Source organism: Pantoea sp. KPR_PJ (genome assembly GCF_041386365.1).
GTDB lineage: Bacteria > Pseudomonadota > Gammaproteobacteria > Enterobacterales > Enterobacteriaceae > Pantoea.
On record NZ_JABMIK010000004.1, the window covers coordinates 229,318 to 344,660 of the forward strand.

The window sequence follows — 115,343 nt, forward strand, 5'->3', positions numbered from 1 at the left end:
CCGAACGATGATGGCTGGCGTTGACCTCAATGCCGACCACGCTTTTGCCCTCTTCAGTGCAGAGATAGCCAGCGATAGAGCCCATCGACTCCGCCAGCACCACCGACGCTCCGCCGTGCAGCAGGCCGAAGGGCTGATGGGTGCGTGCGTCGACCGGCATAGTCGCTTCCAGGTAATCCTCGCCGATAGCGGTAAAACGAATGCCAATATGCGCCACCAGCGAGTGCTCGCCGATGGCGTTTAGCGCGTCGAGATCGGTCTCGCGTTTCCAGATCGCCATCGGTCAGGCTCCCAGCGTCGCGCCGCCGTCAACCACGATATCCTGTAGCACCACATGGCTGGCGAGATCCGAGGCCAGGAAAAGGACATTGTGGGCGATCTCTTGCGGCGTGGCGATCTTCCGCAGCGGGATGCCGAGCTTATATTGATCCGGGAAGCCGTCGATCATCTCCTGCTCGGCGGTCGGCGTATGCCACAAACTGCGCTGCATCTCGGTATCGGTGGAGCCGGGCGAAACAATATTGCAGCGCACGCCAAACGGTGCCATTTCCAGGCCCACCGTCAGACACAGGCTGCGCAGTGCGGCTTTCGATGCGCCATAGGCGGACATGCCGATACGCGGCGCGTGCGCCGAGTTCGAGGCGATAGTGACGATGGCGCCCGCGCGCTGCTGGCGAAACACCGGCAGCGTCTGCTGGAACATATTGAAGGCACCGCCGACGTTGACCGCCAGGCAGGCCTGGAAATCGGCAAACGCAATCTCGTCGGTGGCCCCCGTGCGCAGAATACCCGCGGCGTTCACCAGCACGTCGAGTCTCGGCTGCGCGGCCAGCAGCGTCTGACAGACGGTTTTCACCTGTTCCGGATCGGCAACGTCCAGCGTATGGCAGGCGAAGGGATAGTCGCCATCATGAAAGCGCCGATCAAAACCCTCTACCTGTGCGCCCGCAGCGTGGAACGCCAGCGCCGTATGATAGCCAATGCCCTGGCCCGCGCCCGTCACCCAGACGATGTTGCCGCTGAAGTCGAAACACTGGCTCATCGCGCAGGCTCCCGTGACAGCAGTGCCCACCAGCCATTAATGGTCGGGTTCCTGGCCAGGCTGACAAAATCGATATCGCCATGCACCTGACGCCAGCGCGCAGCCAGTGCCATCATGCGGACGGAATCCAGGCCGTAATCAATCAGATTCTCATCGTCTTCCGGTACGTCGTCATCTTCCAGCAGCGGCAGGACGAGCGCGCGCAGCGCCTCTTTGCTAAGCGGCAGCGGCATCAGGTCGGCGGTCATGACCACCTTACCGCTGCGTCCGGCGGTATAGGTCAGCGCCATCATATGTTCGTCGCGACTAAAATCCGCCAGTGCATCAGCCACCATAAAGGGCTGGATATTGCGCATAAAGGCGTCGGTCGCGGTGGTCAGACAGCCGATATGCGCATAGACGCCCGTGATGATCAGCTGGTCGCGGCCCATCTCCTGCAGGATTGACTCCAGCGGTGAGCGAACGAAGGCGCTGTAGCGCCACTTGGTCAGCACCTGATCCCCGGCATCGGGCGCCAGCGCATCGACGATCTTTTGCTGCTCCGGATGCTTGTTCAGCCCCGGCCCCCACATATCATTGAGCAGTGCGCGATCCGCATCGCTTTGCTGATTCGGCTGTGCAGTGTAGAACACGGGGATCCCCTGCGACTTGCACCAGGCTCGCAGGCGGGCGATGTTTTCCACCACCTGATTGATCAGCGGACTCTCCTCGCCCCAGAAATTCAGGAAGTAGGCCTGCATATCATGAATGAGCAGGGCAGCACGCTGCGGCTCCAGCGTCCACTTCACCCTGTTAGTGGGAAGCTCCGCAGCCGTGGGAAGTGAATAGGTGTTCAGTTTTGGAATAGTCATAAAATCTCCGGAACAGATCAGGCTTGCGCTTGCTGATCGGCAAGCTGTTGACGCAGGCGTTTCTTGTCGACTTTACCGACGGGGGTCAGTGGCAGTTGATCTACCAGGGTAATACGGTCGGGTAGCTTATATTCAGCCACGCCCAGCTCGCGCAGATGACGACGCAGCGCCACCGGCTTAACGGCCTGGCGTGCCACAATAAAGGCGCAGCTCTTTTCGCCCATTAGCTCATCCTGCATCGACACCAGCGCTGCGTGGATAACGTCAGAATGGCGCTGAAGCAGGTTTTCGATCTCTTCGGCGGCAATCTTCTCGCCGCCGCGGTTGATCTGATCTTTTTCACGGCCCTGCACGGTGATATAGCCTTGAGGGTTAATCTCAATCAGATCGCCTGAGCAGTAAAACCCGCTGGCATCAAAGCTGGCGGCGTTGTGCGCCGGGCTCTGGTAGTAGCCACGGAAGGTGTAGGGCCCACGCGTCATCAGGCGGCCCACTTCACCGGCTGGCAGAGGGTGACCATTCTCATCGGCGACCCACACCTCATCGTCTGGTGAAAGAGGGCGGCCCTGGGTGGTCAGAATGGTTTTTTCGTCGTCGTCGAGGCGGGTGTAGTTGACCAGGCCTTCAGCCATGCCAAATACCTGCTGAAGTTTGCAGCCGATTTCACTCTGGATGCGCGCCGCCAGCGTTTCGCCCAGCTTCGCGCCGCCGACCTGCATACGCTGTAGCGAGGTCAGAGCCTGGTTGCTGCCCCACTCCTTCATTGCCTGTAGCCACAGGCTTACCGCAGGCGGCACCAGACCGGTATCGGTCACCTGATGCTTTTCGATAAGCGGAAAACAGTGGGTGGCACTGGGATCTTCCGCCAGGATCACCTGACCTCCGGCATAGAAAACACCCAGCGCGCCGGGGGAGCTCATGGCAAAGTTATGCGGTGCGGGCAGGGCGATCAGATAGCGTGTCTCGGCGGTAACCGCGCAGATCTCGTCGCTGGCGCGAATACTGTAGTAGTAGTCGTTGTGGGTACGTGGGATCAGCTTTGGCGTGCCGGTGCTGCCGCCGGAGAGCTGGAAAAAGGCCACTTCATCGGCAGCGGTTGGCGTCGGCTGAAAGTCGCCCGCCGGTTCGGCCATGAGCGCTTCCAGCGTATTCTCACACTGCCTGTCATTGCGCAGGATAACCTGATGCAAGGAGGCATAGGCTTCACAAAGCCCGTCGATAAAGGCGTTGTCGGCAAACAGGGCGTGCTGCCGGTCGGCAATCAGCAGCGCAGGTTCGATCTGCACGGCGTAGGCCTGTAGCTCGGTGCGCTGGTGGCTGAACAGCGCGTAGACCGAGACGACACCCAGTTTGAATAGTGCAAAAACGGTAACGTAGAAGTCCGCAACGTTACCCAGCTGCACCAGCGCCGTATCGCCGTTTTTCACACCGCGACGCTGTAGCGCGGCGGCAAGGTTATCGCTACGCTGCGCCAGCTGGCGATAGCTCAGCGCGACGTCACCTTCAATAACAGCAATCGCCTCGCTGTGCCTGTGACGGTCCAGGATGTCGGTCATGGGCACATCCAGCCAGTAACCTTTCTCGCGGTAGCGTGCCGCCAGATCTTCTGGCCAGCGATTGTAAGGGATCGACATGGTATTTCCTTTATTGCAGTCCAAAAGCGCGCAGCATGGTGTCGAGTTTGACACCCGTCTCGCGCCATTCTGATTCAGGTTGTGAATCGGCAACGATGCCCGCCCCTGCAAACAGGCGCACGCGTGCGCCGTGCACGGTGCCGCAGCGGATAGTGACCACCCATTCGCCGTTACCCTGCTCGTCGCACCAGCCAACGATGCCGCCGAACAGCTGGCGCTCAAACGGCTCCAGCGTCTGAATAAGCTGCTGGGCGCGCTGATGCGGGAAGCCGCTCAGTGCTGGCGTGGGGTGTAACAGGCAGGCGAGCGACAGCGCGTTTTCACGTTCGTCGAGCGCTTCGCCTTCTATTTGCGTGGCGAGGTGCCAGAGCGTGGCGGTCGTCAGCAGAGAGGGAGTAGTGGGTACCGAGAGCAGGCGACTGCGTGGCTGAAGCACATCGCGCATGGCATCGGTTACCAGCTTATGTTCATGGCGATCTTTGGCTGAGTGCATCAGGCTGTCGCCTGCGGCACGATCGCGCTGCGCGTCGGCGTCACGTCGCGCCGAGCCTGCAAGCGGGCAAGAGCTGAAATTCCGTCCCTGCTTGCGCAGCATCAGCTCAGGACTGGCACCTGTCAGCGAACCGCCCTGCGGCAGCGGCAGATGAAAGTGATAGCTGTTGGGATTTTGCGCCACAATGCGCTGCATCAGCGCGGCGACATCCACCGGCTCTTCCGTCACAATATCCATCAGGCGCGACAGGACAACCTTATCCAGATCGCCGCGCTGCATGGTGGCGACCGCCTGGGCTACCATTCCGGTAAACACCTCGTGCCCGGGAAGCGCCGCGCGACGACGTATCTGAGGCAATGGGGCCTGAGCCACAGGCAGAGCAGCCTGAAGATCGTCACGATTAAAGGTCTGATGCGACTCAGGGATAAACAGGGCTGCGGGCTGTGACACGTCAAACGGGATAGCCCCCACCAGAATAGGGTGGGCAATACCCTGTTTCTTCGCAGAGGCGAAATGATGTCGTAGCTGCTGTTGAAAATCGCCGTTCAGAACCGCGCCGTCAGCGACCGGCGTGGTTATCGTGGTATAGCATCCCTGCGTAGCGAGGCTACGCCACGGTGATGTAAAGAGAAATCCCCGACACAGGGCGGAGAAATCCGCCATCAGGGGATTTTCAAACTTCAACGTTTCCACCATAATTTTCACCTATAAATGATAAGAGAATTAATAATGATTATCATTTGTATTGTGGTCCTGTAACCTACGTTGATTACGCTGGAGTGTCAATAAATTCGCGGTATTCCCGTCTTATCCTCTCCACTATCATCAGAATTAACAGGGTGTTGTCTCGCAACGAAAGGTGGATTAGATCTTATGTTTAAGCGCAGCTTTACGGCCATTTTCGCGCTGGTTGTCATCACGTTAATCACCAGTTTTGCTGCGCAGGCCGACAGCGGCTGGCCGCGCACGCTGCAGAGCGCCAGCGGGAGTGTGACCTTAGAAAAAGCGCCGCAGCGCATTGTGTCGACCAGCGTGACGCTCACCGGATCGCTGCTGGCGATTGATGCGCCGGTGATGGCCAGCGGCGCGACCGCGCCAGGCAGCCGTCTTGCCGATGAGCAGGGGTTTTTTCGCCAGTGGGGCGACGTGGCGAAGCGGAAAAACGTTAAGCGCCTCTATATCGGTGAACCCAGTGCCGAAGCGGTTGCCGCCGAAGCGCCCGATCTGATTATCGTCAGCGCAACCGGTAATGACTCCGCAATAAAGCTGGTGGATCAGTTTTCGGCTATCGCGCCAACGCTGGTGGTGAACTATGACGATAAAAGCTGGCAGCAGCTGGTAACCCTGCTGGGGCAGGCGACTGGCCATGAGGCGGATGCCGCGGCGCGTATCAATGCCTTTAATCAACAGCAGGAGGCGCTGAAGCAGGCTATTACGCTGCCGCCGCAGCCCGTCACGGCCATGGTGTTTAACGGCGGCGGCCGGGCCGTTAACGTGTGGACCGCTGAATCGGCGCAGGGCAAGCTGCTGCAACAGCTCGGCTTTACGCTTGCGGTGCCGCCTGCGAATGTGCAGCCGTTGCACTCGATGGGCCAGCGCAAAGACATTATTCAGCTCGCCGGCGAGAACGTAGCCAGCGGCCTGAATGGCCACACGTTTCTGCTGTTTGCCGCCGAAGATCCAGCCGTACAGCAGCTGATGCAGAATCCTTTCCTGGCCGAGACTGCGGCAGTGAAACAGCACCAGGTGTATGCGCTGGGGGCAGACACCTTTCGCCTCGATTACTACAGCGCCAGCCATCTGCTGGCGCGGCTGCAGCAGCTGTTTGTTAAATCATGATGTTTCTTTCGCCAGCGCGAGTGCTGGCGGCTGATAGCGGCGCAGCTGCGCCATCAGGATCCACATCAGCATCCCCAGCAGCGCCGCGCTGAATCCAGACAGCGCGGCAGCCTGCTGCGGCAGGAGCCAGGAGCCCATGGCGCCTGTTATCGCCGCGCCCACTGCATCACCGGTTACGTTCTGCGCCGTCCACAGGCTGTTAATTCGTCCCAGCAGCGCATCAGGCGTCAGCGACTGAATCAGCTGGTACTGTACCAGGCTGTTTATCGCGCTGAAGTAGCCGAACGCGGCCAGACAGGCGAGGGCGGCGGCAAACCACGGCATCAGGCTAAACAGTCCCAGTGCCAGAAAAGCCGCAATGGCGCTGCCTAAAATCAAACGGCCAGGCTGCGGCGAGTGCGCCAGCCGACCGCTGGTCAGCGCGCCCAGCGCCGCGCCAAGCGGTACGGCGCAGTAGATCAGGCCAAGCTGATTGAGGCTGACCTCCCAGTGTGGCGCCAGTGCCGGATAGAGCACGCGCACCGCACCCGCCAGCGTGACCAGAGCGCCGACCAGCGCAGCCATGCCGACAACCGGGGCCGAAAAGAGAAACTGCACGCCGCTGGCCAGCGCTCTGAGTGGATGCTCGCGCGGCTGCGCAGGCGCAGGCATCACCGGCAGCCGCAACAGCGTCAGCACGGTTAGCAGCGTGCCGAAAGCCGCGAGGCCGTAGTTCCACGTGGCACCGCCGTGCGCCATCACCAGCCCGCCGATCACGGGCGACAAAATTGAGCCAAAGCGTACCGTGAGCATTGTAATGGCACCCGCCTGCATCAGGTTTTCGCGTCCCACCAGCGAGGGAGTTGCCGCCAGCAGCGCCGTTACGCCAATCGCGCCAAAAAAACCGTCCCACAGTCCCAGTAAAAATATCGCCGTAACGGACGGTGTGGGGAGAGCGGCATTGACGGCCAGCGCAATAAAGCCAGTGCCGCAGGTAGAGCGGGCGATCAGGATCAGGCGCTTACGCTCATAGCGATCGGCCAGCACGCCGCCGGTCAGCAGCCCGACAAACATGCCCGTACCCGCCAGCGTAACGGCCAGCCCGACCAGCGCCGGTGAGCCGGTCAGCTGCTGGATCTGTACCGGCACGGCAATTGCCAGCATGCCGAGAGCGACAATAGAGATAAATCGGGCAGTGAATACGGCACGAAAATCGGGATGGGTTTTTAACAGGCTGAGATCGATAAGGTGGGAGGGTTTGTTCATTTCTTCGCCTTCTGCTGCGGTTTTCCTCGTTAAGGTCGAGGCGAATCATGGTAACATACAAAAATACGAGTAATAACGATAACAAGTATCATTATCAAATTGACGTGCCCGCCGCGTCAGTGAACAGTGAAGGTTCGAAATGTTATGCGTCAACTCACCGCAATAGCCGCCTCAGGGATGCTGCTGTTGCTCTTGATCGCGCTCAGCCTGATGCTTGGCGCAAAATCGATTGCTATTCACGATCTCTCTCTGGCTCTGACCACCTCCTGCAGCAGCGCCGACTGCATCATCGTGCGCGAAGCACGCCTGCCGCGAACGCTGGCCGGTTTGCTGGCCGGCAGCGCGCTTGGGCTCGCGGGCGCGCTGATGCAGAGCCTGACGCGTAATCCGCTCGCCGACCCTGGCATTCTTGGCGTCAATGCTGGCGCAGGCTTTGCCGTGGTGCTGGGTATTGCGCTCTTCGGCGCGGATTCCCCGGCTGACTGGCTCGGCTTCGCCTTTGGCGGGGCGCTGCTTTCGTCGCTGCTGGTGGCGCTGACCGGCGCGCTCGGCGGCGGGCGCGTTAACCCGGTGCGTTTAACTCTCGCCGGCGTGGCGCTGGGCGCGGTGCTGGAAGGGCTGACCTCAGGCCTGTCGCTGCTCAATCCCGATATCTATGACCATTTACGCTTCTGGCACAGCGGATCGCTCGATATTCGCAGTATGGCCATCCTGCGCGCCACTTATCCGGCGGTGGTGGTCGGAGGGCTGATTGCGCTGCTGCTGGCGCGTTCGCTTAACAGCCTGAGTATGGGAGGCGATGTGGCGACGGCGCTCGGTACGCGCGTTGCGCGCACGCAGCTGCTGGGGCTGCTGGCGATTGCGCTGCTGAGCGGCGCGGCAACTGCTGCCGTCGGGCCCATTGCGTTTCTCGGGCTGATGACCCCACATCTGGCGCGCTGGCTGTGGGGCAACGATCATCGTTGGTTACTGCCCGGCACCCTGCTGATTACGCCTTGCCTGCTGCTGGCCGCCGATGTTCTGGGCCGCGTCATGGTGCCTGGCGAACTGCGCGTCGCGGTGGTGACCGCACTGATTGGTGCGCCGATGCTGATTGTCCTGGTACGCCGCCAGCTCGGGAGAGGGCCGCTATGAACCGGACGATGCTACAGGCCAGCTGGCTGCTGGCGCTTTGTGCGCTGCTGGCCTTTCTCGGCGTGACGCGGGGCGCGCTGCCAGTTACCGCTGAACAGCTCTGGCAACTGGTGAAGGGCGACGCCGCGCGCAATGTTCAGCTGATCGTACTGGAGTGGCGTCTGCCGCGTGTGACAATGGCACTGCTGATCGGCGCGGCGCTGGGCATCAGCGGTGCTATCTTTCAGTCGCTGCTGCGTAACCCGCTCGGCAGCCCTGACATTCTTGGCTTTAATACCGGTGCCTACAGCGGCGTGCTGGTGACGCTGGTGCTGTTTCACCAGAGCAGCGAAATGACCACTCTGGCCGCCCTGCTCGGCGGTGTGCTTACGGCAGCGGCGGTTTACCTCTTCGCCTGGCGTAACGGCGTCGAGACCTTCCGGCTGATTATTGTCGGCATCAGCGTGCGGGCGCTGCTGATGGCGCTTAACGGCTGGCTGATTATCAGCACCTCGCTGGAGGCGGCACTCAGCGCCGGACTGTGGAGCGCCGGCTCGCTCAACGGCATGACCTGGGCAAAAACGCCACCGGTAATTATTGTGCTGCTGCTGGCGCTGCTGCTGACTGGCTTGCTGGTGCGGCGTATGCGCCTGATGGAGATGGGCGACGATACCGCCTGCGCGCTGGGCGTGCCGGTAGAGCGCACGCGACTGTGGCTAATGCTGCTGGGCGTGGTGCTGACCGCGGCTTCGACCGCGCTGGCTGGTCCAGTCTCCTTTGTGGCGCTGCTGGCTCCGCAGATTGCGCGTCGCCTGTGTGGCGGCATTAAGGGGGCGTTACCGCTGGCGGCGCTCTGCGGCGCACTGCTGCTGCTGGCCGCAGATTATGCGGCGCAGCATCTTTTCCTGCCTTATCAGCTGCCGGTGGGCGTCATTACCGTTAGCCTCGGCGGCCTTTATCTGATTGCACTACTGGTTCGGGAGGCGCGACGCCAATGACAGAAAAGACCGCACGCCTGCAGGGCGACGCGCTGACGCTGGGATATGAAAAGAAGATTGTCGCCGAGGGATTGTCAGTGACGATCCCGGACGGCGAGCTGACGGTGATTATCGGGCCAAATGCCTGCGGTAAATCGACGCTGCTGCGCGCGCTGAGCCGGCTTGCGCCGCCGCTGCAGGGTCAGGTGCTGCTTGACGGTGAGGCGATTGCGCGCCTTTCCACAAAAGCGGTGGCGCGACGTCTTGGCCTGCTGCCGCAGAGTTCACAGGCTCCGTCAGGCATCAGCGTCAGCGAGCTGGTAGCACGCGGTCGCTATCCGCATCAGCCGCTGTTTGGCCGCTGGCGCGACGAGGATGAAGCGGCGGTGCAGCAGGCGATGCGGGCCACTGGCGTGGCGGACATTGCCGCGCAGCCGGTGGATCAGCTCTCTGGCGGTCAGCGCCAGCGCGTCTGGATCGCCATGGTGCTGGCGCAGCAGACGCCCCTGCTGCTGCTGGATGAGCCCACCACCTGGCTCGATATTACTCACCAGATTGAACTGCTGGAGCTGATGCAGGATTTGAATCAACAGCATGGCCGCACGCTGGTGGTCGTGCTGCACGATCTGAATCAGGCGTGCCGCTACGCCACACATCTGATTGCGATGCGCAGTGGCCAGATCATTGCTGAAGGCCGGCCGGCTGAGATTGTCACGCCGGCATTAATCGAAGCGGTGTATGGGTTGCGCTGTGTGATTGTGGATGATCCGGTCGCGCGGACGCCAATGATTGTGCCGCTGGGACGCGGCAGCCGTTAAGAGACGGGTCATCAGCCACGCGGACGATAAAGAAGCGGGCCAGATGGCCCGCCACTCTCCTCTTTCTTTTCGGAAATCAGACAAAGGGGGACAGCAGCTGCTGCAGCTGTGGGCCAATCTGTGCGAACAGGCGCGGCGAGATAATCTCGACGTGGGCACAATCCAGCGGACAGACCTCCAGCTCACCCACATAGGGAGCCCAGGCGCGGCGAGCATCCTGTCCCGGCTGCTGGGTGCGGGTGGCGAGAAACAGCGTAGCGCGGCCGTTAAAGCGTGCGCTGCGCGCCGTCGCCAGCAGGCGCACCGAGCTGGCGTAGTTGGCTTCGATCGCGTCAAACATCGCCTCTAACCCTTCGCCCGCCTGCTGACGCTGTGCGGCGACAAACTGCTCGCGCTCACGGTTAACCTCTGCCAGCACCGCGGGATCGAGCTGGTTTTCACCACGCTTTTCATCCCAGTTCTGCGTCTCCGGTGGCCAGGTATCCAGCAGGCCGAGAAAGGCCACCTCTTCACCCGCCGCTTCCAGCCGGGCAGCAATGTTCTGCGCCAGCGTACCGCCGAGCGAATAGCCGAGGAAATAATAAGGGCCATGCGGCTGCTGCTGGCGCAGCGTGGCAAGATGGGCGTCGCACACCGCGTCCAGATGCTCAGACCGGTTTAGCGGGCCGCTGGCGTCGGGTGACTGAATACCCACGATTGACCAGCGTGCATCCAGGTAACGCTGCAGAATGCTGAACTGCCAGGCAAAGCCTGATGCAGGATGGAAGCAGAACAGCGTCGGACCGCTGCCGCTGCGCAGCGGCAATACCGCTTCATAACCGGCAGTGTTTGCAGCCTGCGTATTGCCAAGCAGAGTAGCCAGCTTTTCAACGGTCGAGGCGACCATAATCTGGCCAACGGAAACCGGCAGCGCCAGATCGCGCCGCAGCTGCGCCGCCAGCCGCATCGCCAGCAGCGAATGACCACCCAGCGCAAAGAAGTCCTCCTGTGCGCCGACGCTGTCGCGTGCCAGCAGCAGGGCAAACGCCTCTGCCAGCTGTGTCTCCAGACCCGGGCGCGGCGCGCGGCCTCTGTTGCCCGTATCGCTTTGCGGCAGCGGCAGCGCTTTGCGATCCAGCTTGCCGTTGCTGCTAAGGGGCAGCGCGTCGAGTGTAACAATCGCCACCGGGACCATATGGGCAGGGAGCTGTTGCGCCAGTGCAGCACGTATGGCGGCTGCGTCAACCGGCTGGTTTGCCACCACGTAGCCTACCAGCTGACGCGCATCGCCCTGCTGGCCGCTGGCGTTACCCAGTACGACCGCGTGCGTAACCGCCTGCTGCACGCCCGGCAGCGCAGCCAGCGCATGATCGATCTCATTTAGCTCGATTCGCTGCCCGCGAATTTTCAGCTGATCGTCGCTGCGGCCCAGATATTCCACCGCGCCGTTAGCCAGCCAGCGCGCCACGTCGCCGGTGCGGTACATGCGCGTGCCGTCACCAAAAGGATCGGCGACAAAGCGGCTGGCGGTGAGGTCGGGCCGGTCGAGATAGCCGTGCGCCAGCTGAACGCCGGTAAGATAGAGATCGCCTGCGACACCCGGTGGAACTGGCTGCAGGCGGGCGTCGAGAATGCGCAGCCCGGTATTCCATACCGGGAAGCCAATCGGCACGCTGGCCCCGTCAACGGCTGCCAGCGCCGGACCAGAGGCCGGGTAATAGCTGACGTCTACCGCCGCTTCGGTCGGGCCGTAGAGGTTGTGCAGCGGCACCCGGGTCAGCGCCTCCCACTGGCGCGACAGATCGGCAGGCAGCGCTTCACCGCTACAGAAGACGCGGCGCAGGCTGGCGCAGCGTGCCACGGCGTCATCATCCTGTAGTGCCGCAACGAATGCGGCCAGCATAGAGGGGACGAAATGGGTGGTAGTGACGCGATAGCGTGCAAAGAGCTGTTGCAGCGCGTCGGGATCGCGATGCGCGTCAGGCGGTGCCATCACCAGCTGTGCACCCGTCAACAGCGGCCAGAAAAACTCCCAGACCGAGACGTCGAAACTGCTGGGCGTTTTCTGCAAGACCACATCATCCGTCCCCAGGGGATAGCTGTGCTGCATCCACAGCAGACGGTTAACGATCGCCTCATGGCTAACCAGCACGCCTTTTGGCCGACCGGTAGAACCGGACGTGTAGATGATATAGGCACCATCCTGCGGACGGGGTGGCTGCGACAGCGTGTCTGCGGCGGCTTCAGGCAGCAGCGCGTTATAAAACAGCGGCGTCACCGCCGACAGCGCGGCAAACCGCGCGGCCAGATCGGGGCAGGTGATCAGCGTGGTCGGTGCGGCATCCTCCAGCATCATCTGCAGACGATCGTCGGGATAGCTGGTGTCGAGCGGTAAATAGGCCGCGCCAACGCTGACGATCGCCTGAAGCGCCAGCGAAAGAAATACCGAGCGCGGCAGCGCAACGGCAACACTATCACCGCGCTGTACGCCGCTGGCGATCAGCTGCTGCGCCAGCGCCTCAACCTGCTGGCGCATCTCGCGGTAGCTGAGCTGATGGTGACTGTCTGCCAGCGCAGGGGCATCCGGCGTGCGCTGCGCCTGGGCTGCCAGCAGGCTGCTGAGGGTGGCTTCCGGCAGCGGCATGGCGGTCTGATTGATTTGCGCCAGCTGCTGGTGTTCCGCCTCGGTCAGCAGATCGAGCTCGCCGCAGGGACGCGCTGGCTGCGCCGCCAGCTGTTGCAGCAGCAGCGCAAATCGGCTGGCGTGATCGGTCAGCACGCTCGCCTGATAGCGCTCAGCGTTAGCCAGCAGCTCCAGCGTCAGGTCGCCCTGTTCGCTGAGATAGATAGCGATCTCCAGATCGCGCACCGGGCCAGACGCCAGCGGGTGGGTGATGCCTTCAATACCGTTGAAGTCGAGCTGATAGTCAAACATCTTCAGGTTGATGACCGGACCGTAGAGCGGATCGGCATCGCCCAGGCGGCCTGCATCGCGCTGCACCTGCTCGGCGTCGAAGCGCTGATGGCGGCGCATCTTTTTCACTTCGCCTGCCAGCTGGTTAGCCAGCGCGCTGAGCGGCTGGTCAGGGTCGTAATGCACGGCCATCGGCAGCACATTGATCACCGGCCCGGTAGCGCAGAGTGCCGCCGAACCGATGCGGCGCATAAAGATAAACCCGGCGGCAAAATCGTTCTGGCCGCTGAGACGCGCCAGCCAGAGCGCCACCAGCGCAAACGCGGCATCGGCGGCGCTGACGGCCATCTGATGCGTGAGCGTCTGGAAAAGCGAAGGATCCAGCGAGACAGTGTGGCGCAGCAGGGCGGTGGTAGCGCGCTGCCCGGCCAGCGGCAGCGGAGAGATCGAAGCGGGCGGCGGCAGCTGTGCGCTTTTTTCGCGCCAGAAGTCGCGATCGCGCTGCCAGGACGGCGACAGCTGATAGCGCTGGTACTCCTCAACAACTTCGCTAAAGGATACGAAAGGCGTCGGTTCCGGCACCTCGTTACGCATCCAGGCGCTGTAGAGGCTGGCAATGCGGCGCGTCAGGGCGGTAAAGCTAAAGCCGTCCACCACCAGATGGTGATAGCGCTGATACCAGAACCAGTGGCGATCGCCGAGACGCATCAGCTGGTGATGCCACAGCGGCGCGCCGCTCAGCACGCGCAGATCGCCTGACATGTCGGCGTGCATCCGCGCACGCGCGGCGGCTTCGGGATCGGCTTCTCCGCGCAGATCGACGACCTCTGGCAGGGTAAAGGCCTGGGGCGAGAGCCACTGTACTGCTTCGCCTTCCCGTTCGCCAAACGCCATATTCAGCGTATCCGCCTCCTGCATCCCGGCAACTATAGCGTTACCCAGCAGCACGCTGTCCAGTTCACCACGCAGTTCGACAAAGTGTGCCACCGCATAGGCGTTGCCATAGGGCGACAGCTGATCGGCAATCCAGATGCCAGGCTGCGCCGCCACCAGCGGCAGAATTTTTTGCGCGGTGTGAAGAGGAGGCATCAGGATCTCAGACATGGTCGCTCCGGGTAGCGGTTGAGGATACGGGGCGGATGTCGCGCCAGTTGGCATTGAGCCAGCTCAGGCATTCAGCCTGCGGCCGGGGGCCAAATACAGACTGCCAGCCAGCGGGCAGGGCGTGGAAAGCGGGCCACAGGCTGTACTGTTGCTGCGTGTTCTTCAGCACCAGACAGGCCTGTTGTGGATCGTCAAAAGGGTTCGGTTGCATATCGGTCTCCTGCCCGCAACAGCCGGGCTAGCCAGGCGATTTAAAGAAGATGCTGCCACATTGCTTTCAGTCCATTGAGCAGGCCGCCGCGCCAGCACAGCGCGTCGTGGCCGCCGTCGACCGGATGAAAAATGACCTGATGTCCGGCGGTGACCAGGTCCTGCTGAAGTTGTTGGTTTGCTTTATAGATCAGCTGTTCGCGCCGCCCGGCTTCCAGATAGAAACGCGACGACGCAGCCTGAAACGCGCCCTGCTGTAACTGCTGAATCAGTCTGCCATTGGGCTTGCCGCGTTCCGGCCACCAGAAGGAGCCGGAAAGGCTGATGGCACCGCCAAAACGGTGCGGCCAGTGAAGCACGGCATAGGCGGCGGACAATCCGCCAAAGCTCTGGCCGCAGACCAGCGTATCAGCGGCGCTGGCGCAATGCGGTGCCCACGCCTGAAGCTGAGGCAGAAGTTCTTCCTGCACCGCCAGCCAGAAATCGGCGTTGCACGGCAGTTCGCGGCTGCGGTGTTCGCGGTCGATGATGTCAATCATCACGTATACCGCAGGCGGGAGTTGGCCAGCGTCGGTAAGCTGCTGTAGTGGCCAGGCGAGCGGCATGGTATTGGCCCAGAACTGACCATCCAGCAGCAGTACCAGCGGCCTCTGCTGCGCCTCGCCGGTGGTGTGGATCCATACCGAACGGTGAGTATTGAGGCGCGCACTCTGCCAGATATGGTGATGAAGTGGCAGCAGGGGCGCGCGCCCTTCGTCAACGGCTTGCCAGACGCGCTGATCGGGTGCATTCGGCAGATGCAGCGGCGAGACGCGCAGACCACGTCCGCCCGCCCAGCCCCGCAGCGGATTTAACGGATCGGCCTGCGCTGTGGGGAATTTTTCTTTCCACCAGGCGCGCAGCGTCTGCATATCCGGCTCGCCCGTGAAGGCTGCGGCGTGGCTGTCTGGCATCAGGCAATAGCTGCCGCGCCAGCTGGCAGGAAGCTGTGTCTGCCAGAACCAGACGTCGGTATCGGCAATGCGGCTCAGCGACTGGGGCGCCGCGCGCTGGTGGTGATCGGTTACGCCGGTAATGTTGATCCAGACACGGCGGGTAGAAGAGGTGGCTTCGCTCCCCTCGGGATCGCGCCAGAAGAAGGTGACGGCACATTCGCCGTTGTCAGCGGCGTCGATTAAGGGCAGCCCCTGACGCTCAAGGGCCTGCCACCAGGAGTCACTGCCGGTTTCATGAGTTAACCACTTCATAAATAAAATATTTACTGGGCCAGATGCGCGCAAAGTTTCATAGATGTTATGAATAATACTATTGATAATTATTTGCATTTGCAATAGGGTGTTTCCCGCTCCGACAGCAGGAGCGCGCGCGTTCCGCCAGCCTGATCTGCCTGCTATATCAGGCCGATGTTCCGCGAAGGAGAGCCTGGGTTCGGCTGGAGTGCGTGCTTGCTAAGTAAGACTCTTTTACCGGCACGCCGCAGGACACCACTGGTTTCCGCTGGCAATCCAGGAACCTAAAAAAATGCCTACATTATCGCGTTTGTCATTAGCCATTCTGATTGAACTCGGCCTTGCCGCAGCCAGTGTACAGGCAGCGGACACCAGCAACGCCCCTTCTGACATCAGCGGCAATACGCTGGTGGTCAGCGCGGCGCAGCAGAACCTCCAGGCACCGGGCGTTTCTACCATTACCGCTGATGAGATTAAAAAGCGCCCGCCCGCGCGCGACGTATCGGAAATCATCCGCACCATGCCGGGCGTTAACCTGACCGGCAACTCCACCAGCGGCCAGCGCGGCAATAATCGCCAGATCGATATTCGCGGCATGGGACCGGAAAATACTCTGATTCTGGTGGATGGCATGCCGGTCTCCAGCCGCAACGCCGTGCGTCTCGGCTGGCGCGGAGAGCGTGATACGCGCGGCGACACCAACTGGGTGCCGCCCGAGATGATTGAGCGTATTGAGGTGATCCGTGGCCCGGCAGCAGTGCGCTACGGCAACGGCGCGGCGGGCGGCGTAGTGAACATCATTACCAAAAAGTACGATGACAACCTGTGGCACGGCTCCTGGAATGCCTATTACAACGTGCCTGAGCATAAGGATGAGGGGGCGACTCGCCGCACCAACTTCAGTCTGGAAGGGCCGCTGGGCGACGACGTCAGCTTCCGCCTTTACGGCAATCTGGCAAAGACGCAGGCAGACGCCTACGACATTAACGAAGGCCATGCAGCAGAGCGTACCGGCAGCTATGCAGGCAGCTATCCGTCAGGCCGTGAAGGGGTAGTGAATAAAGATATTAACGCCATGCTGCGCTGGGCGTTTGCGCCGATGCAGGCGCTGGAGTTTCAGGCGGGCTACAGCCGTCAGGGAAATCTCTATGCGGGCGATACCCAGAATACCAACACCAGCGCGCTGGTAAAAAGCCTGTACGGTGACGAGACCAACCGACTTTATCGCCAGAATTTTGCCGTTAAGTGGACCGGGGCCTGGGATAACGGGGTCAGCACCAATACCTACGCGCGCTATGAAAATACGCGCAACTCGCGCATCAATGAGGGGCTGGCGGGCGGCACCGAGGGGATCTTCTCTAACAGCGGCTTTAACACCATCCAGCTGGATGATGTGCTGCTGCACAGTGAGGTGAGCATCCCCTTTGAACTGCTGGTTAATCAGACGGCCACTCTCGGCACCGAGTGGAATCAGCAGCGCATGAAGGATCCCTCATCGACCACCCAGGCAGCGAGTAACGGCGCAGTGCCCGGCATCTCCAGCACGGGCCGCAGCCCCTACTCGCAGGCGGAGATTTTCTCACTGTTTGCTGAAGACAATATGGAGCTGACCGACAGCACTATGCTCACGCCGAGCCTGCGCTTCGATCACCACTCCATCGTCGGCGACAACTGGAGTCCGTCGCTGAACCTCTCGCAGGGACTGGGCGATGATTTTACGCTGAAGATGGGCATTGGCCGCGCCTATAAAGCACCGAGCCTCTATCAGACCAACCCCAACTATCTGCTCTACAGTAACGGACAGGGCTGTGCGGCCAGCACCGGAGCCTGTTACCTGCAGGGCAACAAAGATCTGAAAGCGGAAAACAGCATCAATAAAGAGATTGGGCTGGAGTGGAAGCATGAAGGCTATCAGGCGGGTCTGACCTGGTTCCGTAACGACTATCGCAATAAGATTGAAGCGGGTTACGGACCGTCTGGTAAAGCGGCTAACGGCATCACTGACATCTACAAATGGGAGAACGTGCCAAAAGCGGTGGTAGAAGGGCTGGAGGGAACGGTAAATATTCCGGTGACGGAGAGTATCGCGTGGAACAACAACTTTACCTATATGTTGCAGAGCAAGAATAAAGAGACCGGCGATCGCCTGTCGATTATTCCAGACTATACGCTGAACTCGACCCTGAGCTGGCAGGCGACCCAGGATCTGTCACTGCAAACCACGCTGACCTGGTATGGCAAACAGGTGCCGAAGAAGTATGACTACAAAGGCAATGCGGTTACCGGTAGCGCCACCGATGAGGTCAGCCCTTACTCGATTGTTGGCCTGAGCGGCACCTATGACGTTAACAAGTATGCCAGCGTTACGGTGGGCATTGATAACCTGTTTGACAAGCGTCACTACCGTCAGGGCAATGCGCAGACCACCGGCAATGCCACAACCGGTGCCTGGCTCTATGGTGCAGGGGCTAATACTTACAATGAGTCAGGCCGGACCTATTACGTCAGCCTGAACACGCACTTCTAATCAGTTAAGGCGCAGCGGCAAGATGCAGCGGGCAATCAGTCCGCTGCGGTCGCTGCGATTGATCAGCTTCAGCTCACCATAGTGCATTTGCAGAATGCGCAGCACGATATTCAGCCCCAGACCACTTCCGCCATAACGTTGATCGCGACGGCGAAACGCCTGGGTCAGCTCTTCCGCCGCATCGGGATCGATACCCGGTCCTTCATCAATGACGCTCAGGACGATACCGCTGTGGCTCTCTTCCAGCGTTATCGCAATCTGACTGCCCGCTGGACTGTAGCGGGACGCATTCTCCAGCAGATTACGCAGCAGCAGGCGCAGCAGCACCGGTTCACCCTGACTTGCTGAGACCTCGCTAACCGGCCAGACCAGCTGCTGCTGGCGCTGTTCCGCCAGCTCGTGCATCTCTGGCTGCAGGGGCTGAAGGATCGCCGTTAACCAGCGGACTGACTGTGCGCGGCCGCTGGCCAGTGCCTGACTGGCGCGCGCCAGCATCAGGAGTTGCTCAACGGTATGCATCAGCTGATCGATACGCGCCACCAGCATGTCGCTGTGCGGTACGCCCTGCTGCTGCAACAGCTCCAGATGCAGGCGCAGTCCGGCGAGCGGCGTGCGCAGCTCATGCGCGGCGTCGGCGGTGAAGAGCCGCTCCTGCTGAAGCGTATGGTCAAGACGTGCCAGTAGCTGGTTGATCGCCCCGGTGACGGCAGCCACCTCTTCCATATCCGAGTGAACGGCAAGCGGCGTAAGGTTATCGGCGGATCGCTGCGCCAGGCTGGTCTGTAAGACTTTGAGTGGGCGTACGATCCAGCTAATGGCCCAGAAAGAGAGCACCAGCGTCAGGCCAACCATTACGATGGAGGGCAACAGTAGTGAGGCGATCGCCTCACGAATTTCATTTTCAACGCGATCGTTGCGCGCTTTAGCGGAGAGGGTTTCGTTGACGAGAAAGCTAATTTGCTCGCGACTTTCGTGCCACAGCCAGAAAGCGCTCATCACCTGACAGGTCAGCAGGATCAGCGCCAGCATGATCAGCAAGCGCTGACGCATGCTGTTCATTCACGATTCTCCAGCCGGTAGCCGACGCCACGCACGGTTTTGATGCGATCTTTGCCCAGCTTGCGGCGCAGATTGTGGATATGCACTTCGAGCGTGTTAGAGCCGGTGTCGTCCTGCCAGCTATAGAGGTCCTGCTGCAGCGTTTCGCGGTGCACATTTTGCCCGATGCGCATCAGCAGCCGCGTCAGCAGCGCAAACTCCTTGGGTGTTATGTCAAGCGGCTGATTTTCCAGCAGAACCTGTTGTGAGGAGAGATTCAGAGTGAGATCGCCCTGTTTCAGCAGGTTATCACTGTGCCCCTGATAACGGCGGATCAGCGCGCGTACGCGCGCCTGTAGCTCCACCAGCGCCAGCGGCTTAATCAGATAGTCGTCAGCACCGGCATCGAGTCCGTCAACGCGATCGCTGAGCGCGTCACGCGCGGTAAGGATCAAAACTGGCAGGTTGACGCCGGAGCGTCGCCACTGGCGCAGCAGATCGCTGCCGTCGCGATCCGGCAGGCCAAGATCCAGCACGATAAGGCTGTACTGCGCGCTGTGCAGCAGCGCGTCTGCATCACTGGCGCTGGCGGCGCAGTCAACGGCATAACCCTGACTGCTCAGCGCCTGCATCAGGCCCGCCTGCAATAAACCATCATCCTCAACGATCAATATTTTCATGCGCTAATTGTTCTGATAGATGTCCCGATAGAGACGGCTTTCAAAGCGGACCAGCGGAATACGGCGCGTGCGTTGATCTTCTGGCGGCACCGCATAGCCTGACAAGAACTGCACAAAGGCGACGCGTGCGCCGCTGGCAGTGGTAATAAAGCCGGCCAGATTATAGACGCCCTGCAACGAGCCGGTTTTCGCTGACACTTTGCCGTCAACGCCTGCTTCGTGCAAACCCCCGCGGTATTGCAGCGTGCCGTCATATCCCGCCCGCGGCAGCATAGAGATATAGTCCAGCGTCGCGTCGTTTTTGGCAATGTACTGCAGCACCTGCATCATGGTCTCTGGCGCAATCAGATCGTGGCGCGACAAGCCTGAACCATCTACCTGAATGCTGTTGCCCATGTCGATATTCGCTTTCTCGCGCAGTATGCGACGGATAGCGTCTGAACCGGCACGGAAGGTGCCCGGCACGTTGAAATAGTGATGGCCAATGGTCCGGAAGACCGTGTCGGCGATCATGTTGTCCGACTTTTTCAGCATAGTATGCAACAGCGTGTGCAGTGGCGCAGACTGCGTTGAGGCCAGCACCGTCCCTGGCGACGTCACCTGGGTCTGACGCACCAGATGACCGCTATAGTCGATATCGGCCTGGCGCAGCTCCTGCTTGAGGATCTCGCCAGCCCAGGCTGCATCATCCTGCACGGCGAACGCCAGCGGCAAGGGCTCGGCGCGCTGGCGCATACAGCCGGTCAGCGTATAGCGGTTCAGCTCGCCCGGTACGACATCCAGCTCGCAGTACTGGCCTTCACCGCTGTTGCGGCCAATGGTGCGTACCTGACTAAACATATGGGCTGGGTAATAAGAGGCGATGCGCACGAAAGCTGTTTCCCCTGGCGCAGAGGCGCTGTAGAGCGAAACGGAAAAACAGTTTTTATCGACAATCGCTGCGCCCGGCGGTGCGCTAAAGCATTGCGTCAGATCGTTCCACGGCCAGCCCGGGGCCATGTCATGGCTGGCAAACACCGAGGTATCGATGACCAGATTGCCTTTGATATGGGTGACGCCCTGTTTCTTCAGCGCGGCAACCATATTACGCAAATCCTGGCGGCTCAGCGTCGGATCGCCCGCAAAGCGCGCCACCAGGTCGCCATCCAGCGTCCCGTTGCTGATGGCCCCTTTGGTTTCCAGCGTGGTCTGAAAGCGATAGTCGCCACCCAGCTCCAGCAGCGCCGCCAGCGCGGTAATCACCTTCATGGTGCTGGCGGGCAGGGCCATCTGTTTGCCGTGATAATCGATTATCGGTGTGCTGGCACCCACTTTCTGCACCATCAACGCCAGATTGGCACCATCTGGCAAGTACTGCATGTATTCATCAACGGGCGCTGCTTGTGCTTGCAGCATAAATGCACAGGTTAGTCCGGTAACAAGTCGTGAAAATCGCATAATCTCGCGTTAACTGGCAGGTGAGGGCGTCAATACTACGTCCCGTTACGGTGCAAAGTAAACGATGACCAACAGGGAACTCTGGGTTAAAATACGTATCAAAATGCAAAACCACATTCTGGCCTGGAAGCTTTTCCGGGTCAGGATTCTTTTATTTGCAAAACGGGGGTCAGGCCCTGCAGAACCGGTTTTTCTGTGGACGCTGGTCAGGATGACGCCGTTAAAACAGGAAAAAAGCGAGGAGCTTAAATGAATCAGATTCCGATGACGTTAAGGGGCGCTGAAAAGCTGCGCGAAGAGCTGAACGAACTGAAAACGGTAAAGCGCCCGCGCATCATCGCCTCAATCGCCGAAGCTCGTGAGCACGGCGATCTGAAAGAGAACGCAGAGTATCATGCTGCGCGCGAAGAGCAGGGCTTTTGCGAAGGGCGTATTCAGGAAATTGAAGCCAAACTTTCTAATGCGCAGGTGATTGACGTCACTACGATGCCAAATACGGGGCGCGTTATTTTTGGCGCGACCGTAACCGTGCTCAACACCGACACGGATGAAGAATCAACCTATCGCATCGTGGGCGATGACGAAGCGGATTTTAAGCAAAATCTGATTTCGGTGAACTCACCCATGGCGCGCGGCCTGGTTGGTAAAGAAGTGGATGATGTGACCGTTATCAAAACCCCGGGTGGTGATGTTGAGTACGAAATTCTTAAAGTGGAATACCTTTAAGAGAGAGCTACGCTTTGAAAGGCGTTACAGCTTAATGTAAAGAATGGAAAAAGGCCGCGATGCGGCCTTTTATCCCATGCGGGAGCATGGCAATTTCTCTGGCCGGATCCCGGCGTTCGCTTAACGCGGCAGAGAGATCTTGCTCTCTTTAGAAGGGCGATACAGCACCAGCGTTTTACCAATCACCTGAACGTTACAGGCTTTGGTTTCACGCACGATAGCCTCCACGATGAGCTGTTTGGTTTCACGATCTTCCGAGGCGATTTTTACCTTGATCAGTTCGTGATGATCCAGTGCGGATTCGATTTCGGCCAGCACGCCTTCAGTCAGGCCGTTGCCGCCCAGCATCACCACGGCTTTCAGTGGATGGGCAAGGCCTTTGAGGTGCTGTTTTTGTTTGGTACTTAGATTCATCGTATTTTTTGCTTACTCAGGGATTGAAAACGGTTCATTCTACCGCCATCTCGGGGTTATCACCAAATCAACGCAACCCATTGCGTGCAGGTTTATCGCTGCGATGACGATTTAGTTGAGAAAATTATGACGGGTAAAAAGCGTTCGGCCAGCTCCAGCCGCTGGTTACAGGAACACTTTAGCGATAAATATGTGCTTCAGGCACAGAAAAAAGGGTTGCGTTCGCGCGCCTGGTTTAAACTTGATGAAATACAACAGGGTGACAAGCTTTTCAAACCCGGTATGACCGTGGTAGATCTGGGTGCAGCACCGGGCGGCTGGTCACAGTACGTGGTGCAGCAGATTGGCTCTTCTGGACGAATTATCGCCTGCGATATTCTCCCTATGGATCCTATTGTGGGGGTCGATTTTCTTCAGGGCGATTTTCGTGAAGAATCGGTCATTAAAGCGCTGCTTGAACGTGTAGGCGACCAAAAAGTCCAGGTCGTCATGTCAGATATGGCACCCAACATGAGTGGTACACCGGCAGTGGATATTCCCCGTTCGATGTATCTGGTTGAACTGGCGCTCGAAATGTGTCGGGATATTCTGGCACCAGGCGGTAGTTTTGTAGTGAAAGTGTTTCAGGGAGATGGCTTCGATGAATACCTCCGGGAAATTCGCTCCCTGTTTACGAAAGTGAAAATTCGTAAGCCAGACGCTTCGCGCTCACGTTCGCGCGAAGTGTACATTGTGGCGACAGGGCGCAAACTATAGCCCAATTGATGAAGTTGCAGCCCACCAGCCGCGATTCCATGTATGAAGGATATATAGTACCCTACGCTGTCTGTTAACACCGTTGTAATATGAGGTTAATCCCTTGAGTGACATGGCGAAAAACCTGATTCTCTGGTTAGTCATCGCGGTCGTGCTGATGTCAGTATTCCAGAGCTTTGGGCCCAGCGAGTCAAATGGCCGTAGGGTTGATTATTCAACCTTCCTGTCGGAAGTGAACCAGGATCAGGTCCGCGAGGCACGTATTAACGGGCGTGAGATTAACGTAATCAAGAAAGACAGTAATAAATATACCACCTACATTCCTGTCAATGATCCCAAGTTACTCGATAACCTGTTGACGAAAAACGTCAAAGTGGTTGGCGAACCGCCGGAAGAGCCGAGCCTGCTGGCTTCAATCTTCATCTCCTGGTTCCCGATGCTGCTGCTGATTGGCGTATGGATCTTCTTTATGCGGCAGATGCAGGGCGGCGGCGGCAAAGGCGCAATGTCCTTTGGCAAGAGCAAAGCCCGTATGCTGACGGAAGACCAGATCAAAACCACTTTTGCCGACGTTGCAGGCTGTGACGAAGCGAAAGAGGAAGTTGGCGAGCTGGTTGAATACCTGCGTGAACCGAGCCGCTTCCAGAAGCTGGGCGGTAAGATTCCGAAAGGCGTGCTGATGGTGGGCCCGCCGGGTACCGGTAAGACCCTGCTGGCGAAAGCGATTGCAGGCGAAGCCAAAGTGCCCTTCTTTACCATTTCCGGTTCTGATTTCGTTGAAATGTTTGTGGGTGTCGGTGCATCTCGCGTGCGTGACATGTTCGAACAGGCAAAGAAAGCTGCACCCTGCATCATCTTTATCGATGAGATTGACGCCGTAGGCCGTCAGCGTGGGGCAGGTTTAGGCGGTGGTCACGATGAGCGTGAGCAGACGCTGAACCAGATGCTGGTTGAGATGGATGGCTTTGAAGGCAATGAAGGCATCATCGTTATTGCGGCAACTAACCGTCCAGACGTTCTTGACCCGGCGCTGCTGCGTCCAGGCCGTTTTGACCGTCAGGTTGTGGTAGGGCTGCCAGACGTGCGTGGCCGTGAGCAGATTCTGAAAGTGCATATGCGTCGCGTTCCGCTGGCAACGGATATCGACGCAGGCATCATCGCGCGCGGTACGCCGGGTTTCTCTGGTGCGGATCTCGCCAACCTGGTGAATGAAGCGGCGCTGTTTGCGGCACGCGGCAATAAGCGTGTGGTGTCGATGGTTGAGTTCGAGAAAGCGAAAGACAAAATCATGATGGGTGCGGAACGTCGCTCCATGGTGATGACGGAAGCGCAGAAAGAATCTACCGCCTACCACGAAGCGGGCCATGCCATTATCGGTCGTCTGGTACCGGAACACGATCCGGTGCACAAGGTCACCATCATTCCGCGCGGTCGTGCGCTGGGTGTGACTTTCTTCCTGCCAGAGGGTGATGCAATCAGCGCCAGCCGTCAGAAGCTGGAAAGCCAGATCTCTACCCTGTACGGCGGTCGTCTGGCCGAAGAGATTATCTACGGTGCAGAACATGTTTCCACCGGTGCCTCTAACGACATCAAAGTGGCCACTAACCTGGCGCGTAATATGGTGACGCAGTGGGGCTTCTCGGAGAAGCTGGGACCGTTGCTCTATGCAGAAGAAGAGGGTGAAGTGTTCCTTGGCCGCTCGGTGGCAAAAGCGAAACACATGTCCGATGAGACGGCGCGCATTATTGACCAGGAAGTTAAGCACCTGATCGACAGTAACTACCAGCGCGCTCGCCGTATTCTGGGCGAGAACATGGACATTCTTCATGCGATGAAAGATGCGCTGATGAAGTATGAAACCATTGATGCACCGCAGATTGATGACCTGATGGCACGCCGTGAAGTGCGTCCGCCAGCTGGTTGGGAAGATCCGGGCAGCAACTCCGACAGCAACGGCACGCCAAAGGCGCCGCGTCCGGTCGATGAACCGCGTACGCCGAACCCTGGCAACACCATGTCAGAGCAGTTCGACAAATAACAGGGTTTTTACCCTTATAAAAACCCCGGCTGGTCCGGGGTTTTTTACATCCGTAAATCAGGAAGTCAGAGGAGACGTTCCCCATGAAGTTGTACGCCCGTGATGCCCATCTCGATCTCTCTTTTCCCCATGTGATGGGTATTTTAAATGTCACGCCGGACTCCTTCTCTGATGGTGGAAAGCATAATTCGCTGGTAGAGGCGCTGACGCACACCAATGAGATGGTGAATGCAGGGGCAACCATCATTGACGTCGGTGGTGAGTCAACCCGGCCGGGCGCAGATGAGGTCAGCGTTGAGGAAGAGCTGGCGCGCGTGATTCCTGTGGTCGAAGCGATAGCTCAGCGTTTTGAAGTCTGGATCTCTGTCGATACCTCAAAGGCTGACGTGATCCGTGAAGCAGCGCGAGCAGGTGCTCACATCATTAACGACATTCGTTCCTTATCTGAGCCGGGCGCGCTGCAAGCCGCCGTCGAGGCAAATCTGCCTGTCTGCCTGATGCATATGCAGGGCGAGCCACGCACCATGCAGCAGGCTCCGGAATATCAAAATGTAGTGAGCGAAGTGGATGCTTACTTCGTCGAGCAGATTGCTCGCTGCGAAGCCGCCGGAATGAAAAAAGCCAATCTGCTGCTCGACCCTGGCTTCGGTTTCGGTAAGAATCTCAGCCACAATTATGAGCTGCTGGCTCATTTGAGCCATTTTCACCACTTTGAACTGCCGCTGCTGGTAGGCATGTCGCGTAAGTCAATGATTGGTCAGCTGCTGAATGTTGGCCCCTCGCAGCGCCTGACGGGCAGCCTGACCTGCGCGACAATTGCCGCTATGCAGGGTGCGCAGATCATTCGTGTGCATGATGTAAAAGAGACGGTCGAGGCGATGCGCGTTGTCGAAGCGACACAGCGAGCAAAAGGATAAATAAGGCATGAGTAATCGTAAATATTTCGGCACAGATGGTATTCGCGGCAAGGTTGGCGAAGCGCCTATCACCCCTGACTTTGTACTGAAGCTGGGCTGGGCGGCCGGTAAGGTGCTGGCGCGCCACGGCTCTAAAAAAGTGCTGATTGGCAAAGATACCCGTATCTCAGGTTATATGCTGGAATCGGCACTGGAAGCTGGTCTGGCCGCGGCGGGACTGTCTGCGGCGTTTACCGGCCCAATGCCGACGCCTGCCATCGCCTATCTGACGCGCACCTTTCGTGCGGAAGCCGGTATTGTGATCTCTGCCTCCCATAATCCGTTTGACGATAACGGCATTAAATTCTTCTCTGCGGAGGGCACCAAGCTACCGGATGAGGTTGAAGAGGCGATAGAGCTGGAGATGGAGAAGCCGCTCACCTGCGTTGAATCCGCCGAACTGGGTCGCGCCAGCCGCATTGTGGACGCCGCAGGGCGTTATATCGAATTTTGCAAAGGCACTTTCCCCAGTGAACTGAGCCTGAACGGTCTGAAGATTGTGGTCGATTGCGCCAACGGTGCTACCTATCACATTGCGCCGAATGTATTGCGTGAACTGGGCGCAACCGTCATCGCCATCGCGACGCAGCCGGATGGTATGAATATCAATAAGGAGTGTGGTGCGACCGACTTGCGTATGCTGCAGCAGCGCGTGCTGGCAGAGAAGGCCGACCTGGGACTGGCCTATGATGGCGATGGCGATCGCATCATGATGGTAGATCATCTGGGCGCGAAAGTAGATGGCGATCAAATCCTCTATATCATCGCACGTGAAGGCTTACGTCAGGGGCAGCTGCGTGGCGGGGTGGTTGGCACGCTGATGAGCAATATGGGCCTTGAGCTGGCGCTGAAGCAGCTGGGTATTCCTTTTGCTCGTGCCAAAGTTGGCGACCGCTACGTGCTGGAGAAGATGAAAGAGAAGCAGTGGCGTCTCGGTGCAGAAAACTCCGGTCACGTTATTCTGTTGGATAAAACCACCACCGGCGACGGCATTGTTGCAAGTTTGCAGGTACTTACTGCGATGGTACGTAACCATATGAGCCTGCATGATCTATGCAGCGGCATGAAAATGCTGCCGCAGGTGCTGGTCAATGTGCGCTTTAGTGGATCGGGCGATCCGCTGGAAGATGACGCGGTAAAAAGCGTCACGGCGGAAGTCGAAAAAACGCTGGCAGGGCGCGGACGCGTGCTGCTGCGTAAATCGGGCACCGAGCCGCTTATTCGTGTGATGGTCGAAGGTGAAAATGAAGCGCAGGTCACTGAACTGGCACATCGTATTGCCGAGCAGGTGAAAGCCGTTTAAGCCGCAAACGGCGGTCGGTTTTGCGCCGAACCGCCGTTAAAATCATCAGGATGGCGCTTTTTTCCGCAGTCAGCTGTATCAACGAAAATTGCGCTTGCAGAGGGGTACACCTTTGGTTAGTATTCACACCCGCTTCTGATGGGTGATGACGACACGGCCCATCTATACTGGCTGAAGCTTAACTGTGCGATTATCGCGCAAGGAACAGGTTGATTATGTACGAAGCTCTTTTAGTTATTTTCCTTATTGTGGCCATCGCCCTTGTGGGTCTGATTATGCTGCAGCAAGGTAAAGGCGCTGATATGGGAGCCTCATTCGGTGCAGGCGCATCCGCAACGCTGTTTGGTTCTACGGGTTCAGGTAATTTTATGACTCGCATGACCGGCATTCTCGCGGCACTGTTCTTCATCATCAGCCTGGTTCTGGGTAACCTGAACACCAATAAGACTTCGAAGGGAAGCGAGTGGGAAAATCTGTCTGCGCCGGCTCAGTCAACACAGAGTCAGCCTGCACAACCGGCCGCGCCGGGTAACGATATCCCGAAATAAGTTCGTCAATGCTTGCGACGCGACAGACTCAGGTCGCTGTCCATGAAGTGCCGAGGTGGTGGAATTGGTAGACACGCTACCTTGAGGTGGTAGTGCCCGATTGGGCTTACGGGTTCAAGTCCCGTCCTCGGTACCAAATCTGGTTTTACTTGCAAATATCGCAAGATCAGCGTAACATTCGTCACGTTTTCGGACGCGGGGTGGAGCAGCCTGGTAGCTCGTCGGGCTCATAACCCGAAGGTCGTCGGTTCAAATCCGGCCCCCGCAACCACTTTCCCTTAGAGTTCTTTTTCAAATATACTGTATGCATCGACGGGCGCATCGCAGTGAGTTTTGAAAAAAATTCTTCTGGACGGTGCCGAGCCGCATAGCGGCGTACAGGGTCCAGTCACAAAAAGCCCCGAATTTTCGGGGTTTTTTGTTATCAGGAAATCGCATCACTGGGCTATTAAGCCCTTTTTTTATGTCTTGGGGGTGGGCTTGTCCACATTAGAGCAAAAATTGACAGAGTTGGTATCGGCTCCGGTAGAAGCGCTCGGCTACGAACTGGTTGGTATTGAATTCGTTCGCGGTCGCACATCAACCCTGCGCATCTATATTGATAGTGAAGATGGCATCAATGTCGACGATTGCGCGGATGTCAGCCACCAGGTAAGCGCGGTGTTTGATGTGGAAGATCCCATCACTGTGCCTTACAACCTTGAAGTCTCCTCACCGGGACTGGATCGCCCTATGTTTACCGCCGAACACTATGAGCGGTTTGCAGGCGAAGAAGTCAGTCTGGTTCTGCGCATGGCGGTACAAAACCGTCGCAAATGGCAGGGCATCATCAAGTCGGTTGAAGGCGAGATGATCACGGTGACCGTTGAGGGTAAAGATGAGGTGTTCGCGCTGAGTAATATTCAGAAAGCGAACCTGGTCCCCCACTTTTAAAAGTCCGGATTGAGGCTAACCAGGATGAACAAAGAGATCTTAGCTGTTGTAGAAGCCGTTTCTAACGAAAAAGCCCTGCCGCGTGAGAAAATCTTCGAAGCGCTGGAGAGCGCGCTGGCAACTGCAACAAAGAAGAAGTATGAGCAAGAGATTGACGTTCGCGTCAGCATCGATCGCAAAAGCGGCGACTTCGATACTTTCCGTCGTTGGGAAATCGTAGAAGAAGTGACCCAGCCGACGCGTGAGATTACGCTGGAAGCAGCTCGCTTCGAGGATGAAGCGTTCAATCTGGGCGACTATGTTGAAGACCAGATCGAATCGGTCACCTTTGACCGTATCACTACCCAGACGGCGAAGCAGGTTATCGTGCAGAAAGTGCGCGAAGCTGAGCGTGCGATGGTGGTCGATCAATTCCGTCAACACGAAGGTGATATCATCACTGGCGTGGTGAAGAAGGTAAATCGCGACAACATTACGCTGGACCTCGGCAGCAATGCTGAAGCCGTGATTCTGCGTGAAGATATGCTGCCGCGTGAAAACTTCCGCCCAGGCGACCGCATTCGCGGCGTGCTTTACGCCGTACGTCCGGAAGCGCGCGGCGCGCAACTGTTTGTGACGCGTTCTAAGCCGGAGATGCTGATCGAACTGTTCCGCATCGAGGTGCCAGAAATTGGCGAAGAAGTCATCGAAATCAAAGCGGCGGCTCGCGATCCGGGTTCACGCGCTAAAATTGCGGTGAAAACCAATGACAAACGTATCGATCCGGTTGGTGCTTGTGTTGGTATGCGCGGCGCGCGCGTCCAGGCGGTCTCAAGCGAACTTGGCGGCGAGCGTATTGATATTGTGCTGTGGGACGATAACCCGGCGCAGTTTGTAATTAACGCCATGGCTCCGGCCGACGTGGCGTCAATTGTGGTTGATGAAGATAACCACACCATGGATATCGCTGTTGAAGCCGGCAATCTGGCTCAGGCGATTGGCCGTAACGGCCAAAACGTGCGTCTGGCTTCCCAGCTAAGCGGTTGGGAGCTGAACGTGATGACCGTCGATGATCTGCAGGCGAAACACCAGGCCGAAGCGCATGCTGCTATTGATATGTTTACTAAACATCTCGACATCGACGAAGAGTTCGCCACCGTACTGGTGGAAGAGGGCTTCTCTTCGCTGGAAGAGCTGGCATACGTGCCAATCAACGAGCTGCTGGACGTTGATGGTCTGGACGAAGAGACCGTAGAAGCCCTGCGTGAACGAGCCAAAAATGCGTTAACCACCCTGGCGCTGGCGAAAGAAGAGAGCCGTGGAAATCAGGAGCCTGCTGAGGATCTTCTGAATCTTGAGGGTCTCGATCGTGCGCTGGCGTATCGCCTGGCAGCGAAAGGCGTTTGCACGCTGGAAGATCTCGCTGAGCAAGGTGTCGACGACCTGACAGATATTGAAGGGCTGAACGATGAACAAGCCGGCGCGCTGATTATGGCTGCGCGAAATATCTGCTGGTTCGGCGATGACGCGTAATAACAGGAAGGAACAGCATGACAGATGTAACCGTAAAATCGCTGGCCGCAGAGATTCAGACCCCGGTCGATCGCCTGGTTCAGCAATTTGCTGACGCAGGGATCCGCAAGTCGGAGAACGACGCGGTCACGCAGCAAGAGAAAGAAACTTTACTGTCTCACCTCAATCGCGAGCATGGTCAGACCGGCTCAGGCAAGTTAACATTGCAGCGTAAGACACGCAGTACCTTGAATATCCCAGGCACCGGGGGTAAAAGTAAATCGGTGCAAATCGAAGTCCGCAAAAAGCGCACCTATGTAAAAGGTGATGCAGAAGCTGAACAGGCAGAAGCAGAAGCCCAGGCTCAGCGTGAAGCGGAAGAAAAGGCGCAACGCGAGGCAGAAGAACAAGCCCGTCGCGAAGCTGAAGAAAAAGCGCAACGTGAAGCCGAAGAGAAAGCCAAGCGCGAAGCCGCTGAAAAGGCGAAGCGTGAAGCAGCGGAAAAAGAAAAAGTGACGAATCATCAAACCGACGATATGACCAAGGCTGCGCAGTCTGATAAAGCCCGTCGCGAAGCGGAAGCGGCTGAACTGAAGCGTAAAGCGGAAGAGGAAGCGCGCCGTAAGCTGGAAGAAGACGCTCGCCGCGTCGCTGAAGAAGCGCGCCGTCTGGCCGAAGAGAAATCAGCTGAGTGGGAGAAACCTGAGGAAGAGGATAAAGGCGACTATCACGTCACTACCTCAACTCATGCCCGCCAGGCCGAAGACGAAAACGACCGCCAGGTAGAAGCGGGCCGCGCACGTGCGCGTACCACGGCGAAGGCGACACGTCCGGCGAAAAAAGGAAACAAGCACTCTGAAGCCAAGACCGATCGTGAAGAAGCTCGTGCGCAGGTTCGCGGCGGCAAAGGTGGTAAACACCGTAAACCAAGCGCTCTGCAGCAAGGCTTCAACAAACCTGCTCAGGTTGTTAACCGTGACGTCATCATCGGCGAAACCATCACCGTAGCCGAACTGGCTAACAAAATGGCGGTGAAAGGTTCGCAGGTCATCAAAGCGATGATGAAGATGGGCGCGATGGCAACCATCAACCAGGTTATCGACCAGGAAACAGCCCAGCTGGTTGCGGAAGAGATGGGTCACAAAGTGATCCTGCGCCGCGAGAACGAGCTGGAAGAAGCGGTAATGAGTGACCGTGATACCGATGCTGCGCAGGAATCGCGCGCGCCGGTCGTGACCATCATGGGTCACGTTGACCACGGTAAAACCTCACTGCTGGACTACATCCGTTCAACCAAAGTCGCCTCTGGCGAAGCGGGCGGTATTACCCAGCACATCGGTGCCTACCACGTCGAAACTGACAACGGCATGATCACCTTCCTGGATACCCCGGGCCACGCCGCGTTTACCGCAATGCGTGCACGTGGTGCACAGGCGACTGACATCGTTATTCTCGTGGTTGCGGCTGACGACGGCGTGATGCCACAGACCATCGAAGCTATCCAGCACGCGAAAGCGGCCGGTGTGCCGGTTGTGGTTGCGGTGAACAAAATCGATAAGCCAGAAGCCGATCCGGATCGCGTGAAGAACGAGCTGACCCAGTACGGCATCATTCCGGAAGAGTGGGGCGGCGAAAACATGTTCGTCAACGTCTCTGCAAAAGCCGGTACGGGTATCGATGACCTGTTGAATGTAATCCTGCTGCAGGCGGAAGTTCTGGAGCTGACCGCTATCCGCGAAGGTATGGCGAGCGGCGTGGTGATCGAATCCTTCCTGGATAAAGGTCGTGGTCCGGTTGCTACCGTGCTGGTACGCGAAGGTACGCTGAACAAGGGCGACATCGTGCTGTGCGGTTTTGAATATGGCCGTGTGCGTGCGATGCGTGACGAACTGGGTCGCGAAGTGCTGGAAGCAGGTCCGTCCATTCCAGTGGAAATCCTCGGCCTGTCTGGCGTGCCAGCAGCGGGTGATGAAGCTACTGTCGTACGTGACGAGAAGAAAGCGCGTGAAGTGGCACTCTACCGTCAGGGCAAGTTCCGCGAAGTGAAGCTGGCGCGTCAGCAGAAGGCGAAGCTGGAAAACATGTTCGCCAACATGACCGAAGGCGAAGTTTCCGAGCTGAACATCGTCCTGAAGTCCGACGTACAGGGTTCCGTAGAAGCCATCTCCGACTCGCTGCTGAAACTCTCCACCGACGAAGTGAAGGTGAAGATTATTGGTTCGGGCGTAGGGGGCATCACCGAAACCGACGCCACGCTGGCTGCCGCCTCTAATGCCATCATCCTTGGCTTTAACGTGCGTGCCGATGCCTCTGCACGTCGCGTCATTGATGCTGAAAGCGTTGACCTGCGTTACTACTCCGTCATCTATAACCTGATTGATGAAGTAAAAGCAGCGATGAGCGGTATGCTGGCTCCGGAATTCAAACAGCAGATTATCGGTCTGGCTGAAGTGCGTGACGTGTTCAAGTCACCGAAATTCGGCGCGATTGCGGGCTGTATGGTTACCGAAGGCAACATCAAGCGTCACAACCCGATCCGCGTTCTGCGCGACAACGTGGTTATCTATGAAGGCGAGCTGGAATCTCTGCGTCGCTTCAAAGATGACGTCAACGAAGTGCGTAACGGCATGGAGTGTGGTATCGGCGTGAAGAACTACAACGACGTTCGCGTTGGCGATATGATCGAAGTGTTCGAAGTCATTGAAGTTAAGCGCACCATCGACTAAGTATTAAACGATGGATTGCAATTTGGGAGGCCGCTGGCCTCCCGAATTATTTTGGAGAGATGATTATGGCGAAAGAATTTGGCCGTCCTCAGCGCGTGTCGCAGGAGCTTCAAAAAGAGATCGCAATCATTCTGCAGCGTGAGATCAAAGATCCGCGTCTTGGCATGATGGTAACGGTATCGGGTGTGGAAGTGTCGCGCGATCTCGCTTATGCCAAAGTGTTTGTCACCTTCCTCAATGACCAGGATGAGGATGCGGTGAAAAATGGCCTGAAGGCACTGAAAGAGGCCTCGGGCTACATCCGTATTTTGCTCGGCAAGGCAATGCGTCTGCGCATCGTGCCGGAGCTGACCTTCTTCTACGACAATTCACTGATAGAAGGTATGCGCATGTCGAACCTGGTTTCTAACGTGATCAGGAACGATGTCGAGCGCCGCGGGGAAAACCCGGCGGACGATGACAAGGAGGACTGATGAGTCGTCCTCGTCGTCGCGGTCGCGACGTCCATGGCGTGTTCCTGCTCGACAAGCAGCAGGGCGCGTCGTCTAACGATGTGCTGCAAAAAGTTAAACGCCTGTTTAACGCTAACAAAGCGGGCCACACGGGTGCGCTTGATCCGCTGGCAACCGGCATGCTGCCTGTTTGCCTCGGAGAGGCGACAAAATTTTCCCAGTATCTGCTCGACTCCGACAAGCGCTATCGCGTTATTGCCCGCCTTGGCGAGCGCACCGATACCTCTGACGCCGACGGCAACCTTATTGAAACCCGGCCGGTAACATTCAGCCAGCGCGAGCTGGACGCGGCGCTAGAGAGCTTCCGCGGCGAGACCATGCAGGTGCCAACAATGTTTTCGGCGCTAAAGTATCAGGGTCGCAAGCTGTATGAGTATGCGCGTGAAGGGATTACCGTGCCGCGCGAAGCGCGGCCGATCACCGTGTTCGAACTGCAGTTTATTCGCTGGGAAGGTAACGAGCTGGAGCTGGAAATTCACGTTTCCAAAGGCACCTATATTCGCACCATCATCGATGATCTGGGCGAAAAGCTTGGCTGTGGTGCGCATGTCATTATGCTGCGTCGCCTTCAGGTAGCACGCTATCCGATCGAAAGGATGATGACCCTGGAGCAGCTTCAGGCGCTGGCGGCAACGGTCAACGCGGCGGAAACGCCAGATTATGCGCCGCTTGATGCCTTGTTACTGCCTATGGACAGCCCGGCAGAAGATTTTCCGGTGGTAAATCTGCCCGCGTCCGTGGCGGTCTTTTTCAAGCAGGGTATGCCGGTTCAGGCGGCAGATGTGCCGCCGCAAGGACTGGTGCGCGTCACGGAAGGTGAGGAGCGCAAATTTATCGGCATGGCTGAAATTGCCGCTGACGGTCGCGTAGCGCCGCGTCGTCTGGTGGTAGAGTTTCCCGCCTAAATACTCCCTGCCAAAACAGTTCACGGCGCATTTGCGTTGCTATCTGGCGGAGAGTAGAATAGTGCGGCTTTAAAGCGGGTAGCTGAATTAGAGATCGGCACCCATACATTCATTTATTACTGGAGTTTATTATGTCTCTAAGCGTAGAAGCTAAAGCAGAGATCGTTGCTAAATACGGTCGTGGTGCTAACGACAGCGGTTCAACTGAAGTTCAGGTTGCTCTGCTGACTGCTCAGATTAACCACCTGCAGGGTCACTTCTCTGAGCACAAAAAAGACCACCACAGCCGTCGCGGTCTGCTGCGCATGGTATCTCAGCGTCGTAAGCTGCTGGACTACCTGAAGCGTAAAGACGTTGCTCGCTACACCAGCCTGATCGAAAGCCTGGGTCTGCGTCGCTAAGTCTGAAGAATCTGATCAAAGAAGTAGTGCAGACAACCTGCAAAAAAACGCGTCTTACGATCAGATTCGTGCGAGTTTCACGAAAAGGGGGCCTTTATGGCCCCTTTTTTCGAGCAATGCGCAGCAATCCGGACCAAACTCATGTATTGTTGCTGAGAGTGATCTTCGCTTGCAGAGGTTCGCGCGGCTAATGAGAGGCTTTACCGCAGATTCGGTTAAAGGTTGTCATTAGTCGCGAGGATGCAACTGAAGATCGGTAATCCATGGCACGCCAGAAAGGCGTTGCCCCGAAGTTAAGGAATTCATCTTGCTGAACCCGATCGTACGTCAATTCCAATATGGTCAGCATACCGTCACGCTGGAAACCGGCATGATGGCACGCCAGGCCACTGCAGCCGTTATGGTCAGCATGGACGACACTGCTGTTTTCGTTACCGTTGTTGGCCAGAAAAAAGCAAAAGCTGGTCAGGACTTCTTCCCGCTGACCGTAAACTACCAGGAGCGTACCTACGCTGCCGGTCGTATTCCGGGGAGCTTCTTCCGTCGTGAAGGTCGTCCAAGCGAAGGCGAAACTCTGATTGCGCGTCTGATTGACCGCCCGGTTCGTCCGCTGTTCCCGGAAGGCTTCGTAAACGAAGTTCAGGTTATCGCCACCGTTGTCTCTGTTAACCCACAGGTTAACCCGGACATCGTTGCTATGATTGGTGCATCCGCTGCGCTGTCGCTGTCAGGTATTCCGTTCAACGGCCCAATTGGTGCCGCACGCGTGGGTTATATCAACGATCAGTACGTGCTGAACCCGACCGCTGACGAAATCAAACAGTCTCGTCTGGATCTGGTGGTTGCCGGTACGCAGAACGCCGTGCTGATGGTTGAATCTGAAGCTGACATCCTGACTGAAGATCAGATGCTGGGCGCAGTGGTGTTCGGCCACGAACAGCAGCAGGTTGTTATCGACAATATCAACTCTCTGGTTGCAGAAGCGGGTAAACCGCGCTGGGACTGGCAGCCAGAAGCTGCTAACGACGCGCTGATTGCACGCGTGGCGGCACTGGCTGAAGCACGCATCAGCGATGCCTACCGCATCACCGACAAGCAAGAGCGTTACGCACAGGTTGGCGTCATCAAAGATGAAACCATTGCTGCGCTGCTGGCGGAAGATGAGACGCTGGATGACGCTGAAATCGGCGACATCGTTCACAGCCTGGAAAAGAAAGTGGTTCGTACCCGTATTCTTAACGGTGAACCGCGCATCGATGGTCGTGAAAAAGATATGATCCGTGGTCTGGACGTGCGCACGGGCGTACTGCCGCGTACCCACGGTTCTTCACTGTTCACCCGTGGTGAAACGCAGGCGCTGGTTGCCGCTACGCTGGGTACCGCGCGTGATGCGCAGAACCTGGATGAGTTGATGGGCGAACGTACCGACAGCTTCCTGTTCCACTATAACTTCCCTCCGTACTCTGTGGGTGAAACCGGTATGGTTGGTTCGCCGAAGCGTCGTGAAATCGGCCACGGCCGTCTGGCGAAGCGCGGCGTACTGGCAGTGATGCCGAAGCAGGAAGATTTCCCGTACACCGTTCGCGTTGTTTCTGAAATCACCGAGTCTAACGGCTCCTCTTCCATGGCCTCCGTCTGTGGTGCTTCTCTGGCGCTGATGGATGCGGGCGTGCCGATTAAGGCAGCCGTTGCGGGTATCGCAATGGGCCTGGTGAAAGAAGAAGAGAAGTTTGTTGTACTCTCTGACATCCTCGGCGACGAAGATCACCTCGGCGACATGGACTTTAAAGTGGCCGGTAGCCGTGAAGGTATCACCGCGCTGCAGATGGACATCAAGATCGAAGGCATCACCCGCGAAATCATGCAGGTTGCGCTGAATCAGGCCAAAGGTGCACGTTTGCACATTCTGGGCGTGATGGAGCAGGCAATCAGCACGCCGCGTCAGGAGATCTCTGAGTTCGCACCGCGCATTTACACCATCAAGATCAATTCAGACAAGATCAAAGATGTGATTGGTAAAGGCGGTTCTGTGATCCGTGCGCTGACCGAAGAGACCGGCACCACCATCGAAATCGAAGACGACGGCACCGTGAAAATCGCGGCAACCGACGGTCTGAAGGCAAAAGAGGCGATCCGTCGCATCGAAGAAATTACTGCTGAAATCGAAGTGGGCCGCATTTACTCTGGTAAAGTCACCCGCATCGTTGACTTCGGTGCCTTCGTCGCTATCGGCGGTGGTAAAGAAGGTCTGGTGCACATCTCTCAGATCGCAGACAAGCGCGTTGAGAAAGTGACTGATTACCTGCAGATGGGTCAGGAAGTACCGGTGAAGGTACTGGAAGTGGACCGTCAGGGCCGCGTCCGTCTGAGCATCAAAGAAGCGACAGAGTCTAAGCCTCAGGCTGAAGACGCTGCCGTGACCAGCGCGCCAGACGCAGAGTAATTCCCTGTTTGCCTCTCCCGCTCCTCAGGGAAGGGGGAGGCATTTGTGTCATCGCGAGGGCAGGAATCCTTGTGCACAGCAGCCGGATGACAGGAGCGTTATCCTAATGTTTGTATTCGGGAGTGGGAAATGAAGCCTTTTTTGCGCTGGTGTTTTGTTGCGACAGCTCTCACGCTGGCAGGATGCAGCAATTCCAATTGGCGTAAGAACGAAGTTCTTGCAGTACCTTTACAGCCCACACTGCAGCAGGAAGTGATTCTGGCACGCATGGAACAAATTCTTGCCAGTCGCGCCCTTACCGATGATGAACGCGCACAGCTGTTATATGAGCGCGGAGTGTTGTATGATAGTCTCGGTCTGAGGGCACTGGCGCGGAACGATTTCTCGCAAGCGCTGTCTATAAGACCTGATATGCCGGAAGTGTTTAACTATCTCGGCATATATTTAACGCAGGCAGGCAATTTTGATGCTGCCTATGAAGCGTTTGATTCTGTACTTGAGCTTGATCCAACTTACAATTATGCGCATTTAAACCGTGGTATCGCCCTCTATTACGGCGGTCGATACAAGTTAGCGCAAGATGATCTGCTGGCGTTTTATCAAGACGATCCCAACGATCCTTTCCGCAGCCTGTGGCTCTACCTCGACGAAAGCGAGATGGATGCTGACAAGGCAAAAGTGGCGCTGCAGCAGCGTTACGACAAAGCGGCGCGTGATCAATGGGGATGGAACATTGTCGAATTCTACCTTGGCGACATCAGTGAAAGCACGCTGATGGAACGTCTCAAGGCAGACGCAACGGATAACACCTCGCTCGCTGAACATCTCAGTGAAACCAACTTCTATTTAGGTAAGCACTACCTAAGTCTGGGGGAGAAGGACAACGCGAAAGCGCTGTTCAAACTGGCGGTGGCCAACAACGTCAATAACTTTGTTGAACACCGATACGCATTGTTGGAACTGGCGCAACTCGGCCAGACACAAGACGATTTATCAGAATCTGACCAGCAATAGCTGACGAACTTTTATTGCCTGTAACACCTGTAAAGTCATCATCTTCCAGGATGAGGGCTTTTCTGTTCGTCAAAACTTCTAATTTGAGCCGGTTCACACTTTTTGATGAAAATGACTGAAAATTTTCACGACGAGTTATGTAGACTGGCCGCCGAAATCTAAGAGGCACGTGTACTACATGACTGATATTCAAACCACTTTTGCTGATCTGGGCCTGAACGCCGACATCCTCGAATCACTGAACGGCATGGGCTATGTTAAGCCTTCTCCGATCCAGGCTGAGTGTATTCCTCACCTGCTGGCGGGCCGTGATGTACTGGGTATGGCGCAGACCGGTAGTGGTAAAACGGCGGCGTTCTCGCTGCCGCTGCTTAACAACATCGATCCTTCTCTGCGCGCACCGCAGATCCTGGTGCTGGCACCGACCCGCGAGCTGGCGGTTCAGGTTGCTGAAGCGATGACTGAATTTTCTAAACACATGCGTGGTGTTAACGTTGTTGCCTTATACGGCGGTCAACGTTATGACGTGCAGCTGCGCGCGCTGCGTCAGGGCCCGCAAATCGTGGTGGGCACTCCGGGTCGTCTGCTCGACCACCTGAAACGCGGTACGCTTGATCTCTCCAACCTGCGTGGTCTGGTGCTGGATGAAGCGGACGAAATGCTGCGTATGGGCTTCATTGAAGACGTTGAAACCATCATGGCGCAGATTCCGGAAGGCCATCAGACCGCACTGTTCTCTGCAACCATGCCGGAAGCGATTCGTCGTATTACCAAGCGTTTCATGAAAGATCCGCAGGAAGTACGCATTCAGTCCAGCATCACGACGCGCCCGGACATCAGCCAGTCTTACTGGACGGCATATGGCCGCAAAACTGACGCGCTGGTACGCTTCCTCGAAGCAGAAGACTTTGATGCAGCCATCATTTTCGTACGTACCAAAAACGCAACGCTGGAAGTGGCGGAAGCGCTGGAGCGTAACGGTTACAACAGTGCCGCACTGAACGGTGACATGAACCAGGCGCTGCGTGAGCAGACTCTGGAGCGCCTGAAAGATGGCCGTCTTGATATCCTGATCGCCACCGACGTTGCGGCGCGTGGTCTGGACGTTGAGCGCATCAGCCTGGTTGTTAACTATGACATCCCGCTGGACGCGGAGTCTTACGTTCACCGTATCGGTCGTACCGGCCGTGCAGGCCGTGCAGGCCGTGCGATTCTGTTCGTAGAGAACCGTGAACGTCGTCTGCTGCGCAACATTGAGCGCACCATGAAGCTGACCATTCCAGAAGTGGAGCTGCCGAACGCTGAACTGCTGGGCACCCGTCGTCTGGCGAAGTTCGCTTCACGCGTCCAGCAGCAGCTGGAAAGCAGCGATCTGGACCAGTATCGCGCACTGCTGGAAAAACTCTCTCCGCAGGGTGAAGAAGAGCTGGATATGGAAACGCTGGCCGCTGCGCTGCTGAAAATGGCACAGGGCGAACGTCCGCTGATCGTACAGCCGGATGCACCGCGTCCGCCACGTCGTGAATACCGCGATCGTGACGATCGTCGTGATGACCGTCGCTCACCTCGTGAAGCACGTGATGGCGGCGATCGTCCGCGTCGTGAGCGTCGTGACGTGGGTGAGATGGAGCTGTATCGCATCGAAGTAGGCCGCGATGATGGTGTTGAAGTTCGTCATATCGTTGGTGCTATCGCTAACGAAGGCGACATCAGCAGCCGTTACATCGGTAACATTAAGCTGTTCGGTACGCACTCAACCATCGAACTGCCGAAAGGTATGCCGGGCGACATCCTGCAGCACTTCACCCGCACGCGTATTCTCAACAAACCGATGAATATGCAACTGCTGGGCGATGCACAGCCCCACACCGAAGCACGCGGCGAACGTCGTGGCGGCGGTCGTGATTTCGGCGGTGAGCGTCGTGGCGGCGGCAACCGTGAAGGCGGTCGTGAAGGTGGACGTCGTTTCTCTTCCGAACGTCGTGAAGGTGGACGCGGCAGCTTCAGCCGTGAAGGCGGTCGTGGTCCGCGTCGCGAAGAGGGTGGTGCAGCTGCGCCGCGTCGTCGCGAGTTCTAATCATCAGCCATGCTGACAGATAAAAAGGGAAGCCTTCGGGCTTCCCTTTTTTTTGCTTTACGCCCCACCCGCAATCAGTATGCGCTCGCCGCTGACATAGGCAGCCTCCTCGGAAGCAAGAAACAGCGCTACCTGTGCCACATCCTCCGGTAGACCAAACCGCCCAAGCGGTGTGGCCGCCAGCAGTTGCGCCTTTAGCTGGGGATTCAGTTTTTTCGCAGCCAGCAACCCCTCTGTCATGATGATGCCGGGTGCCAGCGCATTGACGCGGATATGGCGTGGTCCCAGCTCGCGCGCCAGCCCCTGCGTCAGCGTGTCGATTGCGCCTTTTGTGGTCGCCCAGAGTACCGAACCGGGCGTGCTCTGCTGACTGTCAAGCGCACTCAGATTGATAATGCAGCCGCCCTGGTTGGGAAAGCGCAACGCCGCCTGCTGACAAACCAGCAGCGTGCCCAGTACATTGACGCTGAGCTGCTGCTGCATGTCAGACAGGCTCAGCTCACCAAAGGCGCCATGGTGAAACTGACCAGCATTATTAACGACAATATCGGGTACGCCAAAATTTGCTTCTGCACTATCGAACAGGCGCATGACATCGGCTTCACGGGAAACATCTGCCTGAATCGCCACGCCGTCGCTGCCCAGTGTGCGAATGTCGCTTACCACATCTGCCGCGCCGACCTCGTCCTGGAGATAATTCACCACCACGCGCGCTCCGGCCGCGGCATAGGTCGTTGCGATTGCCGCGCCAATCCCTTTTGAGCCGCCCGTGACCAGCGCAATTTTTCCTTCAAGTGCTTTCATATCGTCTCTCCACTTGATTATCGCGTTTGCAAAATATGCGCTTTCAGACTGGCCGGGCGGTAGCGCAATCCTGCAAGTCTCTTGCACGATACTGCAAATCTGGTCGCCGGGCGGCTACGTTATCAGGCGATTCAGGTAACATGCTGAGAACGCACAATACGCGGGTATTGAGGGGGAAAGGTATGGCGCAACCGGCGCAACTACAGCATCTGGCACAGCTTATTGCGCGTCATGCCGCGGAAGATGGCCGTCACGAAAGCGCAATTGATTTTCTTTTTTTTGGCCGCAGCTCACGCCCTTCTGAACCGACATACCATGCTCAATGGGCCAGCTTCGCGCTGGTCGCGCAGGGCGGAAAAGCGCTGCGCATTGGAGAAGAGGTCATTCATTACGGGCCCGGCGATCTGTTGCTGGTGACGATGGATATGCCGGTGCGCTCCTGCGTAACGGTTGCAACGCCGGAGGCACCGAACCTTAGCATTGGCATCGCCATCAATGAACCCAGGCTTATGCGCTACCTCGACACCTTTCCGATAACGGCCGTGCAAACGGAGGCGCGAACAACCGAGCGCGGCATCGCTGCGCATAAGGTTTCTCCGCTGCTGGTGGACGCGGTGATTCGGCTGATACGGCTGCTGGATCAGCCGCAGGATATCGCTGCGCTGGCACCGCTTATCGAGCAGGAGATCTTTTATCGCCTGCTGACCGGCCCGGAAGGGGGGCGTATTCTCAACATGGCGCTGGCGGAGCGGCCCGGCAACAAAGTGGCACGCGCGGCGCGCTGGCTACGCGAAAATTTTCACCAGCCGCTTAAAATCGATCGGCTCGCCAGCAGCGTCGGTATGAGTCCCTCTTCGCTGCATCACCACTTCAAGGCGGTGACTGCAATGACGCCGATGCAGTATCAAAAACAGCTGCGCCTTAACGAAGCGCGGCGACTGATGATGGTCGACAAGCTGGATGCGGGAACGGCGGGTTATCGCGTGGGGTATCAGAGCGCGTCGCAGTTCAGTCGGGAGTACAGCCGGTTTTACGGTCAGTCTCCGGCACGCGATATTCGTCAGCTGGCGGTGGGGCCGGAATAGCCTGCGCCCACCGCAGCAAAGATCAGAGCGAACGCGCAGCTTCCATGGCGATCGCAAATGAGCGCAGGCGTGCATCGGTATCAAAGATCTGGCCGTTAACCATAATCTCATCAGCCTGGGTTTCCCGCATCAGCCCAGCCAGACCGTGACGTACCTTATCCGTATCGCCTACCAGCGACATACTCAGCGCCTGCTGGACGCCATATTGCTCTGACGGCGACCACAGGTTATCCATGTTCTCAACGGGCGCTGGCAGCGGGCCCGGTTTGCCGCGACGCAGGTTGATAAACTGCTGCTGTTGTGAGGTAAACAGGAAGCGTGCTTCACGTTCGCTGTCGGCGGCAACCACGTTGATGCAGACCATGGCATAAGGTTTTTCCAGACGCGCTGACGGCTGAAATTTTTCACGATAAACGTGCAGCGCCTGGAACAGCAGATCGGGCGCAAAGTGGGATGCGAAGGCAAACGGCAGGCCGAGCTGCGCGGCCAGCTGCGCACTGTACAGACTGGAACCCAGCAGCCAGACCGGAATTTTCATGCCGAGGCCGGGGACAGGCTGAACCGGAGGCTGCGCATTCTCGTCAGCGTCAAACCAGTTAATCAGCTCCTGCACATCGTCCGGGAAAGTATCAGCCTGAATACTGGAAAGATGACGGCGCAGCGCCATCATCGTACGCTGGTCAGAGCCTGGCGCACGGCCAAGTCCCAGGTCAATGCGGCCAGGATAGAGCGATTCCAGCGTGCCAAACTGTTCGGCGATCACCAGCGGCGCGTGGTTCGGCAGCATAATGCCGCCCGATCCCAGGTGCAGGGTCGTGGTATTAGCGGCCAGATAGCCAATCAAGACCGAGGTCGCCGCGCTGGCGATGCCGGTCATATTGTGGTGTTCCGCCAGCCAGTACCGTTCATAGCCCAACGCTTCCGCCTGACGCGCCAGCGCCAGCGAGGTGTGGAAGGCATCACGCGCGGTGGCATCCTGGGGAATCGGTGCCAGATCCAGCACGGAAAGACGAAGGGGTTTTTTCTCAGACATGGGCACTCCAGTTGGGTATGGCGCAGGTGATGAGTAACCTGCATCCACCAGTATTGCGCAATAATGCCCATATTAAAACTGCTAACGCCAGCAGACAGCTAGTCTGTATGTGCCTTTCAGGAGGAGGCGATCAGCGTCATGCCCGCCACCTTACGCCAGTAGCCGTTACAGTCATTACCCCGGGCCATCATCAGAGGGGCCTCACCCGTTTCATTAGCGCGGAAGCGGGCAATCTCCTTTAGCGTTTCGCTATTTTGCGGTGATAACCGCAGAACATCGACCCAGCCCTGCATGCCGGCTAAATCATTGCCGAGGTTATAGCAGTAACCGCTCATGGTCTGAATCCCATTGAGCACAAACACCTGCTGGCCTTCCTGTGAATGAACGCGCCGGCCGTTAGGATAGTGAATACAGCAGGTCTGGCAGTCATCTTTGGCGCGATGTTCGGCGCGCGCGGTAAAGCAGCGGGCCGATAAGGCCAGCGGCAGATAGCCATAGCCCAGCACCTCTACCGCAAACTGGTTGCGGAAGCCGCGTGTCTCGCTCTGCTGTAGTAGCTGTAGCAGCCAGTCGCGTGACATCTCCACCGGCATGCACCAGCGCGTCATGCCCTCTTTCACCAGCAGCTGTAGCGTTTCGACGTTATAGACATTGAGCGTCGGGCCAGCAACAAATGGCAGCCGACGCTCAGCCGCCATATTCACCGTGCCAAAGTCGTTTGCCTCAATCAGAAACTCGCCGTTGTCGACGTAGCGTTTCAGCTCTTTCAGCTCTGAAGGAGACTGCAGCAGCGCCAGCGTGCTCAGAACAACCTGCTTGCCGCTGGCGGCCAGCTCACGGGCCAGCTCCATCCAGCGCTGATAAGAGGTTGCACGCCGTTTACTGCATACCGCTTCGCCGAGATAAATAATCTCTGCACTGCTGGCGGCCGCCTCCTGATAAAAGGTCGCCAGCTGCTCCGTTGGCCAGTACCAGAGTACGGGGCCGATAGCATATTGCATTCTCTTCTCCTTACTGCCATTCACGGTGATAAGCGCCCAGCGTGGTCTGCGAGCCTTCCGACAGCTCATCCAGCGCCGCCATCCACGCGTCACTTACCCTGAAGTGGTCCGGCGCACTTTTGCAGTGATCAATCGCCTGACGCCAGACGCGCGCTACCTGCGCAACATAGGCAGGGCTGCGCTGACGGCCTTCGATCTTCACGGACGCAACGCCAGCGCGCAGCAGCTCTGGCAGCAGCGTCAGGGTGTTCAGGCTGGTGGGCTCCTCCAGGACGTGATAGCGCTGACCGTCGACCTGATAACGTCCTTTACACAGAGTGGGGTAGCCCGCACTTTCGTCTGGCGCATAGCGATCGATCAGCACGTTGTTAAGACGCGATTCCATACCGCTGGACGTCTGCTGCCAGCGTACAAACTTCGCGGGCGAACAGGCACCTGCACTGTTAGGCGATTCGCCGGTCAGCCAGGAGGAGAGATAGCAGCGGCCTTCCGCCATGATGCACAGGCTGCCAAAGGCAAACACCTCAAGCGGTACCGGCGTTTCACGCGCCAGCTGCTTAACCTGATGCAGCGACAGCACGCGCGGCAAGACCACGCGGCTCAGCGAGAAGTGACGATGATAGAAACGCACCGCTTCAAGATTGGTGGCGGAGGCCTGCACGGACAGATGACGCTCAATTTCCGGATAGCGTCGCGCGGCATACTCCAGCGTAGCGATATCGGCAAGGATCAGCGCATCCGCGCCGTTCTGTGCGGCCACGTCAATAGCGCGCTGCCAGCGATCCATACCGTCTGGATGGGCAAAAGTATTGATAGCGACATGTAATTTACGGCGATGCTGGTGCAGATAGCGTGCTGCTTCGAGCAGCTTCTTGTCGGTAAAGTTCAGTCCGGCAAAGTGGCGTGCATTGGTGTCATCTTTCAGTCCGACATACACCGCATCAGCGCCATTCTCTACCGCTGAACGTACGGCGGGTAAATTACCGGCCGGACACAGCAGTTCCATGATGATCCCTCGTCGACAGGAGAAGACGTCGAGTCTAGGCAAGCGGCTGAGGGGAAATGTTGATTTGGGGCAGTGAATCGTAAGTTGATGGGGCTGACAGCGGAAATTTAAGCGGATAAGGCAGTAAAATTATTGATCCAGGCTGCGGTGCGCACTGGCGGATATGGCAATATACCTGAAATTTTTTGAAGGGAGAGATGCCCGTGTTCGAGCAGTTACGTGCTGAGTTAGTGAAAAAAGCTCCAAAAATCCTGTCGTTACCTGTTGCGCTCACTCCGTACCCGGTCAAACGGGCTTTACTGCAACAACTCCTAAACTGGCAATTTCGTCATGCTTTAGCGGAAGGTGAGTTAGACTTTCTGCAGGCGCGTCATCTGGGTATCGAGATCGCAGATGTCAATTTACGCTGGATTACCACCATTGAAGAGGGCCAGCTTGTGGTTGTGCAGGATGTGGAAGCCGATGTCTGGTTTCGCGGCAATGCCAACGATCTGCTGCTGGTCGCCGCCCGCAAAGCGGATCCCGATATGTTGTTTTTCCAGCGCCGTCTGCTGATCGAAGGTGATACAGAGCTGGGACTGGAGGTGAAAAACCTGATGGATGCTCTGGAGCTTGAGGCCATGCCCACGGCGTTGCGCACGGGACTGCAGCAGCTGGCTGCGTTTGTTGAGGCTGGAATGAAACAGGACGCGATGACCGCACAGGCGCGCGCGGAGAGTGTATGTTAATTCGCACAGAAATAGGGGTCGACGCGGCGAGCATCGACAGTTTGTTAAGACGCAGCTTCAATACTGAAGCGGAAGCCGAACTGGTTCAGCAACTGCGCGAAGACGGGCTGCTGACGCTCGGCGTCGTGGCAACAGACGACGAAGGCCAGGTGCTTGGCTATGCGGCATTTAGCCCGGTGATGGTTCAGGGTGAAGATCGTAACTGGGTCGGCCTGGCACCGCTGGCGGTGGATGAAAGCGTGCGCGGTCAGAAAATTGGCGAGCAGCTAATCTATGCCGGACTCGACACGCTGAACGAATTTGGCTACAGCGCGGTAGTGGTGCTGGGCGACCCCGCTTACTTTAACCGTTTTGGCTTCGAGCCCGCGGCACGCCACGCGCTGCACTGCCGCTGGCAGGGCACCGAAGCAGCCTTTCAGGTCTATCGTCTGGCGGATGATGCCTTTACGGGCGCGGAAGGCCAGGTCGATTTTGCCGCGCCTTTCAACCGTTTTGGCTGAGCCAGCTCTCAAGGCAGCCAGGCTGATGCGCAACCAGCCGCAGCTTTTGCTGACGGCTGAGCTGTTTCACCCGGTACTCCAGGCGAGAGGCGGCGGAACGATCGCCAGCGTCGCAGCGATAGACCAGCGCCAGTGGGCCTCTGCCGCGCAGTGCGCGCGCGCCGCGTCCGCACTGATGCTGCTCAACACGCCGCGCGACATCGGTAGAGATACCGGTATAAAGCACGCCTGCGGCGGTCTGTACGATATAGAGCTGCCACGCCTCATTCATGATATTCATTCCTGAAATTCCACTGCCGGGCAGTGTAGCGCGCCAGCCACGCGGCGGCTATCCGGCGATTTCTGCATGGAGCAACAGTACATGTCTGACCATTCTCACCTGATACGCTATCTGAAAAAGCAGCATGTGCTCTCGCTCTGCTGCGCAGCAGACGACGATCTCTGGTGCGCAAACTGCTTTTACGTGTTTGATGAAGCAAGCATGGCTTTCTGGCTGATGACGGAACCCGACACGCGCCACGGCGTGCTGTTACAGGCGAACCCGCAGGTGGCCGGGACGGTTAACGGCCAGCCGAAGACCGTGCTGTTAATCAAAGGGGTACAGTATCGCGGCAAAATCGCTCTGTTAAGCGGTGAAGCCGAAGCACAGGCAAGGACGGTCTATCAGAAACGTTTTCCGGTGGCGCGCAAAGTCTCAGCACCGCTGTGGGAGATCCGGCTGGATGAGGTCAAGATGACCGACAACGCTCTGGGATTCGGCAAGAAGATCGTCTGGCAACGCGAAGAGGGGTAAATCCCTTTCCCCTGCGGGAAAGGGAGAAGAGCGTTACAGCGCCTGTAGAATGCGCAGCGACTCTCGGTTAAAGGCGGGTAAATCTTCTGGAGTACGGCTGGTGACCAGACGGTCATCATCCACGATAACTTCTTCATCGTAAAAGTCTGCGCCCGCGTTACGCAGGTCAATCGCAATGGCCTTCACGCAGGTCATTTTGCGGCCGCGCACGCCATTGGCGCTGATCAGCAGCTGCGGACCATGACAGATGGCGAAAATCGGTTTGCCGCTGGCAACAAATTCTTTGGTAAAGGCAACAAAACGGTCGTCGCCACGCAGTGCATCGGGTGAATGGCCGCCTGGCAGCAGCAGCGCATCAAACTCTGCCGGGCTGACGTCGTCGATGGCGCGGTCAATCTTCACCTTAGCCTCACCCTGCTTGCCCGTCACGGTTTTACCTGCTTCCTGCTCAATCGTTACCACGTCAAAGCCCGCTTGCTTATAAGCGTCGGCCGGTGAGGTAAATTCTGAGTCTTCAAATTCATCGGTAATCAGCACCGCTATCTTCTTGCTCATCTATTCCTCCTCATGATGGTTTGCGCACAATGCGCTATCCTGGTGAACAGGTTAAGCCTGGTTGTTTGTGCTAAAAAAGCAAGCCGGACGGCAAAAGCTGACTATATTTCAGAGTAACAGCAACAGGTTAGCAGGAGGCAGCATGCATCGAGTACTACTGACTGGCGCAACAGGGCTGGTGGGCGCGCATCTGCTGCGTCTGCTGGTAGCCGATGCACGCGTCAGCGAAATTATCGCGCCCACGCGGCGTCCGCTGCCGTCAATGCGAAAAGTGGTTAACCCGGTAGAGGCGGATTTAACGGACGTCCTGCGGCCGCTGACGCTGGCGATAGACAGCGTATTTTGCTGCCTTGGCACCACGCGTAAACAGGCAGGCAGCAAGGCCGCGTTTTTGCACGTTGATTATACGCTGGTGGTCGACACCGGTCTGAGCGGGCTGCGGCTGGGTGCAAAGCAGATGGTGGTGGTAAGCGCACAGGGGGCAAATCGCCATTCGCCTTTTTTCTATAACCGGGTAAAAGGTGAGATGGAGAACGCGCTGCGTCATCAGGGCTGGCCGCGCCTGACGCTGGTTCGCCCCTCGCTGCTGCTGGGTGAACGCCAGCATAAACGCGCCGGGGAGAGCATGCTTGCGCCGCTGTTCAGCATGCTGCCGGGCAACTGGCGCGCCGTCTCGGCGCTGGCAGTAGCAAAATGCATGCATGAACGCGCGTTTCAGCCCGGCGGCGAAAAGGTCGAAATTATCGAATCAGGCCAGATACCGCGTTAAAGGCGCTCCTGGCGCAGGTCCCAGATGATCTGATTGCGGCTGCCACGCCATAGCAGCGTGGCATCCTTTTCCGCTTCGATAAAGCGACCGTCAATCAGCACGTCAATGTAGCTCAGCACTTCACGCTGTGCGCGGTTCAGCCTGGCGCGCTGGTAGCCGGTCCACAACCAGATATCTTTGCCGGGGCACTCCGCGCGAACGCGCTTCACCAGCCGTCGGATATGCGGCACGTTGTGCGGATGCAGAGGGTCGCCGCCGCTCAGCGATAATCCCTGCCGCCGGATGCGGCTGTCGAGCAGATCGGCGATCAGACGCTCTTCCATCTGCAGGGTAAAAGGCGTACCGGAGTCGATCCGCCAGGTGCTCTGGTTATAGCAGCCGCGACAGTGATGCTCGCATCCTGCCACGAACAGCGTGCAGCGCGTGCCGGGCCCGTTAACAATGTCGACATCGTAGTAGCGATGAATGTGCATCATCCCAGCGGCCCACTCTCCAGATGTTTAACGCGACGCTTCACTTCCTCCTGTTTGCCCGCGTTGAAGGGACGCGCATCGGGGCTGCCGAGATAGCCGCAGACACGGCGCGTGACCGAGACGCGCGCCGGATCGTGGTTGCCGCAGTTGGGACAGGTAAAGCCGCGACTGGTACAGCTAAACTCGCCGGTAAAGCCGCACTCATAGCACTCATCAATCGGCGTATTGGTGCCGTAGTAGGGCACCCGATCGTAGCTGTAGTCCCACACATCTTCGAGCGCCTTCAGATTGTGCTGTACGTTGGGATATTCGCCGTAACAGATGAATCCGCCGTTCGCCAGCGGTGGATAGGCGGCTTCGAAGTCGATCTTGTCGTACGGGTTAACCTTTTTCTCCACGTCGAGGTGGAAGCTGTTGGTGTAGTAGCCTTTATCGGTCACGCCAGGCACCACGCCGAACTGCGCGGCATCAAGGCGGCAAAAGCGATCGCAGAGGTTTTCGCTGGGCGTGCTGTAGAGACTAAAGCCATAGCCGGTTTCCGCTTTCCAGGCGTCGGTCGCAGCGCGCAGGTGCGCCACAATCTCGATACCTTTGGCACGTAGCGCCGGATCGTCATAGGGGTGGCATCCCCCTTTGCTGAGGGCGATTAGCGTCTCATGCAGACCGATATAGCCGAGTGACAGTGAGGCGCGGCCATTGCGGAAAATCGGGCCGACTTCATCATCGGCATTAAGCCGGACACCGCAGGCCCCTTCCATGTACAGAATGGGGGCTACGCGTGCTTTGGTTTTCTCCAGCCTGGCGATGCGCGTCATCAGTGCCCGCTTCGCCAGCGCCAGGCGTGCGTCAAGCAGCGCCCAGAAGCGTGCCTCATCACCTTGTGCCTCCAGCGCAATACGCGGCAGATTCAGGCTGATGACACCCAGATTATTGCGGCCGTCGTGGATTTCGACACCGTTCTCTTCGTACACGCCGAGAAAACTGCGGCAGCCCATCGGCGTTTTAAAAGAGCCGGTTACCCTGACGACCTGATCGTAGTTAAGAATGTCGGGGTACATGCGCTTGCTGGCGCACTCCAGCGCCAGCTGCTTGATATCGTAGTTGGCGTCGCCCGGACGGCGATTCAGTCCCTCGCGGATGGCGAACACCAGCTTGGGAAAGACGGCGGTTTTATGGTTTTTTCCCAGCCCGGCAATGCGGTTACGCAGAATGGACTGCTGGATAAGGCGCGCGGCCCAGCTGGTGCCGAGTCCGAAGCCGAAAGTGACAAAAGGCGTCTGGCCATTAGCGGTATGCAGGGTATTGACCTCGTACTCCAGCGACTGGAAAGCGTCATAGCACTCTTTTTCTGTGCGCGCCCGCGCATAGGCTTCCCCATCCGCAATCTGCCATTCGGCGGCAACGGCACGATGCTTCTCCATGCTGAGCAGCACAAAAGGGGCCAGTACTTCGTCGATGCGGTTGATAGTGGTGCCGCCGTAAATATGGCTGGCTACCTGGGCAATGATCTGCGCGGTCACGGCCGTCGCCGTGGCAATCGATTTTGGCGGCTCAATCTCGGCGTTGCCCATCTTGAAGCCGTTGGTCAGCATGCCTTTTAAATCGATCAGCATGCAGTTAAACATGGGAAAGAAGGGCGAGTAGTCGAGGTCATGATAGTGGATCTCGCCGCGCTCGTGTGCCTGAACGATGTCGCGTGGCAGTAGCTGCTGCTGCGCATAGTGCTTTGCCACGATGCCTGCCAGCAGATCGCGCTGTGTCGGAATGACTTTGCTGTCTTTATTCGCGTTCTCATTGAGCAGCGCGGCATTGGTCTGTTCGACCAGCCCACGAATAGCATGATGCAGCTTGCCGCGCTGTTCGCGCGCGACGTCGCGGTCGTGACGATATTCAATATAGGCGCGAGCCAGCTGCGGATAGGGGCCGCCCATCAGCGTCTCTTCTACGGCGAACTGGATATCGCGAATATCCACCTCATCGCGGTCGGCGAGTTTTTCACTGACGCGGTGTGCGACCGTGGCGCACCAGTCTCTGTCCTCAACCTGTGCCGCGCTTGCCGCCGCCACGACAGCAGCTTCAATCCTTGCCGCGTCAAAGGCAGAACGACAGCCATCGCGCTTCACTACTACTCTTGCCATGATCTCTCCGTTAGCTACATATTGTGCCCGGTGAGATTTTATCTACTACATATGGGCAAGGCGTGGATTTTAATCGTAGCGAAGTTGACCTGGAGCAAAGAAGAGAAGAGTGGGGGACGCGCGCTGCCGGGCAGCGCGCGGGAGAACTAGCGACGCAGCGCGATCGCTTCGATTTCGATTTTGACATCCTTCGGCAGACGCGCCACTTCTACGCAAGAACGCGCCGGAAAGCTGGCATTGTGCTCGGTGAAGAAAGCTTCGTAGGTGGCGTTAACGATCGCAAAGTCGTTGAGATCTTTGACGAAAACGGTGGTTTTAACAATATCGCCTACCTGCAAACCTGCCGCTTCTACAATCGCTTTAACATTTTCCAGCGACTGACGCGCCTGAGCAGACACGTCGTCTGCCACCGCACCGGTAGCCGGATCGACCGGGATCTGACCAGAGGTAATGATCATGCTGCCCAGATCGACGCCCTGCACATAGGGACCGATTGCCGCGGGTGCCTTATCCGTACTGATTTCGCGAGACATACTTGCTCCTTAAGGGTGACGCAGCGGCAGAAAACACCGCTGGCGAGAAATATCGCCCCATTATAGGGAGGGGCGGAGCGATTACCAGTGACCGAGAACAACGTGATGTGCGAAGGCTTTCTCGCAATATTTACAGGTCAGCATGACCTCTTCATCGCGCTTTTTTACCGCAAAGCTGGAGAAGACCGGTTCGCTGCGGCTAATGCAGTTGCCATTTGGGCAGGTCAGTACACGCTCAATGCGATCCGGCAGGGCGGGCGCAATTTTGGCCACCACTTCATACTCATCAATGCGGTTAACCGTGGCATGCGGCGCGTAAACCGCCAGCTGATTAATCTGATCTTCGGTGAGAAAGGTGTTCTCGATCTTGATCAGATCTTTGCGGCCCATCTCGCCGGAGGGGAGGTTGAGGCCGATAGTAATGCGCTGATCGGTTTCAGTCAGACGGAATAGCGACAGCAGCTTAAACCCAACCTGCGCCGGAATATGGTCGATAACCGTGCCGCGCTTAATGGCTTCTACCTGTAATTTGTTGTCATGCATGGCTATTGCTCCTTACAGATCCAGTTCGCTATTGAGGACCAGCGCCAGCAGAGCCTGACGCGCATAAATGCCGTTGCCCGCCTGCTGGAAATACCAGGCATAGGGGGTGCTATCCACGTCGGTGGCGATTTCATCGACGCGCGGCAGCGGATGCAGCACTTTCATATTGTCGCGAGCGTCGGCCAGATCGGCGGCGCGCAGGATAAACTGCGCTTTTACGTTGGCATACTCCGACGGGTCGAGGCGCTCTTTCTGCACGCGCGTCATATACAGAATGTCGGCGTGCGGAATAACCTCATCAATAGCGGCGTGGCGCGACCAGGCAATGCCGCGCTCGTCGAGCGTATCGGTGATATAGGCTGGCATGGCCAGCGCGTCGGGCGCGATAAAGTAAAAACGGTTACCGTTAAATTTCGCCAGCGCCTGCGTCAGGGAGTGTACGGTGCGGCCATATTTCAGATCGCCCACCATGGCAATGTTCAGGTTGTCGAGGCGGCTCTGCGTCTCGCGGATGGTAAAGAGATCGAGCAGCGTCTGCGTCGGATGCTGATTCGCGCCGTCGCCTGCATTCAGGACTGGCACGCCGCCGGAAAATTCGGTGGCGAGCCGCGCTGCGCCCTCCTGGGGATGACGCATTACAATGGCATCGACGTAGGTGCCGATCACGGAGAGGGTATCCGCCAGGGTTTCGCCCTTTTTGCCGAGCGAGGTGTTGCTGCCGTCAGCAAAGCCGACCACCGAGGCCCCCAGGCGATGGATCGCCGTTTCAAACGACAGGCGCGTGCGCGTCGAGGCCTCAAAGAAGCAACTGGCGATTACCTTATGCTTCAGCAGCTCCGGTTGCGGCCGGGCTTTGAGCTGTGCGGCGGTATGCAGCACCTGCTCCAGCTCATCGCGGCTGAGATCGTTAATAGAAATAATATGCTTGCGATATAACGGGTTAGCCATAGTTCGCCTCTCTGCGCTGCCGAATTGCGGACAAAAAAAAGCCCCTGATTAAGGGGCTTTTTTTAGGATCGGTTGGATGACGGAAAAAAACAGATGCGCCGCCTGCGGTCAGGCGTGATGTCGCGTGAATGTTTACGCTGCGCTGTAGCATGCTTCCTCCCGGCAAACTGGGGCGCATTATACGCGTCCGGCAATTTGCATCAAGGGAAAACGTTTGCGGCGCCTTACGCCTGGCTTAGCGTAGCCACCATCACGGCCTTGATGGTATGCATGCGGTTTTCCGCCTGGTCGAAAACGATGCTGTGCTCGGATTCAAACACCTCGTCACTGACTTCCATGCCGTTATGCAGGCCGTACTGCTCGGCCATTTCACGGCCCAGCGTGGTCTGATCGTCATGAAAAGCGGGCAGGCAATGCAGGAACTTTACCTGCGGATTGCCGGTCAGCTGAAGCATCGCCTGATTGACCTGGTAGCCACGCAGTAGGGCGATGCGCTCTTCCCAGACGGCTTTGGCTTCACCCATGGAAACCCAGACATCGGTGTAGATAAAGTCCGCGCCCTTAACGCCTTCGGCAATCTCTTCGGTCAGGGTAATTTTACCGCCGGTTTTTTGTGCCGCCTGGCGACACGCTTCGACCAGTTCATCCTCCGGCCAGCAGCCTTTAGGCGCCACCAGACGCAGATCCAGACCGGTGACCGCTGCGGCTTCCAGCATGCTGTTGCCCATGTTGTTGCGCGCGTCGCCAACATAGACCAGCGTCATTTCATTGAGCGTTTTGCCCGGCAGGTGTTCCTGCATGGTAAGCAGATCGGCCAGCAGCTGTGTAGGGTGAAATTCAGTGGTCAGGCCGTTCCACACCGGCACGCCAGCACATTCCGCCAGCGTCTCGACCAGCGACTGCCCGTAGCCGCGATACTGGATGCCGTCATACAGGCGGCCCAGCACGCGTGCGGTATCTTTCATCGACTCTTTATGACCAATCTGGCTACCGCTCGGGCCGAGATAGGTGACGTTAGCGCCCTGGTCGTAAGCGGCAACTTCGAAAGAGCATCGGGTACGGGTCGAGTCTTTTTCGAAGATGAGCGCGATATTTTTACCTTTCAGGTGCTGGGTTTCGCTGCCATTTTTCTTAGCGCGTTTTAATTCAGCAGCGAGGTTGAGTAAGGCAGTAATGTCGGCCGGGGTAAAATCGAGTAGCCGAAGGAAGTGGCGTTGAAAAAGCTGACTCATAACAGTCTCCAGTGCATCCATCCATGTTGAATGAAAATTCAATTTAAACGTATGATTATTCATTTTCAACCCCGACGCAAAGAAACTTTCCGTTTTGAGTAGTGGCGCGCCGGGCAGTGTGGGAAAATAGTTGTTTATTGCCGAACACTGAGGGGAATTCGCCATGGCATATGAAGCATTGCTGGAAGAGCAGCGTGAAGAGACGCGCCAGATCATTGAAGAGCTGCTGGAAGATGGCAGCGATCCCGATGCGCTCTATACCATTGAGCACCATCTCTCCTGCAACAACTTTGACTCGCTGGAAAAAGCAGCGGTTGACGCATTCAAGCTGGGCTACGAAGTCACCGAGCCGGAAGAGCTCGAACTGGAGGACGGCACCACGGTGATGTGCGTCGATATTCTCAGTGAATCTGCCCTGAAGCCTGAGCTGATTGACGCGCAGGTTGAGCAGCTGATTAACCTGGTAGGCAAATACAACGTCGACTATGACGGCTGGGGCACCTACTTTGAAGATCCAGACGCTGAAGATGAAGACGATGAAGATGACGGCGACGTTATCGACGACGACGAAGACACTGGCGTACGCCACTGATTTTGCTGGCGGAGCCGCGCGCTCCGCCCTGTTGCACTTCTGCTTTCTGAACCGATATGAACTACGCACCGCTGCTTGAACCTGTCCATCAGTTTCTTCTTTGCCGCACGCCGCAGGCCTGGATTGACGAGGCGTGTAAACCTGAAAACCTGACGCTGCTGCTGACCGACCATCTGGTCTGCGAACTGAAAGCGGCGCAGACGGCGACCTGGCTGATCCGTAAATATGTTGCCGACAAGCCGAGCGGCGAGGCGATTCTCGCCTGGCTGAAGCCTTATGAAGATTTTATCTTCCGTGAGCAGCCCGACAGCCAGTTTATTCGCGCCCACAAGAACCTGACCAAAAGCATCATCGTGCGCAACGAACTGCCCTGGGCTGACAACCTGGTCGAGAAAATGGTGCTGCTGATTAAAGAGGAGCTGCACCACTTTTATCAGGTATGGGAGATTATGCAGGCGCGCGGCATCGCCTATGAGAAAATTACGTCAAGCCGCTATGCAAAAGGGCTGCTGCGCGAAATCACCACACACGAGCCAGATACGCTGATCGATAAACTGATTTGCGGAGCCTACATTGAGGCACGTTCCTGCGAACGCTTTGCCAGCCTGGCGCCCTGTCTTGATGCAGAGCTGGCACGGTTTTATATCTCGCTGCTGCGCTCAGAAGCGCGCCACTACCAGGATTATCTGGCGCTGGCGGCTGAGATCGCACCAGGGGATATTGCGCCACGCGTCAGGGCGATTGGGGAGGCTGAGGCAAGGCTGATCAGCGAGCCGGATAGCGAATTACGTTTTCACAGCGGCGTGCCAGCCTGGTAACGGGTATGAGGTGCGCCGCTACTTTCAGGGCGCAGTAAAATAAAGAGGCGCGTGAAATAAATAAGTGAGCAAATAACAATTACCGTTAATTAAATAACAGAATAAAGCGGCTTATCCTGCGCGCCTGCTATTTATTTTGCGGTTCACCTCACGAAATTTTCTTTGCTTTCTGGTTTTTCCCCGCAGGGCGAGTATATTTTTCGCTATTAGGATTGTTATTTATAAAGCAAAACCTGATTCATCAGCGCCGCGTTGTCAGAATGCGGCCTGTGGGTCAGGTTTTTTTTGCTTCTGGCGCAGTAGAGCGTCATCTGGACAGGGGGGGACGGATATTCCTCATCCCCAGGGACGTCTCTGTTCGTACCTGTTAATAATTCAAGGAGTGAAAATGCACGCCAGGCTTATTATTTCCTTAATGATTCCGTTACTATTATCTCTGCAACCCGCTCAGGCGAAAACAGTTAATGCGTCGCGACCCTGGAAGGATAATCCTTTTCTGGACGATACGCATGTCGATCTCAGGTTACGCAATCACTGGAAATATTTAAAAGAGAACGAGGCGCAGCCGAAAGCCGTTCACAATGCGTGGGGACAGTCGGCGACGCTGAATTTTCGCTCCGGCTATTTGTGGCAGGTGTTCGGGTTTGACGCCAGCTATACCCGAGCGATCAGGTTGGGTGCCAGCGACTATTTCGCCTCACGCGGCCTGCTTTATGATGCAGGCGGAAACAGAAAGCGGGCTGACGCGCATGGCTTCAGCAAATTTGGTCAGCGTTATCTGAAGATAAAGCTGGATGAGAATGACCTGAAATTGCAGGCGAAAGCCGGATGGCAGGAGCTAAAAGATTTCGGCGTACTGACCACGACTAACAGGCTGTCTCGTAACAGTTATCTGGGTTACAGCGCGACGCTAAGTGGACAGGCGCTCAGGTTAGATGCGGCTTATATCACACGGGGGATCCGCCACGATTCGCCGAAAAGTCAGCCGCTGCAAACCAGTAATAAACAAACGATCCCGGCCGTTCTGACCGGGGGGCTCACCTGGCCAGGCTCACAGGCTCAGCTTGCCTATAGCTATGGCGAAGCCCGGCATTATCAGCGCCGCCATGTGATTGAGGGCCGCTATGCCTTTTCGCCGCACTGGCGTTTCTCCTCGCAGATTTATGGTAGCGAAGCGCTGGATAATTATAAAAGTATGCCGGCCAGTAAAAGAGAATTTGATAAACGCGCCTGGCACTATGTCGGCGAACTGCAATGGCAGCAGGAGAGCCTGACGCAAAAAGTGGCCGTCGCCTGGACGTCGGCAGCTAAACATAATGCCACAGGGTATTACGCCCGACCGATAACCAAAAATACCCGTGGTCGCTTTAATTCGCTGACGTCGGCAGGAAAAGATTATACCCGCAACAGAGAGTTGGCGCTGGTTTCGCTCACTGAATATGAAATGAGGAAGGGGGTATTCACTGGCCTGCAAATTAACTATGGGCAATTTAACTATCGTAATAACAGCGTGCGAACGGGCGAAATTGGATGGATTAATCATCTTCATGCGCCCCATCCCAGCCTGAATAATCTGTCTGTCTTTACGCTATTAAGCTATGGCTGGTCATATAAGAATAATAAAGAGACGCCGCTGCTTAACGCACAGGGGAAATATATGCGTTCGCCCTGCCTGGCGGCGGAGATAGGCATCGAATATAACTTCAACTTATTTAATTAAGGAAAGAGTCATGAATAAAATCATTAGCTTGCTGCTATTGCTGATATTAACCGGGTTCAACTGCATCCAGGGCGTTGCCGCCGATGTCACTCTCTACGTGACGCGGCACGGTAAAACGATGTTTAACAGCGTTCACCGGGCGCAGGGATGGGCGGACACCCCCCTGACCCCGGCGGGCGCTGAGGTGGCGCTGAGACTGGGAAAGGGTCTGCGAAACACTCCCTTTATCGCCGTCTGGTCCAGCGATGCGGGTAGAGCAAGAGAAACCGCACAGCTGATTATGCAGCCGTGGAAAACACCCCTGCCGCTACAAGAACTCAAGGGACTGCGGGAAGTGGGGTTTGGCTTGTATGAGGGCGATCTGGACAGGAACATGTGGAGCGATGCCGCGCGCCAGGCTGGCTTCGCATCGGAGGAGGCGTTGATGAACGCTTTTCGCGGCGGGAAGATTCACATCGATCGTATGATTAACGCCGTTCAACAGGCTGAGGCGACCGGCACCTCATCACTTAAAGGCATCAAATCCGCAGGTCAGGCTGAAAGCTATCAACAGGTGTCGTCGCGTATGGTCAACAGCCTGACCGAGATTGCGAAACAGGCGCAGCAGCAGGGCGGCGGCAATGTGCTGGTCGTCACGCACGGTATGGCGATCGCTTCACTTATCTATGCGCTCGGCGATACCTCGCTGGATCACCCGCTCGCTAATGCCAGCGTGACCCGCCTGCGCTATACCGACGCGGGTAAATTCGTTATTGAGGCGGTCGATGACCAGAGCTATATCAACGGCGGCTCATAAAACGCGCAGCATTCGTACTTCACAGTCGCCGTGACCGGTACAGCCGAGCGCATTGTCGATGCGCGCAAAACCCAGCGACTCATAGAGTTTGATCGCACGCGTTAAGCTGCCGGTAGTCTCCAGATAGCAGCGGCGAAAACCGTGCTGGCGCGCATGCGCCATGGCACGCAGGGCCAGCTCGCGCGCCACGCCAAAGCCGCGCACGTCCGGCAGGAAATACATCTTTTGCAGCTCACAGATGTCGGGTGCGCTACAGGCGAGCGGGGCGATACCGCCGCCGCCCATCACCTTTCCCTGATGCTCGACAACCCAGTAGGCGCTGTGCTCCGCGCTATAGAGTTCATACAGGCTGTCGAGCTGCGGATCGGCGACGGTATAGCCTTTATCCGCGGTCAGGCCGAACTCGGCCGAGACGGTGCGGATCACCCGCGCGATATGAGGATTGTCGGTCGCGCTGATGGGGCGAAGCGCAAGCGCAAGCCGCAAGGTGGAGGTCGTCATAATCTTTTCCGGTTAAAATAATAAAGCCGGGCAAGCCCGGCTTTGATTTTTAAGCTGTCAGACTCAGACGATTACAATGCCGCAATCACAGCCTGTTGTTCAATCAGTTTTGCTTTTGACTGTTCCAGTTCGCTCATGCGCTCGCGCTCTTTCGCTACGACGGCTTCTGGCGCACGCGCCACAAAGCCTTCATTCGCCAGCTTGACCTGAATCTTTTCAATTTCAACGTCAAGTTTGCCCAGCTCTTTTGCCAGACGCTCCAGCTCTGCGGCTTTGTCGACCAGACCAGCCATCGGGATCAGCAGCTCGGCACCTTCAACGATTTTCGTCACGGACACCGGACCTTTTTCGCCAGCAGGCAGAACGGTCAGGCTCTCCAGACGCGCCAGGCGCGACAGGAAGTTACGGTTCTGCTCCACGCGACGCAGCGCCGCCGGAGAACAGTCGCGCAGCAGCACGTCGAGCGGCTTGCTCAGGGCAATGTTCATCTCGGCACGAATATTACGCACCGCAACGATCGCCTGTTTCATCCACTCAATGTCCGCCATCGCTTCCGCATCTTCTTTCGCCGCGTCGTACTGCGGGAAAGGTTGCAGCATGATGGTGTCGTCGCTGATGTTTTTCAGCACTTTCACACGCTGCCAGATGGTCTCGGTGATAAACGGAATGATCGGGTGGGCGAGACGCAGCAGCGCTTCCAGCACCGTTACCAGCGTATTACGCGTGCCGCGCAGTTCTGCTTCACTGCCGTTGTTCATCACTGGCTTGGTCAGCTCCAGATACCAGTCGCAGAACTGGTTCCAGGTGAAGTCATAAAGGATATTTGCCGCGATGTCGAAGCGATAACTGTCCAGCGCTTCGCGGTACGCTTTCACGGTGCTGTTGAACTCGGCGAGGATCCAGCGATCCGCCAGCGACAGCGTCATCTCACCGCCGTTCTGACCGCAATCCTGATCTTCGGTGTTCATCAGCACGAAGCGGCTGGCGTTCCACAGTTTGTTACAGAAGTTGCGGTAGCCCTCAAGGCGCTTCATATCCCAGTTGATATCGCGACCGGTTGAGGCCAGCGCTGCCAGAGTAAAGCGCAGCGCATCGGTGCCTGACGGCTCGATACCGTTCGGGAACTGCTTCTCAGTGCGCTTGCGGATCTTCTCCGCCAGCTGCGGCTGCATCATATTGCCGGTGCGTTTCTCCAGCAGATCGTCCAGCGAGATGCCGTCAACCATATCCAGCGGGTCAATCACGTTACCCTTGGATTTCGACATCTTCTGGCCTTCTTCGTCGCGGATCAGACCGGTCATATAGACGGTCTTGAACGGCACCTGCGGTTTGCCATTCTCATCTTTGATGAAGTGCATGGTCAGCATGATCATGCGGGCAATCCAGAAGAAGATGATGTCGAAGCCGCTTACCAGCACGCTGGTCGGGTGGAAGGTGCGCAGCGCCTCGGTGTTTTCCGGCCAGCCCAGCGTAGAGAAAGTCCACAGGCCAGAGGAGAACCAGGTGTCGAGCACGTCGTCATCCTGACGCAGCGCAACGTCTGCGCTCAGGTTATTCTCGCTACGCACTTCCTCTTCGGTGCGGCCAACATAGACGTTGCCGTCATTGTCGTACCATGCCGGAATGCGGTGACCCCACCACAGCTGACGCGAGATACACCAGTCCTGAATATCACGCATCCAGGAGAAATACATGTTTTCATACTGCTTCGGTACGAACTGGATATCACCGTTTTCGACCGCTTCAACCGCCACTTTCGCCAGCGGTGCGGTACGCACGTACCACTGATCGGTCAGCATCGGCTCAATCACCACGCCGCCGCGATCGCCGTAAGGAACGGTCAGGTCGTGGGGTTTGATCTCATCCAGCAGACCCAGCTCGTCCACGGCGGCAACGATCGCCTTACGCGCGGCAAAGCGCTCCATTTTCTGGAACTGTGCCGGGATCTCATCGGAGCAGGCGTCGCTGACTTCGCCATTGGTGTCATACACCTGGGCACGTTCGCGGATATCGCCATCAAAGGTCAGGATGTTGATCATCGGCAGCTTGTGACGACGGCCAACTTCATAGTCGTTGAAGTCGTGCGCCGGGGTGATTTTCACGCAGCCGGTGCCTTTCTCCATATCAGCGTGTTCGTCGCCGACGATCGGGATGCGGCGATTGACCAGCGGCAGGATCACCTCTTTGCCGATCAGATCTTTGTAACGCGGATCTTCCGGGTTAACTGCCACGCCGGTATCGCCCAGCAGGGTTTCCGGACGCGTGGTCGCAACCACCAGATAATCGTGGCCTTCAGCGGTTTTTACACCGTCCGCCAGCGGATAGCGGATGTGCCACATTGAGCCTTTGCTCTCGCGGTTTTCCACTTCCAGATCGGAGATAGCGGTGCGTAGCTTCGGATCCCAGTTAACCAGGCGCTTGCCGCGGTAGATCAGGTTCTCTTTATAGAGGCGAACAAACACCTCTTTCACGGCATTAGACAGGCCTTCATCCATGGTGAAGCGCTCGCGCTCCCAGTCCACGGAGTTGCCAAGGCGGCGCATCTGGCGGGTAATGGTGCCGCCTGATTCTGCCTTCCACTGCCAGATTTTGTCGATGAAGGCGTCGCGACCGTAGTCCTGGCGCGTTTTGCCCTCTTCAGCGGCAATTTTACGCTCGACGACCATCTGGGTGGCGATACCCGCATGGTCAGTACCCGCCTGCCACAGCGTGTTTTTGCCCTGCATGCGCTGGTAGCGGATCATGGTGTCCATAATGGTCTGCTGGAAGGCGTGACCCATATGCAGGCTGCCGGTGACGTTCGGCGGCGGGATCATGATGCAGAAGCTTTCCTGGCTGGTGTCGCCGTTAGGCTTGAAATAGCCTTGCTCTTCCCAGTGCTCGTAAAGCGGCTGCTCGATGTCTTGCGGGTTATATGTTTTTTCCATTTCTGCTATGTCGTTTGCGGCTGCGGCGGCGTGGCCGTATTCAATTGGAAACCAACGCTGCGGTACGCTTTATAGCGGTCGCGCGCCAGCTGTTTCTGAGACTCTTCGTAGGGTACGAAGTCTATCACTTCATGGAAAGCAGTAGCAAAATCTGCAAACTGCGGCAGCAGGCTGATCAGCAAATCGCGCGGCGAGCTGCCGCGGCGCTGCGGCCAGGCCAGCTCGACCGGCGCGCCGTAGCGCGGACCTTCGCCTGCCAGATTATGTGGCACGAAAGCGTTAGCCGGACGCTGCCAGAGCGCCTCATCGAGACGAATGGCCTGCTGCTCGTTTTCACAGGCGATCAAAATACGTTTGCCCGCCCGCCAGCGCGTTTCCGCCAGATCGCACACCAGCGCCTCAATAGCGCTCAGCTCATCGCTGTGCACGTCCGATTCCATTACGTAGAAAGTTGCGTTTTTCATGGAAAGGCCTTGTGGGTGAGAGATGAGGATATTACCAGCTAAGGCGCGCGGTCGCACTTCCCGATGAGGTTGATATGGCGTCGGTGGTGGTATTAATCAATGCGCGCCGCCTTGCAGAGCGGCGCGCAGCGAAGCTTAGTCGTCGCCGTTAAGACCGGCACGATTCAGCAGGAACTGCGACAGCATCGGCACCGGACGGCCGGTTGCGCCTTTGGCCTTGCCCGAGCGCCAGGCGGTACCCGCAATATCCAGATGCGCCCAGTTATATTTACGCGCAAAGCGCGCCAGGAAGCAGGCGGCAGTGATAGCGCCACCGGGACGACCGCCGATGTTGGCCATGTCCGCGAAGTTGGATTCCAGCTGCTCCTGGTACTCATCCGCCATCGGCAGACGCCAGGCGCGGTCGCCAGACTGTTCAGACGCGCCGATCAGCTCGTGCGCCAGCGGATTATGATTCGACAGCAGACCGCTGACGTGATGGCCCAGCGCGATAACGCAGGCACCGGTCAGCGTCGCCACGTCGATGACCACTTCAGGATCGAAGCGCTCAACGTAGGTCAGGGCGTCACACAGCACCAGACGGCCTTCCGCATCGGTATTCAGCACTTCTACCGTCTGACCCGACATGGTTGTCAGCACATCACCCGGACGCATTGAGCGGCCGTCGGGCATATTTTCACAGCCGGCCAGTACGCCCACCACGTTAAGCGGCAGGTTTAGCTCGGCCACCATGCGCATCACGCCATAGACCGAGGCTGCACCGCACATGTCATACTTCATCTCGTCCATCGAGTCGGCAGGCTTAATAGAGATACCGCCGGAGTCGAAGGTCAGGCCTTTACCTACCAGCACAACAGGGCGCGCCTCTTTATCAGGATGGCCTTTATACTCAATGACCGACATCAGCGACTCGTTCTGCGAGCCGGCGCCCACGGCGAGGTAGGCGTTCATGCCCAGCTCTTTCATCTGCTGTTCGCCGATGACGCGCGTGGTGACGTTCTGGCTGTAGGCATCGGCCAGCTGGCGTGCCTGCGAGGCGAGGTAGGCGGGATTGCAGATATTAGGCGGCATATTGCCGAGGTCTTTCGCGGCCTTCACGCCCGCAGCAACCGCCAGACCGTGCTGGATGGCGCGCTCGCCGCTGGTCAGCTCGCGACGGGTCGGCACGTTAAACACCAGCTTGCGCAGCGGACGGCGCGGCTCCGTTTTATTGCTTTTCAGCTGATCGAAGTTATAAAGCGCTTCTTTGGAGGTTTCGACTGCCTGGCGCACTTTCCAGTAGGTATTGCGGCTTTTCACGTGCAGTTCGGTCAGGAAGCAGACAGCCTCCATCGATCCGGTGTCATTCAGCGTATTGATGGTTTTCTGAATAACCTGCTTGTACTGGCGCTCATCCAGTTCGCGCTCCTTGCCGCAGCCAATCAGCAGAATGCGCTCGGAAAGAATATTGGGCACGTGATGCAGCAGCAGCGTCTGGCCCACTTTGCCTTCCAGTTCGCCGCGGCGCAGCAGGGCGCTGATGTAGCCATCGCTAATTTTATCTAATTGTTCGGCGATCGGCGACAGACGACGCGGCTCGAAAACACCGACAACAATGCAGGCACTGCGCTGTTTTTCCGGGCTTCCGCTTTTTACACTGAACTCCATGCACTCTCCTGAATCTTAAAGACAACAGCCGCCGCTGCCGCTAGAATGGTCCGCTTGTTACCATATGGGCAAAAAGTTTGTTGGTAATCAACGTTCGCGCTACGTTTAGTGTGGCAATGCATTAATTTTCACCACCCTAACGCGTTTGTCATACCATTTTAGCTGCGACACTGGCTGTTGATGAAGAAAAATGGCTAATAAGCGTTGAAACTAGCGATTTTCCTGCAAAAAGACAAGTTATCACAGGCGTACTAAGCGTGATCATCATTAGATATCTGGTTCGGGAAACGCTCAAAAGCCAGCTGGCTATCCTTTTTATCCTGCTACTTATCTTCTTTTGTCAGAAGTTAGTGCGGATTTTAGGGGCTGCGGTGGACGGCGAAATCCCAACAAATCTTGTTCTGACTCTGTTAGGGCTCGGCGTGCCTGAAATGGCACAACTTATCCTGCCGTTAAGCCTGTTTCTGGCGATTCTGATGACGCTGGGCAAGCTTTATACCGACAGCGAAATCACCGTCATGCACGCCTGCGGATTAAGCAAAGGCGTGCTGGTAAAGGCCGCAATGATACTGATGCTCTTTACCTCGATTGTGGCGGCGGTGAATGTCATCTGGCTTGGCCCCTGGTCCTCGCGTTATCAGGACGAGGTGACGCAAAATGCCAAAGCCAACCCGGGAGCAGCGGCGCTGGCGGCGGGGCAATTCCAGAGCTCCAGCGACGGCAATTCGGTGCTGTTCATTGAAAACGTCAAGGGCAACCAGTTCGGCAACGTGTTCCTGGCGCAGCTGCGCACCAAAGGCAACGCGCGTCCGTCGGTTGTGCTGGCGGACAGCGGGCATATGGAGCAGCGTAAAGACGGTTCTCAGGTCGTCACCCTGGATAAGGGCACACGATTTGAGGGCACCGCGATGCTGCGTGATTTCCGTATCACCGATTTCACCCATTATCAGGCGCTGGTGGGCTATAAAGAGGCAACGCTCGATCCGAATGACGCCGAGCAGTCTGGTCTTACTACGCTGCTCAGCAACGATACGCCCGCGTTCCGCTCGGAACTGCACTGGCGTCTGACGCTGATCTTTTCGGTGCTGATTATGGCGCTGATGGTGGTGCCGCTTAGCGTGGTCAATCCGCGTCAGGGCCGCGTGCTGTCGATGCTGCCTGCTATGCTGCTCTATCTGATCTTCTTCCTGCTGCAAAGCTCCCTGAAGTCAAATGCGGCAAAAGGGCGACTCGATCCGGCAGTCTGGATGTGGGCGGTGAATATCGGCTATCTGCTGCTGGCCGTGGCGCTTAACCTGTGGGATACGGTGCCGATGCGCCGCGTACGCGCCCGCTTCAGCCGCGGAGGGTCCGTCTGATGTTTCGCGTTCTCGACCGTTATATCGGTAAAACGATATTCAACACCATCATGCTGACGCTGTTCATGCTGGTGTCACTCTCGGGCATCATCAAGTTTGTTGATCAGCTACGCAAAACCGGGCAGGGTGCCTATACCGCGCTCGCGGCCGGTTACTACACGCTGCTCAGCGTGCCGAAAGACATTGAGATCTTCTTCCCGATGGCGGCGCTGCTGGGTGCGCTGCTGGGCCTTGGCACGCTGGCGCAGCGCAGCGAGCTGGTGGTCATGCAGGCGGCGGGGTTTACCCGTATGCAGGTTGCCCTGTCGGTAATGAAAACCGCAATTCCACTGGTGCTGTTGACCATGGCCATTGGCGAGTTTCTGGCCCCAGCGGGTGAGCAGATGGCGCGCAACTATCGCGCGGCGCAGCTCTACGGTGGCGCGCTGGTCTCTACGCAAAATGGCCTGTGGGCAAAGGATGGCAATAACTTCATCTATATCGAACGCGTGCGCGGCGATAATCAGCTCGACGGTGTAAGCATCTACAACTTCAACGATGACCGTCGCCTGAAAAGCGTGCGCTATGCGGCCAGTGCCACCTGGGATCAAACAAGTAAGCGCTGGAAGCTGACGCAGGTTGATGAGTCCGATTTGAACGATCCGAAGCAAATCAGCGGTTCACAGAGCCTGAGCGGCGAATGGAAAACCAGCCTGACGCCAGACAAGCTCGGCGTGGTGGCGCTTGATCCGGATGCGCTGTCCATTCGCGGCCTCTATAACTACAGCAAATACCTGACGCAGAGCGGCCAGGAGTCGGGACGCTACCGGCTCAATATGTGGAGCAAGATTTTCCAGCCGCTGTCGGTGGCGGTGATGATGCTGATGGCGCTGTCGTTTATTTTTGGTCCGCTGCGCAGCGTGTCAATGGGCGTGCGCGTGGTCACCGGCATCAGTTTCGGCTTCCTGTTCTACGTACTGGACCAGATCTTTGGCCCACTCAGTCTGGTCTATGGACTGCCGCCGGTTATGGGCGCTATCCTGCCCAGCGCTGCGTTCTTCGCTATCAGCCTGTTTTTGCTCATTAAGCGGCGTTAAACGCTTCCTCCTGCACATAAAGGCCGCATTTTGCGGCCTTTTTCTCATAACAGGCTTTCCGCTACTCGCCGTTACCGGTCTCGCTAATGACGGCTGTTTTCATCTGTGTCAGGCTCTGCGCATGTTTTTTCAGCGTCAGGAAAGATGAAGAAAACAGCACGCCAACCCCGCACGATGCAACCTTTCGGCACGTTCTCAGCCATCCGGATGTGGCGCGCGACTTTATGCAGATTCATCTGCCTGCCGAACTGCTTGCCGTCTGCGATCTTGCTTTGTCCGCACACTGGCACAGCGCATACCGCAACAGGAGGACGCACTGATGACGATCGCAGAACAACTGAAGCAGGAAGGCCATAAAGAGGGCATGCTGAAAGGGCGGATCGAAGGCATGCTGGAAGGGCGGCTTGACGTCGCACGCACTCTGCTGTTGATGAAGATGCCACGCAAGACGATCCTGCAGGCCACAGGGCTGACAGAGGAAGAGCTGGCCCACATCAGCGTCAGCTAACTCTCTGCCGCCGCCGTTTGTCTACTCCGGCCTGGTAAACAGACCCGCTTCAGAGGCGGGTTCTGTCTGTAAAGCAAAACCTGTTAACGCACCAGCAGCGGCCACAGCGCCGGAAGCTGCGACAGCAGATAGAGAATTAGCCCAATCGTGCCGCCAACCAGCGTGCCATTGATGCGGATGAACTGTAAATCCTTGCCGATATTTAGCTCAATCTGCTGCGACATATCGCGCGCGTCCCAGCTCTTCACGGTATCGCTAATGTGACGCGTCAGAAAAGCCGCAAACTCGGGCGCAACGCTGCGGGCGGCATCTTCCAGATGGCGATTCATCGAGGCACGCAGCGCATCGTCGCGCGCCAGGTTTTCGCCCAGCCACAGCGCTGCCAGACGTACCTTCTCCTGCACGCGCGACTCTTCGCTGTTCAGATCCGCTTTCAGCCAGGCGCGCAGATCGTTCCACAGCTCGCCAATGTAGCGGTTGAGCGAAGCATCCTCTTTAATCCAGCGTTTGATCTCTTCGGCGCGAGCGGCCATGTCAGGATCGTGTTTCAGCTTCTCAATCAGCCGATCCACCGCACGATTGAAGCCGAGACGCAGCTCGTGGCCCTGATCGGCTGCCACATCGTCCAGCACAGAATCTACCGCATTAGCGACCAGTTCGGCACTGTGCTCACCCAGCCATTCGGTCGGCAGTACTTTCGCTTTGAGGGGGTGTTCGCGCTTCAGCCAGCGCACAATCTGCAGGGCGATAAAATCACGCGTCGCGGGTTTATGCAGCAGGCGTAATAGCTGCGCTATCGCCGCGTCCAGCAGCTCCTGATGGCGGTTATTTTTTGTCAGGCTCTCCAGCAGCACCGCGCTGGTCTGTGAAAGATCAACTTTATCGATGGCGCGATGCACCGCGCGCCGCATAAAAGACTGAATGCGCGCATCGTCAGTCAGGTCAAGAAAGCCGCGCATCACCTGTAGCAGGTGACGCCCGATGCGGTCAGCGTTGCCCGGCGCGTTAAGCCACTGCGCCAGCATCTGCGCCGGATCGTGACGGCGAATCAGCGCCAGCAGCGAGTCGGTATCAAGGAATTTTTCCTGTACGAAACGGCCAAGATTGTCGCCGATGCGGTCTTTATTGCGGGGAATAATCGCCGTATGGCGGGAGACAAACGGCACCGGCACGCGGCGAAAAAGCGCCACCACGGCGAACCAGTCGGCCAGTGCACCCACCATCGCCGCTTCAGCAATGGCTTTTACGCCGCTGACCCAGAAGCCAGGCGGCAGAAAAAGTGTGACGATAAAGGTCGCGGCGGCCAGCAGCAGCAGGCTCAGCGCCAGACGTTTGGTCCGTTTTAGTTCACGTAATTTGTCCATGCACACAGCTTAGCAGAGGCCAAACCGCTGCGGAAATAGCCTCAGCGACGACGGCCCCCCAGCAGATTGCCCAGTACGCCACGAATAATCTGGTTGGCAATCTGGCGCGTAGCGCTTTTTGCCACGCTCTGCACGATGCCGTCATGTTTACCGCCGCGCGGGCCGGTATGGCCAAACAACACCTCTTTCAGACCGCCGAGAATGCCGCTGTCCACGTCGACACTATTGCCTTTCGCCTGCGGCGCACTCGCCTGCTCGCTGGCGCTTTGCACCTTCTGATGCAGCATCTCAAAGGCGGATTCGCGGTCGATCTCCTCATCATATTTTCCCGACAGCGGCGAGTGGTTGATGAGACCGTTGCGTTCATCAGGGCTGACCGGTCCCATACGCGAGCCGGGCGCAATCACCATGGCGCGCTCGACGACAGACGGGCTGCCTTTTTCATCAAGAAAAGAGATCAGCGCTTCGCCGGTGCCCAGCGCCTGGATCGCTTCAACGGTATTGATGGCAGGGTTACTGCGCAGCGTTTCAGCCGCGCTCTTCACGGCCTTCTGGTCTTTCGGCGTAAAGGCGCGCAGCGCATGCTGGACGCGGTTGCCGAGCTGGCCCAGCACGCTATCGGGAACGTCGGCAGGATTCTGGGTAACAAACCAGACGCCAACGCCTTTAGAACGGATCAGGCGGATGACCTGCTCAACTTTCTCCAGCAGCACCGGCGGCGCGTCGTTAAACAGCAGATGCGCCTCGTCAAAGAAGAACACCATCTTTGGCTTTTCCAGATCGCCCGCTTCCGGCAGGTGTTCATAGAGCTCCGACAGCAGCCACAGCAGGCTGGTGGCATAGAGCTTCGGCTGCTGACAGAGCTTATCGGCCGCAAGGATGTTGATAACGCCTTTACCGTCGCCGTCAACGCGCATCAGATCGCGAATATCGAGCATCGGCTCGCCAAAAAAGTGTTCCGCACCCTGCTGCTCGAGCGCCAGCAGCCCACGCTGAATTGCCCCCACCGAGGCGCTGTTAATGTTGCCGTACTGCGTCTGAAAGCTTTTGGCGTTTTCGCCAATATAGTGCGTCATGGCGCGCAGATCTTTGAAATCGAGCAGCAGTAATCCCTGGTCATCGGCAATGCGAAAGATGATCTGCAACACGCCGCTCTGGATCTCATTAAGATTAAGCAGCCGCGCCAGCAGCAGCGGGCCGAGATCGGAAACGGTGGCGCGCAACGGGTGGCCCTGTTCGCCAAACACATCCCACAGCACAACGGGGCTTCGCTGCGGCTGCCAGTCACTGACGCCAATTTTTGCCAGCCGCGCCAGCAGTTTCTCACCGCCTGCGCTCTCTGCAGCCACGCCGGTCAGATCGCCTTTGACGTCCGCCATAAACACCGGCACGCCCGTCATGGAAAAGGACTCTGCCAGCTTTTGCAGCGTAACGGTTTTGCCGGTGCCGGTCGCGCCGGTAATCAAACCGTGGCGGTTGGCCATAGCAGGCAGCAAATGTAGTTTTACGTCGGGCGTCTGGGCAATAAGTAGCGGGGCAGTCATAGTGGCACTCTCTGGCAAAAGGTCATGCCTGTAGAATAGCAAGCGGTGCGGGTTAAGGAGAGAGGTTTGTGCTGATACGGCGGCGGGAGAGTCGCACCGGCAGGGGGCTGCGCGCGGCATTGCTTTCACGCGCAGCGCGAGAAGATTACTTCTCTACCTTATCCAGCAGCAGCATGCTGACGCCGATACCCTGCCTGACGTTGCTGAGGTTCTTACGCACCGCCACCTGCTGTGCACCTTGCAAAATGGTCACATACGGCGAATTCTGCTGCAGTTCGGTTTGCAGGTGGGTGTAGAGCGCACGGCGCTGCGTTGCGTCGCTTTCGCCTGCCGCCTTACGCGTCTCAGCGCTCAGCTCGGGGATCTCCCAGCCGACGCGCCACGCCAGCGTTTTAGGCCCACCAGGGACGTTAAAGGCGAAGGCGCTGGCATTGGTGTTAGGGTCAATATAGTCCGCGCCCCAGTAGATAAAGATCGACTGGAAATCACGGCCGCGCATTTTGCTCCACAGTTCCGACTCCGCCACCGGCTGAATATCAAGGCTGATGTCCGCTTTGGCAAAGCTGGCCTGTAATGCCTGTGCCACGTCGATATAGGGGGGCTGATTGATCACCGTCAGGGCGATATGCGTGCCAGGGGCAATACCGCCACGCTTCAGCACTGCTTTTGCCTTTTCTGTGTCGTAATGAAACGGTGTGGTATTGAGCGCGCCGTCAAAGCCATCCGGTAAAAAGCTCTGGTGAATGCGATACTGACCTTTCAGCAGCTGACTGGCAATCGCGTCATAGTCTACCAGCCAGCGTGCCGCCTGCCACAGCGCCGGATTGCCGAGCGCGGGCTGTTTCGCGTCTTTGGTGTTGAAGCCGAGATAATAAATCAGGGTCGACGGGAAGGTGTCGATACGCACGCCGGCATCGTTTTTCAGGGCTGCAATCTGATCGGGGCCGAGCTGGTAGGCGACATCAACGTCACCCTGCTGCACCAGCAGACGACGCGTGCCGGGATCGGACACGCCTTTCAGCAGCACGCGTTTCAGGTGCGGCGGTGGATTTGCATGCGGGTTGGCTTCCAGCAGCAGCGCCTGTAACGGCACAAACTGTTTGATGGCGAAGGCACCGCTGCCCGCTGAGTGAGTTTTGAGCCAGCCGTTGCCGGTGTCGTTACTGGCGGCGTGCTGTAATGCGGTTTTGCTGTCGACAACTGAACCAACCGGCGCGGTCAGCAGGCGCAGTGCCAGATCCTGTCCGATCTGTGCAGGCCAGCGGATCTCCAGCTGATGCTCATTGATCACCGTAAACTGGCTGTCCACATTCGCTGGCGTCCAGCCAAACTCGGCGAGGATAAAAGAGGGCGCTTTATTCAGTTTCACCGCGCGCGTCAGGGAGAAGACCACATCCTGCGCCGTCACCGGATTACCGCTGGCGAAATGCGCGTCAGGGTTGAGGTTAAAGATCAGGCTGTGCGGCGTGGTGCCCGGCTGCCAGCTATGTGCCAGCAGCGGTGAGAGTTTTTGCGGATCGTTTTCATCCGGCTCAGCCAGCGTCTGGTAAACATTACGCAGGCTGCTGTTGCTGACCGTTTCAAAACTTTCGGCCGGATCAAAACTGATGATGCCATCAAGCGGCACGGCGATTACCAGCGTTTCTTTTGGCGTGCTGGCGTGCACCGCTGGCGCCAGGGTCAGCGCGGCTGCAAGCAAGAGCAAAACATGTCGCATAGGAGATCTATCCTGAGTGGTTGATACGCCTACTCTATCCGGCGCGTCCCGGCGTCAAAATGCTGCTTTGTTATGAGCTTTGCATAAAAAAATCGTCCGGGCTTTCAGCCAGGCCTTAACGCATCAGGCGACTGTTAGCGAAATAAATTAATCTGTTTTTGTTTACGCGGGCAACAGCACTGTCCGTTTACCGCCCTTGGCCTCTCCTGTTTTTCATGTACGGCGTAATAACCGTCCATGCTGCATTAAGCATCAGGAAACTAGCCTGGTATGGAAGTATGATTTTTTTTCATTGATTATTTAATGCGACTGTCACGATACGAAAATAAAACAGGCGCTGCGCATAAAAATTGCGGGGAAATAATCCGCGATTATGTGGTTTTAAACAAAATTACAGTGGCTAACACCTGTTACCGATACGCAACCATTTAATAACACGATGATAATTTTTCACTAAAACACACCCTGACTTTAATTGTTACATCCAGACATATCTATATCCCTAATATTGCCGCGGAAATAACCGATAAGATTTGTGTTTAACAAATATATTACTTCTATAGCAAGTGAGAGTCGTGCGGCTATGCTTCTTGAAAAACCCACCACCAGACGAAAGTTTTTGCTCGGGTCTTTACTGGCATTGCCATTAAGCGATCTGGTTTTAAAAGGACTGACTGCGGCGCAGGCAGCGGAAATGGCCGCGCCTGATCTGGCCGATTATAAACCGGGCTTCTTCAGCGCGGATGAGTGGCAGTTTATTCTGGCCGCGACCGATCGCCTGATCCCGGCAGGCGGTAAAGGCAAGGCGCCCGGCGCGCTGGAGACCAACGTGCCGATCTTTATCGACCAGCAGCTGCAAACCAGCGAGTTCGGCGATGAAATCTACATGCAGGGCCCGTTCAATGTGCACGCGGACGCCACCTTCGGCTACCAGATCCCGTTCACACCGCAGCAGATGTACCACACCGCGATCAAGCTGGTGACTGACTGGGTACAGACCACCTACAGCAAGTCGTTTCATCAGCTCACGCTGGAAGAGAAAGATGACGTGTTGACCAGACTCAACAAAAACGGCATCGACTTCGCTGCGCTAGGCGAAGGCAATATGAAAGCGTCACAGTTCTTCAGCCAGCTGCTCTCAGATACTAAACACGGTTATCTCGCGGATCCGATGTATGGCGGCAATAAGGGCATGAAAGCCTGGATCGCCATCGGCTTTCCCGGCGCGCGCGCCAGCTTCACCGAATGGGTGAAGCAGCATAACGTGCCCTATCCGCTGGGACCGGTCAGCCTTTTGGGTGAACGCGCTTAACGGCGTTGAATCAGGTATTTGAGACAGGATTATCATGGCACAGATTACTAAAAAAGAAGTCGACGTCGTCGTTTGCGGCCTCGGCTGGGCCGGCTCGCTGATGAGCATTGAACTGGCACTGGCCGGCCTCGAAGTGCGCGCGTTAGAGCGCGGCGGCGAGCGCGACTACCCCGACTTCGCCTACCCGAAACCGGCTGACGAATACGCCTATAACGTGCGTAATAAAGTGTTCGCGACGCCAAAAGAAGTGGCGGTCACCGTGCGCTACGACACCACCCAGACGGCGCTGCCGACTCGCAAATGGGGCGCATTCGCACCAGGCACCGGCGTGGGTGGCGCAGGCATGCACTGGACGGCGGTGTTGATCCGTCCTACCCCGACCGACATCAAGCTGAAAAGCTATGTGGATGAGGCCTACAAGCCAGGCATCCTGCAGGAAGATATGCGCGTGATGGATTTCCCCTTCAGCTGGGATGAGATCGAGCCCTACTTCTACAAGTTTGAACTGATCTGCGGTCAGTCGGGCACCACCGGCAACCTGCGCGGTCAGATTCTGGAAGGGGGCGATCCGTTCGAAGGCCCGCGCTCTGAGCCTTACCCGCTGCCGGCGCTGGAAGACACGCTGAACAACGTGATGTTCAAAGAGGCGGCAACGAAGCTGGGCTACCATCCGTTCCCGAACCCGTCGGCGTGTGTGTCACGTGCGTGGAAAAACCCCTACGGCAACCAGATCGCGCCCTGCAACTACTGCGGCTATTGCTCAAAGTATCCGTGCCTGAACTACTCCAAAGCGTCACCGCAGACCGCCGTGATGGATGCGCTGAAGCGTCTGCCGAACTTCTCCTATGAAGTGCATGCGGAAGTGGTGAAGGTCGTGCTACACGACGACAAGAAAACCGCCAAAGGCGTGATCTACTACGACGTTGACGGTAACGAAGTCTTCCAGCCGGCGAAGATTGTGGTGCTCTCCAGCTTCCAGCTCTATAACGTGCGTCTGATGCTGCTCTCCGGCATCGGCAAGCCGTACAACCCGATCACCGAAGAAGGCGTGGTCGGGCGCAACTACGCCTTTCTGTCAAACGGCGGTGCGACCCTGTTCTTCAAGGACAAAAACTTCAACCCGTACGCCACCGCAGGCGCCACCGGCCAGATGTTCAACGACATCTCGCCAGGCAACTTCGACGGTCCGGGCCTGGGCTTCCTTGGCGGCGCGAAGATCCACAGTTCACAGGCCACCGGTACGCCGATCGCCACCGCGCTGCCAAAAGGCACGCCGAGCTGGGGAATGGGCTACAAAGAGGGGCTGGAAGAGTGGTATGGCCATTCTATGAAGATCAGCATCACCACGACCTGCCAGTCGTACCGCGATGTTTATCTCGATCTGGATCCCAACTACACCGATCACCGTGGCCAGCCGCTGCTGCGCATGACCTTTAACTGGAAACAGAACGAGCTCAGGCTGCAACAGTATCTGAAAGGCATTGTTGGCAATATCAGTAAAGAACTGAACCCGGACAGCATGAGCATGAGCTTCCTGCCGATGGACGCCAACTTCGACCTGACCAAATATGTCTCGACCCACAACGTGGGCGGCGCGGTAATGGGCGACAACCCGCAAACCTCTGCGCTGAACAAGTATCTGCAGAGCTGGGACGTGCATAACGTGTTTGTACCGGGCGGTAACGCCTTCCCGCAGAACTTCCAGGCGAACCCGACCGATACCATCGGTGCGATTACGCTGATGGCGGCGCAGGCGATCAAGGAACAGTATCTGAAAAACCCCGGCCCACTGGTACAGGCATAAGCATATGAAACTGAAATCATTGTTACTCGCCAACGCCGTGCTGCTGGGATGCATGGTGAGTCAGGCGCATGCGGAAGATGAGGCCCAGCTCATCAGGAAGGGCGAATACCTGTCGCGTCTCGGCGACTGTATGGCCTGCCACTCTGTCGCGGGCAAGCCGGACTATTCCGGCGGGCTGGCGATTGAGTCGAACCTTGGCACCATCTATTCGACCAACATCACGCCGGACAAAGCGCACGGTATCGGCAACTACAGCGAGCAGCAGTTCTCTGACGCGGTGCGCAAAGGCGTGCTGGCGAACGGATCCCGTCTCTATCCGGCGATGCCGTACCCGGACTACGCCAAAATCAGCGATGAAGATATGCACGCGCTCTATGTCTACTTCATGAAGGGCGTGCAGCCGAGCGCCGAGCAGCCGCCGGAGACCAGCCTGAGCTTTCCGTTCAGCCAGCGCTGGGGCATGCGTTTCTGGAACTGGGCCTTTACCAGCGACAAGCCGTTCCAGCCGATCGGCGGTGCCTCTGATGAGATTAACCGCGGTGCCTATATCGTTGAGAGCCTCGGCCACTGCGGCAGCTGCCATACGCCGCGCGGCTTTGGCATGAACGAGAAGGCGCTCGACAGCGGCGATGCGACGTTCCTGGCGGGCGGCAGCCTGAACAACTGGGAGGTGCCGTCGCTGCGCGGTCTGCCGCGCTGGAGCGAGCAGGAGATCGTCGACTACCTGCAGACCGGCCGCAACGACAAGGCGGCGGTAGGCGGCGAGATGAAGTCGGTGATTGAGCACAGCAGTTCGCACATGACCGACGCCGATCTGAAAGCCGTTGCTGCCTACCTGAAGTTCCTGGGCGGCAATCCGCCGCTGCAGGCCTACAACGTGCAGGCGCAGCAGCAGACCGAAGCGAAGCTGACGGCGGCGAAGAACCTGAGCGAAGGCGAGCGTCTCTACCTCGACAACTGCGGCGCCTGCCACTTTGTCACCGGTAAAGGCGCGCCGGGGATCTTCCCGGAGCTGGATCAGGCGACAATCGTTAACGCTAAAGATCCCACCGGGCTGATCCACACTATCCTGGAAGGCGCGCAGCAGCCCTCTACCGAGAAGGCACCGTCGACGCTGGCGATGCCGGGCTTCGGCCAGCGTCTGAGCGACGACGAAGTGGCGCAGCTCGCGACCTTTATCCGTCAGGGCTGGAGCAACAACGCGCCAGCGGTGAGCAGGGAGCAGGTTGCGGATGTGCGGAAGTCGCTGAAGCACGAAGAGAAGTAAAAGAAAAGGGCGCCGCGGCGCCCTTTGTTTTGTTGCTTACGGTGCAGACGCGGGTGGCAAGGCCCGATCGCAAAGACGCAAAAAGCGCCATCCCTGGCAGCTCGGCCCGCGACAATACACACCTCATCCTGAGGTGCGCCCGTAAACAGGCCAACGCTTCGCGTTGTTCAAAAACGCTCCCGGCGTTTTTGTCCTGTCGCGGGACGCTTTGCTCTTCGGTCCATGCCACCCGCGTTTTAAGTTTGTTAGCCGTCTGAAAGAGCGCTTTAGCTGATCACCGAGCAGACGTTTTGCTCTTCGATACCTGCCTTAATGGAAGTTATGCACTACCTCCAGCACGCCGTTAATCACAAACTGCACGCCCATACAGACCAGCAAAAAACCCATCAGGCGAGAAATCGCTTCAATACCGCTTTTTCCTACCAGCTTCATAATGCTGCCTGAACTGCGCAGCGCGACCCACAGGATCAGCGCAACGATCAGAAAGGTCAGCGGCGGCGCAACGGTGATAACCCACGCGGGAAAATCAACGCCGCTTTTCACCGTCGACGCGGAGCTGATAATCATCGCGATAGTACCAGGTCCGGCGGTGCTCGGCATCGCCAGCGGCACGAAAGCGATATTAACCGGCTCCTGACGCGCGTCGCTGTTGTCCAGCTCATCCAGTTTGTGCTGCGCCTCAACTGAATGGCCAGCCGGCTGCACGGGAAACAGCATGCGGAAGCCGATAAAGGCGACGATCATGCCGCCCGCGATGCGCAGGCCGGGAATGGAGATGCCAAAGGTGTTAAGCACCGCGTTACCGGCGTACCACGCCACCATCATGATGGCGAACACATAGAGTGATGCCTGGAAAGCCTGGCGGTTGCGCTCGCTGAAGTTCATGTCGCTCGCCAGCCCCAAAAAGAGTGCAACGGTGGTGAGCGGGTTGGCGAGCGGCAGCAGTATGACCAGCCCCAGTCCAGTGGCTTCTAATAACGCCTGCATAAGCGTCCTCTGTTATAGCGCGAACAGGCGCGCATGTCCGGGAAAGGTTAGTGTTTGGGGCGCTCCATCGCTTCTAACAGCTCGGGGAAGAAGTCTTCCAGCAGTTCGGGCGTCATCAGTTCCGGGTAGCGCATCAGGTGCTCGCGGATGCGTTCGTTCAGCTCCGGGATCAGGCTCTGCGCCGCGGCAATACCTGTGATCTTTTTCTGCTTCACCAGGCGCAGCACGTCATCCGGCAGGCTGTCTTCGTCATCATCTTCTTCCACTTCTTCCAGCGCATCCAGATCGTCGAACATATCGAGCAGGGCTTCGATCTGCGGCGTGCGCGAGACGTACTCTTCAGGCTTTTCCTCTTCCAGATAGCGCAGCAGCGCGCGCACCGGCGAGCCATCCGGCGTGGCGGGCGGCGTGGCGGTAAACCACTCCAGCAGCTGGTGGGTACTGACGCGATGAACGTGATAGCCGTTATCGACCAGCTCATCGGCAAGGATGTCGGCGGTGTCATGCTCGAGCAGGCAGATATGGGTGCGGTTCGGGGTGAACTGTTCCAGCCACTGATAGATCTCTTCAATAACCGCATCGTCATACTGGAAGTTTTTGCTCAGATAGCTGCCGTCCGGCTGATGAACGGTGGCGAAAATGAGATCGGGATCGAAGTAAATCGCAATGTTGATGCCTTTCATGCGCGCTGTCCTTTGTAGTACAAAACGTCACTATAGCTTCAGGACGCGCAGAAAAACATGGGGCAGCCAGCAGCCTGCGCTGCTGGCATGAAAATTAATGTAATTCAGCGCGATCCAGCCCATACGCGCTGTCGAGCGCGCCCGGCGCCATCTGCGACAGGATTTGCAGGCGGTTCCAGCTGTTGATCACCGCGATGGTAAAGGCCAGCTCGCTGATCTCCACCTCGGAGAAGTGCTCACGCAGCTCGCCGTAGAGCGCTTCGCTGACGCCCTGTTCGCCGATGCGCGTCAGAGCTTCAGTCAGCGCCAGCGCCGCTTTCTCCCGCGCGCTAAACAGCGGCGATTCGCGCCAGATGGCAACGTGATGCAGACGCAGCTCGCGCTCGCCGTGCAGCTTTGCCTCCTTTACGTGCATATCGAGGCAGAACGCACAGTGATTCAGCTGCGAGGCGCGAATATCCACCAGATGCTTCAGCGTGGCGTCCAGCGAAGTTTTGCGTAGCGCCATGGAGACGTCGCCGAGGGATTTTGCCAGCGCCGGGACGGTTTTAAAATGGTTAATGCGTGATGTCACGATCTTTTCCTCTTGCAGAACGGTAAAGGGAGAGTGGCTAAAAGCTGGATGCATCATAGCCTTTCATGTCAGAGTAAAAAGGGCCATAAAACGTGAAAACAGGCAGGACATAGCGGTGGGATACAGAGAGATTTACGCGCGCTATCGTCAGCAGATCCAGGCGGGCGTACTGAAGCCGGGCGATCGCGTGCCGGCGATCCGCGTGCTGGCCAGCGAGCTGCGCGTGGCGCGCAAAACGGTAGAGGCTGCCTATGAGATCCTGATTGGCGAAGGCTACTTCGTCAGCCAGGGCGCGAAGGGCACGCGCGTTAATCCCGCGCTGACGCCTGTTACCAAAGAGGAGCCGACCTGGCAGCCAGAGCAGCGCGATCTGCCGCTGCGTAGTGAGCAGCGGGAGAGCAAAGGCGAGATGCGGCTCGGCATTCCGTCGCTGGACGCCTTTCCGCTGAAGAAGTGGCTGCTGATATCCGGCAAAGCGGCGCGCAGCCTGCGGCCAGATGAGATGCTGATCCCGCCGGTGATGGGCTATACGCCGCTGCGCGAGGCGATTGCCAGCTACCTCAACATCTCGCGCGGGCTCGACTGCCAGCCAGAGCAGATCTTTATTACCAGCGGCTATCGCGCCAGCCTGCGGCTGATTCTGGCGGTGCTGGCGCAGGCGGGCGACAAAGTGCTGTTTGAAGATCCCGGCTACTTCTTCGGGCAGAAGCTGCTGAAACGGATCGCGCCCAGCCTGCACTATGTGCCGGTCGATCGCGACGGGATCGACGTCGATCATCTGCTGCGCTATCACGCCGACGCGCGTTTTGCGGTGGTGACGCCGACCCATCAGAGTCCGCTGGCGGTAACGCTGTCGCTGCCGCGCAAGCATCAGCTGCTGGCGTGGGCGCAAGAGAACGAGAGCTGGATAATTGAGGATGACTATGACGGGGAGTTTCACTACACGCGCAAGGTGATCCCGGCGTTAAAGAGCCTCGATACGCACGACCGGGTGATTTATACCGGTACCTTCAGTAAAACCGTTATGCCCGCGATGCGCATTGGCTATCTGGTGATGCCCAGAGCGACGCTGGCGCGCTTTCACGAGCTGGGCGAGATCCTGGAGAACGGCCTGCCGCTGCTGCCGCAGAAAATCCTCGCGCAGTTTCTCAGCGAAGGGCACTTCTATCGCCATATCAAAAAGATGCGCATCCTTTATCAGCAGCGTCGCCGCATGATGCTCGACGCACTACAGGCGTGCTTTCCGGATCTGTTTGAGTATCAGCTCACCGATGGCGGCATGCATATTGTCGCCTTTCTGCGGCGTGGCATTGAGGATGTGGCGCTGGCGGAGATATGGCAGCGGCATCAGCTGCGGGTGCTGCCGCTCTCCGGCTGGTATATGCAGACGCAGAAGCGCTACGGGCTGGTGATTGGCTATACCACTATCCGGACGTATGAGCAGGCGCTGGCGCTGCTACAGGGCGTGGAGGCGGAGACGAGAAGGGCGATGGCGTGACCAACGGTTTGGCAGGCCGTTGCGTAAGAAGAGAGGCGCGAGGGACAGCTCGCGCCCGTACAGCGGCGGATTACATGCCGATGTATTTTTTGCCCTGCTTCAACACCACGTCGCAGGCTTTGGTTTTCAGCTTCTCGCCCATTGGCGAGTTGCTCAGGCTTTGCAGGTTTAGCTGCTGGCCGTTGCCGGTGTTCAGCAGGCCGGCGATCCCCTGCTGGTAGTCGGTGTTCTGCGTCTGTGCCGTCTGGCTGCTCAGGCCGAGCTTGTCCAGCACCTGCTCTTTCACCGACTTCACGTTGTTATCCACCACGTTGTGCTGCACGCAGTACTGCATCACGCCAGCGGCATTGGTCATGCTGTTGGCGCTGACCGCCTTGTCGCCGCCGTTCAGCAGACCCGTCAGCGAGCCGAGCGACAGTCCGCCGTTCTGCGCGGTGCTGTTGGTCGTGCTGGAGTTGCTGTTGTTCTGCTGGCTGAGCTGCGACGCCGCGCTGCTCAGCTGATCCTGCCAGCTTGCCGCCGATGCGCTGCCTGCCAGCAGCAGCGCCGTGAATCCCATCCCCAAAAGAGTGCGTTGTGTGGTTTTATTCATTTTATCCTCGTCTGTGTTCAACCTGCGCGCGATCGATTGCTGCGCCAGTTTTGCTAAGAGGGATCTGCAGTGGGAAAGTTCCGAACGTGCTCTGTCACCCGGAGGGAATAGGAGGATTCTGTAGGGGGATAGCAGGCGTTTCAGCGGGCAAATGGGCGTGGGGAAGGGCGTGATTTAGCGGGCGAGCGAGCGAGGGGCGGCGAGTGATGTTTTTTTCGACGCTTAGCGCACAGACCGGGTGATTCCGGTTGCGCGGCGGGTGGGTAAGGGTATAATCCCCAACGTTTTCCGCATCCCTTCCGTGCCGGAGTGGCGAAATCGGTAGACGCAGTTGATTCAAAATCAACCGTAGAAATACGTGCCGGTTCGAGTCCGGCCTTCGGCACCATCGGAACATCAATAGACGTCAACGGACGTCTTTTTTTGTGCCTGAAATCCAGTATTTACCCATCATTCCCGCTATATTAACTCTCTCAAGGTCAACCGACTTCAACGTACATCTACCAACAGATGTTGGTACAGATGATGGTATTTCCGGTTCGATAATGCTTGTACCAACAGGGAGGGGATAAGCATGGCTCTAACAGATATCAAAGTCAGAACAGCCAAGCCAATGGATAAGCAATATAAGCTGACCGATGGCAACGGTATGCATCTTCTCGTCCGCCCAAATGGTTCAAGATACTGGCGTCTGCAGTACCGCTTTGGCGGAAAGCAAAAGATGCTGGCACTTGGGGTTTACCCTGAAATCACACTGGCGGATGCCAGAGCACGTCGTGACGAAGCGCGTAAGCTGCTAGCGAATGGCGTCGATCCGGGAGACAAAAAGAAAAATGATAAGGTTGAGCAGAGTAAAGCTCGAACCTTCAAAGAGGTAGCGATCGAGTGGCATGGCACCAATAAAAAGTGGTCTGAAGATCATGCCCATCGTGTGCTAAAAAGTCTGGAAGATAATCTCTTCGCAGCGCTTGGTGAGCGTAACATCGCTGAGTTAAAAACTCGCGATTTATTAGCACCCATTAAAGCCGTAGAGATGTCTGGACGTCTTGAGGTTGCTGCCCGTCTTCAACAGCGCACTACGGCCATCATGCGTTATGCAGTGCAAAGTGGGTTAATTGATTATAACCCGGCACAAGAGATGGCTGGGGCGGTTGCTTCCGGTAATCGACAACATCGTCCGGCGCTGGAATTAAAGCGCATTCCTGAGTTACTACAGAAAATAGACAGCTACACCGGCAGGCCGCTAACCCGCTGGGCAACAGAACTCACCCTGCTTATCTTTATTCGATCCAGTGAGCTGCGTTTTGCTCGCTGGTCAGAAATCGATTTTGAAACGTCAACGTGGACCATCCCGCCTGAGCGAGAGCCTATTCCTGATGTAAAACATTCTCAGCGAGGCTCAAAGATGCGTACACCGCATCTGGTGCCGCTTTCAAAGCAGGCGCTGGCGATCCTAAAGCAGATAAAACAGTTCTGTGGCGAACATGAGCTGATTTTTATTGGCGATCATGATCCGCGTAAGCCAATGAGTGAAAATACCGTAAACAGTGCCCTACGCGTGATGGGTTATGACACTAAAGTTGAGGTTTGCGGGCACGGCTTCCGCACAATGGCCTGTAGTTCGTTAATTGAGTCAGGGCTATGGTCGAAGGATGCGGTGGAAAGGCAGATGAGCCATATGGAACGCAATTCGGTGAGGGCGGCGTATATCCATAAAGCGGAACATCTGGATGAGCGCAAGTTGATGTTGCAGTGGTGGGCTGATTTTCTGGATGCGAACCGGGAGAAAGGGATTACGCCGTTTGACTATGCGAAGATCAACCGGGGAGCAGGTCAAAGGAGGAACATATCAAAAACAGGCAGATACACAATTTAAATTACAGTCTCTTTCATCGATTTTTGTCCATTATGATGACACTCTATATTCGTATTGAAATCACAGTAATATAGTGCATTTTTTAGTAATATTTAACCTATTGATTATTTCAAGGAATAATGACCGTTGAAATTTGCACAAGCTCTCAGCATTCTCTCAAAGTCTTCACCGTATGCGGTCAGTACCGAGAGAGAGCACTATCAAGATCACCTCGTTGGATTCAAGAGATACATATACATCACGACAGATATAGAAGCGGATTTTAAAAAAGCACTCCTATCTGCTAAGTCCAATCAAGTCATCTTCCTATGCGGAAGTAGTGGTGATGGCAAGTCTGAGATCTTGACGCAGTACAGCCAAAAGCACAAAGTGACTCATGACTTCCATTTGGATGCGACTCACAGCTTCAATCCAAGCCAGACAGCCATTCAAGCTCTTGATCAAAGATTCACCCAGTTCAAGCAAAGTCATAAACCACTTGTTGTGGGTATTAACGTTGGTATGCTCGGCAATTATGCAGAAGAAGGTTCCAAAGAGCATAGCGACATCAAAAAGGTGCTCAGAGACTTTCTCTCTCGTAAGCGATCAGCAATTCCAAAGCAGTACGTATTCTTGGATTTTGAAGACTATCCAAAATTCACCTTCAATGCTGAGGGCTGTGCATCAGACTTTGCAGAAAAATTTCTAAAAAGATTGACAGCACAAACGCTTGAGAATCCTTTCTATGCGCTTTATGACAAAGAGCTCAAATCTCTAGGTCATACTCGCCTGACGGCAAACTATGCGCTGCTGAGTCGCCCTTCAGTTCAGGAATCTCTGATCGGCTTATTACTCAAAGCCCGTCTTATCAAAGATCAGTTCCTCACGGCCCGAGCGTTACTGGATTTCATTTTCCAGTTGCTCGCGGCGGATGGCTACTTGTTCGACAACTTGTTTGCAGGCAGTGATAACGAGCTGTTATCCCGTATACAGGGTTTTGACCCAAGTAATCTGCACACGCGCACCGTCGATGAGTTTGTGCTTCAGCATGAGCTGGGCATTGAAGATGAGCGTTTCAATGCGTTTAGATCTAAAATTAACGAGCTTGGTTTTTACGAGGTAACCAAAGCAACGTCTTTTCTTCGCCTTTTCTATTTGCTTCGGGGTGACAAAGAGCTCAGCAATGAGTTTGTAACGCCTATCCAAAACGAGTTCACAAACAATCTGGTAGAAACCTATGCATCTGTCTGGATGCGACATCGTGATTTCGATGGTTCAGGAAAGATGCGCAAACTGCTTGGCAGTTTCTACAAAGAAACGCTGATCGCAGCGCTTCACCGCTATTGTAATCGTCATGCCCCAACACTCGACAAAGACGAGTATTTAGTTTCTGAGCTTAATGGCTACAAAACGGCGGTGTCTCTTGAAGTTAAGGCCGATTTTTCAGCAATACAAAACAGTACACTCGAAAAAATAGGCACCTTCAATGTGTATCTGAAAGTCGATGAACAATCGCTTAAGCCAATGCCAATTAGCGTCAAACTACTTGAGCTTTTGGTCAAGATTGGGCAGGGGTATCGCCCTAACAAGCACGACAAAAATGCTGTTTTGTTACTTGATGAAGCATTGGAACAGATGCTGACAGTAGCTAAGCAAAAAGAGACCTTTTTTATTCTCAAGGGTGATAAGCGCTACAAAATCGTGAAAGAAGAAAGTGACTATTTTGAAGTGAGTGGTATGCACTAATGACGACCGATAATTTCACATTACCGATAAAGGCCGGTTTGCCACAAACGGTAGCTGATAAGTTCCAAAATAAGAATACGTTGAGCAGTTACATTCCCATTCGTACGCAAGGCAATGATTTTGACTGGTCATCAGTCGTGGGCTTAGTCCTGCGTGGATTACTTTGTAAAAAAATAGAAAAGTACAATTACCAAGATTTTACTGCGGATTGCAAAAACAACTTACAAAAAAAATTGGGTGAAGAGGCATTTTGGAGTGTACTTGAAGATATGTATTTCACTAATGAAAATATATTCTCGGTAACCCCTGAGTTTCTGTTGTTTAAGAGCCAGAAGAGTCAAGATAACAAGTACACGCGCGACATGCGAATGGCATCCTTGTTTATTAACTTACTTCAAGGACAGCAAATTGAACGATTTGAATCTAACTTGAACTTCCTCGAAGAGGAGTTTCTTAAAACGCTTTTAGACAAAACAGAGTCAGATCGTGACAAGGACTTCCAAGTGACCGAGTCACCATATTTGCCCTATATAGCAGAGGCGTTTAAACGTGACCTCGAGTTTTTAACTGGTTATCCGAAATACCTGTTGGATGAGTTCGAGCGTTTCTTGGCATTCTATGGCTTTGCTTACACGGCTCAATTAAGCCTATCGTTGTCGGATTGGAAAACAGGTGAAGCCCCAACCGCGAAACCGCTGTATTTCATCATGGATCATGAGCGCGCCAGCAGTGAACGTATCCATATCAAAAAGCACGGTTACAAGCTTTTTAGCGAATCGTCTTTCAAGCTGTTTCCCTTCCTCTCTATGCTGGAAAATCTTCAACCAAACCCAGAAAAATTAAAAAAACCTTTGTGGCAATTGGCAAAGGATATTAAGAGTTCAGAGCGGAGTGATCTAGCTGGGTATATTGAAAATTACGCAAAAATGTTTCGCCACAACAGAAAACTTGAAACAGCAATACCTGAAAAAGCAGAAACCGCAATTGATTGGTTGGAATATGCTTTGAAGCTTGCTGAAGAACAGTTCAGAGACCCTAAAACCGACCGTCCGGGGACTATCAAAAAATATATTAAAGCGGTTGAAGAAAACATGGCTACTGGCTTCGTGCAAGCTCGTGGTCGCTCTGGTCGGGTGTTAGTACTCACTCAAGACCACATTATTTTGCTTACTAACCTGGTGGTGGGTAAGGAAGAAAAGCTTCGCTTCCATGAGCTGATAATTGGCTTACAGCAAAGGGGGATTTTTGTTGATAAGCAGACAGAACAAGAGCTTATTAAGTTCTATGAGCGAATTGGCAACGTTGAACGCATGAGTGATAGTGGAGATGCAGTGTATGTGCGCAAAACAATTTGAATCGTTTCTGGTTGAGCAGTTTTTACTGCACGCGAAAGGAAACATCCGCGCAGGCTATCGCTACCAGTTTAACTCTCCTGACCATGCTAATAGTCAGCGACTTTTCGATGCGCTCTTAGCGCGAAAAGGAGGAGAGAGCGAAGATCGCAATGGTGTAGCGCTGAGCTATTTAGACCTAGAAGACTGCAAAGTGGTGCCAGTGCTTCATAGCGAAGATGCGAGTGAAACGGGCTTTACCGAAAACTACATCTCTAATTTGCGTGACGAAATAGCAAGCCGGGAAGGTCCGTTGAAGGGCTGTGCACTGGTGGTTATTCACAATAGTCGCCTAGATACTCTCATCAACTCGGCGGAAGATCTTGGCCAGTCTGGCCAGGTGTGGAGTCCAGGGAACATCAAATGCGCTCTTAGTGGCTTTATTGAGCAATCTGACAAATCTCGAGACGTTTCGCTTTGCCTTTTGGACGACCAATTTGACGCGATTTTGGAAGATGGTGCGACCATGTTCGGTTTCGAGTCTTTATACAAGGCAGTTGAGGATGGCGAGCTGTGTTTCAGCGAGCTAGGCATGTTTGAGGATCCTTTTGTTGCTGAGTTATCGGGCAATAAAAAACAAATCAAACAGCGCCTAGAAGAAAACCGTACGCTTTACCAAGAGTTGTCGTTTGAAGTAGAGCATTTTGGTCAGCAACTCGAAGAAAGGCTGAAAGGCTTTAGTAGTAGGTTTATCAAAGAACATTTTTCTGACGATGGTTGGAAAGATGTGGAGTTTGAAACTTATCGAGAAGAGATCAAAAGGAATAAGATTCAGAACCTTAAGCATGAAGGTGAAGACGAGACCAATAATGCGCAAGTGATTGGTCGCTACCCAAAAGAAACTAAAGCAGGATTGCGTGACCGTCACTTGATTATTGCACTGGAAGAAGGGCAAAGTGAGTTTGAACTTAAACTGAGCTTTTCTGGCATCAGCGATTTAAGAAAAGAGCAGTTTAAAGTCTCGCCAGCGAATGCACTTGGCAAACAAGAAGTCATCAGCACGCGCCTAACTAGTAAAGGGGCAAACGCTACTCTAGCAGCTAGTTATGCCAATGAGCCTTTGTTTTTCACGCTAGCATTGAAGCGTGACAATACCTCTGAACACCATAACTTCCGTTGCTTGGTTGTCAGAAAAGGCGAGTTTCACCTCGAGGCATTCAAAAACATTTTCGCCGTTGAGCCTTCAAAAAAACGCCTTACCTTGAAAACGGTAGACAACAGCTTGGTTATTAACCCGGCGCTAACTGCAAACCGAAGCCTAGATGATGTCGGTGAAGTGGTTGACCGCGCAGAATTTGGTGTTGTCGATTTTGAATCTTTGGCCAACGAGTCAGAAGAAATCAGCTTTGTGGTGAAATCAGGTGATAATTCCCTGACATTTTATATTGAGGGTGAACAGGTAGAAAGCAGCCTGTCCTTTCCATTGCTGCTTAACCAATCTCGCTTCCACAAATTGTTTGACGATCACGTGTTTGGCGAGCTTTATCCGAGTAAAGACGTTGTCGCGATCGATCATAGTGAATTTCGCGTCATGGAGCCGCGCATTAGCCTACTTCGTTGGGAAGAGTGTTTCGTTCAGCAAAAGCAAGTCTACCTAGCGGAATCCAACAGCATGGCGTTGGAACAGTTAAGGTCTATTGATGACGGTCTTCACTCAGCATACCAAGCACTGTTTGACTATCTAGCGAGCCGACGAACAACTATTTCGTTGGTTTCGTGGGGGCCTATATTTACGGCACTCGTGAAAGCGACCGTGGATGCATTCCTTGATTATTTCAACGCGATCCCAACTGGTGGCATGCTTACCAAAGAGCAAAAGCTTGTGATGCAAATCGGTTTGGTTCGCGAGAATGGTGAAGAATATTACTCGCCATTCCACCCAATGGTGTTGGCTTACTACTTAAATCTTTGTAATGAAATGCAAAAAGATGACAGCTTTGCTGACTTGCCATCTGTCACGTTCAATCGCTTGGGGCCAAGTGGACTGCTTCCGTATGTCTATCATCCCAAGCATGGGTTTGCCTACAACCAGCAAGTAACAGAAAACGGGTTTTGGGTTAAAAGTGTCCCTCACCAGAAAAGTTGTCTGAAGTTCGTTCGCAAGCTGGTTAAAGAAAAGATCAACGAGTTCCAAAAAGCGTTTCTCCACTTGTTTACCGGCTCAGAGAAGAGTGTGTTGGTGAATGCCGTGAATCAAGATCGTGCAGAAGAGTTATTCCTCGGTTTGGTTGACTATGTAAAAGATAACCTCGATAAAGCGGCATCAATTCATGTCAACCTCTACGATGATGAGCTGGTTTTCAATGCATTTGACCAGTTTGCAGAAACGTTCAATTACGAAGAATTAAAGTCTTGGTTGGAATTGGACCGAGAGAAAGTGCGAGAAAATGCCGACACCATTATCGATATTCTGAGAACCCGGCTAACTTACAGCAAGTTTACCAATGCTCAAAGTGAACGCGAAGGGCAAGCCTACTCGCACCTGTCTTTTTTCAGAAACAACGACAACGTGAAGTTAACGACCTTGAGCGTTGACGACATGCCTAGTGGTATTGCGTGTGATGGTCTGCTGACGGGCGACGCTTCTAAAAGTGATGAAGGCTCATACTTCACTGCTTTTGGTTTGCAAAACGTTCAATATAGTAACCAACCACACTTGGAAATAGCGAAGTATGTTGGCTCGTTAATAGAACCAGCATTTAAGCCCAGCACACAATACACGGGGGCCAATGCTCCTGCTCTTGCGGTCAGTGAAGACTTTAAATCTCTGCTAGCGCGCTCTTATGACAGCTCGATTTGGACCACCATCATCGACCCGAAAGTGACGCTAGACTTCTTCCACACCAATCAATGTATCGTGCTTATTCATTATTCTGATCAGTACACCAGCTCAGCCAGCTACGATGCGATAACCGTGACGGCACAGCGTGGTTTGTTCGAAAGGGTGGTTGCACAAAGTGGCGGCAAGCAGATTAACGAGTTCAATGCCTTCAATGGTGATTGGCTTCTGAAGATGTTGACTTGCAACGACACCATTCGCAAAGAGCGAACTGGCATTATCGGCGCCTATAAATTTGCGACGTGTCTGGTGCACCAATCTGATATCACCTGGGTTCCGCTCTCAGTTGGTGAAATGATCCGCGTGTCGGGTAACATCGGCCTGAAAATGACCGACAGTGACTTCTCACGCAATGTGCAGAGATATAAAAAAGGCGCGATTTCAGATGATATACTGCTGGTGGGCTTTAAAGAGGGTAACCTTTATTTGCTTCCTGTCGAAGTGAAAACAGGCTCCACGCCAGACTACAAAAAAGCAGTACAGCAAGCGAATGAGCTTCGCCGCTATCTAACAGAGCTTTTGAGCGACGAGACACTGGCGTCGAAGCTATACCGAGGCTTGTTTATCCGCCAAGTGTTGATGCAAATCGACAAATACCGGCTGTACAACGTATTCAGCAATGACTATTTCGAAGCCCTGCTGGCAGAGAAAGAAGAGTGGCTACGCGGTAACTACGCGATTGCGGAGCTTGAGAACTATCCAGCAGGTCTAGTGGTTAGCCACCTTGAAAGCGGAAGCTGTTTCGAACCTGGCTATAACATGCAGGATGGCGTGTTGAAGGTTGACCTTCCTATGTCTTTGCTGCCTTCACTGGTGCAACACCCGCTTCAAGTATTAATGAACGAAAAGGACATCGCACAGATCTGCCATGTGCCGGCGGAGTATATGTTGGTGGGGCAGACAGCTTTAAAAAAAAGAGAGTCGCTCGTTCCATTAGACGTTGTGGTCGATAAGCCAGAGGATTTAAAACCGAACCTCCAAACAGAGGAGCCGTCAAAGTTAGCTGCAGAGCCAACCCCAGATTATGCGAGTGAATGCCGAGTTGAAATTGGTCAGAATACGCTTACCGGCGAAAAAGTTTTCTGGGAGTACGGGCACAAGGATTTAGCAAACCGTCACCTGATCATTTTTGGTAGCTCAGGGCAGGGTAAGACCTACTGTATACAAGGTTTGTTGATGAGCTTGGCCGATGCTCAAATTCGGTCGCTGGTGATTGATTATACAAACGGATTCTTGCCGAATCACCTTGAGCCGGAGTTTATTGAACGAACAAATCCTAAATCCAATATTCTTTGTAATGAGCCATTTGGTATGTCGCCATTTAGAGCTCAAAAGCAAGATTTTGGCGGGATTTTTCTCGAAGAGAAGCCTCATATGGTGGCTGGAAGGGTAGCCTCTGTTTTTAACAAGGTATATTCGACAATTGGCGAGCGCCAGATCGCAGTGCTCAATGAAGTGATTGAATCTGGTGTCCAACGATATGGTAGTGCTTATAGCTTACAGAATATGTTGGATGACCTAAACGAGGAAGAAACTGCAGGACCAGCACTTGCAAGCAAGCTGGCTCCTCTTGTTAAGTCTAACTTGTTTTCATCTGACAGTGATAAAAGTTGGAATGATGTGTTTGAGAGTGAACATCACCGCTCAACAATTATGCAACTTGCGTCGCTTAACCACGATATTTCAATGCTTTGTACTGAGTTTTTACTTTGGGATCTATACTCCTACGCATGTAGTTACGGTAGTAAGGAAAAACCGATTCCTATTGTATTGGATGAAGTGCAGAACCTCGATCATCGCCTGGAGAGCCCATTGGGCAAAATGTTAACGGAAGGACGCAAGTTTGGGGTATCCCTAATTCTGGCGACTCAAACGCTAAGTATGCTGCGTAAAGATGAGCAAGATCGTTTATTCCAGGCGTGTCACAAGCTGATTTTTGCACCAGCAAAAACAGAGACAAAGACGTACGCGAAAATTCTTGAACTGAGCATGCCAGGTACAAAGCAGGCTGAGTGGGAAAAGCAACTAGGAGACCTATCCAAAGGACAGTGTTTATCAGTTGGCTACCATTTGGATAACGGTCAGTTGAAGATGAGTGTTAAGAAAGTGAAGGTTTCCTCCATGTTATCCCGCCTGAACAATTCTAAGGGTTGAGCCTGGTAGGTCTATGGATCTTAGCTTTCTGAAAAATTTAGTTAATTTCGTGCTGGCGGCGAGGGGACTAAAGGGCCCCTCATAATCCTTTGATGTTGTTATATGCACTGGTAATCCCCCCTGCATTCAGGTTAGGAGAAAATTCTACTTATGCCTGCATCGATTTTTCGGGGGGATTACCATATGTCAGATCAAGTCGCGACTAATACAGATTACCGTTGTTAGTGTGCCATTTTCATGCTTTGTTAGCAAAGATGGGGTGAATATCGACTTATTATTTTCCATTATTTGTATACTCCATATACAAAATCTTTTACCGAGCGATAGTTTCTTAACCCCGCAATCCCATCCTCAACATGTGCTGCCCAGGCTTTAATCATATCCTTCTGCGTCATCTGTGGATAAAGCATCTTCAACACCAATTCTGTAGTCTGTAATGTCTCCCCCAGCCACGTAATTTTATCCAGTACCAGCGAGCCATCCAGCTTCTTGGTATCCCGCTCAGGCGAATAACGGAACTCGCTCTCTACCGAACGGAAAAATGCCAGTCGAGCAGCGACATTGGGCGTAATCCCTGTATATCCTTTCAATTTTTTAAGCTGCTCTTCAGTCTGACGACTAAGCACCATTCGATTCGGGAGCATCATATCGCCTCCTTAGTTAATTCCCAGAAATAGCCAGGTTTCAGTGCAGAAGATTTGGTATGTGCATTAAACACAATCTCATAAGCATGAGAGATATCATCACGCAATTGATCAACAAAATAACGCTCATCCACTTCCGTATCAGTAGATAGCAGCACTACCTGATGGCTGGCAAACGGGAAATAGTGGTTAATCAGTTTATCCCGATGCTGAGAATCCAGACGTCCTAATGGCGTATCGATAATCACCGGTAAATCACGGCCTGAGGTTTTTGCTAAAGCCTCAAGAATAGCAATTGCATAAATTTGCTTTTCACCGGCAGAAAGCAGCTTACGTTTTATGACGGATCCTTGTTCATCAATCAGCTCTACGTCAAACGTCTCTGGGTTAATGTGCGCACTAAGTTGTAGATCTTCTTTACGGGCCAGTTTGCGATAGGCTATTTCGAAATTCGCTGACAGTGTTTTCACTCTTGCCTGCGTTAATACATCACTGTATCGATCGAGTAAATTAATCGTTTCTTGAGCGTTTTTAAAGGCGCAACTCAAGCCATGCTGACTTCGGGCAACATCATGCATTTTTTGTACCTGACGAACGCAATCCAGTTGCTGTTGCTTAATTCGTTTAGCATCTTCCAGCAATGAAAGATATTTTTGCCGCTGTTTTTCGCGTTGCTTATCCAGTTCGCGTAGCTTCTCAAAGAGCTCCATTAACTGGTCGTCTTCCGGGGCGCGGGCAATATTTGCAGCAGCCTGCTCTAACTGCTGTTCAGTCTCTGATAACTGGGTACGGTAAAGATCGAAGCGTTGCCATGCCTTTTTGCTGTCTTGTTCAATCGACTGTTGGAGCATACCGGCTTCACGTTCAGAGATATCAAACAGCAAATCGCCTTTAGGCTTAGTTGCCATATACTCTTTTAGATTATCGGTAATCGCTTCAGCTGCTATTTTGCCAGTTCCCTCAGAACGAAATGCAATATCATTTCTGAGTTGCGTTAAAAACTGGCTCAGCTCTTTTTCAAAGCTTTTTGCCTGTTTAATCTGCGTTTCATCAGTAATTTGTTGCAGTAAACGAGACAAAATAGTGGGCGCAAGCGCATAAGGTAGCGGCCCATCACATTCCTGACGCAGTGCTTTTTCCAGACGTTCCTTATCTTTCAATAACGCATCAACTTTCTGCTTTTCCTGCGCTTTTGTCTGGGCAAAAGCCCCCCCCTGAGCATTTAGCAAACCTTCATAACGGATAATATCTTTAGAAATAAACTCAATCCGCGATTTGGCAAAATCGGCTCTTTCCAGTATCTCTTCAGTCTGGCAGGCCAATTCTTTACTTTGTTTTTCAAGCTCTGCAATCTGCTGTTGTTGAGAACCCACCAACTGGCTGGATTGCTGGCGCTTAACAAAAATCATTAAGTCATTACGCAGTTTGGATATCAGATCCAGACCTAATAAACGGCGCACTGCGGTACGCAAAATATTGCCGGATTCATCTTCCGCCAGCTCCGCAATTTTCTCGCCATCAAAAAAGAACAGATCGGCAATGCCATGCGGGATTAATTCATTAAGAAACCCCTGGCACTGATCGTAATCCAGCTCACTGAGTGGCTGTCCATCCTGTTGCAGAGATAGGCGATCTTTCTTACCTTTTTTCCAGGTTCGCGTAACGGTAAATTCCGCTTCATGGCCGCCCTTATTATAGGTAAAGGTCAATTCGACAGCGGCTTCCTCAGGTTGTTCAATATCGTACGCACCGTTGTGAATTAACGAACTAAGTTGCTCGACATATTCCTGTTGTTGAGTGGCAAGGCCAAACGCCAGCCGACCATATAGTGCTAGACGGATCGCTGATAGGATCGACGTTTTCCCTGCACCGTTTAAACCACCAAACAGTACAATAGGTCGTGGATTCAAATCGTGTGGGCGCTTTCTGGGGGCCAGATCAATGGTATGAGTACCGTTAAATACCCGAAAATTATGTAACACTAGTTGTTTAATGAGCACGTTCGTTTTCCTCCTCGACTAAAACAGAGGATTCACTGGCATCGACAATTCTTCGCTGTAGAACCTGAAGTTCAGCTTCCAGCCTGGTGACTTCTTCCTGGTGAATATCCCGGTCGTTACGTTTTTGTAGTGCTGCTTGTTGCTGCTGGATCTCTTCGAGACTACCCCAGTCCTGTTTTAGAATGGTACCGAGTTTGTCAAAAATCCCCTGACGACGGCTTAGCCCTTCCATTGACACTTCCAGTTCAATCAGCTTCATGACCATCTCGGGTGCAACGTCAAATCCCTGAGCTATCTGTATCAACAAATCTGCATCGCTGGCGTCAAAGCGCGACTGATCGTCCACTACCCAGTCTAAATCCTGCTGATACACTTCTCGGTAAATACCCGGTAGCGTGTCATACCAGTCTGGTTCATTAGGATCTTTCAACCATTCCTGACGGATAGCATGCAGCTCCGGTTGGGTAATTAACGTAATCGTATGGCCTTGAGCATTTAAATCACGCTCGATTACCAGCAGCTCTTTTAGCCACTGCTGGCGATACTTAAGCCAGTAGGGGCCAGGAACATGTTTACGCTCGGCACTAATTTCTTCGCCATCTTTGGCATACTGATAACTGACCTTGCCAGTACGACGTTTATAGTTGCGAAACGTGTCTTTATTTACTGGATCGGTGGTAAATGCCAGCAGATCACGGTATTTCAGCAGCGGAGACATCCATTCTTCGCCATTCTTGATCAGGCTCTCCATCGCTTTATCTTTGGTGACCACGGTACAGGTCCAGCAGCCAAAGCGGGAGTTACCACAAGAAGGGGTACTTTCATCGATCACCAGGGGACACTCACCCTGAGCGGAAGAGTCCATATATAGCGTCCACAGAGGACGGTTGTTTCCACCCCACGGGCTTTCCCACTCATCAATATCGTCCGGGGCATAGCGGAACGCGCCGCGCAGCAGTTTCCAGACGTCTTCGACATCCCAGGTATCAATAGGGGTATAGATAAACGCATTTGCCAGCGTGGTATGTCGGGCCAGGCGTGAGCCATCAATTTTGTGCTTTGCGATGACCTGTGCACGGGAGGCACTCTCACTACTACGTGAACCCAGGACAACAATCACTTCATCAAACTGGCTGACCTTATCTTTAATAAAGTCACTCACCGGATTGATTTTCATGCGCTCAGTGCACCAACGGAAACTCCGGGTTGGAGCCGGATAACCTTTACCCAGTAAATTGACCCAGAAGGTTTCATTCGTTTTAGGCGTTACTGCGTGTTGAGTGATTGGCAGGTCATTACGCTTTGCGCCTGCCTCAATCTGCAACATCGTTTTCTTAATTAAATCAACTACCACAGGCGTTTCGACCAGCGTATCGGACGACACCACAAAAACATCTTTGTTGCGCATTTCCGGGGGCAGGCCAAGCAGAGCCAGATACACCAGCGTAATTACGGCAGAAGAATCTTTCCCGCCGCTGTAGCCAATTACCCACGGACGATTATCCGCACAATAAATTCTTTGAACCTCAGCAACATATTCGGCCAGAGGGCGTCCAGCGAACTGCTCCTGATTAATAAAATCTTCATATTCGGCCAAATCGTAGGCCTGAACTAATGTACTCATGAGACAACCATTTGAGCTTCAAGCTCCTGTTCTTCAGGAGTGAGGGGGATTGAGAGCGCGGTTTTTAGCGCATTACAGGTGAGCTGGATCGCGGTACTGGTTTTACTCAGTTTGCCGTGCTGCATCGCACGTTTGACGAGATCCGGGTTGTTTCTGCGCCAGTTAAAAGTTTTCAGTGCAGCTATTTTCTCCGGCCATTGCTCAGGATAATCCGTTAGCAGGGTATATCCCAGTTGCCCAAGTGCCTGCAATCCAATGCCATGAGCGTGAACATAATCTTGTCGTAACTGAACCGGTGAAACCTCTTTTTTAGCCGCTAGCTGCCAATCCGGCATCACGCTAAAAATAGCTTGCCAATATTGGGTAGCAATTTGAGTGCATTCCTCAAAGTTGTTCTCTTTGGGATCTTTACCCAACAATGCGCGGGTAGCCTGCTTGATGCTGCTCAACGTAAATAACTTATTTGACCGCTGACTGATGCCAGATTTTTCCAGTTCTGTCATTCCAACAAAGGGCTCTATGGACATCGCCAGGTAACGTGCCAGATTTGAACTGGCATCGCGATGATCGTATAGAGACGCCAGCGACGGGCTGGGGCGAATAGCGTATTTATTCAGATCGGCGAACATTTGCTGACTGCGTTTTAATCCCTCATCAACAAAAAACAGTACTGGAATGTTATCCTGCCCAAGTTCTGGACGAGCATCCAAAGCATCTTCAATCGCCTTACGACGATGCTGACCATCGTTGATCAAAATCTGTGCATCCATTGGAACAGATAGTGTTCCCAGATTGTTAGACCCAGGAAACTCATCAAACTGAACGTCAACCGCGATGGAAGCTGTTAATGCAGAGAAAACATAATCTTTAGGGTTTTCAAGCAAGTACCTTACCATTTCAGGAATGCGCGATTTGTTCAAGGTACGCTGTGCACGTAGCTCTGGAGGAACGTCATTTTCATCAAAACTGAATATCTTAGGGATGATGCGCATTGGGCAAGTAGCGATATAAAAAGGGCGCCCCGCCTGAATGCCACGTATAGCCGGGAACGAGTAGCAGTAGTCCGCATCAATACTAGCCATAATGTAATCCGTGAAAATATCATTCAAAAGATACGTGATATTTTACGTAATGCCTGTGCGGATTTACAGTCTTTTGACGTAAAAAATTGCGTACTAGATTCCATTTTGAAGTCAATTCTTTCTAGCAAATGAAAAAAATTCTTCAAATTCAAAGGTTATATACAGTTTTGAACACTTGCAAAAAGCACCAATACCTAAAGTAAAGCAAAAAATGCGTAACTGGCATCTTAAAATATTAATATTTACCTATATTAATCAAATGGATGAGTGCGAATTAATCATCAACCTGTAATTTGGAAGCGATGTTCTCAGGTGAAAAAACTTTGTGTCAATGTAAAGAAGGAAATTTTGTATGGTGTTAAATTTCTCCTAATCCCATTCCCGCATACCCTTTCCCCAACTTCTTCTAAAAACCCCTTGCGATAACATATAGCGCTTCACTATTTCCCGATGCGTTTTATTAGTGCGAGGGTAAATCCGGGCATCCTCTCTGGAACACGCACAATGACCTGGACAAGCTTACCGGTGCTGGATCTGGCGCAACTCGCCGGCAGCGAAACTGAACAAACAGAGTTTTTAACCCGCCTGCGCGAAAGCGCGCGCGACGTGGGCTTTTTCTACCTTATCAATCACGGCATTAATCCGCAGCTACAGCAGAACGTACAGAGCATTACGCGCGCCTTTTTCGATCTGCCGCAGCAAGAGAAGCTGCGCGTCTCGATGATCCACTCGCCGCACTTTCGCGGCTACAACCTGGCGGGCGTGGAGTACACCCGCGAGCAGCGGGACCAGCGCGAGCAGTTTGATATTGGGGCCGATCGTGACGCGCTGCTGCTGCAGCCGGGCGATCCGGCGTGGAAACGGCTTCAGGGGCCGAACCTCTGGCCAGAGGCACTGCCGCAGCTGCGCCCGGTGATCAACGCCTGGCAGCAGGAGATGACCAACGTGGCGCTGCGCCTGCTGCGCGCCTTTGCCCGCTCGCTGTCGCTGCCGGAAGACGCCTTCGACGCGCTCTACGGCCGCTATCCCAACGAGCACGTCAAGCTGATCCGCTATCCGGGGCAGGCGGTGGATGAAAGCCAGCAGGGTGTCGGTGCGCATAAAGACTCCGGCTTTCTGACCTTTTTACTGCAGGACGCGCAGCGCGGGTTGCAGGTGGAAGTGACGCCGGGCAACTGGGTCGATGCTGCGCCGAAGCCGGACGCGTTCGTGGTGAATATCGGCGAACTGCTGGAGCTGGCGACCAACGGCTATCTGCGCGCCACCGTGCACCGCGTGCTCTCGCCGCCAGAAGGGCAGGAGCGCATCTCCATCGCCTTTTTCCTCGGCGCGCAGCTCGACAGCCAGGTGCCGATCTATCAGCTGCCCGACGCGCTGGCGGCGGAAGCGCTGGGGCCGACCAGCGATCCCGCCAATCCGCTGATCCGCGACGTGGGCTGGAATTACCTCAAAGGACGTTTACGCTCGCACCGCGATGTGGCGCAGCGCTATTACGGCGATTATCTCAAGACACTTTCATAAGGACATTGCATGAAAAAGAAGATGGTAGCGACTCTGGCGCTGGCGGCGCTCTTCTCGGGCGCCAGTTCGGCGGCGGTGCTGCGCGTGGCGGCGGATCCGGTGCCGCACAGCGAGATCCTCAACTACGTGAAGAAGATCGATCCCAGTCTTGATCTGCAGGTGATCGAACTCAACGGCAACCTTAACGCCAACGAACTGCTGGCGCGCGGTGATGTGGATGCTAACTACTTCCAGCATGTGCCCTACCTGCGCGATCAGGAGAAGGCGCTGGGCGAGACGTTCGATGTGGCGGCAACGGTACATATCGAACCGCTGGGGCTCTACTCGCGCAAGGTAAAATCCCTGAAGGCTATCCCGGACGGCGCGCAGGTAGCGGTGCCGAACAACGTCACCAACCTGAGTCGCGCGCTCTACCTGCTGCAGGCCAACGGGCTAATTACCCTGAAGGCGGGCAAGAACGACGCCATTAACAATCTTGCGACGCCAGCGGATATCAGCAGCAACCCGCATCATCTGAAAATCGTCGAAGTTGACCCGGCACAGCTGCCGCGCGCGCTGGATGACGTGCCGCTCGCGGTGATCAACGGCAACTATGCGCTGCAGGCGGGCCTGACGCCGTCGAAGGACGCGCTGGCGCTGGAGAAAGCGCAGGGCAACCCTTACGCTAACGTGCTGGTCACCACGCCAAAGCTGGCGAACGATCCGCGTATTAAAGCGCTGGCAAAAGATCTCACCTCGCCGCAGGTGGCAACGTTTATCGAGCAGCAGTATCACGGCTCGGTGATCCCGGTAAACCCGTAATGCCGCGATAAAAGCGAAGAGGGCGGTGTCATCGTCCAGCGGTTACCCTGGCTTGCGGAAAAACGTATTACCTCTGGTGACGCGGCAGCCTGACAGGTGGATCCTCTGTCCAGTCGGGTCGCTCACCAGACATTATTGCCCGCTGCTGAGAAGGCGTTACCGGCTGGAAAATATCCGGCATAACGCGTCCTGCTCCTGATTGTGTGTTGTTCACTTTGTTGCTGTTGTCGCTACAGCCGGAGAAAACACAGGCTATCAACGTCAGCCGCAAAAGCTTTTTCATCATCTCTTTTTCCGCTTATCGCTGGGGCTTACGCCCTGGATGCAGGGTTAGCCACTGAGGCGCTCTCTGGCCCCAGAGCCGGTGCCGCGGCAGGGCGATACTTATCAATCAGCGCGCGGGCAATCGCTTCAGTTTCCGCATCGGCACGACCGCTTATATCCTCAGGCCGAAAATGCATCTGGAAGGCGCTGATAATTTTTTGCGTATCCTCATCCAGCACGCCGTTCTGCGGAATTTGATCATAGCCATATCGCTTGAGAAGGGCCTGAATGACGCTGACATCAGCGGGGGCATAGCGAGAGCGATCGGCAAGGTAGCGGGTGACGGTCAGACTGTCTGGCCAGGCACCGATACCGGCTGCTGCCAGGCGTTGCCAGGGAAACAACTTGCCGGGATCCTGCTTACGTAAAGGCGCGATGTCACTGTGTCCGACCACATTATCAGGCGTGATTTGATAACGCTGAATAATATCTTTCGCCAGAGCAATCAGGGCGGAAATGTGCTTTTCCTGATAGGGATACCAGATACGCTCGCCATGCATATCCTCAGTAAATCCTTTATTGACAATTTCAATGCCTATCGATGCATCATTAAGGTTAGAGCGACCATTCCAGAAACTTACGCCGGCATGCCAGGCGCGCTTACGTTCGTCAACCAGCTGTAACACCACTGGCTTCCCCTGTATCCATGCGGGCTCAGACGGAATTAAATAGTGCGCGCTTACCTGCTCCTCTGTCAGCGTCTTTAAAGACTGACTATCATCCAGCGCGGTATAGTGCATAACCAAAAACCGGACTCTTTCATTTTGCCCGGTAGCCTGATAATCATGAAGGCTATAATAGCCATTGCGTTTTTCAATATGAGCAGAATTTTGTGCACAACCTGATAACACCAGGGTTAATATTGCTGGCAAGGTTGATTTTATTAACATACTTAACGCAGGGGAGAAGATGTTCTTTTTCATTAAATAAACATTCCTTGTAAGTAAAGAGGCTATTATACCGTCATTTCTGATGAAAAAGAGGGTGATTAACGGTGTGTGACATCTTTATATTAAGCCGGAGCGGGTAACTGATATATCAGATATTCATCAGGCTCTTCACGGTGAATCTTTTGCATTCGGCTCTGGTTTGCATCATTTTACTGCGCGTCACTTCGCTGGACAGGATGGCAAAAGCGCTTTTCTGCTCTCAACGTCATGAGTCAGCGCTCGCCTCAGCGGGGATAACGACGCACCGGTGCCCGGGCAATATGCTGTCCTGGTTTGGTTAACAGCATGATCTGTCCCCTTTTTTTAAGAGATTTTTATAACCAGTTCTGTTTGTAAAGCGCTGCACGCCAGGGTGACGGGCAACTATTAACACTGATTTTTACAGGGTGTGTTCAGGAACCGATGTTATTATTCTTAAAGGCTGCATTCCGCTTGTTGGGTTAGCGTAGCGAATAAGTTTTTATCATATGGTTTTGGCTAGCGCGGTAATAATTTCCAGAAAGCAGTAACGGGATACGGTTGCGTTTTTTATTCTTGATGCGCAGTGTCTTTATGGGTGGCGGCGCGTCTTGTCGGCTCTGTATTCCGTCCTTGGCTGTCATTTTAAACATCTGTTCTGTCCGTTACTGAAAAGAGAAATGTTTAACGGATTATCATTGTCCACTATTGCCAGGGGTGCACGGCATAACGCGACACCTCTTATTCCTGAAACCACCGGGCTGATCATAATAATCAAAATAAATGCGCGCAACACCCGCGGATAATGTCTGTCGCTGTGAAGATTTTCGTCGGCTCTTCGTGTTATTCTGCCGCTGCTAAAACAGCATTGATAACTGCCAGGGCAGCCGTAAAGCCTCACCCCTTAGCGGTAATGGTGTTTGCCAGACTCATGAAGATGCATTCAGCGTTGCCTGAATTCATTTTCAGCGTCAAGACCGCTACAGGCTGGCAGGCAGCATTTTCTTTTGTCAGATACGATTTCAAACGTTTGCCGGGTTAAGCCCAACGTCAGGATAGTATGCCATCGAATATGTCTCGATTATTATCTGTGCTGGCCATAGCATGCATGCTCACCGGCTGCGCGCGCTCTGATGCGTTGTGGTGGGTGACGCAGGATCTCTGTATGCCCCATTATCAACACTGGCGCAATCCGGCGCCCTGCCAGCAAATCTACTCGCCGCAGGGCAAGGAAGAGGGCTTCAGCGTCCTGCAAAATCCCCGCTACCCCTACCACTTTATCCTGGTGCCGAACCTGGCGATGGCCGGTATTGAGAGTCTCTCACTCTCGCGACCAGGCCGTACCGACTACTTTGGCTATGCCTGGCTGATGCGCTATCGCCTGGCGGCCGCTTATGGCGCAGCCGTGCCTGACGACAGGCTGGGTATGGCGATCAACTCCGCTTATGGGCGCAGCCAGAACCAGCTACATATCCACCTCACCTGCCTGCGCGAAGATGTATACCGCCAGCTACAGGCCGAGCGCCCCTATGTCAGCGATCAGTGGCGTCCGCTGCCCGATCGGATGCTGAATCATCGCTGGTACGCCCGCCGCGTGATGCAGCCAGCAGCAATGGGTATCTATCCTGTCGACTCGGTAGCGCGCGCGTTCCATCTGTCGCCGGCACAGCTTGCAGAGTATGGCGTGGCGCTGGTGCCGACTACCTTTGACGGAGAAAGGGGATTCATTCTGCTGACCACCCGGCGCGGCTGGGATAAAGGAAATCGGGCTTCGGTAGAGGCTTTGTTAGATAAGCGCTGCGAGGTACTGATGCAGTAAGGCGCGCGCTTTGCGGCTGGCGTTAAGACCGGATAAGGGAGTGTGGCCCGGCTTCGCCCCTGAACCTTTCCTGGTTTGCTACGGAACTGACAGGCTGTACAGGTTGTCTTTATCCTGGTCTACTGTCAGCAAAATCAATCAACGTGGAAAACACTATGCGCAGGAATCAGAACGCACTTTTTTTAGCAGGATTACTGTTTGGCTCGCTGAGCCTTGTTCCCGCCGCACAGGCTGAAGGCGACGTCGCCGATAATGCGCCCCCGCCGCCGCAGATCCAGCAGCAGGCACCTGCCGCGCAGCCGCAGGGCGATAGCACTGACAGCAGCGGCCAGCCGCCGCTCGGCCCCAATGCTGAAGAGCCGGAAACCGGCAGTGCGCCCGCGCCGGACGCAAACGCTGGCAGCCCACAGGCGCAGTCAAACTACGACCTCAACCGCATTATCATCGACTATAAAGAGTACAAAGTGGGTGACAGCGTGCCGCAGCAGTATCTCGACAAATCCTACAATATCGTCGAGTGGCAGAAGCGCAATCTGCCCGCACCGGAAACCGGCAGCCACTGGACCTATATCGGCGGCAACTATCTGCTGATCACCAACGACGTCGGCAAAATCCTCAAGGCGGAATCTGGCGATATCTACTATCGCGGCTAAGCGCTTAATCCGCGCTCATCGGTGAGAAGGCCTGGGCCATCTCACCGGCTTGTGGGTATTTGGGGCAGGATAAAGCCGGTCACGCGACCGGCTTTTTTTTATGCGAACCGTTCCGGCCGGAAGCTCGCCAGCATCGGCTGTTTCTCGCCGGTCACGATCTCCTCCGCCAGCAGCTCGCCGGCAATCAGCGCCAGCGTCGCGCCGGAGTGGGTAAAGGCGACAAAGCAGCCCGGCACGCTCTCCAGCTCGCCCAACACCGGCTCACCGTCGCCGGGGATCGGTTTTAACCCCAGCTTCCAGCTGGCGGCACGCAGCGGTTCGCCTTTCACTAACTGGCTCGCTTCGGCGGCGAGCTGCGCCACCACGCTTTCGTCGATGGCGTAGCTGCCGTCCGCCTGCTGCTGAATATCCTCTTCATACCAGTCGTGATCCAGCGCGAACGTGTTGCCTGGATTGGGGCGCACCGCCGCGCGCGGTGTGTTCAGCACCGCCTTCAGCCCGTGCGCGCCCGGCTCGGTGATCACCAGCATCGACACGGGCGAGCCGTTGGGGATGGTGACGCCGAGCGGCGCGACTACGTCAGGCGTTGCCGGGCCGCAGGCGACCAGCACCGCGTCGGCGCGCAGCTGGTCCCCGCTTGCCAGCCTGACGCCGCTGGCGCGCGGGCCGTCGCGCAGCACCTCGCATTTTCCGGCGTGCTCGACGATCTCGCCGCCCAGCGCGCGCAGCTGCTGCGCCAGATACGTCACCAGGTGCGGCAAACTCACCCAGCCTTCGCCAGGGTTAAAGATCGCCTCCTGCGCCAGCGCCGCGCCCTCGACCTGCGCGTCGGCCTGCGCCAGGCTATCGCGCGTCACCAGATGCGAATCGTAGCCGTGCGCCTTCTCATAGGCATGCCGCGTGCGCGTGCCGCTCAGGTCGTCCGCTGCCCAGAACAGGCCGCCGTCGAAGCGCAGCCAGTCGCGCGTCGGATCGTCGGCGAACAGCGTGCGGTAGCGGTCGATGCCCGCCATGCGCAGTGCGTGATAGGGCAGAGAGCGCTCGCCCGCCGAGTTAAGCCAGGAGAGCGAACGGCCGGAGGCGCCGGAGCAGAGCGCCGCCTCGGTCACCAGCGTGACCGCCGCGCCGCGTTTCGCCAGATGCAGCGCGCTGGAAACGCCCAGCGCGCCGCCGCCCAGTACCACTACGCGACGCAGATCTTCTAATGCCATGATTCAGTTCCTTGTTCAGTTCGAAAGGGGGAAGGGCCTACAGCACTTCCGACAGAAAACGTTGCAGGCGCGGCGACTGCGGCGCGTCGAACAGCGCAGCGGGCGGGCCCGCCTCGACAATCTCGCCTTCGTCCATAAACACCACCTGATCGGCGACCTTGCGCGCGAAGCCCATCTCATGCGTCACCACCACCATGGTCATGCCGCGTCGGCAGAGATCGGCCATCAGCGTCAGCACGCCTTTTACCAGCTCGGGATCGAGCGCGGAGGTCGCCTCGTCAAACAGCATCACCTCCGGATCCATTGCCAGCGCGCGGGCGATCGCCACGCGCTGCTGTTGCCCGCCAGAGAGATCGCGAGGCCGGTGGTCGGCGCGCTGGCCCAGGCCCACCTCCTCAAGCCGCTGGCGCGCTATTGCCATCGCCTGCGCCTTCGGCAGACCTTTCACTTTCCACGGCGCAAGCGCGACGTTCTCCAGCGCGCTGTGGTCGGGAAACAGGTTGAAGTGCTGGAACACCATGCCGATGCGCAGCCGCAGCGCGTCGGGCTTGTCCTTCAGCACCGAGCGTCCAGCCAGCAGCACATCGCCCGATTTAGGCTCATGCAGGCGGTTGATGCCGCGCAGCAGCGTGGATTTGCCGGAGCCGGACGGCCCGATAATGCAGGTGGTGGTGCCGGGCGCGATGCGCAGCGACACGCTGCGCAGCACGTCAATCGGCCCGTAGGAGAGCGACAGATCGCGCAGCTCCAGGCTTGACCCTTTCCAGTTGGCCGCCGCAGGCGGCTCGCTCAGCTTCATTGCAACGCTCATGACTGCCCCCGATGACCGGTTAAGGGTTGTGTGGCCAGTGCGCCCTCACGGCGCGTCAGCACTTCTTCGACCTCTTTCAGGCCGCTCTGCGGCGCGGTAAGCCGCCGACGGCCGGTGCGGTAGCGCACGTCGATAAGGTTAACCGCATGGGTCAGCGGCACAGTGATAATCAGGTAGAACAGTCCGGCCAGCATCAGCGGCGACAGGTTGCCACTCAGCACCGCCGCATCCTGTCCGACGCGGAACAGTTCGCGCTGGCCGGTCATCAGTCCGAGCAGATAGACCAGCGAAGAGTCTTTGATGATGGCGATAAACTGGTTAACGATAGCGGGCAGCACGCGGCGGATACCCTGCGGGATCACCACCAGCCGCATGGCGCGCCCGTAGCTCATGCCCAGCGCGCGGCACGCCTCCATCTGGCCGCGCTCCACGCTCTGAATACCGGCGCGGAAAATCTCGCCCATATAGGCGCTGGCGATCAGGCTGAGGGCAAAGATGCCGAGCGGGTAGGGCGTCGGCCCAAAGAGCTGGTAGCTGAAGCGCGCCAGCCCCTGCCCGATAAGCAGAATGGTCAGAATTGACGGCAGACCGCGAAACAGATCGGTATAGAGCCGGGCGGGCAGTCGCAGCCAGCGCGACGGGGAAATCCCCATCATCGCCAGCAGCAGGCCAAACAGCGTGCCGAGCAGCGTGGCGGCAACCGAAATAATCAGGGTATTGACCAGACCGGTTGCCAGCAGCTGCGGCAGGACGTCCTTCATTGAGTCGAAGTCAAAGAAGGTACGGGAAAGCATTGTCAGAAGATCCATCGCCGTACTCCGTCAGTACGCGTGACGGGCGAAGCCGTCACCGGTGAAAAGCCGAACGCGCAGCGTTCACGTATTACTGGCCGCCAGGCAGATACTGCTCTGGCATGGGCGAGCCGGGGAACCACTTCTGGTAGAGCTGTTTCCAGGTACCATCCTGCATGGCGGCCCTGATAGCGCTGTCGAGCGCGGCTTTGAACGCCGGTTTGTTTTTGGCGATAGCGACGCCCGCCGGGGCATCAAACGACGGAATGTCGGCGGCGGAGACGAGCTTAAAGCGGGCGGCGTAGCTTTTGGCCGCCTCGTAGTCGAGAAAGACCGCGTCCAGCGTGCCGTTGTTCAGCGCTGAGACGGCAGCGTTATTGTCGGGGAAGCGCACCACGTCGCTCTGGGTAAAGTGCTGCACCGCATAGCTCTCCTGAAGCGTGCCCTGGATGACGCCAAGGCGACGTTTCGCCAGCGTCTCCACACTCTTCACGCCGCTGTCGCTGCGCGTCAGCACGGTGAGATAGCCCGCCAGATAGCCGGTAGAAAAATCCACGGTTTTCTCACGCGCCGGGGTAATGCCGATGGCGGCTACGGCGGCATCAAACTGACCATTGGCAACGGCAGGCAGGATCGCGGAAAAATCCTGCCCCACGAAATCCACCTGGTTGATACCCATGCGGTGCGCCACGTTTTTAAAAAACTCGACGTCGAAGCCGGTGAACTGGCCGCTGGCGTCGGTAAAGGTATAGGGTTTGGAGTCACCTACGCTGGCGATGCGCAGGTGGCCCGGCTCCAGCAGGCCCCAGGGGTTATCACTGCTGGCGGCCAGCGTGCTGAAAGAGAAAGAGCAGAGTGCGATGGCAGCGCCGCACAGGGCGCTCAGGTGAATTGACGATTTCATAGCTCATCCGTTTTTGCAGGTTAAACATCAGAGACAGCTGAGCCGGTAATAGTGTTAGTGTGAGACCGGTCTCAACGCAGGGCGCAGCATGAGAACAGTTGTTGTGAGACCGGTCTCAAGGCGTTATAGTGAGTTTAAGCACAGCCTTTTTTCGACGTCAATCTCTCTGTCATCAACCTGTGATTCGAATTAATTATGACCAACCAGAAAATGCGATCCAAAGCCCCTACCGTGGCAGATGTTGCCAGAGCGGCCAGCGTGTCAAAAGCCCAGGCGGCAAGGGCGCTCGGCGGTTACGGTGCCGTCAGTGAAGAGGTGCAGACGCGGGTTAACCGTGCGGCGGCGGCGCTGGGTTATCGGCCCAACGAAGTGGCACGAACCATGAATACCGGCCGATCCAACACCATTGGCGTCATTGTCGGTGATATTGAGAACCCCCACTTTGGCCTGGCGCTGCGCGGCATGGCCGACGTGGCGCGCCAGGCAGGCTTCCACCTGCTGCTGGGCAACAGCGATGAGAAATTACAGGCCGAGCAGGATGCGGTGCGGGTGATGCTGGAGAAGCGCGTTGACGGCATTATCGTGGCACCCAGCCATTCGGAGTGGGATAAAAACGGGCATCTGCTACAGATTCTGGAAGAGGGGCGAGCGCTCAGACTGTTTGACCGCGCGGTTAGCGATCTCGACGTGGAAGCGATTTGCTGCGATTTTACCCGCGTGGCGCGCGAGGCGACGCAGCGGCTGCTGGCGGCAGGACACCAGCACATTGCCTATATCACCAGCATGGAGCTGGAGGGCACCTGCCGTGACGCCACTGATTTTGGCCTGACGCCGGTGGCGCAGCGCGTAGGCGGAATGATGGCGGCGTTCCGCGCCGCGGGCGCGGTTTACGACACTTCCCTGATCCAGGCGAATGCGGGCAGTGACGCGCAGATCGCCCACATCGTCGACACGCTGTGGCAGCGGGCCACGCCGCCGACCGCGCTGATCGCCTCCGACAGCCTGGTTGCGATGTCGCTGCTGCGCGCGGTGGCACAGCGCGGGCTGCGCATCCCGCAGGATCTCTCCTTTATCATGTACGACAACTTTCCCTGGAGTGAAATCGTCACGCCGCCGCTGACGGTGGTGGCCCAGCCGGTTTACGAGATGGGGTGCGAGGCGGCGCGGCGGCTGATCGCGGATATTCGTGGCGAAAGCGCCGGACCGCTGCCTGCCTTTAGCGCCGAGCTGGTGGAGCGGCACTCCATTGCCGCGCCCGCTCAGTAGCTGGTGCGCGCTGCGCCTGCGGCCTGCTGGCGAAACTGCGCCAGCCGTCGATCCAGCGCGTCGGTATAGAGCATGGTATCGACGCCGACCGCGACAAAGTTTGCGCCCCAGCCGATCGCCCGCTGCGCCATCGCGATGTCCACCGCCAGAAATCCCGCGGCTTTACCCGCCTTGCGAATGCGGCGGATGCTCTGCTCTATGATCTGCTGCACGTCGGGATGCGCGGCGTTATCGGGGTAGCCGAGCGAGGCGGAGAGATCCGCAGGGCCAATAAAGATGCCGTCGATCCCCTCTACCTCCAGTAGCGCATCAAGATTCTCTATCGCGGTTTTGCTCTCCGCCTGAATCAGCAGGCAGAGCTCATCGTTGGCACGCGCCATATAGTGCCCAACGCGTCCCCAGCGTGCCGCTCGCGCCACGCCGGCGCCGACGCCGCGGGTGCCGAGCGGCGGGTAGCGTGTGGCCGCCACCAGCGCGCGCGCCTGCACGGCGGTATCAATCATCGGCACCAGCAGCGTTCTTGCGCCAATATCCAGCACCTGCTTAATCAGCGCCTGCTGAAACTCTACCGGGCGGATCACCGGCTGGCTGCGATAGGGGGCAATCGCCTGAAGCTGGTGGTAGAGATCCTGCACCGTATTCGGCGCGTGCTCGCCATCGATCAGCAGCCAGTCGTAGTCGCTGGTGGCGGCAATCTCAGCCAGATAGGAAGAGGTACTGCTCAGCCACAGGCCAATCTGGGTTTCGCCACGCGCCAGGCCAGCTTTAAACGGGTTGTGTAACGGATCCAGCATAGTGCCTCCAGGGTTAGTGCTTTGTCTGCGACGCCAGCGCGACGCGAGAGTCGGAATGCAGACCAAAAATCATCAGCGCACCCAGGGCGGCGATGGCGGCGAGCACCAGCAGACCCGCGCTGCCGCTGTTAAACAGCGATTCGGCTTTCACGCGGATCAGCGGCGCCAGGAAGCCGCCCGCTGCGCCAAACAGGTTAACGAAGCCGATGCCCGCCGCCAGCGCGCTGCCGGAGAGCAGCTGTGTCGGCATGGTCCAGAACACCGGCTGCACGGCGATAAAGCCAACGGCCGCGACGCTCAGCGCAACGATCGCCAGTACCGGTGAGACCAGACCGGAGACGCCGATGCCCAGGGCGGCCGCCAGCAGCGTGGTCGCCGCAATCAGGCGGCGTTCGCCGGTACGGTCGGCATAGCGCGGGATAAGCCAGGTGCCGAACAGCGCGGCGATCCAGGGAATAGCGGCCACCACGGACGCGACAAAGCCGACTTTGGTGCCCAGCAGCGCGGCAACCTGCGACGGAAGAAAAAAGATCAGGCCGTAGACCGCTATCTGGATAGTCATGTAGATCAGCGCCAGATGCCAGACGCGCCCCTGACGCAGCGCGTCGCGCAGCCGTGCGGTAGATTTTTGTTGCTCCTCGCGCTCCAGCTGCTGCTGCAGCGCGGCTTTCTCGTCCCCGTTGAGGAAGCGCGCCTGTGCCGGGCTGTTATCAAGCCAGGCAAAGGTAAACAGCCCGGCGGCCACCGCCATTAGCCCTTCAATCATAAACATCCAGAACCAGCCCGGATGGCCGAGAAAGCCGTGCATCTCCAGCAGCGCGCCAGACAGCGGGGAGCCAAAGGTCAGCGCCAGTGGCGCACCCATATAGAACAGCCCCATCACGCTGGCGCGCTGCTGCTGGGGAAACCACTGTGAGGTGAGATAGATCATACCGGGGAAAAAGCCCGCCTCCGCCGCGCCAAGCAGGGTGCGCACCAGCAGAAATTTGGCTTCGGTATCGGCAAACGCCATTGCGGCGGAGAGAAAGCCCCACAGCAGGGTAGTGGAGCCGATCCAGCTGCGCGCGCCAAAGCGGCGCATCAGCAGGTTGGCGGGCACCCCGAACAGCGCATAGACCACAAAAAAGATGCCTGCCCCCAGCGCATAGGCCTCATTGCTCAGGCCAGTGTCGAGCTGGTAGGCCTCTTTTGCGAAGCCGATATTGGCGCGATCGAGAAACGCCAGCACGTAGAGCATCAGCATAAAAGGGATCAGGCGGGCGCGGTTTTTGCGTACCGCATGTTGCACAAGGCTGTTCATCACATTGACCCTCACAGTGGCGTCACAAAGCAGGCCGCGTTGCAGCCTGCGTCATCAGTGGGTATAGGGGCGTTTCAGGCCGTCGCGGTTCAGCTCAACCCCGAAGCCGGGCTTGTCGAGTGCCGACTTATGCAGGCGGCCACGCGTCGGCACCGGTTCGTCGATCAGCAGCGGATCGAACTGCGGGCGCAGGGTGCTACAGTCCGGACTGGTCATCAGAAACTCGCTGAACGGGCTGTTGGTAAAGGTGATCACCGCGTGGTGGGAGTAGACCGACGAGCCGTGCGGCACCACCAGCTGCCCGCGTGATTTCGCCAGCGCGGCGATCTCAACCAGCGTGGTCAGCCCGCCGCACCAGCCCACGTCTGGCTGCAATATATCGATGCCGGTGTCGGCCAGCGTGCGGAATGAGCTGAGCGTGCCGTGGTGCTCACCGCTGGAGATCAGCATGCCCGGCGGGGCCTGGCGTTTCAGCTGCGCATAGCCTTCATACTGCTGCGGCGGCAGAGACTCTTCCAGCCACTTAAGATTGTAGGGAGCGCAGGCGTGCGCCAGCTTAGTGGCGAAGTTCACGTCCTGACTCATCCAGCAGTCGAGCATTAGCCAGAAGTCGGGGCCGCACGCCTCACGATAGTGAGCGATGCGCGCCGCCTCTTTACGGATGCCTTCATCACCGTCGTGCGGGCCCCACTGCACCGCCATCTTGCCGCCGATAAAACCCATCTCCTGGGCCAGATCGGGACGCGCGCCGGTGGCGTAAAATTGCAGCTCGTCACGCACCGCCCCGCCCAGCAGCTGATAGACCGGCAGCTGCGTCACCTTGCCAAACAGATCCCACAGCGCCAGGTCAACGCAGGAGAGGGTATTCATTACAACGCCGCCGGAACCCGCGTAAAACAGGGTCGCGTTCATCATCTGGTCGTGGATCAGCCTGATATCGCTGACGCAGCGTCCCTCCAGAAAGCGGTTCAGGTGCTTCTCCACGATAAAGCAGCCCATTTCACCGCCGGTGGAGATGGCAAAGCCGGTCTGGCCGTTATCCGCTTCTATCTCCACCACCAGCGTGCCCAGCACGTTGATGCCAAACGACTGACGCGACTGCTCATAGGCTTTGTACTTGCTCATTGGCGTGGCGATATGATCGTCGATCCAGTGGCCTCCGGGCTGATCGTGATAGTCAGCGCCAGCGGCGGCTTTTTCTGCGGTTGCGCCACCGGTGAACCAGGCGCGGACGGTTTTGATTTTTGGCAGGGACATAGCGTTCTCCAGGTTAACAGGCAAAAGATTCCGCCGGGCTGCGCCAGCCCAGGGCATAAGAGATGTCACGCGCGCAGGCGATCGCCTGGCCCGCCAGATAGTCGCGGTTATCGTCGTCGATTTGCAGCCGCGTCCCTACCAGCGAAATAGCGGCGACCAGCTGGCGGCGCGCGTCGAAGATCGGGGCGGCAACGCAGCGCACGTCGGGATAATCTTCGCCGTTGTCAACACTCCAGCCCTGGCGGCGAATACGCGCCAGCTCGGTGACCAGCTCATCGGCGCTGCGGATCGAAGTGGGGGTGACGGCAACAAAGCGCAGCTGGCTGATAATGCGCGCCTGCTCGTCGGCAGGCTGCCAGGCCAGCAGACACTTACCGATGCCGGAGCGGTGCAGCGACAGGCTTTTGCCCTCGTGCGAGCGCACGCTGATGGTGGCGGGGGATTCAAGCTTCAGGATGTAGCAGGCGTGACCACCGTCGAGAATGCCGAGATGACACAGCAGGTTGCTCTCCTGCATCAGGCGCGTCAGACGCGGGCGAGCAATCTCGCGGAGATCCATTTTCTCCAGCGCGTGTCCGGCGAACTCCACCAGACGCGTCCACAGGCGATAGTGGTCATGACGATCCACCGTGATAAGGCGCTGCTTCTTTAGCTCGGCCAGCAGCAGATAGGCACTGCTTTTCGGCAGGCGCAGGCCGTCGATAATGTCGGCTGCGCTGCACGGCCCCTGCCGGGCGATAAAGTCGAGGATAGCGATGCCGCGTGTGAGCGCGGGTACAGGCGTTATTTCCAGCATGCTGGACTCCAGTCTGAAGGTCTGGAAGCAGTGTTGTGAAATCAGCGGTGCGTAAACGTGAGCCGCGTCAAATAAGGCAGGTCAGAGCCGACGGGGCTGGCGCGGGGTGCGCAGAGTGTGAGATGCCGCGCGTTGCCGGTACAGCGGGCTGGACGCCCGCGCTTTTTCTGTGCCGTGGGTGTTTTGCCCGGCGGCAACGTGGCATTCTGCTGAGATACCCCACTCAAGGAGGCGCAATGTCACACATTACCAATGAATATGGACAGCCCGTTGGTCAGCCGTTACCGGACTGGCAGCCGCGACCGCTGCCGCAGCGGGAAGTGCTTGAGGGCCGCTACTGCCGGCTGGAGCCGCTCAGCGTGGCGCAGCACGGCGAGGCGCTGTTTGCCGCCTACGCGCTGGCAAAAGATGGCCGCGACTGGACCTATCTGTTTGCCGGACCGTTCAGCGACTATGCCGCATTTCAGCACTATGCGCAGCAGATGGAGAGCAGCCGCGATCCACTGCATTTTGCCGTGGTTGAGGTGGCAACCGGACGAGCGCTGGGCACCCTGGCGCTGATGCGCATTGAACCCCAACATGGCGTCATTGAGGTCGGGCATGTGACGTTCTCTCCCTTGCTGAAGCAAACGCGCATCGCCACCGAAGCACACTACCTGCTGATGCGCTACGCCTTTGAGCAGCTTGGCTATCGACGCTACGAATGGAAATGTGACAGCCTGAATGCGCCCTCACGCCGCGCCGCGGCACGGCTGGGTTTCCAGTATGAGGGCGAGTTTCGCCAGGCGATTGTTTATCGCGGCCGCACGCGCGATACCAGCTGGTTCTCAATAATTGACAGGGAATGGCCGCTGGTGAAACAGGGATTTGAGCGCTGGCTGGCGGCAGAAAATTTCGGTATCGACGGCCAGCAGCGAGACAGGCTGGAAACACTGCGCCAGCGGCCCTGAGCTGAGACGCAGGGCCGCTTCTGCCTTAACTTTGCGGCACGATCTGGATATCGACCATGCCGATGCCCAGTCGTCGCGGAGCCTGGCCGGTAATATTGTCCAGGCTGCTCTGCTGCGGCTCCGGCGGAGCAATGTTGAGCGTATGGCTGCCGTTGGGATTGGTGAAGTGGAGCGTGGTGGTCGAGAGCGCCTCGCCCAGCGTCAGCATCTGCTGCTGATCGCCGACGCGCACCGGAATCGGGCGGTGCGCGTTGGCCCCAAAGGCGCGCGCGGTGATCACCAGGTCAAAACGGGCGGGCAGCGGATCGACATATTCGATGCTGACCTCAGGGGCGAGGTTGGCGTTCGACCAGCGGCCCCAGTTCTCCCAGCGTGAGATACCGCTAAAGCGTTTCACGCTGCCCGGCGCGCCCGGCACGGCGAACAGAAAGCGATCGGCATCGTAGCGAATATCGTTATCTTCGATGCGGATCATCTGCTGATTGCGCTGATATTGCTCGCTGCTCAGCACGCTTTGCGGAAACTGCACCTGACCTTTCCACTGCGGCTTATCGATGCGCGTCACGCTCGGCTGACCGCCGAGCTGTCCCATTGCCAGACAGAGATCGGTAGAGAGCGCCAGTTCCGGCTTCCACAGCCGCGCCATGCGGAAGCAGCGATCCACCCAGACAAACTTCTCACCGGCGGTAAAATCGGCCAGCTGATAGCGCAGCGGCGCGGAGTATTCCCCTTCCGGCAGCGGCTCAACGTGGCTTTCGTTAACGCGGAACAGAATCGGCAGGCGGAAGGTGGCCCCGGAGAAGCTGAAGCTATTTTTCGCCTGATCGATAACGAAACGATCGAGCTTTTTCGGGAAGTTCCACAGCTGAATGATATCCGCTTTCCAGCGGCCAATGTGGTTCTGAAAATCGTCGAACTGGCCTGCCAGCGTTGCACCGGCCAGGCTGCTGCGGCCCAGACCGATCGCCTTGTCGCCGCCGAGTATATCGAGCACCGTCGCGCCGTTATCCAGCGTGCTGCGTGGCTGATCGATCACCTCAGCCTGCGGGCGATCGCCACGGATCACCATAAAGAGATCGCGGCGCGGCTGTTTGATCAGGTAGGAATGCGCCGTGTTGTTCATCGCCAGGTGATCGGAGGTCACCACGATCACCGTGTTTTTGAACCACGGCGATGCTTTGATGCGGGCAATCAGCCGGGCAATATGCTCCTGCGAACAGGCGACCGCGCTAAAAGACTGATTGGGTTTGCCCTCGTAGCTGTAGCTTCTACGCTGACAGCTGCGCGAGATAAAGCCGTCGGGATGATGGGTGTCGACGGTCAGCGCAAAGAGAGCAAAGCGTTTTTGCTGGCGCGACAGCGCCTCATACTTTTCGAACACCTCATCCATCACGGTGTCATCGTAGTAACCCCAGTTATTGCGGTAGCCAGCATCGGCAACGCGATCTTTCAGCTCCTGCGAGCCGTACATATTGTCGGGATCAAAACCGTGCGATTTTAAAAAGATATCTTTGCCGGCGAAGCGCAGATCTGCGCCCTGAATAAACCAGTTCTCATAGCCGGAATTTTTCAGAATATCGCCAAGACAGATATTTTGCGGATAGAAACTGGAGAGCGCGGCAGAGGCGTTGCCGTCGAAAGGGGCAAACAGCGGAATGCCGCACTGCGAGGCCACCATGCCCGCGATGGTGTAGTCAGTGCCCGGCAGCTGCACGGTGTTGCTGAAGTCGATACTCTGTGCCTTTTCGCGGCCCAGCTCTGGCGTCAGGCCGGGGAACACCTGGTCGTCAAAGTAGGTGCGCTCCAGGCTTTCACCGTAGATATAGACCAGGTTGAGCTGCGGGCTGTCGATGCGCTTTTGCGGCACTTTGTAATAGCTGTCGAAGTCAGAATCCGCCAGTTGGGTATGCGAGGCGACCAGGCTGGCAACCTGGCGAAACGCGGGGGTGGTCTGCACCGATCCGGCGGCGCAGGCGACCGCCAGCAGACTCCAGCCAAGATGATGTGGCCGCTCATGGCGGCGTAAGAGCCAGCTCAGCAGGCAGACCAGCAGAAACAGGACTAAAATCAGGCCGATCGCAGGCACGACATATTTACTGACGCCCGCTCCGGTCAGGCTGTTAGTCAGGGTATAAAGCACCGCATCGTTGATGCCGTCGCCGGTAAAATAGTTGCTGGCGTAGAGCGTGGCATTAAGTACCACGAACAGCATCAGCAAGAGCAAGATCAGGGAAAACCAGATTTTATTTCGCCCGGCTTTACAGGCGTAAACAGCGATAGCGGCCAGAAATAGCCCTGTCGAAATAAATTCGGACAACGTCAGATCCTCTTTTGAAATGAATCAGCGCTTCCTGCGCGGCCCGCGTTAAGCGTGGAGTAACTGGCGTCAATCTATAATGGCTGTCATAACGCTGCAACCTGCGGCGCCCGAATTGTGCAGTGGATAATCTTTCAGAAATAAAGTGCAGACGAGAGGCGGGGGACCCTCGTCTGGATCAGGGGAAAAATGCGTTAAATCAAAGCCAACCGGCAGGAGAGGCGACTAAAGCCGCCCGGTAAGATACTGGGCCTCGCCGTCGGCAAAGCTCCAGTCACCTTTTTCATTGGTGATAAAGCTGATCATCAAATCCTTGCCCTCTACGCCGCTGCTTTCTCGCAGTTCACGCGCCAGCTCTGCCATAAAAAGTTGCTTCTGCTCCGTGCTGCGCGGGCTGGTATAGACGCGCACCATTACCAGATTATCGCTGCGGCTAAAGCCCAGGCCGGTATCCTGAAACACCATCTGGTAAGCCTTGTTTTCGTGAACAATCTGGTAGCGATCGCGCGCAGGTACCTTAAAAGCCGTCAGAACCGCACGGTGCGCGGCATCCAGCAGCGTACGCATTTCAGATTCCGAACGGCCCTGTATCACGTCAAATTGCAGCAAAGGCATCACTATCTCTCCTCTTGAACGACACTTTTACGTATGCTGATGCCCTTATCCTGACCGTTCTGCGGGCAAAGAAAAAGCGCGCTCGCTGAACTGATTATTCACCATAGTGAACAATTAACGATGCAAGAGATCAAAACGGATGCGCTCTGGATCCATCTGCACTGGCTGCTGGTGCTGGCGGAGCAGGGCAGTTTTACCCGCGCTGCAGAACGGCTTGAGGTCAGTAAGGCGGCGATGAGCCAGAAAATTAAAGCGCTGGAGCAGGCCGCAGGCGTGGCGCTGGTACAGCGCACCACGCGCAGCGTCAGGCTAACGTCGGCAGGTGAAAAGCTGGTGGAGGAGCTGCGTGAACCCTTTACACGCATTGCGCAGGGCTTCTTCAGCGTGCGCGATGCCGCCGGTCCGGTGCGCGGCCTGGTACGCATCAGCGCACCGGTGGCGTTTGCGCGTCAGCAGCTGATCCCTGTGGTTGGCGATTTTTTGCGGACCTATCCGCAGATTCGCCTGCAGCTTGACGTAACGGATCGCCTCGTGTCGCTTGGCAGCGAAGGCTTCGATCTGGCGATACGCCACAGCGATACGCTGCCGGAAACCCACGTTGCGCTGCCGCTGTGCGATACGCGCACGCTGCTGGTCGCTTCACCGGCTTATCTGGCCGCGCAGGGGGCACCGCAGACGCCGCAGGAGCTGGTGCAGCACAACTGCCT

Annotated in this window: 99 protein-coding genes, 3 tRNA genes and 2 pseudogenes (2 of these 104 only partly in view); 52 read left to right on the forward strand and 52 right to left on the reverse strand. The window is 56.3% G+C overall.

Annotated features, from left to right (window positions below; genetic code table 11):
- The 5 genes in view from HP564_RS11620 to HP564_RS11640 are tightly spaced (at most 17 nt apart) and all read right to left on the reverse strand, a layout consistent with a single transcriptional unit that may run on beyond the window.
- Positions 1-280 carry the 5' portion of a hotdog fold thioesterase gene (locus HP564_RS11620; protein ID WP_371243148.1) on the reverse strand. It extends 137 nt beyond the left edge of the window, so the window shows 280 of its 417 coding nt (coding positions 1-280); its start codon is at positions 278-280; its stop codon lies beyond the left edge, outside the window.
- 3 nt (positions 281-283) lie between these two features.
- The gene (gene dhbA / locus HP564_RS11625; RefSeq protein WP_371243150.1) at positions 284-1,042 is read right to left on the reverse strand and encodes a 2,3-dihydro-2,3-dihydroxybenzoate dehydrogenase; all 759 of its coding nucleotides are present in this window, start codon (positions 1,040-1,042) and stop codon (positions 284-286) included.
- A complete protein-coding gene (locus tag HP564_RS11630; protein WP_371243152.1) occupies positions 1,039-1,893 on the reverse strand; it encodes an isochorismatase family protein in 855 nt (284 codons plus the stop codon). The genes dhbA and HP564_RS11630 overlap by 4 nt, the downstream gene beginning before the upstream one ends.
- Positions 1,894-1,910: 17 nt before the next feature.
- Positions 1,911-3,527, reverse strand: a complete 1,617-nt coding sequence (locus HP564_RS11635) for a (2,3-dihydroxybenzoyl)adenylate synthase (protein WP_371243153.1) — start codon at positions 3,525-3,527, stop codon at positions 1,911-1,913.
- Between the two features lie 10 nt (positions 3,528-3,537).
- The gene (locus HP564_RS11640; RefSeq protein WP_371243155.1) at positions 3,538-4,716 is read right to left on the reverse strand and encodes an isochorismate synthase; all 1,179 of its coding nucleotides are present in this window, start codon (positions 4,714-4,716) and stop codon (positions 3,538-3,540) included.
- 177 nt (positions 4,717-4,893) lie between these two features.
- Between HP564_RS11640 and fepB the strand changes: the two genes are divergently transcribed.
- Positions 4,894-5,859: a Fe2+-enterobactin ABC transporter substrate-binding protein gene (gene fepB / locus HP564_RS11645; protein WP_371243157.1), complete on the forward strand. Its 966-nt coding sequence runs from the start codon at positions 4,894-4,896 to the stop codon at positions 5,857-5,859.
- On the opposite strand, the gene entS is transcribed toward fepB, so the two are convergent.
- On the reverse strand, positions 5,854-7,104 hold the full coding sequence (gene entS, locus HP564_RS11650) for an enterobactin transporter EntS (RefSeq protein WP_371243159.1): 1,251 nt from the start codon (positions 7,102-7,104) through the stop codon (positions 5,854-5,856). The genes fepB and entS overlap by 6 nt on opposite strands.
- Positions 7,105-7,248: 144 nt before the next feature.
- On the opposite strand from entS, the gene fepD reads away from it, so the two are divergent.
- Genes fepD through HP564_RS11665 form a run of 3 tightly spaced genes read left to right on the forward strand, consistent with a single transcriptional unit; the run spans position 7,249 to position 10,012 of the window.
- Entirely contained in the window at positions 7,249-8,238 is a 990-nt protein-coding gene (gene fepD / locus HP564_RS11655; RefSeq protein ID WP_371243161.1) for a Fe(3+)-siderophore ABC transporter permease, read from the forward strand.
- A complete protein-coding gene (fepG, locus tag HP564_RS11660) occupies positions 8,235-9,215 on the forward strand; it encodes an iron-enterobactin ABC transporter permease (RefSeq protein WP_371243163.1) in 981 nt (326 codons plus the stop codon). The genes fepD and fepG overlap by 4 nt, the downstream gene beginning before the upstream one ends.
- Positions 9,212-10,012, forward strand: coding sequence for an ATP-binding cassette domain-containing protein (locus HP564_RS11665; RefSeq protein WP_371243165.1), 801 nt, complete (start codon positions 9,212-9,214; stop codon positions 10,010-10,012). The genes fepG and HP564_RS11665 overlap by 4 nt, the downstream gene beginning before the upstream one ends.
- 76 nt (positions 10,013-10,088) lie before the next feature.
- Here HP564_RS11665 and HP564_RS11670 read toward each other — a convergent pair whose 3' ends face one another.
- The 3 genes from HP564_RS11670 to fes are packed head-to-tail and all read right to left on the reverse strand — an operon-like array spanning position 10,089 to position 15,466.
- The gene (locus HP564_RS11670) at positions 10,089-14,009 is read right to left on the reverse strand and encodes an enterobactin synthase subunit F (RefSeq protein WP_371243167.1); all 3,921 of its coding nucleotides are present in this window, start codon (positions 14,007-14,009) and stop codon (positions 10,089-10,091) included.
- Positions 14,002-14,220 carry an MbtH family protein gene (locus tag HP564_RS11675; RefSeq protein WP_371243169.1) on the reverse strand — a complete coding sequence of 73 codons (219 nt, stop codon included), beginning with the start codon at positions 14,218-14,220 and terminating at the stop codon, positions 14,002-14,004. Before HP564_RS11675 ends, HP564_RS11670 begins: the two co-directional genes overlap by 8 nt.
- A gap of 40 nt (positions 14,221-14,260) precedes the next feature.
- Complete coding sequence (gene fes / locus HP564_RS11680) at positions 14,261-15,466, reverse strand: enterochelin esterase (RefSeq protein ID WP_371243171.1); 1,206 nt, start codon at positions 15,464-15,466, stop codon at positions 14,261-14,263.
- A 274-nt stretch (positions 15,467-15,740) separates the two neighbouring features.
- On the opposite strand from fes, the gene HP564_RS11685 reads away from it, so the two are divergent.
- Complete coding sequence (locus HP564_RS11685) at positions 15,741-17,975, forward strand: TonB-dependent siderophore receptor (RefSeq protein ID WP_371243173.1); 2,235 nt, start codon at positions 15,741-15,743, stop codon at positions 17,973-17,975.
- Here the strand turns inward: HP564_RS11685 and pmrB are convergent, their stop codons facing one another.
- Genes pmrB through dacB form a run of 3 tightly spaced genes read right to left on the reverse strand, consistent with a single transcriptional unit; the run spans position 17,976 to position 21,130 of the window.
- Positions 17,976-19,034: a two-component system sensor histidine kinase PmrB gene (gene pmrB / locus HP564_RS11690; protein ID WP_371243175.1), complete on the reverse strand. Its 1,059-nt coding sequence runs from the start codon at positions 19,032-19,034 to the stop codon at positions 17,976-17,978. It abuts the gene before it with no gap.
- Positions 19,031-19,693: a two-component system response regulator PmrA gene (gene pmrA, locus HP564_RS11695; RefSeq protein WP_371243177.1), complete on the reverse strand. Its 663-nt coding sequence runs from the start codon at positions 19,691-19,693 to the stop codon at positions 19,031-19,033. The genes pmrB and pmrA overlap by 4 nt, the downstream gene beginning before the upstream one ends.
- 3 nt (positions 19,694-19,696) lie before the next feature.
- Positions 19,697-21,130 (reverse strand): serine-type D-Ala-D-Ala carboxypeptidase, encoded by a 1,434-nt coding sequence (gene dacB, locus HP564_RS11700; protein ID WP_371243179.1) that lies wholly within the window; start codon positions 21,128-21,130, stop codon positions 19,697-19,699.
- Positions 21,131-21,379: 249 nt separating this feature from the next.
- On the opposite strand from dacB, the gene greA reads away from it, so the two are divergent.
- Positions 21,380-21,856: a transcription elongation factor GreA gene (greA, locus tag HP564_RS11705; RefSeq protein WP_371243181.1), complete on the forward strand. Its 477-nt coding sequence runs from the start codon at positions 21,380-21,382 to the stop codon at positions 21,854-21,856.
- A 120-nt stretch (positions 21,857-21,976) separates the two neighbouring features.
- Here the strand turns inward: greA and yhbY are convergent, their stop codons facing one another.
- Positions 21,977-22,270 (reverse strand): ribosome assembly RNA-binding protein YhbY, encoded by a 294-nt coding sequence (gene yhbY, locus HP564_RS11710; RefSeq protein WP_371243183.1) that lies wholly within the window; start codon positions 22,268-22,270, stop codon positions 21,977-21,979.
- A 126-nt stretch (positions 22,271-22,396) separates the two neighbouring features.
- Between yhbY and rlmE the strand changes: the two genes are divergently transcribed.
- The 17 genes from rlmE to HP564_RS11795 all read left to right on the forward strand — a co-directional run bounded on the left by rlmE (position 22,397) and on the right by HP564_RS11795 (position 40,373).
- Positions 22,397-23,026: a 23S rRNA (uridine(2552)-2'-O)-methyltransferase RlmE gene (rlmE, locus tag HP564_RS11715; protein ID WP_371243185.1), complete on the forward strand. Its 630-nt coding sequence runs from the start codon at positions 22,397-22,399 to the stop codon at positions 23,024-23,026.
- 112 nt (positions 23,027-23,138) lie between these two features.
- Positions 23,139-25,064, forward strand: coding sequence for an ATP-dependent zinc metalloprotease FtsH (gene ftsH, locus HP564_RS11720; RefSeq protein WP_081136888.1), 1,926 nt, complete (start codon positions 23,139-23,141; stop codon positions 25,062-25,064).
- A gap of 83 nt (positions 25,065-25,147) precedes the next feature.
- A complete protein-coding gene (gene folP, locus HP564_RS11725) occupies positions 25,148-25,981 on the forward strand; it encodes a dihydropteroate synthase (RefSeq protein ID WP_371243188.1) in 834 nt (277 codons plus the stop codon).
- Between the two features lie 7 nt (positions 25,982-25,988).
- The gene (gene glmM, locus HP564_RS11730; RefSeq protein WP_371243190.1) at positions 25,989-27,323 is read left to right on the forward strand and encodes a phosphoglucosamine mutase; all 1,335 of its coding nucleotides are present in this window, start codon (positions 25,989-25,991) and stop codon (positions 27,321-27,323) included.
- A gap of 215 nt (positions 27,324-27,538) precedes the next feature.
- Positions 27,539-27,871, forward strand: a complete 333-nt coding sequence (gene secG / locus HP564_RS11735; protein WP_371243192.1) for a preprotein translocase subunit SecG — start codon at positions 27,539-27,541, stop codon at positions 27,869-27,871.
- A gap of 49 nt (positions 27,872-27,920) precedes the next feature.
- A tRNA-Leu gene (locus tag HP564_RS11740) sits at positions 27,921-28,007 on the forward strand.
- A 58-nt stretch (positions 28,008-28,065) separates the two neighbouring features.
- A tRNA-Met gene (locus HP564_RS11745) sits at positions 28,066-28,142 on the forward strand.
- A gap of 209 nt (positions 28,143-28,351) precedes the next feature.
- Positions 28,352-28,804, forward strand: coding sequence for a ribosome maturation factor RimP (gene rimP / locus HP564_RS11750; protein WP_371243194.1), 453 nt, complete (start codon positions 28,352-28,354; stop codon positions 28,802-28,804).
- A 24-nt stretch (positions 28,805-28,828) separates the two neighbouring features.
- Positions 28,829-30,316, forward strand: a complete 1,488-nt coding sequence (gene nusA / locus HP564_RS11755; protein ID WP_371243196.1) for a transcription termination factor NusA — start codon at positions 28,829-28,831, stop codon at positions 30,314-30,316.
- A gap of 17 nt (positions 30,317-30,333) precedes the next feature.
- Positions 30,334-33,021 (forward strand): translation initiation factor IF-2, encoded by a 2,688-nt coding sequence (infB, locus tag HP564_RS11760; RefSeq protein ID WP_371243198.1) that lies wholly within the window; start codon positions 30,334-30,336, stop codon positions 33,019-33,021.
- Positions 33,022-33,086: 65 nt separating this feature from the next.
- Positions 33,087-33,494, forward strand: a complete 408-nt coding sequence (gene rbfA, locus HP564_RS11765) for a 30S ribosome-binding factor RbfA (RefSeq protein ID WP_371243200.1) — start codon at positions 33,087-33,089, stop codon at positions 33,492-33,494.
- Positions 33,494-34,438 (forward strand): tRNA pseudouridine(55) synthase TruB, encoded by a 945-nt coding sequence (gene truB / locus HP564_RS11770; RefSeq protein ID WP_371243202.1) that lies wholly within the window; start codon positions 33,494-33,496, stop codon positions 34,436-34,438. The genes rbfA and truB overlap by 1 nt, the downstream gene beginning before the upstream one ends.
- Positions 34,439-34,569: 131 nt before the next feature.
- Positions 34,570-34,839, forward strand: a complete 270-nt coding sequence (rpsO, locus tag HP564_RS11775; protein ID WP_010615981.1) for a 30S ribosomal protein S15 — start codon at positions 34,570-34,572, stop codon at positions 34,837-34,839.
- 307 nt (positions 34,840-35,146) lie between these two features.
- A complete protein-coding gene (gene pnp, locus HP564_RS11780; RefSeq protein WP_371243204.1) occupies positions 35,147-37,282 on the forward strand; it encodes a polyribonucleotide nucleotidyltransferase in 2,136 nt (711 codons plus the stop codon).
- Between the two features lie 129 nt (positions 37,283-37,411).
- Positions 37,412-38,296 carry a lipoprotein NlpI gene (gene nlpI, locus HP564_RS11785; RefSeq protein ID WP_371243206.1) on the forward strand — a complete coding sequence of 295 codons (885 nt, stop codon included), beginning with the start codon at positions 37,412-37,414 and terminating at the stop codon, positions 38,294-38,296.
- Positions 38,297-38,401: 105 nt separating this feature from the next.
- Positions 38,402-38,458, forward strand: coding sequence for a protein YrbN (gene yrbN / locus HP564_RS11790; RefSeq protein WP_124234005.1), 57 nt, complete (start codon positions 38,402-38,404; stop codon positions 38,456-38,458).
- A gap of 16 nt (positions 38,459-38,474) precedes the next feature.
- Positions 38,475-40,373 carry a DEAD/DEAH family ATP-dependent RNA helicase gene (locus HP564_RS11795; protein ID WP_371243208.1) on the forward strand — a complete coding sequence of 633 codons (1,899 nt, stop codon included), beginning with the start codon at positions 38,475-38,477 and terminating at the stop codon, positions 40,371-40,373.
- A 57-nt stretch (positions 40,374-40,430) separates the two neighbouring features.
- On the opposite strand, the gene HP564_RS11800 is transcribed toward HP564_RS11795, so the two are convergent.
- Positions 40,431-41,177, reverse strand: a complete 747-nt coding sequence (locus tag HP564_RS11800) for an SDR family NAD(P)-dependent oxidoreductase (RefSeq protein WP_371243210.1) — start codon at positions 41,175-41,177, stop codon at positions 40,431-40,433.
- A gap of 182 nt (positions 41,178-41,359) precedes the next feature.
- On the opposite strand from HP564_RS11800, the pseudogene HP564_RS11805 reads away from it, so the two are divergent.
- Positions 41,360-42,323: pseudogene (locus tag HP564_RS11805) on the forward strand (AraC family transcriptional regulator N-terminal domain-containing protein).
- On the opposite strand, the gene HP564_RS11810 reads toward HP564_RS11805, so the two are convergent.
- The 3 genes from HP564_RS11810 to HP564_RS11820 form a co-directional block, all read right to left on the reverse strand.
- Positions 42,285-43,295 carry a luciferase-like monooxygenase gene (locus HP564_RS11810; protein ID WP_371243212.1) on the reverse strand — a complete coding sequence of 337 codons (1,011 nt, stop codon included), beginning with the start codon at positions 43,293-43,295 and terminating at the stop codon, positions 42,285-42,287. The pseudogene HP564_RS11805 and the gene HP564_RS11810 sit on opposite strands and share 39 nt — an antisense overlap.
- A gap of 116 nt (positions 43,296-43,411) precedes the next feature.
- On the reverse strand, positions 43,412-44,296 hold the full coding sequence (locus HP564_RS11815; RefSeq protein WP_371243214.1) for a U32 family peptidase: 885 nt from the start codon (positions 44,294-44,296) through the stop codon (positions 43,412-43,414).
- 10 nt (positions 44,297-44,306) lie between these two features.
- Positions 44,307-45,302 (reverse strand): peptidase U32 family protein, encoded by a 996-nt coding sequence (locus HP564_RS11820; protein WP_371243216.1) that lies wholly within the window; start codon positions 45,300-45,302, stop codon positions 44,307-44,309.
- A gap of 197 nt (positions 45,303-45,499) precedes the next feature.
- On the opposite strand from HP564_RS11820, the gene HP564_RS11825 reads away from it, so the two are divergent.
- Positions 45,500-46,030, forward strand: a complete 531-nt coding sequence (locus HP564_RS11825) for an SCP2 domain-containing protein (RefSeq protein WP_371243357.1) — start codon at positions 45,500-45,502, stop codon at positions 46,028-46,030.
- Positions 46,024-46,530 carry a GNAT family N-acetyltransferase gene (locus HP564_RS11830; protein ID WP_371243218.1) on the forward strand — a complete coding sequence of 169 codons (507 nt, stop codon included), beginning with the start codon at positions 46,024-46,026 and terminating at the stop codon, positions 46,528-46,530. The genes HP564_RS11825 and HP564_RS11830 overlap by 7 nt, the downstream gene beginning before the upstream one ends.
- Here the strand turns inward: HP564_RS11830 and HP564_RS11835 are convergent.
- Entirely contained in the window at positions 46,514-46,801 is a 288-nt protein-coding gene (locus tag HP564_RS11835) for a GIY-YIG nuclease family protein (protein WP_371243359.1), read from the reverse strand. The genes HP564_RS11830 and HP564_RS11835 overlap by 17 nt on opposite strands.
- Positions 46,802-46,891: 90 nt before the next feature.
- Between HP564_RS11835 and HP564_RS11840 the strand changes: the two genes are divergently transcribed.
- The gene (locus tag HP564_RS11840) at positions 46,892-47,323 is read left to right on the forward strand and encodes a YhbP family protein (protein ID WP_371243220.1); all 432 of its coding nucleotides are present in this window, start codon (positions 46,892-46,894) and stop codon (positions 47,321-47,323) included.
- Between the two features lie 33 nt (positions 47,324-47,356).
- Here the strand turns inward: HP564_RS11840 and HP564_RS11845 are convergent, their stop codons facing one another.
- Entirely contained in the window at positions 47,357-47,878 is a 522-nt protein-coding gene (locus HP564_RS11845; protein WP_371243222.1) for a type 1 glutamine amidotransferase domain-containing protein, read from the reverse strand.
- A 142-nt stretch (positions 47,879-48,020) separates the two neighbouring features.
- On the opposite strand from HP564_RS11845, the gene HP564_RS11850 reads away from it, so the two are divergent.
- The gene (locus HP564_RS11850; RefSeq protein WP_371243224.1) at positions 48,021-48,647 is read left to right on the forward strand and encodes an NAD-dependent epimerase/dehydratase family protein; all 627 of its coding nucleotides are present in this window, start codon (positions 48,021-48,023) and stop codon (positions 48,645-48,647) included.
- Here the strand turns inward: HP564_RS11850 and nrdG are convergent.
- The 6 genes from nrdG to argF all read right to left on the reverse strand — a co-directional run bounded on the left by nrdG (position 48,644) and on the right by argF (position 54,514).
- Positions 48,644-49,120 (reverse strand): anaerobic ribonucleoside-triphosphate reductase-activating protein, encoded by a 477-nt coding sequence (gene nrdG, locus HP564_RS11855; protein ID WP_371243361.1) that lies wholly within the window; start codon positions 49,118-49,120, stop codon positions 48,644-48,646. The genes HP564_RS11850 and nrdG overlap by 4 nt on opposite strands.
- Positions 49,120-51,258 (reverse strand): anaerobic ribonucleoside-triphosphate reductase, encoded by a 2,139-nt coding sequence (gene nrdD, locus HP564_RS11860; RefSeq protein WP_371243226.1) that lies wholly within the window; start codon positions 51,256-51,258, stop codon positions 49,120-49,122. Before nrdD ends, nrdG begins: the two co-directional genes overlap by 1 nt.
- A 146-nt stretch (positions 51,259-51,404) precedes the next feature.
- A complete protein-coding gene (gene ridA, locus HP564_RS11865) occupies positions 51,405-51,791 on the reverse strand; it encodes a 2-iminobutanoate/2-iminopropanoate deaminase (protein ID WP_371243228.1) in 387 nt (128 codons plus the stop codon).
- Between the two features lie 81 nt (positions 51,792-51,872).
- Positions 51,873-52,334: an aspartate carbamoyltransferase regulatory subunit gene (gene pyrI / locus HP564_RS11870; RefSeq protein ID WP_371243230.1), complete on the reverse strand. Its 462-nt coding sequence runs from the start codon at positions 52,332-52,334 to the stop codon at positions 51,873-51,875.
- Between the two features lie 12 nt (positions 52,335-52,346).
- A complete protein-coding gene (gene pyrB, locus HP564_RS11875) occupies positions 52,347-53,282 on the reverse strand; it encodes an aspartate carbamoyltransferase (RefSeq protein ID WP_371243232.1) in 936 nt (311 codons plus the stop codon).
- A 224-nt stretch (positions 53,283-53,506) separates the two neighbouring features.
- Positions 53,507-54,514, reverse strand: coding sequence for an ornithine carbamoyltransferase (argF, locus tag HP564_RS11880; protein WP_371243234.1), 1,008 nt, complete (start codon positions 54,512-54,514; stop codon positions 53,507-53,509).
- Positions 54,515-54,677: 163 nt separating this feature from the next.
- On the opposite strand from argF, the gene rraB reads away from it, so the two are divergent.
- The 4 genes from rraB (at position 54,678) to HP564_RS11900 (ending at position 58,440) form a co-directional block, all read left to right on the forward strand.
- Positions 54,678-55,106: a ribonuclease E inhibitor RraB gene (rraB, locus tag HP564_RS11885; RefSeq protein ID WP_371243236.1), complete on the forward strand. Its 429-nt coding sequence runs from the start codon at positions 54,678-54,680 to the stop codon at positions 55,104-55,106.
- Between the two features lie 56 nt (positions 55,107-55,162).
- Entirely contained in the window at positions 55,163-55,924 is a 762-nt protein-coding gene (locus HP564_RS11890) for a tRNA-(ms[2]io[6]A)-hydroxylase (RefSeq protein ID WP_371243238.1), read from the forward strand.
- 388 nt (positions 55,925-56,312) lie between these two features.
- Positions 56,313-57,644 carry an OprD family outer membrane porin gene (locus HP564_RS11895; RefSeq protein WP_371243240.1) on the forward strand — a complete coding sequence of 444 codons (1,332 nt, stop codon included), beginning with the start codon at positions 56,313-56,315 and terminating at the stop codon, positions 57,642-57,644.
- 10 nt (positions 57,645-57,654) lie between these two features.
- Complete coding sequence (locus HP564_RS11900) at positions 57,655-58,440, forward strand: histidine phosphatase family protein (protein ID WP_371243242.1); 786 nt, start codon at positions 57,655-57,657, stop codon at positions 58,438-58,440.
- Here HP564_RS11900 and HP564_RS11905 read toward each other — a convergent pair.
- The 4 genes from HP564_RS11905 to pepA all read right to left on the reverse strand — a co-directional run bounded on the left by HP564_RS11905 (position 58,435) and on the right by pepA (position 63,979).
- On the reverse strand, positions 58,435-58,941 hold the full coding sequence (locus tag HP564_RS11905) for a GNAT family N-acetyltransferase (RefSeq protein ID WP_371243244.1): 507 nt from the start codon (positions 58,939-58,941) through the stop codon (positions 58,435-58,437). The two genes, HP564_RS11900 and HP564_RS11905, sit on opposite strands and share 6 nt — an antisense overlap.
- A gap of 71 nt (positions 58,942-59,012) precedes the next feature.
- Positions 59,013-61,868, reverse strand: a complete 2,856-nt coding sequence (locus tag HP564_RS11910; protein ID WP_371243246.1) for a valine--tRNA ligase — start codon at positions 61,866-61,868, stop codon at positions 59,013-59,015.
- Positions 61,869-61,873: 5 nt separating this feature from the next.
- Positions 61,874-62,332 (reverse strand): DNA polymerase III subunit chi, encoded by a 459-nt coding sequence (locus tag HP564_RS11915; protein ID WP_371243248.1) that lies wholly within the window; start codon positions 62,330-62,332, stop codon positions 61,874-61,876.
- Between the two features lie 135 nt (positions 62,333-62,467).
- Positions 62,468-63,979, reverse strand: a complete 1,512-nt coding sequence (gene pepA, locus HP564_RS11920; RefSeq protein WP_371243250.1) for a leucyl aminopeptidase — start codon at positions 63,977-63,979, stop codon at positions 62,468-62,470.
- Between the two features lie 257 nt (positions 63,980-64,236).
- Between pepA and lptF the strand changes: the two genes are divergently transcribed.
- The 4 genes and pseudogenes from lptF (at position 64,237) to HP564_RS11940 (ending at position 66,921) form a co-directional block, all read left to right on the forward strand.
- Positions 64,237-65,337 (forward strand): LPS export ABC transporter permease LptF, encoded by a 1,101-nt coding sequence (gene lptF / locus HP564_RS11925; protein WP_371243252.1) that lies wholly within the window; start codon positions 64,237-64,239, stop codon positions 65,335-65,337.
- A complete protein-coding gene (gene lptG, locus HP564_RS11930; protein WP_371243254.1) occupies positions 65,337-66,413 on the forward strand; it encodes an LPS export ABC transporter permease LptG in 1,077 nt (358 codons plus the stop codon). The genes lptF and lptG overlap by 1 nt, the downstream gene beginning before the upstream one ends.
- Before the next feature lie 86 nt (positions 66,414-66,499).
- Positions 66,500-66,682: pseudogene (locus tag HP564_RS11935) on the forward strand (Rpn family recombination-promoting nuclease/putative transposase); the annotation flags it as partial.
- Between the two features lie 50 nt (positions 66,683-66,732).
- Entirely contained in the window at positions 66,733-66,921 is a 189-nt protein-coding gene (locus tag HP564_RS11940) for a hypothetical protein (protein WP_371243256.1), read from the forward strand.
- A gap of 83 nt (positions 66,922-67,004) precedes the next feature.
- Here the strand turns inward: HP564_RS11940 and HP564_RS11945 are convergent, their stop codons facing one another.
- The 3 genes from HP564_RS11945 to HP564_RS11955 all read right to left on the reverse strand — a co-directional run bounded on the left by HP564_RS11945 (position 67,005) and on the right by HP564_RS11955 (position 71,546).
- Positions 67,005-68,285, reverse strand: coding sequence for a DUF445 domain-containing protein (locus tag HP564_RS11945; protein WP_371243258.1), 1,281 nt, complete (start codon positions 68,283-68,285; stop codon positions 67,005-67,007).
- A 41-nt stretch (positions 68,286-68,326) separates the two neighbouring features.
- Entirely contained in the window at positions 68,327-69,829 is a 1,503-nt protein-coding gene (locus HP564_RS11950) for a helicase HerA-like C-terminal domain-containing protein (RefSeq protein WP_371243260.1), read from the reverse strand.
- Positions 69,830-69,974: 145 nt separating this feature from the next.
- Positions 69,975-71,546 carry an ABC transporter substrate-binding protein gene (locus HP564_RS11955; RefSeq protein ID WP_371243262.1) on the reverse strand — a complete coding sequence of 524 codons (1,572 nt, stop codon included), beginning with the start codon at positions 71,544-71,546 and terminating at the stop codon, positions 69,975-69,977.
- Between the two features lie 583 nt (positions 71,547-72,129).
- Between HP564_RS11955 and HP564_RS11960 the strand changes: the two genes are divergently transcribed.
- Genes HP564_RS11960 through HP564_RS11970 form a run of 3 tightly spaced genes read left to right on the forward strand, consistent with a single transcriptional unit; the run spans position 72,130 to position 75,929 of the window.
- Positions 72,130-72,858 carry a gluconate 2-dehydrogenase subunit 3 family protein gene (locus HP564_RS11960; RefSeq protein WP_371243264.1) on the forward strand — a complete coding sequence of 243 codons (729 nt, stop codon included), beginning with the start codon at positions 72,130-72,132 and terminating at the stop codon, positions 72,856-72,858.
- Positions 72,859-72,892: 34 nt separating this feature from the next.
- Complete coding sequence (locus tag HP564_RS11965; RefSeq protein ID WP_371243266.1) at positions 72,893-74,662, forward strand: GMC family oxidoreductase; 1,770 nt, start codon at positions 72,893-72,895, stop codon at positions 74,660-74,662.
- A 4-nt stretch (positions 74,663-74,666) separates the two neighbouring features.
- Positions 74,667-75,929, forward strand: coding sequence for a cytochrome c (locus tag HP564_RS11970; protein WP_371243268.1), 1,263 nt, complete (start codon positions 74,667-74,669; stop codon positions 75,927-75,929).
- Positions 75,930-76,238: 309 nt separating this feature from the next.
- Here the strand turns inward: HP564_RS11970 and HP564_RS11975 are convergent, their stop codons facing one another.
- The 3 genes from HP564_RS11975 to HP564_RS11985 form a co-directional block, all read right to left on the reverse strand.
- Positions 76,239-76,916 carry a MarC family NAAT transporter gene (locus tag HP564_RS11975; protein ID WP_371243270.1) on the reverse strand — a complete coding sequence of 226 codons (678 nt, stop codon included), beginning with the start codon at positions 76,914-76,916 and terminating at the stop codon, positions 76,239-76,241.
- Positions 76,917-76,963: 47 nt separating this feature from the next.
- Positions 76,964-77,599 carry a hypothetical protein gene (locus HP564_RS11980; RefSeq protein WP_371243272.1) on the reverse strand — a complete coding sequence of 212 codons (636 nt, stop codon included), beginning with the start codon at positions 77,597-77,599 and terminating at the stop codon, positions 76,964-76,966.
- A 94-nt stretch (positions 77,600-77,693) separates the two neighbouring features.
- Positions 77,694-78,173, reverse strand: a complete 480-nt coding sequence (locus tag HP564_RS11985; protein WP_371243363.1) for a carboxymuconolactone decarboxylase family protein — start codon at positions 78,171-78,173, stop codon at positions 77,694-77,696.
- Between the two features lie 115 nt (positions 78,174-78,288).
- Here HP564_RS11985 and HP564_RS11990 point away from each other — a divergent pair, with 115 nt between their 5' ends.
- Positions 78,289-79,671: a PLP-dependent aminotransferase family protein gene (locus HP564_RS11990; RefSeq protein WP_371243274.1), complete on the forward strand. Its 1,383-nt coding sequence runs from the start codon at positions 78,289-78,291 to the stop codon at positions 79,669-79,671.
- Positions 79,672-79,741: 70 nt separating this feature from the next.
- Here HP564_RS11990 and HP564_RS11995 read toward each other — a convergent pair whose 3' ends face one another.
- Entirely contained in the window at positions 79,742-80,263 is a 522-nt protein-coding gene (locus HP564_RS11995) for a DUF2501 domain-containing protein (RefSeq protein WP_371243276.1), read from the reverse strand.
- Between the two features lie 303 nt (positions 80,264-80,566).
- On the opposite strand from HP564_RS11995, the gene HP564_RS12000 reads away from it, so the two are divergent.
- The 5 genes from HP564_RS12000 to dptH all read left to right on the forward strand — a co-directional run bounded on the left by HP564_RS12000 (position 80,567) and on the right by dptH (position 90,248).
- Positions 80,567-80,651: transfer RNA gene (locus HP564_RS12000), tRNA-Leu, on the forward strand.
- Positions 80,652-80,837: 186 nt separating this feature from the next.
- The gene (locus HP564_RS12005; RefSeq protein WP_371243278.1) at positions 80,838-82,139 is read left to right on the forward strand and encodes a tyrosine-type recombinase/integrase; all 1,302 of its coding nucleotides are present in this window, start codon (positions 80,838-80,840) and stop codon (positions 82,137-82,139) included.
- A 126-nt stretch (positions 82,140-82,265) separates the two neighbouring features.
- Positions 82,266-83,864: a DNA phosphorothioation-dependent restriction protein DptF gene (gene dptF / locus HP564_RS12010; protein WP_058675763.1), complete on the forward strand. Its 1,599-nt coding sequence runs from the start codon at positions 82,266-82,268 to the stop codon at positions 83,862-83,864.
- Positions 83,864-85,219, forward strand: a complete 1,356-nt coding sequence (gene dptG, locus HP564_RS12015) for a DNA phosphorothioation-dependent restriction protein DptG (protein ID WP_058706441.1) — start codon at positions 83,864-83,866, stop codon at positions 85,217-85,219. The genes dptF and dptG overlap by 1 nt, the downstream gene beginning before the upstream one ends.
- Positions 85,200-90,248, forward strand: a complete 5,049-nt coding sequence (gene dptH / locus HP564_RS12020) for a DNA phosphorothioation-dependent restriction protein DptH (RefSeq protein WP_371243281.1) — start codon at positions 85,200-85,202, stop codon at positions 90,246-90,248. Before dptG ends, dptH begins: the two co-directional genes overlap by 20 nt.
- A gap of 284 nt (positions 90,249-90,532) precedes the next feature.
- On the opposite strand, the gene dndE is transcribed toward dptH, so the two are convergent.
- From dndE to dndB, 4 genes are read right to left on the reverse strand one after another with little or no spacing between them, the layout of a single operon-like run.
- Positions 90,533-90,892 carry a DNA sulfur modification protein DndE gene (gene dndE, locus HP564_RS12025; RefSeq protein ID WP_058675766.1) on the reverse strand — a complete coding sequence of 120 codons (360 nt, stop codon included), beginning with the start codon at positions 90,890-90,892 and terminating at the stop codon, positions 90,533-90,535.
- Positions 90,892-92,892, reverse strand: a complete 2,001-nt coding sequence (dndD, locus tag HP564_RS12030) for a DNA sulfur modification protein DndD (protein ID WP_001577626.1) — start codon at positions 92,890-92,892, stop codon at positions 90,892-90,894. Before dndD ends, dndE begins: the two co-directional genes overlap by 1 nt.
- Complete coding sequence (gene dndC / locus HP564_RS12035; RefSeq protein ID WP_058706439.1) at positions 92,882-94,516, reverse strand: DNA phosphorothioation system sulfurtransferase DndC; 1,635 nt, start codon at positions 94,514-94,516, stop codon at positions 92,882-92,884. The genes dndD and dndC overlap by 11 nt, the downstream gene beginning before the upstream one ends.
- Complete coding sequence (gene dndB / locus HP564_RS12040) at positions 94,513-95,598, reverse strand: DNA sulfur modification protein DndB (RefSeq protein ID WP_371243284.1); 1,086 nt, start codon at positions 95,596-95,598, stop codon at positions 94,513-94,515. The genes dndC and dndB overlap by 4 nt, the downstream gene beginning before the upstream one ends.
- Before the next feature lie 504 nt (positions 95,599-96,102).
- On the opposite strand from dndB, the gene HP564_RS12045 reads away from it, so the two are divergent.
- On the forward strand, positions 96,103-97,119 hold the full coding sequence (locus tag HP564_RS12045; RefSeq protein ID WP_371243286.1) for an isopenicillin N synthase family dioxygenase: 1,017 nt from the start codon (positions 96,103-96,105) through the stop codon (positions 97,117-97,119).
- A gap of 9 nt (positions 97,120-97,128) precedes the next feature.
- The gene (locus tag HP564_RS12050) at positions 97,129-97,920 is read left to right on the forward strand and encodes a MetQ/NlpA family ABC transporter substrate-binding protein (protein ID WP_371243288.1); all 792 of its coding nucleotides are present in this window, start codon (positions 97,129-97,131) and stop codon (positions 97,918-97,920) included.
- Positions 97,921-97,987: 67 nt separating this feature from the next.
- Here HP564_RS12050 and HP564_RS12055 read toward each other — a convergent pair whose 3' ends face one another.
- The gene (locus HP564_RS12055) at positions 97,988-98,206 is read right to left on the reverse strand and encodes a hypothetical protein (RefSeq protein ID WP_371243290.1); all 219 of its coding nucleotides are present in this window, start codon (positions 98,204-98,206) and stop codon (positions 97,988-97,990) included.
- 25 nt (positions 98,207-98,231) lie between these two features.
- Positions 98,232-99,128 (reverse strand): N-acetylmuramoyl-L-alanine amidase, encoded by an 897-nt coding sequence (locus HP564_RS12060; protein WP_371243365.1) that lies wholly within the window; start codon positions 99,126-99,128, stop codon positions 98,232-98,234.
- A 1,084-nt stretch (positions 99,129-100,212) separates the two neighbouring features.
- Between HP564_RS12060 and HP564_RS12065 the strand changes: the two genes are divergently transcribed.
- Together HP564_RS12065 and HP564_RS12070 are read left to right on the forward strand one after the other, a co-directional pair.
- On the forward strand, positions 100,213-100,971 hold the full coding sequence (locus HP564_RS12065) for a CDP-diacylglycerol diphosphatase (RefSeq protein ID WP_371243292.1): 759 nt from the start codon (positions 100,213-100,215) through the stop codon (positions 100,969-100,971).
- Positions 100,972-101,126: 155 nt separating this feature from the next.
- The gene (locus HP564_RS12070) at positions 101,127-101,624 is read left to right on the forward strand and encodes an RcnB family protein (protein ID WP_371243294.1); all 498 of its coding nucleotides are present in this window, start codon (positions 101,127-101,129) and stop codon (positions 101,622-101,624) included.
- Positions 101,625-101,722: 98 nt separating this feature from the next.
- Here HP564_RS12070 and HP564_RS12075 read toward each other — a convergent pair whose 3' ends face one another.
- The 4 genes from HP564_RS12075 to HP564_RS12090 all read right to left on the reverse strand — a co-directional run bounded on the left by HP564_RS12075 (position 101,723) and on the right by HP564_RS12090 (position 105,341).
- Positions 101,723-102,835 (reverse strand): NAD(P)/FAD-dependent oxidoreductase, encoded by a 1,113-nt coding sequence (locus tag HP564_RS12075; protein ID WP_371243296.1) that lies wholly within the window; start codon positions 102,833-102,835, stop codon positions 101,723-101,725.
- A gap of 37 nt (positions 102,836-102,872) precedes the next feature.
- Positions 102,873-103,646, reverse strand: a complete 774-nt coding sequence (locus HP564_RS12080) for an amino acid ABC transporter ATP-binding protein (protein WP_371243298.1) — start codon at positions 103,644-103,646, stop codon at positions 102,873-102,875.
- A complete protein-coding gene (locus HP564_RS12085) occupies positions 103,643-104,455 on the reverse strand; it encodes an amino acid ABC transporter permease (protein ID WP_371243300.1) in 813 nt (270 codons plus the stop codon). Before HP564_RS12085 ends, HP564_RS12080 begins: the two co-directional genes overlap by 4 nt.
- A gap of 73 nt (positions 104,456-104,528) precedes the next feature.
- Entirely contained in the window at positions 104,529-105,341 is an 813-nt protein-coding gene (locus HP564_RS12090) for an ABC transporter substrate-binding protein (RefSeq protein WP_371243302.1), read from the reverse strand.
- Between the two features lie 195 nt (positions 105,342-105,536).
- Between HP564_RS12090 and HP564_RS12095 the strand changes: the two genes are divergently transcribed.
- Positions 105,537-106,607, forward strand: coding sequence for a LacI family DNA-binding transcriptional regulator (locus HP564_RS12095; RefSeq protein ID WP_371243304.1), 1,071 nt, complete (start codon positions 105,537-105,539; stop codon positions 106,605-106,607).
- Here HP564_RS12095 and yfaU read toward each other — a convergent pair.
- From yfaU to HP564_RS12115, 4 genes are read right to left on the reverse strand one after another with little or no spacing between them, the layout of a single operon-like run.
- The gene (yfaU, locus tag HP564_RS12100; RefSeq protein ID WP_371243306.1) at positions 106,601-107,401 is read right to left on the reverse strand and encodes a 2-keto-3-deoxy-L-rhamnonate aldolase; all 801 of its coding nucleotides are present in this window, start codon (positions 107,399-107,401) and stop codon (positions 106,601-106,603) included. The genes HP564_RS12095 and yfaU overlap by 7 nt on opposite strands.
- Before the next feature lie 13 nt (positions 107,402-107,414).
- Positions 107,415-108,701 carry an MFS transporter gene (locus tag HP564_RS12105; RefSeq protein WP_371243308.1) on the reverse strand — a complete coding sequence of 429 codons (1,287 nt, stop codon included), beginning with the start codon at positions 108,699-108,701 and terminating at the stop codon, positions 107,415-107,417.
- Between the two features lie 54 nt (positions 108,702-108,755).
- Entirely contained in the window at positions 108,756-109,958 is a 1,203-nt protein-coding gene (gene rhmD, locus HP564_RS12110) for an L-rhamnonate dehydratase (protein ID WP_371243310.1), read from the reverse strand.
- A gap of 13 nt (positions 109,959-109,971) precedes the next feature.
- A complete protein-coding gene (locus HP564_RS12115; protein WP_371243312.1) occupies positions 109,972-110,754 on the reverse strand; it encodes an IclR family transcriptional regulator in 783 nt (260 codons plus the stop codon).
- A 236-nt stretch (positions 110,755-110,990) separates the two neighbouring features.
- On the opposite strand from HP564_RS12115, the gene HP564_RS12120 reads away from it, so the two are divergent.
- Positions 110,991-111,704 carry a GNAT family N-acetyltransferase gene (locus HP564_RS12120; RefSeq protein ID WP_371243314.1) on the forward strand — a complete coding sequence of 238 codons (714 nt, stop codon included), beginning with the start codon at positions 110,991-110,993 and terminating at the stop codon, positions 111,702-111,704.
- A gap of 25 nt (positions 111,705-111,729) precedes the next feature.
- Here the strand turns inward: HP564_RS12120 and opgB are convergent, their stop codons facing one another.
- Both opgB and HP564_RS12130 read right to left on the reverse strand, forming a co-directional pair.
- Entirely contained in the window at positions 111,730-114,021 is a 2,292-nt protein-coding gene (gene opgB, locus HP564_RS12125) for a phosphatidylglycerol--membrane-oligosaccharide glycerophosphotransferase (protein WP_371243316.1), read from the reverse strand.
- A gap of 225 nt (positions 114,022-114,246) precedes the next feature.
- Positions 114,247-114,636 carry a tautomerase family protein gene (locus tag HP564_RS12130; protein WP_371243318.1) on the reverse strand — a complete coding sequence of 130 codons (390 nt, stop codon included), beginning with the start codon at positions 114,634-114,636 and terminating at the stop codon, positions 114,247-114,249.
- Between the two features lie 120 nt (positions 114,637-114,756).
- On the opposite strand from HP564_RS12130, the gene HP564_RS12135 reads away from it, so the two are divergent.
- A protein-coding gene (locus tag HP564_RS12135; RefSeq protein WP_371243320.1) for a LysR family transcriptional regulator crosses the window boundary here: on the forward strand, positions 114,757-115,343 show its 5' portion. The gene runs 334 nt beyond the window's last position; the window shows 587 of its 921 coding nt (coding positions 1-587); its start codon is at positions 114,757-114,759; its stop codon lies beyond the right edge, outside the window.

What these genes read in the sequence shown, in the direction of transcription:
- HP564_RS11640 (WP_371243155.1), bottom strand. Translation starts at nt 4,716, where the DNA reads ATGGTGGAAACGTTGAAGTTTGAAAATCCCCTGATGGCGGATTTCTCC.
- HP564_RS11635 (WP_371243153.1), bottom strand. Translation starts at nt 3,527, where the DNA reads ATGTCGATCCCTTACAATCGCTGGCCAGAAGATCTGGCGGCACGCTAC.
- nrdG (WP_371243361.1), bottom strand. Translation starts at nt 49,120, where the DNA reads ATGCACATTCATCGCTACTACGATGTCGACATTGTTAACGGGCCCGGC.
- HP564_RS11910 (WP_371243246.1), bottom strand. Translation starts at nt 61,868, where the DNA reads ATGGAAAAAACATATAACCCGCAAGACATCGAGCAGCCGCTTTACGAG.
- HP564_RS12055 (WP_371243290.1), bottom strand. Translation starts at nt 98,206, where the DNA reads ATGATGAAAAAGCTTTTGCGGCTGACGTTGATAGCCTGTGTTTTCTCC.
- HP564_RS12105 (WP_371243308.1), bottom strand. Translation starts at nt 108,701, where the DNA reads ATGAACAGCCTTGTGCAACATGCGGTACGCAAAAACCGCGCCCGCCTG.
- HP564_RS11960 (WP_371243264.1), top strand. Translation starts at nt 72,130, where the DNA reads ATGCTTCTTGAAAAACCCACCACCAGACGAAAGTTTTTGCTCGGGTCT.
- pyrB (WP_371243232.1), bottom strand. Translation starts at nt 53,282, where the DNA reads ATGGCTAACCCGTTATATCGCAAGCATATTATTTCTATTAACGATCTC.
- yfaU (WP_371243306.1), bottom strand. Translation starts at nt 107,401, where the DNA reads ATGCTGGATCCGTTACACAACCCGTTTAAAGCTGGCCTGGCGCGTGGC.
- fepD (WP_371243161.1), top strand. Translation starts at nt 7,249, where the DNA reads ATGCGTCAACTCACCGCAATAGCCGCCTCAGGGATGCTGCTGTTGCTC.
- HP564_RS12130 (WP_371243318.1), bottom strand. Translation starts at nt 114,636, where the DNA reads ATGCCTTTGCTGCAATTTGACGTGATACAGGGCCGTTCGGAATCTGAA.
- secG (WP_371243192.1), top strand. Translation starts at nt 27,539, where the DNA reads ATGTACGAAGCTCTTTTAGTTATTTTCCTTATTGTGGCCATCGCCCTT.
- infB (WP_371243198.1), top strand. Translation starts at nt 30,334, where the DNA reads ATGACAGATGTAACCGTAAAATCGCTGGCCGCAGAGATTCAGACCCCG.
- HP564_RS11900 (WP_371243242.1), top strand. Translation starts at nt 57,655, where the DNA reads ATGAATAAAATCATTAGCTTGCTGCTATTGCTGATATTAACCGGGTTC.
- HP564_RS11895 (WP_371243240.1), top strand. Translation starts at nt 56,313, where the DNA reads ATGCACGCCAGGCTTATTATTTCCTTAATGATTCCGTTACTATTATCT.
- HP564_RS11945 (WP_371243258.1), bottom strand. Translation starts at nt 68,285, where the DNA reads ATGGACAAATTACGTGAACTAAAACGGACCAAACGTCTGGCGCTGAGC.
- rlmE (WP_371243185.1), top strand. Translation starts at nt 22,397, where the DNA reads ATGACGGGTAAAAAGCGTTCGGCCAGCTCCAGCCGCTGGTTACAGGAA.
- HP564_RS11825 (WP_371243357.1), top strand. Translation starts at nt 45,500, where the DNA reads ATGCCCGTGTTCGAGCAGTTACGTGCTGAGTTAGTGAAAAAAGCTCCA.
- rhmD (WP_371243310.1), bottom strand. Translation starts at nt 109,958, where the DNA reads ATGTCCCTGCCAAAAATCAAAACCGTCCGCGCCTGGTTCACCGGTGGC.
- HP564_RS11685 (WP_371243173.1), top strand. Translation starts at nt 15,741, where the DNA reads ATGCCTACATTATCGCGTTTGTCATTAGCCATTCTGATTGAACTCGGC.
- ridA (WP_371243228.1), bottom strand. Translation starts at nt 51,791, where the DNA reads ATGTCTCGCGAAATCAGTACGGATAAGGCACCCGCGGCAATCGGTCCC.
- fepG (WP_371243163.1), top strand. Translation starts at nt 8,235, where the DNA reads ATGAACCGGACGATGCTACAGGCCAGCTGGCTGCTGGCGCTTTGTGCG.
- HP564_RS12115 (WP_371243312.1), bottom strand. Translation starts at nt 110,754, where the DNA reads ATGCTGGAAATAACGCCTGTACCCGCGCTCACACGCGGCATCGCTATC.
- pmrB (WP_371243175.1), bottom strand. Translation starts at nt 19,034, where the DNA reads ATGAACAGCATGCGTCAGCGCTTGCTGATCATGCTGGCGCTGATCCTG.
- ftsH (WP_081136888.1), top strand. Translation starts at nt 23,139, where the DNA reads ATGGCGAAAAACCTGATTCTCTGGTTAGTCATCGCGGTCGTGCTGATG.
- HP564_RS11995 (WP_371243276.1), bottom strand. Translation starts at nt 80,263, where the DNA reads ATGAATAAAACCACACAACGCACTCTTTTGGGGATGGGATTCACGGCG.
- folP (WP_371243188.1), top strand. Translation starts at nt 25,148, where the DNA reads ATGAAGTTGTACGCCCGTGATGCCCATCTCGATCTCTCTTTTCCCCAT.
- HP564_RS11800 (WP_371243210.1), bottom strand. Translation starts at nt 41,177, where the DNA reads ATGAAAGCACTTGAAGGAAAAATTGCGCTGGTCACGGGCGGCTCAAAA.
- HP564_RS11890 (WP_371243238.1), top strand. Translation starts at nt 55,163, where the DNA reads ATGAACTACGCACCGCTGCTTGAACCTGTCCATCAGTTTCTTCTTTGC.
- HP564_RS11970 (WP_371243268.1), top strand. Translation starts at nt 74,667, where the DNA reads ATGAAACTGAAATCATTGTTACTCGCCAACGCCGTGCTGCTGGGATGC.
- nusA (WP_371243196.1), top strand. Translation starts at nt 28,829, where the DNA reads ATGAACAAAGAGATCTTAGCTGTTGTAGAAGCCGTTTCTAACGAAAAA.
- dndE (WP_058675766.1), bottom strand. Translation starts at nt 90,892, where the DNA reads ATGCTCCCGAATCGAATGGTGCTTAGTCGTCAGACTGAAGAGCAGCTT.
- pyrI (WP_371243230.1), bottom strand. Translation starts at nt 52,334, where the DNA reads ATGCATGACAACAAATTACAGGTAGAAGCCATTAAGCGCGGCACGGTT.
- HP564_RS11835 (WP_371243359.1), bottom strand. Translation starts at nt 46,801, where the DNA reads ATGAATGAGGCGTGGCAGCTCTATATCGTACAGACCGCCGCAGGCGTG.
- entS (WP_371243159.1), bottom strand. Translation starts at nt 7,104, where the DNA reads ATGAACAAACCCTCCCACCTTATCGATCTCAGCCTGTTAAAAACCCAT.
- yhbY (WP_371243183.1), bottom strand. Translation starts at nt 22,270, where the DNA reads ATGAATCTAAGTACCAAACAAAAACAGCACCTCAAAGGCCTTGCCCAT.
- HP564_RS12005 (WP_371243278.1), top strand. Translation starts at nt 80,838, where the DNA reads ATGGCTCTAACAGATATCAAAGTCAGAACAGCCAAGCCAATGGATAAG.
- HP564_RS11795 (WP_371243208.1), top strand. Translation starts at nt 38,475, where the DNA reads ATGACTGATATTCAAACCACTTTTGCTGATCTGGGCCTGAACGCCGAC.
- HP564_RS11630 (WP_371243152.1), bottom strand. Translation starts at nt 1,893, where the DNA reads ATGACTATTCCAAAACTGAACACCTATTCACTTCCCACGGCTGCGGAG.
- rraB (WP_371243236.1), top strand. Translation starts at nt 54,678, where the DNA reads ATGGCATATGAAGCATTGCTGGAAGAGCAGCGTGAAGAGACGCGCCAG.
- pmrA (WP_371243177.1), bottom strand. Translation starts at nt 19,693, where the DNA reads ATGAAAATATTGATCGTTGAGGATGATGGTTTATTGCAGGCGGGCCTG.
- dptH (WP_371243281.1), top strand. Translation starts at nt 85,200, where the DNA reads ATGTGCGCAAAACAATTTGAATCGTTTCTGGTTGAGCAGTTTTTACTG.
- HP564_RS11975 (WP_371243270.1), bottom strand. Translation starts at nt 76,916, where the DNA reads ATGCAGGCGTTATTAGAAGCCACTGGACTGGGGCTGGTCATACTGCTG.
- HP564_RS11845 (WP_371243222.1), bottom strand. Translation starts at nt 47,878, where the DNA reads ATGAGCAAGAAGATAGCGGTGCTGATTACCGATGAATTTGAAGACTCA.
- dacB (WP_371243179.1), bottom strand. Translation starts at nt 21,130, where the DNA reads ATGCGATTTTCACGACTTGTTACCGGACTAACCTGTGCATTTATGCTG.
- HP564_RS11950 (WP_371243260.1), bottom strand. Translation starts at nt 69,829, where the DNA reads ATGACTGCCCCGCTACTTATTGCCCAGACGCCCGACGTAAAACTACAT.
- HP564_RS12095 (WP_371243304.1), top strand. Translation starts at nt 105,537, where the DNA reads ATGACCAACCAGAAAATGCGATCCAAAGCCCCTACCGTGGCAGATGTT.
- HP564_RS11965 (WP_371243266.1), top strand. Translation starts at nt 72,893, where the DNA reads ATGGCACAGATTACTAAAAAAGAAGTCGACGTCGTCGTTTGCGGCCTC.
- dhbA (WP_371243150.1), bottom strand. Translation starts at nt 1,042, where the DNA reads ATGAGCCAGTGTTTCGACTTCAGCGGCAACATCGTCTGGGTGACGGGC.
- lptG (WP_371243254.1), top strand. Translation starts at nt 65,337, where the DNA reads ATGTTTCGCGTTCTCGACCGTTATATCGGTAAAACGATATTCAACACC.
- HP564_RS11815 (WP_371243214.1), bottom strand. Translation starts at nt 44,296, where the DNA reads ATGCAATATGCTATCGGCCCCGTACTCTGGTACTGGCCAACGGAGCAG.
- greA (WP_371243181.1), top strand. Translation starts at nt 21,380, where the DNA reads ATGAATCAGATTCCGATGACGTTAAGGGGCGCTGAAAAGCTGCGCGAA.
- HP564_RS11955 (WP_371243262.1), bottom strand. Translation starts at nt 71,546, where the DNA reads ATGCGACATGTTTTGCTCTTGCTTGCAGCCGCGCTGACCCTGGCGCCA.
- rbfA (WP_371243200.1), top strand. Translation starts at nt 33,087, where the DNA reads ATGGCGAAAGAATTTGGCCGTCCTCAGCGCGTGTCGCAGGAGCTTCAA.
- HP564_RS12070 (WP_371243294.1), top strand. Translation starts at nt 101,127, where the DNA reads ATGCGCAGGAATCAGAACGCACTTTTTTTAGCAGGATTACTGTTTGGC.
- HP564_RS11820 (WP_371243216.1), bottom strand. Translation starts at nt 45,302, where the DNA reads ATGGAACTGCTGTGTCCGGCCGGTAATTTACCCGCCGTACGTTCAGCG.
- HP564_RS11810 (WP_371243212.1), bottom strand. Translation starts at nt 43,295, where the DNA reads ATGTCTGAGAAAAAACCCCTTCGTCTTTCCGTGCTGGATCTGGCACCG.
- pepA (WP_371243250.1), bottom strand. Translation starts at nt 63,979, where the DNA reads ATGGAGTTCAGTGTAAAAAGCGGAAGCCCGGAAAAACAGCGCAGTGCC.
- HP564_RS12050 (WP_371243288.1), top strand. Translation starts at nt 97,129, where the DNA reads ATGAAAAAGAAGATGGTAGCGACTCTGGCGCTGGCGGCGCTCTTCTCG.
- glmM (WP_371243190.1), top strand. Translation starts at nt 25,989, where the DNA reads ATGAGTAATCGTAAATATTTCGGCACAGATGGTATTCGCGGCAAGGTT.
- HP564_RS11675 (WP_371243169.1), bottom strand. Translation starts at nt 14,220, where the DNA reads ATGCAACCGAACCCTTTTGACGATCCACAACAGGCCTGTCTGGTGCTG.
- HP564_RS11905 (WP_371243244.1), bottom strand. Translation starts at nt 58,941, where the DNA reads ATGACGACCTCCACCTTGCGGCTTGCGCTTGCGCTTCGCCCCATCAGC.
- HP564_RS12120 (WP_371243314.1), top strand. Translation starts at nt 110,991, where the DNA reads ATGTCACACATTACCAATGAATATGGACAGCCCGTTGGTCAGCCGTTA.
- rpsO (WP_010615981.1), top strand. Translation starts at nt 34,570, where the DNA reads ATGTCTCTAAGCGTAGAAGCTAAAGCAGAGATCGTTGCTAAATACGGT.
- HP564_RS11940 (WP_371243256.1), top strand. Translation starts at nt 66,733, where the DNA reads ATGACGATCGCAGAACAACTGAAGCAGGAAGGCCATAAAGAGGGCATG.
- dndB (WP_371243284.1), bottom strand. Translation starts at nt 95,598, where the DNA reads ATGGCTAGTATTGATGCGGACTACTGCTACTCGTTCCCGGCTATACGT.
- HP564_RS12045 (WP_371243286.1), top strand. Translation starts at nt 96,103, where the DNA reads ATGACCTGGACAAGCTTACCGGTGCTGGATCTGGCGCAACTCGCCGGC.
- HP564_RS12080 (WP_371243298.1), bottom strand. Translation starts at nt 103,646, where the DNA reads ATGAGCGTTGCAATGAAGCTGAGCGAGCCGCCTGCGGCGGCCAACTGG.
- HP564_RS11670 (WP_371243167.1), bottom strand. Translation starts at nt 14,009, where the DNA reads ATGTCTGAGATCCTGATGCCTCCTCTTCACACCGCGCAAAAAATTCTG.
- HP564_RS11840 (WP_371243220.1), top strand. Translation starts at nt 46,892, where the DNA reads ATGTCTGACCATTCTCACCTGATACGCTATCTGAAAAAGCAGCATGTG.
- HP564_RS12090 (WP_371243302.1), bottom strand. Translation starts at nt 105,341, where the DNA reads ATGAAATCGTCAATTCACCTGAGCGCCCTGTGCGGCGCTGCCATCGCA.
- fepB (WP_371243157.1), top strand. Translation starts at nt 4,894, where the DNA reads ATGTTTAAGCGCAGCTTTACGGCCATTTTCGCGCTGGTTGTCATCACG.
- fes (WP_371243171.1), bottom strand. Translation starts at nt 15,466, where the DNA reads ATGAAGTGGTTAACTCATGAAACCGGCAGTGACTCCTGGTGGCAGGCC.
- truB (WP_371243202.1), top strand. Translation starts at nt 33,494, where the DNA reads ATGAGTCGTCCTCGTCGTCGCGGTCGCGACGTCCATGGCGTGTTCCTG.
- HP564_RS11980 (WP_371243272.1), bottom strand. Translation starts at nt 77,599, where the DNA reads ATGAAAGGCATCAACATTGCGATTTACTTCGATCCCGATCTCATTTTC.
- nlpI (WP_371243206.1), top strand. Translation starts at nt 37,412, where the DNA reads ATGAAGCCTTTTTTGCGCTGGTGTTTTGTTGCGACAGCTCTCACGCTG.
- dptG (WP_058706441.1), top strand. Translation starts at nt 83,864, where the DNA reads ATGACGACCGATAATTTCACATTACCGATAAAGGCCGGTTTGCCACAA.
- HP564_RS11665 (WP_371243165.1), top strand. Translation starts at nt 9,212, where the DNA reads ATGACAGAAAAGACCGCACGCCTGCAGGGCGACGCGCTGACGCTGGGA.
- HP564_RS11915 (WP_371243248.1), bottom strand. Translation starts at nt 62,332, where the DNA reads ATGAAAAACGCAACTTTCTACGTAATGGAATCGGACGTGCACAGCGAT.
- HP564_RS11850 (WP_371243224.1), top strand. Translation starts at nt 48,021, where the DNA reads ATGCATCGAGTACTACTGACTGGCGCAACAGGGCTGGTGGGCGCGCAT.
- nrdD (WP_371243226.1), bottom strand. Translation starts at nt 51,258, where the DNA reads ATGGCAAGAGTAGTAGTGAAGCGCGATGGCTGTCGTTCTGCCTTTGAC.
- HP564_RS12065 (WP_371243292.1), top strand. Translation starts at nt 100,213, where the DNA reads ATGCCATCGAATATGTCTCGATTATTATCTGTGCTGGCCATAGCATGC.
- HP564_RS12075 (WP_371243296.1), bottom strand. Translation starts at nt 102,835, where the DNA reads ATGGCATTAGAAGATCTGCGTCGCGTAGTGGTACTGGGCGGCGGCGCG.
- dndC (WP_058706439.1), bottom strand. Translation starts at nt 94,516, where the DNA reads ATGAGTACATTAGTTCAGGCCTACGATTTGGCCGAATATGAAGATTTT.
- argF (WP_371243234.1), bottom strand. Translation starts at nt 54,514, where the DNA reads ATGAGTCAGCTTTTTCAACGCCACTTCCTTCGGCTACTCGATTTTACC.
- HP564_RS11830 (WP_371243218.1), top strand. Translation starts at nt 46,024, where the DNA reads ATGTTAATTCGCACAGAAATAGGGGTCGACGCGGCGAGCATCGACAGT.
- HP564_RS12085 (WP_371243300.1), bottom strand. Translation starts at nt 104,455, where the DNA reads ATGGATCTTCTGACAATGCTTTCCCGTACCTTCTTTGACTTCGACTCA.